This is a genomic window from Variovorax paradoxus (assembly GCF_902712855.1).
GTDB classification, from domain to species: Bacteria; Pseudomonadota; Gammaproteobacteria; order Burkholderiales; family Burkholderiaceae_C; genus Variovorax; species Variovorax paradoxus_Q.
Genome location: NZ_LR743508.1, coordinates 1,573,341 through 1,667,533, shown reverse-complemented (window position 1 = coordinate 1,667,533; position 94,193 = coordinate 1,573,341). Strand labels below are relative to the sequence as shown.

The following is a 94,193-nucleotide window of genomic DNA, read 5'->3' as shown; positions in this document are numbered from 1 at the left end:
GAAGCACTATCCATGCCAAATCATCCGTGTTAACCCTTGATCGCAAGCAAATTTGAAATAGATTTTCAGATTGGATGGATACTTGCGGCTCGCTTCTCCCGACCCTTCTCTTCTTCACAAGGAGTTCCCATGCCCCTCGAATACCTCGGCGCCCCTCCCCTCGCCTCCGACCGCCAGGTGCGTCCCTTCTCCCCGGCCGTGCGCGCCGGCGACTTCATCTATGTGTCGGGCCAGGTGCCGGCGGACAAGAACGGCGAGATCGTGGTGGGCGGCATCGAGGCGCAGACGCGCCAGGTGATGGAAAACCTGAAGACCGTGCTCGCGCTGGCCGGCGCCACCCTCGACGACGTGTGCAAGAGCACCGTGTGGCTGCAGGACGCGCGCGACTTCGGTGCGTTCAACCGCATCTACATGAGCTACTTCGGCGAGAACAAGCCCGCGCGCTCGACCACCGAGGCCCGCCTGATGGTCGACGCCAAGGTCGAGGTCGACGTGGTCGCCTACAAACCGAAGGCCTGATTCGGGGCGTCGCGCACTTCGTGTCGCCCCTGCCGGGGGAACACCTGCGGTCCAGGCAAAGCCGGTTCCGCAGTATTTCCGGGTCGATTGCAGCAATACCTTGCCGCGACAGCTAGCCCTTCAGCTCGGTCTTGCGCTGGATGATGCGCGAGACCAGTCCGTACTCGACGGCCTCCTCCGCCGACAGCCAGCGGTCGCGCTCGATGTCGGCCATCACCACGTCCAGCGGCTTGCCGGTTTCGCGCGCGATCTCGTGCGCGATGCGCAGCCGGGCTTTGATGATTTCCTGCGCCTGGATGGCGATGTCGGTCGCCTGGCCGCCCGCGCCGCCGCTGGGCTGGTGGATCAGGAAGCGCGTATTGGGAAGGCATACGCGGCGCTCGCGCGGCGCGGCCAGGAACAGGTGCGTGGCCGCGCTCCCCACCCAGCCGGTGCCGATCATGTTCACCGGCGCACTGATGAAGCGCACGATGTCGTGGATCGCATCGCCCGACTCCAGGTGCCCTCCGGGCGAGCTCACGAGGATGTCGATGGGCTTGTCGGCGCTGTCGGCGTCGAGTGCGATGAGCCGGCGCGTCACGTCGGCGGCCACCGAGTCGCTGATGCTGCCGAAGATCAGCAGCGTGCGCGACTTGAACGCCTTTTCCTCCAGGTAGGAATTGCGCGGCTCGCCGGTGGCAGCGGGCTTGGTGTCGTCTTCCGATTCCATTGAGAACATGGTGGGCTGCATGAAGAAAGCTCCTGTGGTTGAACTGTCTTGACGAACAAGCCCGCAGTTTCGTGACATTGCTGGCTATGGCAAGCTGCGCCGATGCTCGATGAACACTATCTCTCGCAATTCCCGGCACTGCGAGGCCGGCTGGTTCGCGCGGCGGCGCGCATGCTGGGCGGCCCGGCGGATGCCGAGGACGTGGTGCAGGACAGCTACCTGCGTGCATTGGAGGCCGGGGACCGCGCGGCACCCGACGCTGCGCAGGCCTGGCTCACAACGGTGATGCGGAACATCGCCATCGACCGGCTGCGGCGCGCGCACCGGATGCAGCTCTGGCTGCAGGACGCCGCAGTGCAGGCCGCGTCCGACGCGTCGCCCTCCGCGCAGGACGACGCGGCGACAGCGCAGTCGGCCCACGGCGCACTGCGCCTGCTGGCGGCGCGGCTGTCGCCCGCCGATGGCGCGGCCGTGCTGCTGCGCGAGGTGTTCGAAGCCAGCTTCAAGGAAATGGCCGAGGCCAGCGGCAGGACCGAAGCGGCGTGCCGGCAGCAACTGCATCGCGCGTTGCTGCGGTTGCGGCAGGACACGGACGACAACGACGGCGCACCGGAAGCGGTCTTTCACGTGTACCGGCAGGCGCTGGCCGAGTGCGACGCGAGCGTGCTGTTCGCGATGCTGCGGCAGCCGCCGACGCGGGCTGCTGCAGTGCCGGCCGCGATCGCCAAGGATGCAGCGCCGCGCGCGGTCTGCCAGATCATGCAGATGGGCGGACGCCTCGGGCTGGTGCTGACGCTCGGCGGGAAAGTGCTGTGCGTGCTGCCGCTGGACGTGCGGCAGATGGAAGAAGCTGTGCCGCTGAACTAGGCATCCGGCTACTTGCCCCTTTGAGGAAAGGCTGGGACGAGGGCTCCCGGCCTTCGACATCTCGCGGTCTTCGAGGCCGCTTGCCCCCACCCCCGCCCTCCCCCAGAGGGGGAGGGAGTCATGCCAATACCGTGCGCGCCGAGCCCGGCGAGACATTGGCCAAGCAACTCGCCCTTGTCATCGACCTCAACGTCTGCGTCGGCTGCCACGCCTGCGTCACCTCGTGCAAGCAATGGAACACCTCCGGCAGCGCCGGCCCGCTCGCCGACGAGCGGCCCTACGCGGCCAGCCCCACCGGCACCTTCTTCAACCGCGTGCAGACCTACGAGGCGGGCGCCTTCCCGGTCACAGAGACCATCCACTTCCCCAAGAGCTGCCTGCACTGCGAGGACCCGCCGTGCGTGCCCGTGTGCCCCACGGGTGCGAGCTACAAGCGCAAGGAGGACGGCATCGTGCTGGTCGACTACGACAAGTGCATCGGCTGCAAGTACTGCGCCTGGGCCTGCCCCTACGGCGCGCGCGAGCTCGACGAGGAACGCCAGGTCATGACCAAGTGCACGCTGTGCGTGGACCGCATCTATGACGAGCAGCTGCCCAAGGAAGACCGCAAGCCCGCCTGCGTGAAGGCCTGCCCGACCGGCGCGCGCATCTTCGGCGACGTGAAGGACCCGGATTCCGACGTGTCGAAAGCGATCCGCGAACGCGGCGGCTACCAGCTCATGCCCGAGTGGGAAACCAGCCCGGCCAACCAGTACCTGCCGCGTCACATCACGCCGGCGGCCGGCGCACAGGAGTAGACGCATGCATCCCGCGTTCTCCATTCTTTTCTTCACCACGCTGGCCGGCGCTGCGCAGGGGCTGGTGTTCGCGCTGGCGCTGGCCGCCCTGTTCGGCCTGGCGCTGGCGCCGGGCTTCGTCGGCATCGCGCTCGGCGTGGCCGAGGTGCTGCTGGTGGCGGGGCTGGCCGCGTCGTTCCTGCACCTGGGGCGCAAGATGCGCGCCTGGCGTGCGGTGCTGATGTGGCGTACCTCGTGGATGTCGCGCGAGGTGATCGTGCTGCCCGCCTTCATCGCGCTGGTGGCGCTGTGGAGCGTGTCGCTGCGCTTCGGTGCCGGCGCGCCGTGGACATGGCTGCTGCCGCTGCTCGTGCTGTGCGGCGCCGTTCTGCTCTGGTATTGCACCGCGATGATCTACGCCTGCCTGCGCTTCATCGAGGAGTGGGCGCATCCGCTGACGGTGGTCAACTTCACGCTGATCGGGTTGTCGTCGGGACTGGTGCTGGCCTGCGCGCTGGCCGCGCTGTGGGGCGAGGCGCATTTCGTGCAGTTCTTCGGCCCGTGGGCCTTCGTTGCCACGCTGGCCGCCTGGGGTGCACGCAGCGGAGCGCTGAGGCGCAATGCGCGCTTGCGCCACAAGTCGACGCTGCAGTCGGCCACCGGCATCCGCACGCACAAGCTGGTGCAGAAATCGATGGGCATGTCGGCCGGCTCGTTCAATACGCGCGAGTTCTTCCATGGCGCCACACGCGCCATGCTCGGCAACGTGAAACTGGCCTTCCTGCTGCTGGCCTTCGCGCTGCCCGCCGCGTTGGCGGTGTTCGGCATCGCCAGCGCCGCGGCATGGCCGTGGCTGCTGGCGGTCGCGGTGCAGGCGCCGGGCCTGCTGGCCGAGCGCTGGTTCTTCTTCGCGCAGGCGAAGCATCCGCAGAACCTGTACTACCAGGTCGTGTCCTGAGCCGCAACTGTCCGGGGACGCCGGCGCGGACTTCCACGGGCAGGGTCCGCGCCGGGATCCTGCCCGGATGCCTTATCGAGAGAGAACCACGGCACGCGGGCCCACGCCCGTCGGCTGCGAGGTCCCGCTGCTCGGCAGGCCGGTCATCGCGTCGAGCCGGTAGGCGAACACCTTGTTGCTGCCCAGGTTCGCGATGTAGGCGAACTTGCCCTGCGGCGCGACGACGACCGACGTCGGCGCGCTGTCGAGTGTCGTGCCCGAGACGGCAGGGCCCAGCAGGCCGGTGAGCCCGTCGACCTGGAACACCTGCAGGCCCGCACCGCCGAGATCGGTCGCGTAGGCGAACTGGCCGTTCGGGGACAGCGCCATGCTGGTGAGTGCCGAGGCGGGCGCGCCGGACCTTCCGTCGATCTGCGTGAGGGCGCCGGTGAGGCCGATCGCGAAGGTCGTCACGGTGTTGCTCGTCGCACTCGTTGCATAGAGGTACTTGCCGGACGGATCGATGGCGATGAACTCGGGCTTCAAGGTGCTCACGAAGCTGTTGCCGCCCGGAAGGCCGGTGCTGCTGTCGATCGAGAAGACCGAAATGGTGTCGCTGCCGCTGTTGGCGATATAGATGTAGCGGCCCAGCGCGTCGATGGCGACCGAGGTCGGTGCGGTGCCCGTGCCGTAGGTGCCCGCGCCCTCGAACGTCAGCGCGGCGGTGACGGGATCGATGCTGTAGGTCATCAGCTGCTGCGAGTTCTTGTTGACCACGTAGGCGAAGCGGCCGGTGGGCTCGACCGCGATCGACTCGGGCCCCAGGCCTGTCGTGACCACCGGCGTGGCCATGGGCGTCAGCGCGCCCGTTGCCGGGTCGATGCTGAACTGCCGCATGTTGCTGGCGGACGAGCCGAGCACGTACGCAGCCTTGCCGAGCGGGTGCACCGCCATGGCGCGGGGTGCGGCTGTCGTACCGCTGGCGATGGCTGCGCCGACGGACGTGAGTTCGCCGGTGCCCTGGTCGATGGAGAACGCAGACACGGTGGAGTCACTCTCGTTGACCACGTAGGCGAAGCGTGCGGCCGGCGGCGCGCAGACCACGGCCACGGCGGTGACCGCCGCTGCGGCCACGGTGCCGCTGCCGTTCGTCACGGTGCATTCGCGCGTGAGGATGCGCGGCTGCGTCTTGACCGTCACCGCGTAGCCCGCGGCATCGGCGACCTTGGTGGGAAACACGAAGCTGCCGTCGGCCGAAATGGCGATGTCGTCGCCCGCGTTGTTCTGCAGCACCAGGCCCGTGCCGAGCAGGCCCGAGACCGTGCCGCCGACCTTGTAGCTGGCCGCAGGCGCCGGCGGGGCGCCAGGCGTTCCCTGGTCGGCCGGTGCAGCAGGTGCTGCCGGGGTGTTCGGCGTGGTGGGAGTCGTCGGGGTCGTCGGAAAGGCCATGAACAGGCCGTTGGCGTTGCCGCCACCGCCGCCGCCACAGGCGGAGAGCGTGAGCATCAGGCCGCCCAGCAGGGCCAGCTTCAGGTGAGAGGGACGGTGTTGGGAGAGCGTCATTGTCTGTGTCGGATAAAGCCGGGGCCTCGCGCCGCAGCGAAGAAGTGGAGGGATGCGTTGCGTGCGCGGGCGCGCTGCAACGAGCGTCTATCGGCAGTTCCGGCTAAAACTTTAGGCTGCAGCCTGCATCGGCCGCAGAGCCCGACGGCAGCGATGGTTCCGGGGAATCCGGTTCGCCGCTTCAGGCGACGAAGGCGAGGCCGCCAGCGTGTGGGGCCACGGCGCGGGCTGCGAGTGGGTCGGGGTGCGTCCGACCGGGCGCATCCGATTCCCGGAGTGCGCGATGTTCGACGGTGATCGTCTCGCTCAGTGCCGCGACGGCGTCCACGGCGACATGTGCTGCTCGTCCGCCGCGCTGTCGCCGATCTGCATCTGGAGCAGTTCGTACACGACGCCGGCCGACCACTTGGGGTTGGCGTCGCCGTTGCGCTGGTAGAGCGTCGCGGTCAATGCCGCCAGCCACTCGTCGTCGATCTCACCGCGCGTGAGCGCGTAGAACTCGGTGGTGAACTCGAACCACCAGGCCTCTTCGTCCGAAAGGATGCGGCCCTCCACTTCGATCGGACGGTCCGGCTTCCACATGACGGGCATCGGGTCGAGAACGCGGGTCACGACGTGCTCAGGCCTCGTCCGCAGAGGGGCGGGCGGGCACTGCAGCGCGGGCCTCGATCCATGCGAGGCATTGTTCTCGCAGCAGGTCGATGGAGGCGAGCGCGTTGGCCTGCGGCTCGAAGATCGGCAACTCGAAGTAGGGCTCGCCATTGCAGTGGATCTCGGCGAAGCCCGAGACCATCTGTTCGGACGCCGCCAGGCAATAGCGGAATTCCCAACCTCCGGCATGCACCTCGGACTCCAGCGTCCCGGCCAGCGAAGGCTTCGCGGGTGCCGCGTCGCGGCATGGCGAGCGGCCGGGCGGCATCGCCTGGGCGGGACGAGGATTCGAAGACGAAGTGAGGCGGAAAGTTGTCATCGGTTGGAGGCGTTATGCAGTGACTTGCAGGCTGAAGCGCGCGCCCAGCACTTTAGCGGTCTTCTTGCGGCAAATTTGTCGGAATCCATGCCGAAACCTTCGATTGACAGCCCGAAAACGCATCGGGGCGGGGCTCGGCCATCGAGGTGGCTACCGTTTGCCGTTGGCGATACCGAGGGGAGCGCCTTGTCCGACGCCGCAGCCGGCCTCGTGCGGCGCATGATCCCGGCTGTCTTCTCCTTTACGACCTGACGGGTCCATCCGGTGCGTGCTGCCGGACCCCTCGCCCACGATGAAGATCGCCACATTCAACGTCAACGGCATCGGCAGCCGCCTTGAGCGGCTGCTCGAATGGCTTGCGCAATCGAAGCCCGATGTCGCCTGCCTGCAGGAACTCAAGTCGCCCGACGAGAAGCTGCCGCTCGACGCGATCCGCAAGGCGGGCTACGGCGTGGTGGCCCACGGGCAGCGCGCGTGGAACGGCGTGGCCATCCTCGCGCGCGGGCGCGAGCCGATCGAGACCGGGCGCGGCCTGCCGGGCATGGAGGCCGACACGCAGAGCCGCTACATCGAGGCAGTGGTCGACGGCGTGCTGGTGGGCTGTCTCTACCTGCCCAACGGCAATCCCCAGCCGGGGCCGAAGTTCGACTACAAGCTGCAGTGGTTCGAGGCGTTCAACAGGCATGCGAAGAAGCTCTTCGCGAGCGGCATGCCCGTGGTCCTTGCGGGCGACTACAACGTCGTTCCGACCGACGACGACATCTACAACCCGGCGTCCTGGCGCGAGGACGCGCTGCTGCAGCCGCAGAGCCGTGCGGCATTCGCGCGCTTGCTCAAGCAGGGCTGGACGGACGCGATCCGCCATTGCCATCCGGACCGTGTGCCGTACACCTTCTGGACCTACTGGCGCAACCGCTATCCGCGCGATGCCGGCCTTCGCATCGACCACTTTCTGCTGAATGCCGAACTCGCGCCGATGCTGCGTTCGGCCGGCGTGGACCGCGACGTGAGAGGGCGCCCGGGTGCGAGCGACCACGCGCCCGCCTGGATCCAGGTCGACCTGCCGTAGCGGACCGGCATGGGTGGGCCGTCTGCCGCCTGCATTGCGCGAGCCAGGGTTTTCACTTGTCTCCAGCCGTGTCGATTTTCAGCAGGCTCGTTCGACGTACGTAAAGAGGGTCGTCCTCTGTTCTTCAGGAGAAAGCAACCATGGCCACCAACACCGTCCGCCTGCACCGCGTGCTTCGCTGCCCGCCGGAGCGTCTCTACCGTGCATTCGTCGAGCCCGGCGCGTTCGAGCGCTGGCTGCCCCCCTTCGGCTTCGTCGGCAAGGTCCATGCGATGGACCCCGTGGTCGGCGGTGCATGGCGGATGTCGTTCACCAACTTCGGCACCGGCCACGGCCACTCGTTCGGCGGAAAGTACCTGGAGCTCGTTCCCGGCCAGCGCATCGCCTACGACGCGGCCTTCGACGACCCCAACCTGCCGGGCACCATGAAGACCACGGTGACGCTGACCGCGGTGTCCTGCGGCACGGACATGTCGGTCGTGCAGGAAGGCATCCCCGAGATGATCCCGGTCGAGATGTGCTACCTGGGCTGGCAGGAATCGCTGGTCGCGCTGGCGCAGCTGGTGGAGCCGGACATCCCGGGCTGATGGCAGGCGGCGCGGCGGCGCCACCGCCCATTCAGGCGTCGGCCGTTCCCCGCCTTGGCGCCAGCGCCTGGACGCCCTGGCGCAGCATGTGCATGCGCAGCGCCACGTGCAGCTCCAGGAAGCGCCCGCCCTGGCGCCAGCCCGCCAGAAGTTCGTCGATGGTCTCCAGCCGCTGGCGCAGCGTGTTGACGTGGATCTGCAGCGAATCGGCGGTGGCCTTCGCGTTCTGCGCGTGCTCGAGGTAGGCGAGCAGCGTGCCCGCGAGGTCGGTGCCGCGGCGCCGGTCCTGCTGCACGAGGCCGCCGACGGTCGCCTCGATGAAGCCCGCCACGTCGGCCGCTCGCCGCTGCTCGAACAGCATCGAATACATCGTCAGCGTCGCTTCGGGCACCAGCTCGTGCGATCGGCCCAGCGCGCGCAGGATGTCGATGCCGCGCTTGAGCGCGCGGAAGCTCTCGGGCAGCAGGTCGACCTGCGACACGGGCCCGGACACCACGCCGATCGCGCCGAGGCGCGCGTCCGACAGCAGCGCGCCCTGCAGCGCCGACTGCAACGCCTCGGCGCCCGCATCCGGGCAGACGGCGACGATGAAGCCTTCGAATTCCTCGAGCAGCGTGCCGCGCGCCACGGCCGGGCGCATGCGGCGCAATGCGTATTCGATGTGCCGGTCTTCCACGGCGAGCACGATCATGCGCAGGGCCAGCTTCAGGTCCAGCCCCAGCGGCTGGGCCCGCAACTGCAACGCCGCGAGCGATTCCTGCTGCCAGCTCACCAGGGCGCGGATGGTCGCCGCCGATTCGCTGCTCACCTCCAGCTCGCTGCGCTCCTGCGACAGCAGCACCACGCCCGCCACCAGCGCGCCCCGCTCGAAGGTGCGGATCTCGGTGGCGCTCATCGCGCGGTCCGACAGCATCAGGATGGCGCCCAGCAGCCGGTCGGCGCCCATCAGCGTCGCCACGCGAAGGTGCCGCGCCGGTCCGCCGTCGATCGCCTGCGAAACGCCGCTGCGGCGTCCTTCGATCAGCGCCGCGTGCACCAGGTCCTGGACCTCGGTGCGGCCCAGCAGCTCGTTCAGTCCGCCGGCGAGGTGCGCGGGCGAGGCGGCGGCGCGCTGCGTGGGTTGTCCGGCTTCGTCGAGCAGCACGATGTGGCCGCCGAGCATCGTGCCGACCATGTCGAGGATGTCGACGAGGCTGCAGCCGCGCGCGACGAGCCTCGTCATCTGTTCCTGTGCGTCGGCCGCCGCCTGGGTCTCCTCGGCTTGGCGGTGCAGCGAGGCGTTGGCCTCGCTGGCGCGCTGCAGCGCCACCTGCGCTTCCTGGAACAGCCGCGCGTTCTCGATCGCGACGGCGGCCTGCGCCGCCAGCGCTGAAAGCATCGCGACCTCCCAGGGCGCATGGCGCCGGGGCTTGCGGTCGCAGATGCACAGCACGCCGATGCAGTGGTTGCCCACCATCAGCGGCGCGCCCAGCAGCGACTCGACCCCTTCGTCCTTGATGGCAAGGTCGATGCCGCGCTCGTGCGCGAAGCCCTGGTCGGTCAGGTAGTCGGTGCTGTGGTACGGCGTCTTGTGCTTGAGCACGTGGCCGCAGATGCCGTGGTCCGGCGGCACGCGCACGTTCTTGAAGCGCTCGGAGATCGCGCCTTCGGTCGCGCGGATGTAGAAGTCGTTGCGCACGCGATCGAAGTTCGTCAGGTAGCCGATGTCGGACGCGAAGATCTGCCGTGCGCGCCGCACGATGGCCTGCAGCACCAGCTCGAGGTCGCGGATCGAGGTGAGGTCGTGCGCGCTTTCCAGCACCACCAGCAGGCCGCGCTCGCGGCGCTGCTGCAGCGTCAGCTGCTCGCAGACCGCCATCGCGGCGCGCACGCTGCCGGCCAGCTGCGCGCGCCGGGCCGGGTCGGGCACGCCGGCCTCCACGCGCTCGAGCATCTCGTCGAATTCGCGCGTGCCGGCATTGCGCTGGAGCATGGCGAGCAGCTCCGACTGCAGTTCGCCGGCCGCCAGCGACACGTCTTGCGTTCCGTTTTCCGTCATGTTCGAAGAACTCCTCCCAAAGCGCATCTTCCTGGATGCAAAAGATCGGTGCTAACCCTGATGCCGAGGGCGCGAATGCCGGCGCCTTGTATGAATCGCCCATAAACAAGATCGATTCGTGTGGCTTCGATCCATAGGAGATCGGCGGCCTGACCGACATGATTCATGCACTCGCACATTAACAGCGCGAGACCACAGGAGACAACCGAAGTGAAATCGCTCGCCAGATTCGTGGCTTGGGGCGCGGCCTCGTTCGCCCTCGCCGCCACCGCCATCGCCCAACCCCAGCGCCCGGCCGAGATCAAGCTCGGCATGAGCACCTTCATGACCGGACCGGCCTCGGTGCTCGGCGCGCCCGCCAAGACGGCCGCCGACATGTGGATCGAGGACTTCAACGCCGCCGGCGGCATCGACGGCACCAAGCTGAGCCCCACCTGGATCGACGAAGGGCAGGGGGCGGACAAGTTCCTATCCGAGTACCGCCGCCTCGCGCAGGAGCCGGGCGAGAAGCTCATGCTGTCGGCCATCTCGAGCGGCTACTGCAACGCGCTGGCGCCGGTGGCGGAAGACCTCAAGGTCATCAACATCCTCTGGGAGTGCTCCACCGAGAAGGTGCTCGAGGAGCGCCGCTACAAGTACGTGTTTCGCACGGGCCCCAACGGCACCATGGAAATGGTGGCGGCCGTGCTGCACCTGCTGAAGACCAAGCCCGACTTCAAGACGCTCGCGGTGGTGAACCAGGACTACGCCTGGGGCCGCGACTCGTGGGAGATCTTCCGCAACACGCTGCTCGCGCTCAAGCCCGACGTGAAGATCGTGGCCGAGCTGTTTCCCAAGTTCGGCGCGTCCGACTTTTCCGCCGAGGTCACCCGGCTGCAGGCGCTGCGGCCCGACGTGGTGTTGTCCACCGCGTGGGGCGGCGACCTCGACACTTTCCTGAGGCAGGCCTCGCAGCGCGGTCTGCTGAAGTCGTCGCAGTTCGTGCTGCCGCTGGCCGATTCGTCGCTCGAGCGGCTCGGCGACGCGGTGCCGCCCGGCGTGATCGTCGGTTTCGTCGGCGACGGCTACTTCGCGGACCCGGAGTTCGCGAACGACCCCGAGGCGCGCGCCTTCGTGCAGAAGTTCAAGAAGCGCACCGGCGCATACCCGAACTTCGCGGTCTATCACATGATCCAGGCGCTGAAGGCCGCCACCGGCGCCTACAAGCAGGCACTGGCCGACAACAAGGGCCAGTGGCCCACCACCGAGCAGCTCGCCACCACGCTGCGCAAGCTGGAGTACCGCGGGCTGTCGCGACCCATCAGGCTGCGCGAGGACGGCCAGGCGCTGCAGGGCCAGCTCTACGGCGTGACCGCCAAGGACGCCTCGCAGCCGTTCCCGGTCGCGCGCCAGCTCTCGTTCTATCCGGCCGACATCCTCACGCCGCCGGTGGGCCAGAAGTCCGCCGAGTGGGTGAAGACGCTCAAGCCCGCGCTGCTGAAGAACCCGCAGATCCGCCGCGTGGGCGACTGAAGCCGCTTGCACGAGGAACCCGTCGTTCATGGAACTGAATCTCCTGCTGCTGGCCACCGTCGACGGACTGTCGTACGCCGGCCTGCTGTTTCTCATCTCGCTGGGGCTGACCCTGATCTGCGGAGTCTTCGGCGTCATCAACGTGGCGCACGGCAGCCTCTATGCCTTCGGCGGCTACAGCGCCGCGAGCCTGCTGGCGTGGTTGCTGCCGCACACGGCCTCGGCCGTGGTGCTGGTGGGCTCGCTGTTCGTGGCTGCCGCGGTGGTCGGCGGCTGCCTCGGCGCGCTGCTCGAGCGCGGACTGCTGCGGCATTTCCAGGACCGCGATCCGGTGCTGCAGCTGCTCGTCACCTTCGCCGCCTTCATGATGCTGGAGGACGTGCAGCGCATGGTGTGGGGCGCCACGCCGGTCAACGCGGGCGACCTCGCCACGCGGCTGGGCACCACCGACCTGCTGGGCGTGACCTTCATGAACTACCAGCTGGCCTTCATTCCCGGCGTGGCGCTGGTCGCCTACGCGGGCCTGCAGTTCCTGCTGCGCCACTCGACGGCGGGGCGGCAGATCGTGGCGGTCATCCATCACCGCGAGACGGCCACCGCGCTGGGCATCAACGCGGCGCGCGTCGGCACGCTGACCTTCGCGCTCGCGGGTGCGCTCGGCGCGCTGGGCGGTGCACTGTCGGTGCCCATGACCTCGTTCGTGCCCGGCCTGGGCGCCGAGATGATCGTGACCTCGTTCGCGGTCATCGCCACGGCGGGGCTCGGGCAGATCACCGGCGCGCTGGTGGCCTCGGTGCTGATCGGCATGGCGCGCTCGCTGGCGGTGTACACGCTGCCCGAGCTCGAGGTGGTCATGCCCTACCTGATGATGGTGGCGGTGCTGCTGGTGCGCCCGCACGGGCTCTTCTCCGTCACCGCGGCCCGGAGGATCTGATGCGCAGGACCACCTCCATCGCGGCCGTCGCGGCCGCCGTTGTCCTGATGCTGGGCGCCGGCTGGGCCTTGCCCTGGTCGCGCATGCCGATCATCACCTTCCTGTGCTTCGGCCTCGCCGCCCTCGGGCTGACGGTGCTGATGCGCGCCGGCCAGGTGTCGTTCGGCCATGCCATGTACGCGGCCATCGGCGGTTACGCCACCGCGTTCACGGTGCGCGCCTTTCCCGGTGCCGACGGCCTCGTGGCCGTGGCCGCGGGCGTGGTGGCGAGCCTGGCCATCGGCGCTGTCGTGGCTGCCTTCGTGTCGCGCTACCGCGGCATCTTCTTCGGCATGCTGAACCTGGGGCTCTCCATGGTGCTCTTCTCGCTGGCCGGCAAGCTCTACGGCTGGACCGGCGGCACCGACGGCCTGCGCTTCGAGCGGCCCGCGCTGCTGGGCATGGCACTGGAGCGCGGCCAGTTCGAGCTGGCCATGCTGGTGTTGACGCTGGCGCTCGCCGTGGCGGTCGCATGGGCGGTGCAGCGCTACTTCGTGTCCTCGTCGGGGCAGGTGATGCTGGCCATCCGCACCAACGAGACCCGCCTGGAGTACATCGGCCTGTCGGCGCGCATGGTGCTGGCCGAGGGCTACGTGCTGTCGGCCGGACTGGTGGGGCTCGCCGGTGCGCTGCTGGCGCTGGTGCAGAGCCTGGTCACGCCCGAGAGCGGCTACTGGATCCGCTCGGGCGAGTACGTGTTCATCGCCATCCTGGGCGGCTCGGGCCATGCCGCGGGCGCCTTCCTGGGAGCGGCGGTGTTCGAACTCATCAAGCTCGCGGCGGCGGCGTACTTCACCAACGCCTGGCAGATCCTGCTCGGCGCCACGCTGATCGCGGTGATCTTCTTCGCGCCGCAGGGCATCGTCGGCTGGCGCCGGCGTGCGCCGCGGCAACCCTTGCCCCAGGAGGCCCGATGAACGCATCGACCCCCGATGAACTGCTGCGCACCGAAGGGCTGACCCTGCGTTTTGGCGGCATCACCGCCGCCGACGGCATCGACTTCTCGCTGGCGCGCGGCGAGCACCTCGCGGTGATCGGCGCCAACGGCGCGGGCAAGACCACCTTCATCAACATCTGCACCGGCTACATCAAGCCCAGCAGCGGCCGGGTGCTGTTCGAGGGCCTCGACATCACGCGCCAGGGCCCGCGCCAGATCGCCCGGCTGGGCGTGGGGCGGTCGTTCCAGCTGCCGCAGCTGTTCCTCGACCACACGGTGCGGCAGTGCCTGGAGCTGGCCTCGGTCAGCCGGCGCGGCGTGCTGTCGCGCTGGACCCCGCTGTCGCGCGCGGCCGACCAGCGTGCGGTGGCCGAGATGCTGGAACTGGTGGAACTCGGCGACCATGCCGACGCCCCGACCGCCGTGCTGCCCGAGGGGCGCCGCAAGCTGCTCGACGTGGGCATCGCGCTGATGCTCGAGCCCAAGCTGGTCATCATGGACGAGCCGACCAGCGGGGTCTCGTCCGAGGACAAGCACGGCGTGATGCGCACGCTGATGCACGCGCTGCAGCAGCGCAAGGTCACGAGCTGGTTCGTCGAGCACGACGTCGAGATCGTCCGCCGCTACGCCACGCGCGTGGCCGCGTGGATCGACGGGCGCATCGCGGCCGACGGCGCGCCCGAACAGGTGTTCGCCGATCCGCTGGTGCGCAGCGAGGTGCTGGGCGAACGTGCAGGACAGGGAGGCCGCTGATGCTGCGCATCGAATCGATGAACATCGACCTGGCGGGCCACGCGGTGCTGCGCGGCGTCGACCTGCAACTCGCGCCGGGCCAGACGGTGGCCGTGGTGGGCCGCAACGGCGCGGGCAAGACCACGCTGCTGCGCGCCATCATGGGCCTGGTGGCGCCGCGCTCCGGGCGCATCCTCCTCGACGGCGAGGACATCACGCGCAGCCCCGCATCGCGCCGCGCGGCGGCCGGCTTCGGCTATGCGCCGGAAGACCGGGTGATCCTGCCGACGCTGAGCGTGGCCCAGAACATCGCGCTGCCATGCGAGGTGCTCCGGCTGCCGAGGCACGAGATACAGCGCCGCATCGACGCCGTGCTGGCCAACGTGCCGCAGCTCGAGCCGATGCTTCAGCGCTCGGGCGCGGCCCTGTCGGGCGGGCAGGGAAAGATCGTCGCGCTCGCGCGCGCCCTCGTGGTCGGTGCGCGCTTCGTGCTGCTCGACGAACCCTTCCAGGGCCTGGCCCCCGCGCTGGCACGGCAGTACGGCGACGCGCTGCGCGCCCTGCGCGTGTCGCACCCGACCCTGTGCGTGGTGGTGACGGAATCGAACGCGGCGCTGCTGGACGCGGTGCAGAGCCGCACCCTGCACATCGAGCGCGGCGCGGTCTCGGAGACGACATCCACCGCCACCGCCTGAGCCCGCACACGGCAGCCAACGAATGCAAACGGAGAACACACAAGTGAGTACTGAATCTATGCAGCTTCCGCTCGGCGACGGGCCGCTGCGCGGCCTGGTGGTGATCGACGTCACCCGCGTGGTGGCCGGTCCCTACTGCACCATGATGCTGGCCGACCTGGGGGCCACGGTGATCAAGGTCGAGAACCCGGCCGAGCCCGACTACGTGCGCACCTTTCCGCCGTTCGTGCAGGGCGAGAACGGCCGTGCGAGCGCCTTCTTCGCGCAGTACAACCGCCACAAGCTCGGCGTGAGCCTCGACCTGAAGTCGGAGCAGGGCCGGGCGCTGCTGCGCGACCTCGTGGGCAAGGCCGACATGCTGGTGGAGAACTTCCGCCCCGGGACGATGGAGCGCATGGGGCTCGGCTACGAGGCGCTGAAGCCATGCAACCCGCGGCTGGTGTACGTGTCGATCAGCGGCTTCGGCCAGACCGGACCGAACTCGCGGCGGCCGGCCTACGACAACAGCGCGCAGGCCACCGGCGGGCTGTGGTCCATCAACGGCGAGAAGGGCAAGGCGCCGCTGCGCGTGGGCACCATCATCGGCGACCTGTCGGCGTCGTTCTATGCGGCGATCGCCGCGCTGTCCGCGGTGATGCATGCGCGGCAGACCGGCGAAGGCCAGTGGGTCGACGTGGCCCAGCAGGACGCGGTGGTGACGCTGACGGAACATGCAGTCGTCAACTACACGGTGGACGGCGTGGTCGGCGAGCCGCTGGGCAACGACCATCCGTTCGTGCGGCCCTACGGGCAGTACGCCTGCAAGGACGGCTTCGTCTTCTTCGGCGCCTACACCGACAAGTTCTGGCGCGAGGCCTGCCGGATCTTCGGCGAGCCCGCGCTGGTGAGCGACCCCGAGATCGACACCATGGAGAAGCGCTTCGACCCCGCGACCTATGCGCGCCGGGTGCAGCCGATCGTGCAGGGCTGGTGCGCGCGGCACACCAAGGCCGAGCTCGAGGCCATGGCCGGCGACACGATCCCGGTGACCCCCATCAAGACCATCGCCGAGGTGGTGGCCGACCCCCATCTGGCGGCGCGCGAGATGTTCGTGCCGACGCAGGTCGACGGCGCACGGGTGCAGGCGTTCGGCAGCCCGATGAAACTCTCCGCCACGCCGGTGCGCGCGGTGGGCAGCGCGCCGGCCTTCGGCGAGCACAACGAGATCGTGCTCAAGGGCTGGCTGCGCGTGGCCGCGCAAGACTACGACCGCTACCTGGCCGAGGGCGTGATCTGATGGGCGCCGGCGGCATCACCTATGCGGTGGACGGCGACGGCATCGCGCACGTGCGCTTCGACCGCCCCGAGAAGCTCAACGCGCTGACCCTCGCGATGTACGACGAACTCGCGCAGGCCTTCGCACGCGCGAACGACGACGAGGCGGTGCGCGTGGTGCTGCTCGGCGGCAACGGCGAGCGCGCGTTCTGCGTCGGCGCCGACCTCGGCGAATCGATCCCGGCGCTGGCCGAGGGGCGCTTCGACATCTCCGAATGGGACGGCGCCCACATCAAGCAGCCGGGCTTCCACAAGCCGGTGGTGGCCGCGATCAACGGGCTGTGCATGGGCGGGGGCTTCGAGATCATGCTGGCCGCGGACATCCGCGTCGCGTCCGACACCGCGGTGTTTGCGCTGCCCGAGGCCTCTCTGGGCTTCACGCCGGCCGGCGGCACGCTGGTGCGGCTGGTTCGCCAGATTCCCTATGCGCTGGCCATGGAACTCATGCTCACGGCCGAACGCTTTCCGGCGGGCCGTCTCGCCGAGATGGGCCTGCTGAACCGCGTGGTGCCGCCGGACCAGCTCGAGGCGGTGGCGCTTGGCTACGCGCGCGGCCTCGCGCAGAAGGGGCGGGTGGCCGTGTCGGTCATCAAGGAGGCGGCGCTCACGCTCGGCCACCTGCCGTTCGACGAGGCCTTCCGCCGCGAAGCCGTGCTGGGCCAGCGCGCCTTCACCAGCGACGAGGCGAAGGACGGCCTGCGGCGGTTCCTGTCGCGCGAGCGTCCCGCTGCGCGCTGAAGCCGCAGCCCGTTCATTCATTCATCCATCGACTCGTTCATCCATCAATCAGGACTGCACATGGTTCAAGACTCCCGCCTCCCCAATTTCCGCGCACTCACCCCCGCGCAGCGCCTCGAGCACGTCGCGCGCGCCACGTCGCTCGGCGCCGACGAGGTGGCGCTGCTCGCCGCCCCCGGCGCGCTGCCGCTGGCGCGCGCCGACGGCATGATCGAGAACGTGATCGGCACCTTCGAGCTGCCCTTCGGCATCGGCGGCAACTTCCAGGTCAACGGCCGCGACTACCTCGTGCCGATGGTGGTGGAAGAGCCCTCGGTGGTGGCCGCGGCCTCCTTCATGGCCAAGCTGGCACGCGAAGGCGGCGGCTTCGAGGCCTCCAGCAGCGGCCCGATCATGCGCGCGCAGGTGCAGGTGCTCGGCGTGACCGACCCCTACGGCGCACGGCAGGCGCTGCTGCGTGCGCGCGACCAGATCCTGGAAGTGGCCAACAGCCGCGACAAGGTGCTCATCGGCCTGGGCGGCGGCTGCCGCGACATCGAGGTGCACGTGTTCCCCGACACGCCGCGCGGCGCGATGATCGTGATGCACCTGATCGTGGACGTGCGCGACGCCATGGGCGCCAACACCGTCAACACCATGGCCGAGTCGGTCTCGCCGCTGGTGGAGAAGCTCACCGGCGGCACGGTGCGCCTGCGCATCCTGTCGAACCTGGCCGACCTGCGGCTGGCGCGCGCGCGCGTGCGGCTCACGCCCGAGGTGCTCAAGACGAAGGAGCGCAGCGGCGAGGAGATCGTCGAGGGCGTGCTCGACGCCTACACCTTCGCGGCCATCGACCCGTACCGCGCGGCCACGCACAACAAGGGGATCATGAACGGCATCGACCCGGTGATCGTGGCCACGGGCAACGACTGGCGCGCGGTCGAGGCCGGCGCGCACGCGTACGCCTGCCGCAGCGGCCGCTACACCTCGCTCACCACCTGGGAGAAGGACACCCGCGGCGCGCTGGTCGGCACCATCGAGATGCCGATGCCCGTCGGCCTGGTGGGCGGCGCGACCAAGACGCACCCGTTGGCGCAGCTCGCGCTGAAGATTCTCGGCGTGAAGTCGGCGCAGGAGCTGGGCGAAGTGGCGGTGGCGGTGGGCCTGGCGCAGAACCTGGGCGCGCTGCGCGCACTGGCCACCGAAGGCATCCAGCGCGGCCACATGGCGCTGCACGCACGCAACATCGCGCTGGTGGCGGGCGCCACGGGCGACGAGATCGACACGGTGGCCAGGCAGATGGCCGCCGAGCACGACGTGCGCACCGACCGCGCCGTGGCGCTGCTCGAGGCGCTGCGCGGCAGCGCGGCGCGCTAAGCAGCGTCAGGGCATGGCCTCGTCTTGAACCTCGATGAATCGGAGACCGTCGTGACAATGCAGACACACGCCGCAACTGTTGCGTCGAGCGGTGGAGGGCGCCGGCTCTTCCGTGCCCGCGGCATGACGCGCCCAGGCCGCGTGACCGAGGCATTCGCGTCCGACGCGGCGGCCGAGGGCGGCTCGTGCACGCAGCCGTTCATCGACGAACCCCCGGCGTACGGACCCCTGAGCGGTCCCGTCGGCCGCCCCTGGACCTTCGAGGCCTACCAGTCCGTCCCGCGGCCGGTGTCGATGATCGTGGTGGAGCACGAGCCCGAGCCCTCGCTGATCGTGCCCGCGCACTCGCATCCGCGCGCCCAGCTCGCGTATGCGGTGAAGGGCACCTTCACCCTGCACACGCCCACGGGCGCGTGGCTGGTGCCGCCCAACCGCGCCGTGTGGGTGCCGGGCGGCGTGGTGCACGAGATGCACGCGCGCGGGCAGGCGGTGTCGAACCGATCGCTCTACATCCAGCCCGATGCGTCGCCGCACCTGCCCGCCGAGTGCTGCGTGATCGAGGTGTCGCCGCTGCTGCGCCAGCTGGTCATCGACGCCACGGGCATTCCGCTCCTGTACGACGAGGCCGGCCGCGACGGCCGCGTGATGCGGCTGATCCTCGACGAAATCTGCGCCGCACCGCGCGTGCCGCTGCATGCACCGATGCCGCAGGACGCGCGCCTGCTGCGCATCTGCCGCGCGCTGCTCGACGACCCCGCTAGCGACGGCGATCTGGAGTACTGGGCGCGCTATGGCGCACTCGGCCGGCGCACGCTCACGCGCCTGTTCCGCGACGAGACCGGCATCACCTTCACCACCTGGCGCCAGCAGCTGAGGCTCATGGAAGCGCTGCGGCGGCTCGCGATGGACACGCCCGTGACCACGGTGGCGATGGACCTGGGCTACGAGAGCCCGAGCGCCTTCACCGCCATGTTCCGCCGCGTGATGGGCAAGACGCCCAAGCATTACCTGGGGCGCAACGAAACGGCTGTGGCCTAGCGGTCCGGGCGGGCTCAGGCGAAGCGCTTGCTCAGGAACCTCGAGTTCCGTTCGCCGAATCGCCAGGGCATGTCGACGGCCTTGGAGATGCCGATGCGCGGCCCGGTGACCACCTCGGGGGCCGGCAGGCCGTGCGGCGGAGCGAACAGCGCGAAGGGCGCCTCGTCGAGGCGCAGGCCGTCGAAGCTGCGGTCGATGGCCAGCGCCTGGCCCACGCGGCCGGGGCCGGCGCACAGCAGGCGCGGCTCGTCCAGGCCGCGCCGCTCGCGCATCCGGTCCAGCCCGTGGGTAGGCTCGAGCGCGCGGATCAGCACGCCGGCTGCATGCCCGGTTTCGCGGCAGACGAAGTTCAGGCACCAGTGCAGGCCGTGCGAGCGGTAGACGTAGGCGCAGCCCGGCGGGCCGAACAGGCTGGCGTTGCGCGCGGTGCGACCGTTGAACGAATGCGAGGCCGGTTCTTCGGGGTCGTAGGCTTCCGTCTCGACGATGCGGCCGCCCACGCCATCGACCAGCAGCGTGATGCCGATCAGCCGGCGGGCCACATCGAGCGATGCCGCGGTGAAGTCGATGTCTGCGGAAATGAGCGCGCCGGGCGCTGGGGTGGCGGTGTGCATATGGCGGTCCACCGGCATGGTGTTGCCGCATGATAGGCGCGGGGCCGTCAAGAGACGGGCGGCGGGTCGATGTCGAGGGCGACGGACAGGGCGGCGGGCAGCGTGCGGTTTTCGCCCCCCAGGCCGAGTCGTACCGGTATCGGGATGAGCGGCTGGGCCGCGGCGATTTCACCTTCGGCCGGTCCGGCTCCCACCCGATGCGCCGCCTACGCCTCGAAGTTCAACGCGAGGCCGGGCGTGGGCCAGTCGTCGATGGCGATGAGCCTTCCGCTGCCCGAGAGCGTGACATAGGCCGTGCGGCGATCGCGGCCACCGAAGCAGATGTTGGTGGTGTAGCGGTCGGGCAGCGGCACATGGCGGACCGTGCCGCCGTCGGGCGCGACGATGCTGATGCCGCCGTGCAGCAGCGTTGCCACGCAGAGATTGCCGAGCGCGTCGACCGCCATCGAATCGAAGCGCTGGTAGTGACCGCCGGGCGATGCGCAGAGCATGCGCCCGCCGTGCGGGGAGGGCCAACCGTCCTTGCGCACGCGCCCCGGTGCGACGATGTCGAAGGCCCAGACGCGCGCGCCCTCGGTCTCGGCGTAGTAGAGCGTCTGGCCGTCGGGCGACAGGGCGATGCCGTTGGGTGTCGTCACGGGCCGCGTGATCGCATGCGCGGCGCCGCCGTCGGCGTGGCCGTAGAAGAGGCCGCCGCGGTCCATGTCGCGCTCGCGCACCTTGCCGAGGTCGGTGAAGTAGAAGCCGCCGTGCGCGTCGAACACGATGTCGTTGGGGCCGCACAGCGCGCCGCCCTCGACGGTCTCGAACAGGCGTTCGGCGCGGCCGGTGGCGAAGTCCACGCGTTCGATGCGGCCGCCCGAATAGTCGTCGGCCTGGCCCATCGGGCGCACGCAGCCATCGGCCTCGGTGTGCCACCTGAAGCCGCCGTTGTTGCAGACGTAGACCGCGCCGTCGGGACCCAGCGCCGCGCCGTTCGGCCCGCCGCCGAGGTCGGCGATCACCTGCACGAGGCCGTCGGCGCGCACCCGTGTGAGCGTGCCCCGCGCGATCTCGACCAGCAGCACGGAGCCGTCGTTCAGGGCGATCGGGCCTTCGGGAAATTGCAGGCCGGTGGCAAGTTCGCGGATGCGCATCGAAGCTCCTCGGAGGTGGTGGAAGGGCTCGCGTTGCCCTCGGGTTTTGCGACGGGCGGCCATTGCCGTGAGGCTCGTCGCGCGCCTTTTTTGCTTCAAGTCCTACGCGTACGACATGGTGCGCAGCCGTCAGATGTTCGGACCATGCAACGCCAAGACAGCTTTCTGGACCGGATGCTCCTTCTTCTTCAGCAGCATGCCTACGCGCGGGTATTGTGCGAGTTCCATCGCATGCTGGAGGCCCGGTGCCGGGTGGTCGACATCGGCGCGCATGGCAGCCTGGGCGCAAGAGTGCGGCTCGCGCATTGCGAGCGGCAGCTGGCGGCATGCCGCGAGGCGCTCGAAGATCCGGAGAAGGCCGCGGCGGTGCGCGTGGCGCGCGCCCTGTACCTGCGCTTCCTGCTGAGCAGCGCGTCGGCGCGCCTCAAGCCGTGGTGCGATGGCGAGGACCTGGCGCACATGCCGAGCTCGCACATGTTCGAGTGGATCGCGCACGATTTCGAGCGCGTCGAACTGGCTGCGCTCGAAGATGCGATGACGCCGGCGGAAGCGGCGATGTACGCACGGTCGCTCGAAGGCGTGGACGACTGAACGTTGAATGGAACGGTGATGGAGGCCCGTTACCAGGGCTTCCACCACGGGCGGTCGGGCTGCCGCAGCGCGAGCGGACGCGTATCGAGGTCATGTGCCGGCACGGGGCGTGTGCCGCCGATGCGCCGCACTTCGACCTCCAGCGCGTGCGCGATGCCGCGCGCGTTCTCTTCGCCGCGCAGTGCACGGCGACGCCATTCGGCTGCCAGGGCGGCAAGGCCGTTCGAGTCGAGGTTTTGTGTCTCCAGCATGGAGGCCGAGTTTTCCATGCGGCATTGCACGTGCTTGTAGGCGCAATGGTCGAGCGCGCGTGCGAAGAAATTACATGCCGCTACATCCTGGGTGCCATTGCCCCGGCCGGAGCAACTCGATCCGCCGCGCTGACTCAGTACTGCGCAGGCACCGGGCTCGCCGATGGCCCGGCCTGCGTCGCGGGGTCCTGCAGCACGGCCGCCATGTCCGACAGGTATTGCCCGACGACAGGCTCGTGCGTGAGGTTGAGCATGTGGTGAATGCCCGGCGGATCGTTCACGTAGCCCACGGTCCATCCGCGCGCGCCGAGTCCCCGGCCGATCGCGCCCATGTCTCGCTGCGGCGAACCGAACGCGAAGATCGACAGTTCGGGCCGCCCGAGGGTCGGCAGGCCGAGTGCGTCCAGGCCCGCCTGCATGGCGAGCCGGGTGTCCAGCACACGCCGGGCGATGCGCAGGTAGCCGTCCTTGCCCAGGTAGTTCATCACGGCCCAGGCGGCGGCAATGGCGCCGCCGGCGCGCGTGCCCACCAGCGTATACGTGAAGTACTGGCCGCGCGGCCATTGGTCGAAGGCGTAGCCCATCAGCGCAAACGAGGCCGGGTCGGCGAAGAAGAGCGTCGATGCGCCCTTGGCGGTGTAGCCGTACTTGTGCAGGTCGGCCGAGATCGACGTCACGCCGGGCACGGCGAAGTCGAAGTCGGGAATGTCCGCACCGAGTTCGCGCGCGAACGGCGCGAAATAGCCGCCGACGCAGGCGTCCACGTGCATCCAGGTGCCGTGCTCGCGCGCCATGGCGGCCAGCTGAGGAATCGGATCGACCACGCCATGCGGAAATGCCGGCGCCGAGCCCACGAGCATCGCGGTGTCGGACGTGAGCGCGGCGCGCATCGCATCGAGGTCGGCGCGGAAGTCCTCGCCGAGCGGCGTGCGCACCGGCTCGAGGCCGAGAAAGTGCGCGGCCTTGTCGAACGCGGGATGCGCGCTGCGCGGCATCACGATGCGCGGCCTGCCGGCGCCGGGGCGCAGTGCCAGCGCGCGGTCGCGCGCACATTTCACGGCCAGGAAGATGCTCTCCGTGCCGCCGGTGGTCATGGCGCCGCGGGCCTCGGGACCGCCATGCAGCAGGTCCAGTCCCATGGCCACGACGTCCTTCTCGAACTTGTCGAGGCTGCCGAAGGCGCGCGGGCCCAGGCCGTTCTCCGAGAAGTACATCAGGTAAGCCTGCTTGGCGACGTCGAGCACGTCTTCGCCGGCGTAATGGATGAACATCGGCACGCGGCCGCCGCGCCAGTCCGCGTCGCCGCGGCCGGCGTCTTTCATCTCGCGCCGGAGTTCGTCCCAGGCAATGCCGTGGTCGGGGAGTCGTGCGGACATGGTGGGTTTCATCCTTCCCGGCCGCCCCAGTGGACGACCTTGTTTTCGAGCGCGCGTGCCAGCAGATCGAGCGCATAGCCGAGCACGGCCATGATCAGCGCGCCGACGATGACGACGTTGGTGAGCAGGAAGTCCGACGCCGACATCGCCATGTAGGCGATGCCCGCGTTGGTGGCGATCATCTCGGCGCCCACCAGCATGGTGACGCCGATGCCGATGCTCACGCGGATGCTGGTGAAGATGCCGGGCAGGCTGGCCGGAAAGATCACGCGCCGGAAGATCATCGTGCGCGATGCGCCGAGTGCCATCGCGGCCTGCACCTTGCGCCGGCCGACGCCGCGCACCGCCTGCATCGCGCTGATCGAGAGGATCGGGAACAGCGCGAGCACGATGATCACGATCTTCGCCACTTCGCCGATGCCGAACCAGATGATCAGCAGCGGCAGCAGCGCGAGCTTGGGCATCGGGCGCGAGATTTCGATCGGCGGGTCGAGCACGGCCTTGACCGTCTCGTTCATGCCCATCCACAGGCCCAGCGGCACCGCGACCAGCACGGTGAGCGCGAAGGCCAGGCCGAAGCGCATCAGGCTGATGCCGACGTGGTGCCCCAGCGTCTTGCCCTGGTAGCCGTTCTGCATCAACTGCAGGAAGGTCGCCCACACCGACATCGGCGACGGCAGGAAGAGCGGCGCCACCAGGGGGTTGTTTCCGGCCAGCGGTGCGGTGATGAGGAACCACAGAAGAAGCAGCACGCCGAAGGAGGCCAGGTTGATCCAGCGCGAACGGCCCTTGCGCGGTGCGGTGTTCGGCGCGGTATGCAAGGCGTTGCTCATCGTTCGTTCACCTGGCTTTCCTGCTGCTGTGCCGCCAGCGCCTCCTCGCGCAGCAGGCCGAAGATCTGCGCCTTCATGCGGGCGAATTCGGGGCTGGCGACCACGGCGGGGTCGGCGCTCTGCGCGAAGCCGGGTCGAAAGCCGGCCTTGATGCGCCCGGGACGCGCCGACATCACGACCACGTGGGTCGCGAGGAAAAGAGCCTCGTCGATGCTGTGCGTGATCCACAGCACCGTCTTGCGCGTGTCCTGCCAGATACGACGGATCTCCTCCTGCAGCAGCTCGCGCGTCTGCGCGTCGAGCGCGGCGAAGGGTTCGTCCATCAGCAGGATCTCGGGGTCGTTGGCCAGCGCCCGTGCGATGCCCACGCGCTGCTGCATGCCGCCCGAGAGTTCGTAGGGGTAGCGCCGGGCGAAGGCGGTGAGCCCGACCATCTCGAGATAGCGCGCCGCGATGCGCGACGCCTCGGCCGCGGGCTTGCCGGTGGCCAGCGGACCGAAGGCCACGTTGTCGTGGACGTTCATCCAGGTGAAGAGCGCGCCTTGCTGGAACACCACGCCGCGCCGCGGATCGGGGCCGCGAACGGGCTGCTCGTCCATCAGCACCCGGCCGGTGGTCGGCTGCTCGAAACCCGCGAGGATGTTCAGCAACGTGCTCTTGCCGCAGCCCGAGGGGCCGAGCAGGCAGGTGAATTCGCCTTGCGCGATATCGAGCGACAGGGGTTCGAGCGCCTGCACAGCGTCGGCCCCTTGGCCGAAACGCTTGCTGACCTGCTCGAAGCGCACCTTGGGCGGGCGGCCGGTGCCGTCTGCTGTCGCCATGCGCGTCAGCCGGCCATCTTGGCGACGAAGCTCGAGTCGACAAGGCCGCCGATGTCCTTGGGCATCGCGGAGATCTGGCCCGACTCGAAGAGGAACTGCGCCTGCGTCTGCAGCGTCTTGAGCACGCCGGTGTCCTTCTCGCCCGGCTTGCCCATCCAGCGGCTGCTGAGCTGCTCGTTCGCGGGCACCGGATAGAAGGTGTTGAGCGAGCGCATCACGGTGGCTTCGTCGACGTTGAGGAACTTCGTCATCGTGTCGACCGCGTCCTTCGGGTCCTGCTTGAAGCTGCGCGCGATCTGTTCGTAGTCCTTCAGGAAGGCCAGCACCAGGTCGGGCGACTTCTGCTTGAATTCGTCGCGCACCAGCAGGCCGTCGAAGATCAGCAGGTTCTTCTGGTTCAGGTCGCCGGTCTTGAAGATGATCTTGCCGCCGTCCTCGGTCAGGCGCGGCAGCACCGGCACCCAGATGTAGCTGGCGTCGATCTCGCGGCGCTGCCAGGCCGAGGCGATCTGGTCCGCGCGCATGTTGATGAGCTGCACGTCGGACAGCCCGAGCCCGGCGAACTTGAGCGCCGCCACGGCCGCGAAATGCACCGAGGTGTTGAACGGCAGGCCGATCTTCTTGCCCTTGAGCCCCTGCACCGTGGTGATGCCGGAGTTGCCCTGCACCACGAGGCATTCGCTGTCGACGATGTTCTTGTAGACGTAGACCATCGAGGCCTTCAGCCCGTTCGCGTAGCCGACCATCATCGGGCTGGAGCCGATGTTGCACATGTCCAGGCTCCCGCCCGCCATGGCCGAGATCACCTCGGAGCCCGCGCGCACCGTCACGAAGTCGCTGCTCACGCCCTGGCCGAAGGTCTTGGCCGACATGTTCTTGGCGCGGATGTAGTTCTGCGCGTCGATGGCGCCGAAGGTGCCGAGCTTCACGGAGCGCGATTGCGCGAAGGCGGGCGCGGTGGCGCCGAGCAAGGCACCGCCCGCCGACGAGGCAAGGAGCATGTGGGTGGCGGCGAGATGGAATTCGCGACGCGAGAGATTCAGCTTCATACGGACGGCCTTTCCTGGAACGGGAGTGAAGCCGCCTTGCGGCGGGCCTGGCCGGCAGTCTAGAAGCGATTGAATATATTCAGAATGCTCCAAAACCCGCCCATGCGGGTGAGCCTCAGGGTTTGAGCAGGCGGATCAGGAAGCGCGAGCCGTGCGTGAGGTCGTCGCGCATCGCCTGTCCGAGGGCATCTCCGTCGCGGCGGCGCAGCGCGTCCATCGCCACCAGGTGGTTCTCGTGCCCTGTGAGGCTGCCGCAGTATTGCGGGAACAGCAGGTTCAGCGTGGGCCCGACGCGCAGCCAGAGGCCTTCGATGATGCGGACCAGCATGGGCTGGTTGGAGGCTCGATATATTGAAAGATGGAAATCGGTGTTTCTCACCAGCGTCTGGTGCGCGTCGCCAGCCTGGATGGCGGCAAGGTGCGCCTGCATCACGGTGTCCAGCCGTTCGATTTCATCATTGGCGATCCGCGGCGCGGCTTCCTTGGCCGCGAGGCATTCGAGTTCCATCCGGATCTTGAGGATCTCGCGGTAGGTCTCGATGTCGAGCCGCGGCACGCGGATGGTGCGGCCGTTCAACACCTCGAGCCCCTGCTCGACCACCAGCCGCTGCACCGCCTCGCGCACCGGCGTGAGACTGACGCCGAACTCGTCGGCCACGTCGCGAACGGTCAGCACCTGTTCCGGCAGCAGGGCACCGGTCATGAGCGCGTGGCGCAGCTTCTGGTAGGCCTGGGCCGTCAACGTGTCCGTGCGCACGCCCGGGCCGTCGTCGCTCGTGTCCGCGACGGTCCGCGGACGGCGGGAGAGGGTGGTCGGCTGGGGCATGGCGGGCAACGGCAATAGGAGTGATCGGGCGCTTGAATATACTCTGCCGCTTTCCGGGCGCAGCGTTCGGCGAGCCGGCGGGTGCCGATGCTTTCGACACATGGACGCTCTCCGCGCGCCGCCTGCTCAATCCCGGCAGCCTGGGCCAACCGTCGTACGAGATCGAACTCGTCACGAAAGAGGGGCCCCTGCCGAACTGGCATTCGGGCGCGCTGGTCGAACTTCGGCCGGGCCCGGCGGTAGCGGCGCGCCGCTACTCGATCGCCTCGGTGCAGACCGAGGGCCATCTCAGGCTGCTGGTGCGGCAGGCGCGTCATGCCGCGGGCCTGGGCCTTGTGTCCGGCTGGCTCACCGCGCATGCATCCGAAGGGGCGGAGGTGGAACTCCGCCTGCTTGCGAATCCCACCTTCGAACTGGTGGAAGACGCACGCCCGTGCATCTTCATCGGCAACGGCTCCGGTTATGCAGGCCTGCGCGGCCACCTGCGCGCGCGCGTGGAACGCGGCCACTACCGCAACTGGCTGCTCTTCGGTGAACGGCAACGCGCGCACGATGCCTTCTTCGCGGAAGAGGTCGGTCACTGGCAGGCACAAGGCCGTCTCGAGCGCGTGGACATCGCGTTCTCGCGCGACCAGCCCGAGCGGATCCATGTGCAGGACCTGCTGCGCGCCGCCGCCGTCGACGTGCGCCGCTGGATCGGCGAAGGCGCGGTGGTCTTCGTCTGCGGCAGCCTCGAGGGCATGGCCGCCGGCGTCGATGCCGTGCTCGAGGACATGCTGGGTCGCGCTGCGCTGGACGACCTGATCGCCGAAGGCCGCTACCGCCGCGACGTCTATTGAGAAGGCCGGAAGACGGCATCGATGCGCGGCATTTGGTTCAGGTGCCGGCCACGCCCCATTCGCGCACCAGTTCTTCGCGGCCGCGTGCCGTGATGCCCGACACGACGGCGAGTTGGTAGTCGCCGAAGCGCGCACACAGGTCCAGGGGCGGATAGATGTCCGCCTCGACCAACCCGACCGCCTTCAGGACCGCGATGGACTTGATCGCGTCCGGCTGCTTGACGCGAAGGGGAAAAGGCGAGTGTTCGATCTCGAGCAGGTATTCGATGGGCATCTCGTTCGCATGCACGCCTCGCTGGATCTTTGTTGAAAAAACACTGAGGTCTTCACGGTTGGCCGGGTGTGCGATGCCACCGCACCCCAACGTGGGGAAATGGCCCGGTTCGGACATCGGAAAGGACTTCGCCTGGCTGAATTGTCTAATTTAGCCATTTTTGCCATAATGGCGCCAAAGGAGCCTTACCATGTCCGCGATCCTGCGCAACCTCGATGAACTGCCGCGTCAAAACGCATCCCACGTCAAGAACCGCTGGGGCGATGTGGTGCGCCAGGTGCAGGAATCCGGCAGCGTGGCCGTGACCAACCATTCGACGGTCGAGATGGTGCTGCTGACCGCCGCAGCCTACAACCAGCTGGTGGAAGATGCACAGGCGCAGAAGGCGCGCGAGCAATCGGTGCTCGACGAACTCGGCCGTCGCTTCGATGCGCGTCTGGACGTGCTGCAGCAGCCCGGTGCGGCGCAAAAGGTCGGCGGTCTTTTCGCGGCCAAGGGCAAGCTGGGGCACCGCCCCAAGGCGGGTGAAACCTTCTGATGGCGGCGGCTGAACGCCCGTTCATCCTGGTGCTGGCCGGCGTCAACGGCGCCGGCAAGAGCTCAGTGGGTGGCGCACTGGTCACCGAGCTCGGCCTGAGCTGGTTCAACCCCGACAGCTTTGCGCGCGAACTCGTCGCGCAACTCGGTCTCACTGCCGAAGAGGCGAATGCGTGGGCCTGGAACTTCGGCCGCGAGCGGCTCGAGGCGGCGATCGCCCAGGGGCACAACTACGCGTTCGAGACCACGCTGGGCGCCAACACCATTCCGACGCTGCTGGCCGGTGCGGCAGCCACACACGATGTGGTGATGATCTTCTGCGGTCTCTCGTCGCCCGAGCAGCACATGGCGCGCGTGCGTGCACGGGTCGCGCGTGGCGGCCACGACATTCCGGAGGCCAAGATCCGCGAGCGATGGACGGCCTCGCGCGCCAACCTGATCAACCTGCTGCCGAAGCTGGCGCGCCTTCAGGTCTTCGACAACAGTGCCGAAGCCCCGCAAGGCGGCGACATCGAAGACCCGGTGCTGGTGCTCGAGATGGCTGCGGGGCACCTTGTGTTTCCCCAGCCGGACGATGCACAAGCGTTGGCGGCCACGCCCGCCTGGGCGCGCCCCATCGTCCAGGCGGCCATCGAACTGCAGGCCTGACGCTCTCGCTTCAGGCGCGCTGTGTTCGAAGCCTCGGGCCGGTGCTTGCCATCTGGCGAAGCTGCTCCAGCTGGCTTTTTTCCTGCGCATCGCGCAGGCTCTTCGCGGCACGGGCCGCGGCGTAACTCGCAAAAAGGGCTTCGATCGCGCGGTGCCATGCCTGCATCGCAGCGCCCGATGCCGGCGGCTGCGCCGGTGTCAGGAGCGAGGTTTCAGGCGCGTCCGGCACCGCGAAGCCGTTCTTGCGCAGGATGCAGGCTTTCTGGTCGGATGTAAGCATGAAGACAGCATTGCGATCTTCGTGCCAGCTTGCATTGCTTGGCCGCAACCAGCGCCATCGGCGCCGTCGGATCAGCTGCAGGAAAGCTTCAATGCCTCGATGCGTCCGCCGAAGCCCAGCTTGCGCACCAGGCCGCCTTCGCGGCTGTTGGCCGGAAAGCTGACGGTACGGTCCTTGAACATGGCGTGTTCGTACACCTGCAGCGTGGCGCGCGGTCCGACGCTCACGCTGTCGATGTCGCGCTTGAGCTGGCGTGCGGTGCCCTTGTCCATGCTCTGCACCTGCGCAGGGCCGACCAGGGTGGCGACGTCGCCCTGGAAGTCGCGCTTCGAATAGAACTGGGCCCAGCATCCCGAGGCCAGGGCCGGGTCCTGGATGCGCACCGGAACGAGCAGGATCGTCGGGTCGGGCTGGTTGTCGATCCCCGATGCGGTGCTCGAAGGGGTGGAGTTGCTCGCACACGCACCGAGTGCGACGGTGCCGGCGATCAGGAGGGTGCGGGAGAGCAGGGCAGAAAATTTCATGGATCCGTGCCGCGGGGCAAGCTGTGGTTTCGAAGTCCATGACCCTATCGGTCGGCACATGGGCGCCTGCGTAGGAAGAGCGCCCAAAGGGCGTTCAGACCACGTCGGCGGGGCCGAGGACCACCCTGCTGTACTTGCCCATCGCTTCAGGGTCGACCCCGAGCCAGCGTGCGACCTCGTCGACCGGCGTGCCGCGGCGCAATTGCCGCAGCGCGAAGGTGTGCCGCAGCTTGAAGGAGCCGCCTTCCACGGCATCGAGCCCCGCTTCCTCTAGCACGGACTTGGCAGCCTTGTAGTGCGCTTCCTTGCTCCACGGCTTTCCGCTGAGCGTCGAGGTGAAGAGATGATCGCCGGCGATGCGGGCTTCCGCGCGGATCTGCAGCCAGTGCTGCAGCAGCTCGCCGGCCCATGGCGCGATCGGGGTCTCGCGTGGCGGCAGGTTGCCGTTGCCGGGCACCGCCACCTTCCATGGCCGGTCGCGGACACGGCCGCCGGACGATACCGGGGCAAGCAGGCTCAAGGCGCGCACGTCGCCCGGCGCGAGCCCGCCGCCGAGCTGCAATGCCACCGCCGTACGGTTGCGTAATTGCTGCCAGGTGAACGCGCGGTGGGCGTCGCGGCGTGATGCCGACATCCCCGGCCTTGGGCGCACTTCAGACAGGAAGGTGATCAGGCGACGTGCCTCGCTCACGGAAAGGAATTCGGGCAACGGATCGGCCTGCGCCGATTCCGCGTAACGGATGTCTGGATGCGCCTGCAGCCATTCGGCCGCCGCGGTGTTCGGCGGCATGCCTGCTTGGGCCGCATGGTGCCGAAGGACGCGGTCGATGAGACGCAGCAGCCGCAGCGCATGGCGCGGCGAGAGCGACTGGTCCGCCGACTTCATGCCGTAGCGCGCGGCCTGGAAGGCCTCGAGATCGCGCGTGTCGAGCGTTTCGAGATCGACCACCGGCACCTGGCCGAGGCACCACGCCGTGAAGCTGCCCCACATGTCGCGGTAGACCGCCATCGACCCCGCCTGCCGCAAGGCGCCCGAGGCCTGCTGGTCCGCAAGCCAGCGGTCGAAGGCCATGCGATGGGTGGCGTCGGAGTGGGAAGCGAAGAGGGGCAGGGTGTCCATGGCAAATACACTAACGGCCAACGAACTATATCTGCCAGACCGTATTTGTCGATGACAAGAATAACGCTTGGCCGTTAGTGCATTTAGTACTGCTGATCGATGAGAGCGCGGATCGGCTCGCCGTTCCGTGTCGACAAGAAGTGCTCGGTGCATCGACCTGGCAGATATGCGACGCGCCATGGACTGAATCACTTCGTTTCGGTCACGTATCAATGCGGGTACTTTCATGCGAAGTCGGTCCGGCCGACCCAAGCCGAATGGGCGGACGTCGAGATCGTCAGGAGTTTCGCGTTGGCCTGCAGAGCAGCACGCACCGGTTTCCAGTCATCCGTTCTTCACGGTTCTTCGACCTCGATGGTCGTGGCGGGAAAGCCGGCAGGCCCCGATCAGGTTCAAGCCGCTGCATGCGATGCAGCGGATGAAACACGCGCGGTTTCGAAGCCGGATGCCGCCCGGGCTGAGCCTTAAGCTTGCAGCTTGGCCTTCACCAACGCCGTGCGCAACGCATCGGTCCACGCCGCATGCAGGCGGTCGTTGACGTCGCCCGCGCGCCGCACGGCGCAGATATCGAAGTGCGGGGCCTCCTTGCCCAGCCCGATCACGCGCACCGGATATTGCTCCAGCAACGCGCGGTTCAGCACCTGCAGCACCGAGAAGCCCAGCCCCGCATGCACCATCGCGAGGATGGTGGAGGCACTGTCCAGTTCCATCAGGCTTCGTTTCTGCGCAACCATGCCTCTCACGAACTTCGTTGCCATCGCACCTGTGGTGGTGGCGCGGTCGTACCGGATCCATTCGAGCGTGCGCATGAGGTGAGGCAGCCGCGCACGCTCGCGTGCGCTCGTCGTGCGCGAGGCGCCCATGTCGACATCGGGCGGCGCAACGAAGACCAGTTCGCACCGCACCAGCGGCGTCCACGCGAGGCCGCTGTGCGCGCCGCTTGCGGGCCGCGCGACCACGGCCGCGTCGAGCTGGCCGGCGCGCACCGCCTCGATGAGCTCCTTGCTGGTTCCCCGCCGAAGCGAGATCTGCAGGCCGGGTGCGAAGTCGCGCGTGTGTGCGATCGCATGCGGCAAGAGAAGCGGCTGCAACATCTCGATCATGCCGATCTGCAGGTGCCCGGCCAGGCGCATCGACGTGCGATGCCGCAGAGCCTGCAGCGCGTCGAGCGCGCTGCGCATGGTGGCCACCAGTTCGAGCGCACCAGGCGTGGCGCGCACCTGCAGGCCCGAACGGTCGAACAGCGGGCGTCCCACATATTGCTCGAGCTGCTTCATCTGCATGCTCACTGCGCTGGGCGTGAGATGCATCGCATGGGCGGCAGCCGCGAACGTGCCTTCTCGCACGACGGCATCCAATGTCTGGAAAGCTTCGATCTTCATCAATTCCTTTGATGTCCGGGGACAAATATAGTCACTTTTCCTTGTGCGGCCGGACTCCTAGACTGGGCTTTCCGCCAGACCGCTTCCTTGCCGAATCGCAAGCCGGCTGATCTGGGCCCACCGCTCCAGGAGAATTGATGACCGCAGACGAAGGATGGCGTGCCCACGAGGCCGCCGCAGACACGAGCTGGATCCACCGGCTCTCGCCCGAAGCCATCGCAGGTTTCGACCTTGCCTTGGACCACGCAAAGAAAGCAGGCAAGGACCTGGTGCAGATGAGCCAGGACGACTTTCCGTTGCCGAAGGCCTCTGCCGAGGCCCTGCAGGCCGCGCTTCGTGCCACGCAAGGACATTGGGGCATGTGCCAGCTCAAGGGCTTTCCGGTCGACCGGTGGACCGAGAGCGACTGCCGCCTGGTCTACTGGGGCATCGGCCTGCACCTGGGTGTGGCCCGTACGCAGAACAGGGCGAGCGACATCCTCAATGACGTCCGGGACGCGGGTGGCACCTACAAGGTCACCAATGGACGCGGCTACAACACCAACGCGCAGCTCGATTTCCATTGCGATTCCTGCGACGTGGTCGCACTGCTGTGCCGACGCACGGCCAAGGAAGGCGGAGCCAGCAAGATCGTGAGTTCAAAGGCTCTGGTGGCCGAGTTCGCGCGTCGCCGTCCCGACCTGGTCGAGACACTGCGCGGCGACTTCCACTACAGCTACCAGGGCGCGCAGGACCCTGCACAGCCGCCTTACTACAGCATTCCGCTGCTGGGCAGTGCCGACGCGCCATTCGCGTTCCGCATCAACCGCAAGAACGTATCGGCTGCCCAACGCGACTTCGCGGACGTGCCCCGGCTGAGCGCGCGGCAGCAGGAGGCGCTCGACCTGATCGACGAACTGCTCGAGGACCCGGCGCTGCTCTTTTCCATGTGGTTCGAGAAGGGCGACCTGCAGCTGCTCAACAACTACACGGTCGTGCATTCGCGCACCAGCTTCGTCGACCATGAACAGCCCGACCAGAAGCGCCACCTCGTGCGACTGTGGCTTGCCGTGCCTTGTTCTCAGGAGCTTCCGCTGGACTGGGGCCGGTACTACGGCGATCACCGTGCCGGCTCGGTGCGCGGCGGCCTGCGCGGCAGCGCGCGCACCAAGGCATTCGACGACTTCGAGATCCGGCAGGCCGAACGCATGAAGATGCCGCGCAAGCCTTTCGCCGCACGCCAAGCCACAGCCGCAGAACACGAAGTGGCCTGAAGCGCCACGCCTCACAACAAGACTGGAGACATCGATGAAAAGACGACATTTCCTCGGCATGGCCGCACCGCTGGGCCTGGGCGCAGCCCTTCTCGACGCGCCCGCCTGGGCTCAGGGCGGCTCTTCGCATGCGGTCCGGATGCAGGTCGGCGCCACGCCCGGCGGCGGCACCGACATCGTTGCGCGTGCACTTGCACAGGCGATGGAGGCCGAGTTGCGGCGCAGCGTCGTCGTCGAGAACAAGCCCGGCGCGGGCGGCAACATCGCGGCGTCCACGGTTGCGCAAGCGGCGGGAGATCCGAATCTCCTGCTGCTGGCATACACCAGCCATGCCATCAATCCGGGCATCGGCATCAAGCAGAACTTCGAGCCGCTGGACGACTTCACGCCGCTGAGCCTGGTCGCCACTTCGCCCTTGCTCCTCGTCTGCCACCCCGACTTGCCCGTGAAGAACACGGCCGAGCTCATCGCCTATGCGCGACGCAACCCCGGCAAGCTCAGCATGGCCGGAGCGGGCCTCGGGAGTGCGAGCCAACTGGCGGGAGAGATGTTCAAGGCGCAGGCCAGGCTCGACATCGCGAGCGTGCCCTACAAGGGCGCCGCGCCGGCAGTGCAGGACATGCTGGGCGGCCAGGTGCAGTTGATGCTTTCCAACGTGGCAACCGTGCGCCCTTTCCTCGAGGCGAAGAAGCTCAAGGCGCTGGGCGTCAGCACCCGGGAGCCGCTCGCGGCGTACCCGGAGTCGCGCCCGATCGCCGAGTCGCTGCCCGGGTTCGACTACCGCACCTGGTACGGCGTGCTGGCACCGGCGAAGTTGAAGCCCGCCGACGCCGAGCTGCTGGAGCGAGTGGCCATGAAGGCCGCGCGCTCGGACATCGTCAGGCAGCGGCTGAGCCACGAAGGGCTGGAGCCGGTGGGCAACACCAGCGCGGAGTTCAGGGAGTTCATCGTCGCCGAGATGAAGCGATGGGACGTCGTGGCCAAGACCACCGGCGTGCGCGTGGGCTGATGATGGGTTCCATCGGTTCGCTCACCCTGAAGGCACGCCTGCGCGAGCCAGGCGCAGTTCTCGCGCCCGGCGTCTACGACCCGTTTTCCGCATTGGTCGCAGCCCGGTCGGGCTTCGAGGCACTCTATCTGTCGGGTGCAGCGGTGGCCTACACCTCGCATGGCCGCTCGGACGTCGGCCTGACCACGGCCACCGAAACCGCCGACGTTCTCGGCCGCATCACCGACCGCGTGACGACGCCCGTCATCGTCGACGGCGACACCGGCTACGGCAATGCACTCAACACGCAGCGAACGGTGCGCCTGTTCGAGCGCGCCGGCGCAGCAGCCATCCAGCTCGAGGACCAGGCCTTTCCCAAGCGCTGCGGCCACCTCGACGACAAGACGCTGATCGCGCAAACCGAGATGTGCGGCAAGCTCAAGGCCGCACTGGATGCGCGAAGCAGCGACCGCACGTTGATCGTCGCCCGCACCGATGCAGTGGCCGTCGAAGGGCTCGAATCCGCGCTCGCGCGCGCAGAAGCCTACCTTGCATGCGGCGTGGACGTGCTGTTCATCGAGGCGCTTCGCAGTCCGGCGGACATGGCACGCGCCTGCCAGCAGTTCGATGGTCGCGTGCCCTTGCTCGCCAACATGGTCGAAGGCGGCAAGACCCCGCTTCAATCAGCAGGAGAGTTGGGCCAGACGGGTTTCAAGGTCGTGATCTTCCCGGGCGGCGTGGTGCGCTTTCTCGGCCGGCAGATGAAGCGATACTTCGATTCGCTTCACGCGACGGGCAGCACCAATGCGATGCGCCCCGAGATGCTCGACTTCGATGAACTCAACGATGTCATCGGCACACCGCAGCTGTTGAGCCTCGGCAAGCGGTACGGAAGCATGTAGCAGCGATCGACGGATCGCCGTTTGCCCGGAGTGTTCTCCGCATCAGGTGGCAGGCAACTCGTGGAGCCTGTCGATCCCGGTGCAGAGAGTCGAACTGTCCCACGGCCGCGAGGCATTCCGCTGACGAGCGTATTCAACCTCGTAGCTGGCAACCTGCAGCCGGGTCGGCTTGCGACAACCGGGCTACTTGTAGGCGCACACACGAGCCGTGTCGTTCTTCCAGCAGGCGCCATCTCGCTTCAGGATGCCCAAGTCTGCGTGGGCATGGGTGGCATCAGGCGTCTCGTTCCAGTAGCCGTGCGCGCCGTCGTCGTCCATGCGGACATAGGCGAAATACTTCGACCGATGCGAGTCTCCGGCACCTATCGAAAACGATCCCTGCTTGTCGTTGAGCTTGATCTCACACGGACCGTCGAGAAACGTCTTCGTGTTCACCTGCAACACGCACCGACCGGTCTTGGCCTGGACCAGCACGGGTGCCAGGCCGATTCCAATTGCGCACAGAAAAGACAGCACAGCTTTCATTTGAGACTCATCCCCCGGGGTTTGCATTGAAGGGCATCACTGTACGTCGGCCCCCGGCTGGGATGCACGCCCAGGGCCTCTCTTCGGCGCGCATCTGAGCATCTTCATTTGATCGAATGAGCGCGCGTGCAAACTAATTTCCGACTCATTCTTGCGCTTTAGGCTCGAGGGCTTCGGCCTGCTTGCAAGCAGCCAACATCAGAGAGAGAAAAATGAAGAACCTTGCCTTCGCCGTCGTCCTTGCCGCATCGGGTCTGGTGATGCTCACTCCTCTTGTGGCATCGGCGGCACCTCACCGCAAGCCACACCAGGTGTGTCACGTGGATCACCATCACAAGGTATGCCACTGGGTACGTTGATCGGGCGTCTGGCTCTCCCGCTCGATGGCGGGTACCCGGAACCGAATCCGACAACAAGGGTTTCGCGGCGCGATCGCTGACAGGAACCGTGCTGCATACGCATTAACGTGCATACAGCAGCAGCCCTTTCCAGGGCGGCTGTGTCAGGCACCTGGCACGCGCCATCGGTGCGTCCATTCCCATCTCACTTGAACACCGGCATCTGCAGCGAGGCCAGAAATGTGCGCGAGGCTGCGTTGAAGGAACCGGACTGAGTTTCATCAGTTCCCTGGTTCTTCTGAGAACAGATTCGATCCAACGCGTCCGCATGCAAGCACGAGAAGTTCCTCCAGACGATTCCGAAGACTGGCTTCATTTCTATTACAGGAATGGCCGCGAGCGTGTCCCGGCACGGATCAGCCGCCACGCGTTGCAAACATGCTTTCGCTCCGCTGCCGGCGAAAGCCTGATCAATATCTACGTCGTCAATTCGCTCGTGATCGACGAGAAGGTGCGCGCCAGGCTCAGGGCAGCAGGTCCGCATTCCGCCACCTCTACGGTGACGGTGGACGCGAGTGACTTCGAAGAACACAAGCGGACCCTGTACGCAGACCTCGTGTCTTCGCCGCTCGTCGAAAAGGCAGCCCAGGAGTTGGCGGGCAGGTTCACAGCCGATGAACTCGAGGCGGTGGCCCTGTGGATGCGCCGTCGGTCCGTCGCTGGCGGGTAGGGTGGGGCGGTCAACACACTTGCCTTGCCACGCACGCACGCAGAGCTCACCGCACTTCGATCGAATCAGCAGAAGCGTTGCAGCAGCACGCCACGGTCAGGAGCCTTTCGCGCTCAGATCCAGGAGGAGGGTGGGGATCAACTCGGACACCGTGGGATGGATCGGCACGGCCCAGCGCAGCGTATCGATGGTCTGGCCCGCGTTCATCATGTCGAGAATGCCGTGGATCGCTTCGTCTCCCCCGGTCCCCAGGATGGCAGCGCCAAGGATCATCCGGGAGTCGGCGTCCGCGACGACCTTCATGAAACCCTGGCTCTCGCCTTTCTCGACCGCGCGCCCGACGCGCGTCATGGGACGCTTCGAATGAAGAAGCCGCCGTCCGCTCTTCGCGGCCTCGGCGTCCGTCATGCCCACCCGGCCGAGCGGAGGATCGATGTACAGGGCATAACCGGGCAGCCGCTGGCTCTGGCGCCTGTCGGCACCGTCGAGCAGATTCGCCGCGACGATCTCGAAGTCGTTGTACGCCGTGTGGGTGAAAGCCCCGCGTCCGTTGCAGTCGCCCAGAGCCCAGACGCCCGGCACGTTCGTCTTCAGGTGGTCGTCGACGGTGATGTAGCCGCGAGCGTCGACGGCGATCCCCGCCTGTGCCAAGCCGAGGTCATCGGTATTCGGCCGCCTGCCCATCGCAAGGAGCACGTGCGAACCGACCACGGCCGGCTCACCCTGCTTGCAGTCGACCGAAACGGACACGCCGTCTTCATGCTTCCTGAAGCTGATGCATTCGGCGCTGGTTCGTATCGCGATGCCCTCGGACTCGAGTATTTCGCGAATGGTGTCGGAAACATCGGGGTCCTCGCGCGAGACAAGGCGCTCCGCGCGCTCCACCACCGTGACCTCCGCGCCGAATCTGCGATACATCTGGGCGAACTCGAGCCCGATGTAGCTTCCTCCGACGATGACCAGATGGCGCGGCAGGAAGTCGAGCGCGACCATGTCGGTATTTGTCAGGAACGGGACTTCGTCGATGCCAGGGAGGTCGGGCACCGAGGCGCGTCCGCCGACATTGATGAAGATCTTCGGTGCCGTGATGGCCTGGCCGTCGACCTCGATGCGGTTCGGGCCGGAAAACCTGGCGTGGCCACGTACCAGCTCGACGTTGTTCATTCCCGCCAGCCAGTCTTCGTTGCCCTGACGTGAATCCAGGATGACCTTGCGGGCACGTGCTGCCACGGCCTGCATGTCCATCGTGACGGGTGCCGCTGCGGTGAAACCGTAGTCGCTCCCGCGTCTCGCGGTGTGGGCTGCGTAGGCGCTCGCAATGAGCGTCTTCGTGGGCTTGCAACCGGTGTTGACGCAGGTGCCGCCCACCAGATGTCGTTCCACAAGCACCACTTTGTGTCCGGCGTCATTCAGGCGTCCGGCAAGCGAAGGCCCGGCCTGGCCAGCGCCGATGATGATTGCATCGACTGCGCGTTCTGTCATGGTGGATCTCCTGGTCTTACGCGGAGCCGTGAGTATCCCTCGTGAAGTTCCCTGGAGCTGGGCCCGCAAATCGGCATGCATTGGGCGGGCTCAAGGGACCCTGATTGTTTCCGCAGCGGAAACTGAGTAACGCTCCGGCAGGCCCAACGCCCCATCCAAAGACTTTGAGAATCTGGAGCGTGCGCATTGCGCGTGCCAAACCTTCCAATCCAACTGAACGATCCATGTCCAATTCTTCGACCCCGCCCGCTACCGACGAACCCAGTGCAGACAAGCTGCTCGCCACCCTGCAGTGGCGCTACGCGACCAAGAAAATGGACGCAACGCGCAAGGTCCCGAAGGAAAAGCTCGAGCGCATCCTCGAGGCTGCGCGCCTGGCGCCGACGTCCAGCGGCCTTCAGCCGTTCGAGATCTTCGTGGTGACCGACACCGCAGTTCGCGAGCGCATCAAGCCGATCGCCTGGAACCAGGGCCAGATCGTCGATTGCTCGCACCTGCTGGTCTTCGCTGCCTGGGACGACTACACCGCCGAGCGCATCAACCACATGTTCGACCTGACCAACACCGTGCGCGGCATGAAGAACGAAGGTTGGGAAAACTATCGCGCGATGCTGCTCGGCAGCTACCCGCAGCGCGGCAGCGAAGTCAACTTCGCGCATGCTGCCCGCCAAGCTTACATCGGCCTGGCCGCGGCATTGATCGCAGCGGCGCACGAAGAAGTGGACAGCACCCCCATGGAGGGCTTCGACCCGGCTGCGCTCGACGACATCCTTGGCCTGCGTGCACGCGGCCTGCGCAGTGTCGCCATCCTGCCCCTGGGCTACCGCGAGGCGGACGAAGACTGGCTGGTCAACCTGACCAAGGTGCGCCGGCCGCGTGACCAGTTCGTGACGGAAGTCTGAGGGAGGGCGCCCCCGATCACCGTGCTGGCGGCATGGGTCCCGTCAACAGGGCCATCTGCGGCCGGCACGGCCGGAGACAGCACCGCAAGGACGCCGCGAAGTCGTTCTTCGACAGGGTGATCATCAGCGCCTGCCGTATCGCCCTGCATTGCAGCGCGCGGGCGCAGCACGGTGGACGTCGACCCGTTCCCCCTGCAGATCCCGCTGGGCGCACTGCGGCCGGTGCCCACGGACAACTCGCTGCCTGCGCACGAGATCCTTCGTGGCGCCGGGCACGCTGTCGCCGAGCGCCACCCCGGTGGAAAAGCCGCAGCCGCGACAGCGCAGGCGAGCAGGGGGTTGAGCGGTGGCAGCCCTCTTTTTAATTGGCGACGCGGTTCACGTAGTACTCGATCTTCGTTCGATCCTTGTAGGGATCGTTGTCGAAGAACTTCGTCTCCCGCGAGATCCTGATGTCATAGCCATCGCGCTTGCCTTCGAGGCTGTCTGCCGTCTCGCTGGTCACAGGCGCGAAGGCGGGCTTGTGGAATGCGGACACCGTCTTGAAATCGTCGGTGCTGAAAGCCTTGATGGACGCGCTCGTCAGGCGGCCTGCACCGTCGGTGTCCGCGTTCACATCCGTCATGAGTGTGTTTGGCGGCACCGAGATCAACGCCGCGAGCGCAGCAGGAAGCGCCTTGGCGCCGCTTTTTTCCTGGATGCGGTAATGCAGGCCGCCCTTGTCATTCGGCTCGCCCTGGGCCGCTGCGGATTCCTCCATGCTGCTCACGACCCATGCGGCCACGAGCAGGATCGGCACGGCGATGGCGCCGACCAGCAGCAGAAAGCGAAGGCGATCCTTCGTGCGAAAGAACTCGATCATTCATCCTCTCCCTCGTGCAATGCGCGGCGTCCGCCTCGGATGTCGGCATGGGCCGCGCCAACGCAGTCTAGCGAGCGAGCAAGGCTCCAGGACGAGGACGGCATTGCTGCTCACTTCGCATCCTTCCCTTTTCCTACAGCTGATCGTCAAAGCACGCATGGCGCGCATGCTGACCTCGGCGAATTTCTCAAGTGGCTCATAGGAGTCGTCCGGCAGCGCGGCGTACGCATTGCCAATTCCAGTCAGTGGAATAGACACGGTGCGCCAAGACATTCCTCCGCCTAAGCTGGCTCTGGGCGCCAAAAGGAAGTTGGCACCTCGGCAACGCGCATCCCCGAAGGAGACACGAAATGAGCAACAACACCGCCACGTCCCGGCGCCGCTTCAATGCCATGGGCGGCGCGCTCGCGCTGATGGCGCTGGCGCCGAGCGTCCGTGCCGACACCTTTCCGTCGAAGCAGGTCCGGATCGTCGTACCGTTCTCACCCGGCGGCCCCACCGATCTCATGGCGCGCGCGATCGGCAAGATCATGTCGACCCACCTCGGTCAGCCCGTGATCATCGACAACAAGCCCGGCGGTGGTGGCGTCATCGGCATGAGCGAGGTCAAGCACCAGCCGGCGGACGGCTACACCATGGTTTTTCCCTCGATCCTGGCCGTCACCAACCCGGCGCTGATGCCCGGCTACCCGTTCGATACCTTGCGCGACTTCGCTCCGCTGACGGTGGTGGGCTTCGTGCCGCATGCAGTCGTGGTCCGCCCCGACTTCCCTGCCGACGACCTGCAGGCACTGGTCGCAAGCGCAAAGGCCAAGTCCGAAGGCCTGTCGTATGGCTCCTCCGGCAACGGCACCTCGGCACATCTTGGCGCAGCACTGTTCGTGAAGCGCGCCGGCATCCGTGCGACTCACGTGCCTTATCGGGGTGCGGGCCCTGCAGTGCAAGACCTGCTGGGCGGGCAGATCCAGTTCATGTTCCTCGACATGAGCAGTGCATTGCCGTTCATCCAGGCGGGCAAGCTGCGCGCGCTCGCGGTCGCGACAGCCAAGCGCTTCGATGGCCTGCCCGAGGTTCGGACTGTGGCCGAGCAGGGCTATCCGGGCTTCGACGTGCACGGCTGGTACGGTCTGCTGCTCAAGGCTGGCACGCCGACAGACGTGACACAGCGCCTCTACGCCGAGGTGAAGCGCGCTCTGGAGACCAAGGAGGTGCGCGATCTCTTCAAGGCGCAGGGCATCGCGCCCGGCGGCATGCCCCCCGAGCAGTTCACTGCGCTGGTGCGCAGCGACCTGGCCATGTGGAAGCGCACCGTCGAAGAACTCCACATCACCCTCCAATAAACAAGAAGCACCTGCCAATGCGCATCGCCATTCCCGACGACTACCAGGACTGCGTCCGCGGTCTCGATTGCTTCTCCAAGCTCGACGCCCATGACACGCATATCTTCAACGACACGGTGAAAGGCACCGACGCGCTGGCCGAGCGTTTCGCCGACGCGGACGCCATCGTGCTGACGCGCGAGCGCACGCGCATCGACACCGCCTTGCTCGAGAAACTTCCCAGGCTCAGGTTGATCAGCCAGACCGGCAAGCTCGCCGGCCACGTGGACGTGGCAGCCTGCACCGCGCGCGGCGTTCTCGTGTGCGAAGGTAGCGGGGCCGGGTCGGCCACGGCGGAGTTGAGCTGGGCTCTTGCACTTGCAAGCCGCCGGCACCTTGTCGACGAAGCGAACCGTATGCAACAAGGCCTCTGGCAGGGCCACCTCGGGCAGCAGCTCGGTGGCCAGCGGTTGGGCGTCTGGAGCTACGGCCGCATCGGCCGGCAGGTGGCCGCCTATGGCCGCGTGTTCGGCATGAAGGTCTGGGTCTGGGGCCGCGAGGCATCGACCGCTGCGGCGCGCGCAGACGGATTCGATGTCGCACCGTCGCGCGAAGCCTTTTTTGCGGAGAGCGATGTCATCAGCCTGCACGTACGGTTGAACGCGGCCACGCAGGGACTGGTCACGCCCGACGATCTGGCGCGCATGAAACATTCGGCCTTGCTGGTCAATACCAGCCGTGCCGAGCTGATCGCCCACGGCGCCTTGGAGCGGGCATTGCGCGCGGGTAGGCCCGGGTTCGCCGCCATCGACGTGTACGAGCAGGAGCCCGTGCTGGCGCGCGACCATCCGCTGCTCGCACTGCCCAACGTACTGTGCACGCCACACATCGGGTACGTCGAGAAAGACAACTACGAGCGCTACTTCGGCATTGCGTTCGACAACATCAACGCTTTTGCCGAAGGCCGGCTTGTCGATGTCGTCAACCCCGAAGCGCTGGACGCCGCGCGTCGCTAGGCGCCGATTCGCGCGCGGACCGCCTGCTCATCCGCGTGTGAGCACCGCCACCCCATCGGCGGCCCGGACGCCTTGCCCCTCGGGCAGCACGAACACCGGGTTGATTTCCGCCTCGACAAGCCGCTCACCGAGCGTATCGATCATTCGCGAGAACGCGACGATGGCCGACACAAGCGCATCGACGTCCGCAATCTTTCGTCCGCGGAAGCCATCAAGCAACGGCCAGGTGCGCAGCTCTCGCACCAGCGACAGCGCCTCGTCGCGGTCAAGCCCGCCCGGCGGCACCATGCGCATCGCCGTGTCCTTGAGCAACTCGGCCGTCACCCCGCCCATGCCCAGCAGCACGGCCGCGCCGAGCGGATCCCGATGGCAGCCGAGGATCAATTCGACGCCACCCTCGACCATCTCCTGCACCAGGAACTGCCGTGGCCGCACGCCGGTACGTTCGCTCACCTCGGCAACCATGCGCTCCAGCCGTTCGCCGATGTCCTCCGCCGACACACCGACCGCCACACCGCCGACGTCACTCTTGTGCGTGATCTCGGACGACAGGATCTTGAGCACGACTTTGGCTTCGCGCAGTTCACGCGCGGCCTCGATGGCCTCTTCGGCATTGCCGACGATGCGCTCCCGCACACAGGGCACGCCGAAGCGGGCGAACAACTGCTTCGCTTCGGCTTCGTTCAGTGCTCCTTCGGGAAGGTCACTCACTGCGGCGGCCGCCTCGCGGATTCGTGCCGCTGGCTCTTTCCATTGGGCCGTCGCGAGCATGGCCGCGAGCGCGCTCGTGCAGCTCTCGGGCGCCATGAAAGCAGGTACCCCGCGCCGGTTGAGCAGGCTCGCGATGCCCGGTGCATGCGGGCTCACGAAGACCACCAGTGGTTTGTCGCTACCCGGCAGGCTGTCGTGGATCGCGCTGGCCATCAGGTCCGGCATGGCCAGTCCTGAAGAGCCGACGATCACCGCCACCGCGTCGTAACTCGGGCTCGCCAGGAGCGATCGGATGGCGCCGCGCAGCAGTGCGGGTTGCAACCCGGCCAGCGTGACGTCGATCGGGTTGCGGTCCAGCACCGCATGGTCCCCTGACTGCAGCGCCCGCAGCGCCGCCGCCGTCGCCTCGTCGGGTGGCGGAGTCTCGAAGTTCGCGGTTCCGAGGCTGTCGGCCACCAGCGTTCCGGCCCCACCGGTGGACGTGAGCACCGCGACGCGGCGCCCTGTGAGGCGCCGGCCGGTGACCAGCGCGGCGGGCAGGTCCAGCAGGTCGGAAAACGTCTGCGCCCGGATGACGCCGACCTCGCGGAAAAGCGCGTCGTACATGCGGTCTGCACCTGCCAGGGCACCGGTGTGCGACACAGCCGCCGCCGCCCCCGATTCGGAGCGGCCGACCTTGAACACCACCACCGGCTTTCCCTTGCGCGCGGCCCTCAGCGCCGCAGCCCTGAACTTGGCGGGATTGCGCACGCCCTCCATGTACAGCGCGATCACCGAGGTCGCATCGTCGTCCACCAGGTGGTCGATGAAATCGGCCATGTCCAGGTCGGCCTCATTGCTCGTGGAGATCAGTTTGGACAGCCCGATGCCGCGCGCCGCTGCGCGCGAAAGCAGTGCGCCGAGGATGCCGCCGCTTTGTGAAACGACGCCGATGCTGCCAGCCTCGAAATCCTCCAGTTCGAGCGCACCTGTCGCCGACAACGTGATGCGGTCCGTGAGATTGACCAGCCCGATGGTGTTGGGTCCCAGGATGCGCATGGCGCCCGCGGCCTCCAGCAGCTGTTGCTGACGACGCGCACCTTCCGCGCCGACCTCGGTGTAGCCGCTGGCCAGCACGATGGCCGCAGGCGTACCGCGTGCGGCGAGGGCGCGCACCGCTTCGTGCGCGCGATCGGCGCCCAACAGCACGATGCCGACATCGGGCGCCTCCGGCAGGGACTGGACATCGGGGTAGCTCTTGAGCCCGCCGATCGTTTCGGCACGAGGGTTCACCGGATAGATGGCCCCCCCGAATCCATGCTTCGTCAGGTACGCGACCGGGCGGCCCGCGGTCTTCGTCGGGTCGGCGGAGGCGCCGATCACGGCCACGCTGCGCGGCTTCATGAGCCGCGCGATCGCGTTGTCGGGCGTCGATGCGCTCATGCCGACTTCTCCTTGCCAGCATTCAGGAACGCCAGCACCGCATCGCGATGCTGCTGCGTGGTGTAGCAGATGCCCTGCGCCTGGCTGCCCTTGGCGAACACCTGTTCGGCCGGCGATTCGAAACTCTGGTTGAGGATCGACTTGCCCAGCGCAATCGCAGCGGCAGACCCTTGGGACAGCTCAACCGCCCAGGCCTGCGCATCAGAAAGAAGGTTTTGTGCACTGGTCACGCGGTCGGCAATGCCGAGCTTCAGCGCTTCTTCGGGCTCGACCTTGCGGCCGGTGAAGATCAGTTCCTTGGCGCGCGAAAGGCCCACGCGCCGCGGCAGAAAGTACATGCCGCCGCCGTCGGGAATGAGCCCGCGCTTGATGTAGCTCCACGCGAAGCTGGCCGCCTCGGAGGCCAGCACGAAGTCGCACGCCATGGCCATGTCGGCCCCCAACCCGTTGGCGCCGCCGTTGACGGCCGCGATCACCGGCTTGGGCATGGTGTGCAGGAGCGACACCGAATGGTGCACGCGCTGCTGACGGCTCCATCCGTTGAAGCCCACCTCGCCCGCAGGGGCGTCCATGCGCCGCTGCATGCCGGCCACATCGCCGCCGGCGCAGAAGCCCTTGCCGGCGCCGGTCAGCACCAGCGCGCGCACCGTGTTGTCGGCGCCTATCTTCTCGAGCGCAACAATGAAGTCGCTGCGCATGCCGTCGGTGATGGCATTGCGCTTCTCGGGGCGGTTCAGTGTCAGGGTCGCGATGCCTGCGTCGACGCGCAGTTCGATCAGCGAAGGTGCCGTGTCTGGCGTGGTGCTCATGGGATTGGTGCTCCTCAGTCTGTGGTGATGTGGTTGTCCTTGACCACCTTGCGCCAGCGCACTTCCTCCGCGCGGACATAGGTGTCGAGCTGTTCGGGCGCGCCGACGTCGACGGCAAGGCCCTCCGCTTCGGTCTGCTTGGCGAACGCGGGCGCCTTGACGGCTTTCCTGACCGCGGCATTGAGTCGGTCGACCACGTCCTTGGGCGTCTTCGCCGCCACATAGAGGCCATACCAGCTCTCGGCCGCGTAGCCCGGCACGCCGGCCTCGGCGAGCGTCGGCACACTGGCATAGGCGGGAGAGCGCCGGGCGTTGGTCACGCCGAGCGCGCGCATCTTGCCGCTGTCGACGAACGGGCGCACCGCCGAGGCGGTGGCGAACATCATGTCGACCTGCCCGCCCAGGAGGTCGGTCATGGCAGGGCCTGCACCTCGGTAGGGAATGTGGGTGAGCTCGACCTTGGCGAGGTTCTTGAAGAGTTCGCCCGCCAGGTGCGCGGAGGTCCCGTTGCCTTGCGACGCGAAGGTCAGCTTGCCTGGTTTTTCCTTGGCAGCGGCAATGAGGTCGGCGACTGTCTTGTAGGGGCTGTCGGCGCGCACCACGAGCACGTTGGGCGAGACACCGATCAGCGCGACGGGAGCGAAGGCTTTGTCGGTGTCGTAGGGCATCTTCGACTGGAGCCCCGGGTTGACCGCGTGCGCGAAAGTGGCCATGACCAGCGTGTAGCCATCGGGCGAGCTCTTGGCGACGAACTCGCTGCCGATGATCGTGCCAGCGCCCGGCTTGTTGTCGACGATGACGGGCTGCCCGAGCGCTTCCGACATGCCGACGCCGAGCGAACGGGTGATCGCATCGGTGCCGCCGCCGGGCGCGAAGGGCACCACGATACGCAACGGTTTGTCCGGAAAGGCTGCCCATGCGGCGAGCGGTGTCACCACGGCGAACGACAAGGAAATGGCGCCAACGAGCGCGCGAAACGGATTGAAGGCCGGCATGCGTGAGTCTCTCTTTGTAGGGGTGGATTGCAGCAGTGAAGCGAGTCTTCAGCTTAGGTCGCATACTCGCTGCGCACACCCCGTCAATTCCATCTGATGGAAGTGATGCATGCTCCTCGCCCTCGAGATTCACGGAAAAGAAATGGCTAGCACGCTCAATCGTTCGCTCGAACGCGGCATCGAAATCCTTCGTGCCTTCCGGCCCGGCTCCGCCTTGCTCGGCAATGGCGAGATCGCCGAGCGCACCGGTCTCTCACCCGCGACCGTGAGTCGCCTGACGCAGACGCTGGTGGTGGCCGGCATGCTGGCGCACGACCGGAATGCCCGTGCCTATCGATTGGCCGCGCCGGTGCTGAGCCTGGCGCATGCCATGCGCACAGGTTCTCTCGTGCTGCAGGCGGCCGCGCCGCTAATGCGTGCGCTCGCCGAGAAGCTGCGCATCAATGTCGGGCTGGCAGTGGCCGACCGAACCGAAATGGTCTACCTCGAATCGATCCGCTACAACCGTCGTGCCTCGCTGCGCAACGTGGTGAGCGGGCAGCGCGTGCCGATCGAGTTGACCTCGTTGGGGCGCGCATGGCTGGCCGTTGCACCAGCCGACGTGCGCGAGGCGCTGTACGCGGATTTCGCTGCAAGAAGAGCCGACTGGCCCCGGCTCCACAGCGACATCCAGAAGGCCATCGCCAACGTCCAACAACGCGGCTGGTGCGCCACGTCGTGGCAGCCGGAAGTGGTGGCGCTTGCCACGCCCTTGAAGCTGGGCGTGGAGTGGGGTTACGTGCTGAATGTGAGCGTCTCTTCCACGGAATCGCCTGGCGATGTAGCGGCGGAACTGCATGCGCCGCTGCTGGCGCTGAGCGCAAAGATCACCCGCGCCGTGGACGCACGGGAGTTGGCCGTGAGCGGGAGGGGAAACGCGAACTAGGATTTGACTTGGTCGTACGCCTTCGGTGGCAAAGGTTCCTTCACAGGAACGCTGCATGAACGTCGAAGACGTGCTTCGCTTTCTCACCGGCAGGGCATGTGACTCGTTGCAAATCGCCTGCCGCGTCGCCTTCCTTTTTTTGCGGCCCGCCGTCCGTCCGGGCATCCAGGCTTGGGGCACGCGGAAGCGAACCAATTCCGGAAAAAAAATCTGTCTGCCTCCTCTTGAAAAGTTTTTTTCGGGCACCTAATTTCTTCACCGTCGGAAACTGGTCACCGCCAAAGGAGGTATCGACATGACCATGAACTTGCTCAAGCAAATTGCCGGCTCTCGCTTGCCCCTGACTTTCTATCGCACCACGGACATCGACCAGGTTCGAGTCCTTCGCGCCGCAGGCCTTGTGGTCGCCATGGTGCCCTCGCCGGCCCACGCCTCTTCGGGATCGCCTTCTGTGGCCCAGGTCTTGGCGATCACGCAAAAAGGCCGGGAGGAACTGGCGAAAGTCAACTACCCCGAATCGCGGTCACCGCGCTGGCGTCTGAGGATGCCTCGCATCAAGACAGTGTCCTGGCCGCGCACGCTGCGCTCGAATGCCGACTCTCGCAAGTCCGCACCCATGCAATAGGCGCCTTTCGACCAGGCAAGCGCGCCTTGCCGTCATTCCAAACTGCCAGTTGTTCAACCGTGTGCCGCCTCGGTCGGCCGAGGCGTGCCTGCATCCAGGAGATTTGCCATGTACCGTGCTTTGTTCCCGCGCGACGTGTTCGCCGAAATCGATCGCCTGCAGCGCGACATGCGCCAGGCTGCGGACCTGTCGCCAAGCATTCGCGGCCTTCCCCGGGACGGCTTTCCCGCGCTCAATGTCGGCAGCACCGACCGGGCCCTCGAGATCTACGCCTTCGCACCTGGAATCGATCCCGCGTCACTCGAAGTGACCCTCGAGCGCGGACTGCTCACCATCGCTGGCGAGCGAAAAGGATTCACGCCGCGCCCGGAAGACAAAGCCACGCTCCATATCAACGAGCGGTTCGAAGGCGCCTTTCGCCGCGTGATGACGCTGCCCGAAGACGCCGATCCTGAGGGTGTGGAAGCCAAGCTGAGCAATGGGCTTCTTCACATCACCGTCCAGCGCCAAGTGGCCGCGCAGCCACGCCGCATCACCGTCCAGTGAACGCCGAAAAACCAGGAAGGAGAAATCATGAACAGCGATATCCAATCGGCTGACCGTCCCAGCCGCCATGACGCCGGAACACCCGAGAATTCCCGCTATGAGGTGTCGGCTCTCACGCCTCCCGTCGATGTGATCGAGGACGTGAGCGGCATCACTTTGTACGCGGACCTGCCTGGCGTCAGCCGTGAAGGACTCAACCTGCACGTGGAGGCCTCGACACTGACCATCGAGGCCGAATCGTCCTTGAAGGTCCCCGATGGGTTGAAGATCAGCCACACCGAAGTTGCACTTGGTCGCTTCCGGCGCGTCTTCACCCTCAGCAAGGAACTCGACACCGAAAAGGTCACCGCTGAACTGGACCAAGGCGTTTTGAAGCTGCGGATACCGAAGGCGTCGCATGCGCAGCCACGTCGCATCGAGGTGAAGACTGGGTAGGAGCTGGTCGGACGGCCTCGTCGAGCCGAGGCCGTCTCGCCAAGAATCCTTCCGGCTGCCGCCGCCGGTTGAGCTGCTCGAAGACGGCAGCTTCGCCTATTGACGAGCAGCGCGCTACAAGTTGTAGTGCATCGATTGCTTCGTAGCGATCAATTTTGCAAGCCATGTCAAAGGAGTCGATTGAGTCCTTGTGCAAACTCGGCACATCTACACACCAGCAGTCCCGCGGTCTCATCCGCGAGGTCATTCGCAACCGCGGGTTGACGCTCCTCGTTCGTCGAAGCGCCGTTCGTCTTTTCCCAGCCCGCGTCGAGCGGTCGACCGCACTTTCACCGTGCTGGCAGTACAGCCTGGGACACGTCGGCGACGACTTGGCCGACTCGACTCGTGAGCCCGCGCAGGAACTCCTCTCGGACCGGCGCTCCTCAGGTTGAGCCTGGCCCCCTGAGTGCGGCGCTTGTCCGCCGCTGCGTCAGGCCATCGGCTGCCCGTTGCGACGCGACTTCATCTCTGTCTCTAGATAGGCCGCGGTGTCGACAGCGCCCATCTGCCTCGCCAGGTCCAGCGCGCAAAGGCCTTCGGTGCTCCTCGCATCGATGTCGACCTGGTGAGAGAGCAGCAGCTTCACCATGTCGAGCCGATTGAACATGGCCGCGAACATCAACGGCGTCTTGCCACCTGGCGGCGCGAAATCGGGTTGGGCGCCGTGCGTCAGCAGCAACTCCACGATCGACAGATAGCCCTTGTAAACAGCGCCGCCCAGCGGTGTCTGCGCCATGTCGTTGTACCGGTCCGGCGCGGCGCCAGCTTCCAACAGGGTCTTCGTCGCCTCTGCGTGACCATGGTAGGCGGCCAGCATCAGCAGCGTGTCACCCTTGTGGTTGCTCATGTCGGGTGGCAAGCCCTTGTGCAGCAGACGCACGAGCATCTGCGCGTCACCGGTGCGCGCGAGCTGGAAGACCTCCTGTGCGAATTCGATGAACGCTGAGTCGGGCGGCGAGGGATTCGGGGTCACGGAGGTCATGAGATATCCAGGTTGGAAACGAATCCGCATCCTGCGGCCCAGTTCATTCGCGGGGTGCGGTCCGTACGCCCGAGGCATTGCCGTCCAATTCTGACGAGAGGAGCGGCTTACTGCGTTTCGTCGGCCACTCGGCGCGGTGACATACAAGGGCCGCGCGGAGCCTGGGCGTCGCGTGCGTCGTGGCGATTTCTGCGCTGGCGCGGTGGCAGCCGACGCCGACGCCGACCTGGCATGGACATGCGAGCGGCGGATTGCAATGGCAATGGCAATGGCCGACTTCGACGCCAGTGTTCACCGTGCGTTCAGGTTCGCGCTGCACATTGCGCGCGCATGAGCACCTTGAAGCGGCAGCGTACCGCCGTTGACAGTCCCAGGAAACGGCCTGGGCCCACGCGACCCGATCCAACGCCGCAGTTCATTCGGCTGCGTCCGACGCTGAAGGGACGTGAGTTGACTGTCCTGGACGCCGTCGCGAGGCTGCCTGTGGAGTACCGCACGCCCACCGCAGCCGCGACCCGGATGACGCTGGACGGGATCGGCATCCCTTTCTCTACGCTTTGCGCCATCCTGCGCCGTCTGGAGCACAAAGGCGCGCTGCGCCTGGGGCGCGCCAGGGACTGACGCTCTCGATCCGATCAATTGGCCGTGCGGGTCGGTTTCGGCGCTTCGTCGGCACATGCTCGGTCGGGAAGAACATGTCGTGCCGCGCAACGGCCAATGCGCCTGTTGCGTCCAGCCAACCTGCACGCGCCAGGCCCAACGCAGCATGGCCCGAGAACAAAGCGTGGCATCGCACATCGCCTTGCTCGATTTGCTCCTGACCCGTCGAGTGCCTGACCTGCAGCCGGTGCTGCGGCACTTCGGAGCCTGAGGTCACGGCCTCGCAAGAGGCGATGCAGCGCTGGTCGATCGGAGCGCGGACGTGTTCAGCGAATCACGAACGCCATATTGGCCAGCACGTAGCCGACGGGCATGAAGACGCCGCCTCCCACGTATTGCAGTTCCAGCGCATCCTGCTGACCGCCTGAAATCGATCCGGCCGTGCCCAAAGTGGTCGAAACGCGTCGCGCGCCGAGCTGGATGGCCGAGCCCGACTTGCCGGCGGCCACCTTCGCGCCGTCGGCGCTGCTCGCGACCGCTGTCCAGGCACCAGCGTCGCTGGTTGCTCGCCAGGTCTGGCCGCTGTCTCTCGACTCGTAGAGGCTGCCGCCGCTGGTGGCCGCGACGACATAGCGGCCGTCAGCGGATGTGGCGATGCCTCTCCAGTCGCGGGAGACCGCCTGCGCTTCCCATGTGGTGCCCGAATCGGTGGACACCCAGACGGCGCCCGTATCCACGGTGGCGTACAGAACATCGCCGTTCGCCGACGCCGCCACCGACCACCAGAACTGGCTGCTCGCGCGCGCGGTCCAGGTCACGCCATGGTCGGTCGAAACGTAGAGCTGGGCGCCATTGGTGCCCGCCACCAGCACCCGACCATCGGCCGAGGAGGCCACGCCGCGCCAGGCGCGGTTCGATCCGCGCGCGGTCCAGCTGGCGCCGCCGTCTGACGAGATCCAGATCTGCCCGAGGTAGGCTGTCGCCACCAGGTGCGAGCCGTCGGCGGAACTGGCCACCGCACTCCATGCACGGGACGACCCATCGTTGGACCACGAGCCGCCGCCATCGGTCGAACGGTAAAGCGCTCCGCCGTTGGTTGCCGCGAGCAGTGCGCGGCCGTCGCTGGAAGAAGCGACGCCACTCCAAGCCTGACCCGTGAGGCGCAGGTCCCAGCTCGCACCGGCGTCGATCGAGGTGTAAAGCTCGCCGCTGGCAGAGACTGCCGCCAGCCCTGTGCCATCGGCAGACGAGGCAAGGCCGGTCCAGGCACCGTTGAGCGCGGCCGAGCGCCAGTCGAAGTCCGAGCCGCCTGGCAGGCCGCGCGTTTCGATGCGCTGCCCCGCGTTCTGCGTGACGGTCCAGCCACCGCTGCTCACGCCAACCACCTTGATCCAGTCGCCCACCGCAGGTGAAGGCGGCAGCGTGAGCGTGACGCCGGTGCTTGAATTGGCCTGATAGCCGGTGTTTGCCTCGGTCTGGACACTCGAGGCGGTGACCTCCACCCAGCGCGTGTCTGCCGGCGCGGCCGTGCACACGTAGGCGGTGGTGGTGACTTCGGCGGCGTCGAGCACGCCGTTTCCGTTCAGGTCCAGCCCGGACTGCACCCGTTGACCGCCGTAAGCGCAGGAGCCTCCCGCTCCTTCCGCGGCGAATGTGAGCAAGCTTTCGCGGCCATCGGATCCCGCGGCGCCAGCAGGACCGGCCGCGCCTGTGCCACCCGGCCTGCCGCCGCAGACGTGGGCCGAGGTGGTCACCTCCGCGTCGTCGAGGACCTCATTGCGGTTCAGGTCCTTCCCAGCCAGCACCTGCGATCCACCCTGTGCACAAGCGGCGCCGGGAGGCTCGGCCCGCATGCGCACCAGCGTGCTGAGGCCATCTGCACTGGCGGTGGCGTTGCAGACGTACTGGGTGGACGTCACTTCGCTGTCCACGAGCACGTGATTGCCGTCGGCGTCCAGGCCAGCCTCGATGCGCGCGCCGCCCCAGGAGCAGTTGCTGCCCACCGCCTCCGGCTTGACGCGCATCAAGACAGTGGATTCGCCCGACGTGCCTGCGGGCGCAGGTGCGGCAGGGGACTGCGTCGTGGGCAAGAAGAACGTTGCGCTGCCGCCGCCGCCACCACCGCCACCACAGGCGCACATCACCAGCGCGGCGGTCAGGCTCGCGACCAGTCGCGCATTGCGAACGAAGCAGTCGGCAAATTGAAACGAAGTCATAAGCAGGGTGCGATGAAGAGAGGAGGGCGCAACTTCAGCGGCGCCGTCGTTACAAAGCGCGACAGTATTGTAAAAAAATGCTGCCGTGCCAAGCCTGCCTTGAAGACGCGGGGGCAATGAGCGCGAAACCTCGCGCCCATGAGTTCGGCGAAGCGACTGCCCTCGACGCCCATGTACCTCACGCGCAGCGATGGCATCTGAACGGCGGGGCGTTCGATCTCGTGGGGGGATCCCGAGCGCTCGCGGCACACGGGGGACGGAACGGAATCGGCCCTGCGGAACGGAGCTTGATTGAGGAAAAGGCCGGCGGCGAGCACGTCGTGCTGGAGCAAAAGCCTGACGTCGCCTGGCACGCGGCCGTGCTATGAAATCAGTTCGTCAAGTCATCGCGTCGAACCGAAGCGATCGCGGCGCTGCACCGACGCCTTATCCACCTCAACCCCACGAGGATGCACATGACAGTCACCATCAATGGATCACCTGCGGCATTGCCGGACGATCCGCGGGTCTCATTGCTCGATCTCCTGCGCGAGCATCTCCATCTTTTCGGCGCCAAGAAGGGCTGCAACCAGGGCGCATGCGGTGCGTGCACCGTGCTGGTCGACGGCGAGCGCGTGCTGTCCTGCCTTGCACTCGCCGTGCAGTACGAGGGCCGATCGATCACCACGGTCGAAGGACTTGCGCCCCAAGGCGACATGCACCCGCTGCAGAAGGCTTTCATCTCGCACGACGGGTTCCAGTGCGGCTATTGCACCCCGGGCCAGATCTGTTCCGCCGTGGGAATGGCGCGTGAGCTTCGTCAAGGCGTTCCGAGCCACGTCACCGCCGACCTGCGCGCCCAGACGATCCCGCCCAGCCATGACGAACTGCGCGAACGCATGAGCGGCAACGTGTGTCGCTGCGGGGCCTACAACGGCATCGTCGCGGCCATCGCCGAGACCTTCGAGGGCGCACCGACATGAACCCCTTCACCTACGCTCGCGCGGAGAACGCGCATGACGCATTCGCGCTCGGCAGCCAGCCCGGCGCCAAGTACCTGGGCGGCGGCACCAACCTGGTCGACCTGATGCGCGAAACCATCGAGCGACCCGTCACGCTGGTCGACGTGACCGGCCTGTCCTGCGAGATCGAGGAGCGGGCAGGGGGCGGCCTGCTGGTCGGCGCCGCGGTGCGCAACACCGCGCTGGCGTCCCACCTGGCCGTGCGAACGCGCTATCCGATGCTCGCGCGCGCGGTGAGCTCCGGTGCGTCGGCGCAGATCCGCAACATGGCGACGGTCGCCGGCAACACTCTGCAACGCACCCGCTGCGCGTACTTCTACGACGACGAGGGTTCGCGTTGCAACAAGCGCAACCCCGGCCAAGGCTGCGATGCGGTCGACGGCTTCAATCGCTATCACGCGATCCTGGGCGCCTCGCCGGGCTGCGTGGCCACGCACCCGTCGGACATGTGCGTGGCGCTGGCGGCGCTCGACGCCGTGGTGCACCTGCAGAACGCGCGCGGCGAACGCACGCTTCCATTCATCGACCTGCATCGCCTTCCCGAGGACCGTCCCGAGATCGAGACCCTGCTCGAGCCGGGCGAGCTCATCACCGCCATCGAGTTGCCACCGCTCGCTTTCGGCGCGCGTTCCACCTACCGCAAGGTGCGCGACCGCTCCAGCTACGCTTTCGCGCTGGTCTCGGTGGCGGTGGCGCTCGAGCTCGACGGCGACACCGTGAAGGATGTGCGCATGGCCCTTGGCGGCGTGGCGCACAAGCCGTGGCGTGCCTGGAAGGCCGAGGAGGCTCTTCGGGGCAAGCCGGCCACTGCGGAATCGTTCCGTGCCGCGGCCGAAGCCGAACTGGCGCACGCGCAGCCTTTGCGCGGCAACGCATTCAAGGTCGAACTGGCGAAGCGCACGTTGACGGCGGTGCTCGCAGAACTGAAGGAGGTGAAGGTATGAGCATCATTCAGGAGGCCGTTCAGGCGGTCGTGAAGAAAGCCATCGCGGTTGCGCCCGATGCATGGATGCCGGGCAGCAAGCCTGATCCGCTGCTGGCGCACCGGACCGGGTTGATCGGCGCGCCGATCTCGCGCCTCGACGGGCCACTCAAGGTGCAGGGGCAAGCGCGGTTCGCGGCCGAGTTCCCGATGGAAGGAATGGTCTACGCAGCGCTCGTGTACAGCACGGTGCCGCGCGGGCGAATCGTGACGCTGGACACGCGCGCGGCGCAGGCGGCAAGCGGCGTCGTGCTGGTGATGACGCATGAGAACGCGCCGCGCATGAAGCCCATGCCGCTGTTCATGTCCAAGGACAAGGCGGCGGGCGGCGACGACCTGCCGGTGATGCAGGACGACCGGGTGCACTGGAATGGCCAGCCGATCGCCCTCGTGCTCGCACAAACGCAGGAGCAGGCCGATCACGCCAAGTCGCTCGTACGCGTCGCCTACGACACCGAGCCGGCCACGACCAGTTTCGCCGCGGCGAAGGCGAAGGGCACGAAGCCCGGCACGTTCCAGGGGGAGCCGCTCAAACTGGAGATCGGCGACGCGGAAGAGGCGCTGGCTGGCGCCGCGCACCGGGTCGATGCCGTGTACACGACGCCGCGGCACAACCACAACGCGATCGAGCTGCATGCAGCCACGCTCGCGTGGAACGGTGACGACCTCGTGATCCACGACGCTTCGCAAGGCGTGGCACACATGGCCTGGTCGATGGCGGAGATCTTCGGCATCGACGAGAAGCAGGTGCACGTGACCTCGCCCTATGTGGGCGGCGGTTTCGGCGGAAAGACGCTGTGGCGCCACCACGTCCTTGCCGCGGCGGCCTCCAGGCTTGCCGGGCGGCCAGTGCGCATCATGCTCACACGCGAGGGCGTCTACCGCGTGGTTGGCGGGCGAACCAACACCGAGCAACGCGTGGCGATCGGTGCGCAGGCAGACGGTCGATTCGATGCATTGATCCACACCGGGGTGGTGGCCATGACTGCGCACAACAACATGCCGGAGCCGTTCATCCTGCCGGCGCGCTCCGCCTATGCGGCGGGGAGCTTCAAGCTGGACGTGGAGGTGGCGACGCTCGACACGCTCGCCAACACGTTCATGCGGGCGCCGGGAGAGTCGGTCGGCACCTTCGCGCTGGAGAGCGCCATCGACGAATTGGCCCATGCCATGAAGATGGACCCGATTGAGCTTCGCATCCGCAACGAGCCTGAACAGGACCCGACCACGGGCGCGCCTTTCTCGTCGCGTCACATCGTGGAGGCCTACCGGGCCGGCGCCGAGCGCTTCGGCTGGAACCGACGGAGCATGGTGCCGGGCGCGCGCCGCGAAGGCGAGTGGCTGGTAGGCATGGGCTGCGCCACAGCGACCTATCCGTACTACCGGATGCCTGGCGGTGCGGCGCGCATCACCCTGACGAGGGACGGCCATGCGAAGGTCGAGGTGGCCGCACATGAAATGGGCATGGGCACAGCCACCGCGCAGACGCAGGTCACCGCCGAACGGCTTGGCCTGCCAATGGACAAGGTGACGTTCTGCCACGGCGACTCACGCATGCCCGGCGTCGTGCTCGCGGGAGGCTCGCAGCAGTCGGCCGCCATCGGCAGCGCCGTGAGGGCCGCGCAGCAGGAACTCTTCGCCGAGCTCCTGAAACTGTGTGGCAAGGAGTCGCCGCTGCACGGATCGAAGAGCGGCGAACTGGTAGGCCGCGATGGTGGCCTTGCCAAGCTCGACGACCCGGGTTGTTCGGAAAGCTACGCGGCCATCCTGGCGCGCGCCGATCGCGATGAACTGATCGTCGAAGCCAGCGCGCCACCACCGCTCGAAGCGCAGCACTGGTCGATGCATTCACACGGCGCCATGTTCTGCGAGGTGCGGGTGAGCGAGATCACCGGCGAGACGCGGGTCAGCCGCTTTCTGGGCTCGTTCGACTGTGGACGCATCCTCAATGCCAAGACTGCTGCCAGCCAGTTTCGCGGCGGAATCGTCATGGGTCTGGGCCTCGCGCTGATGGAAGAGACCCACGTCGACGAGCGCAACGGCCGCATCATGAATGCCGGTTTTGCGGACTACCACGTCCCGGTGCACATGGACGTGCCGGAGATCGATGTGATCTGGACCGACATTCCCGATCCGCATGCGCCGATGGGCGCGCGCGGCGTCGGTGAGATCGGCATCACCGGTGTGGGCGCCGCGGTCGCGAACGCCGTTTTCAATGCGTGCGGAAAGCGGGTGCGCACGCTTCCCATCACCCTGGACAAGCTGGTGGACTGACGAGTCGCAGGGTTTCAGCGTCGGCGGCCGGGTTGGACGAACCACTACCGCGCGGCTCGACTTCTGAGGAGGAGGGCACACCTGCATGGATTTCTTGGCTCGGTTGGTGAGCGCCGGAACGCGACTGGAGCCAGGGCGCTGTGCGGGCCCATGCGGACGCACAGCACCCGACGCAGACGGCATTCGAGATCGTTGTCTGCCTACACCGTTCTCACCGCCCGGTGGTAGGGTGTGTTTCATGATGCATCCTCGTCAGCAGTATTTGGAGTTTGACGCGCCGCCACGCCGCGCGCGCCAACGCCTGCGTTTGCCTGAATCGGATCGTCAGGTCCGGAAAGTCATCTCGATCGACTACCAGACCTGGCTTTCACTCACGGACCGCCTGGTGGCGCCCGATCGCTCAAGTAGCGTGCCGCGTCCGAATGCTGCGCCCACGGAAAGCGTTTCAGCAGCGAGTTCGGCCCCCAACCCGGATCGAAGCTCCATCAAGACTTGACAATGAGACTCCACGCCACATGCCGGATGACGGTTGACGCCAGCAGCGATTGCCCCGTGGTTGCCATGCTTCGCCCTCGCAGCGGAGAAGCGCAATGGATGGTCAGCGAGCGCTATGACCTGGATCCCTGGGTGCCCACGAAGGAATACGTCGACAGCTTCGGCAACCTGTGCCAGCGCATGAAGATCCCGCAAGGCGAGATGCGGCTCGAGGTCGAGATGATCATGGAGACGGAGGCCAACATTGCGGTCGACCCCGGCGCGGGAGCCGTGGCGGTCGAGGATCTTCCATTCGACGCACTGCAGTACCTTCTGCAGAGCCGTTACTGCCCCTCCGACAAGATGAGCGAGAGGGCCCGGCAGATCGTCGGCGACGCGGCTCCAGGCTATGCACAGGTCGAAGCCATCAGGCACTGGATCCATTCGAACCTGGAATACCGCTACGGCGTGAGCGACGGTTCTACCGATGCGCTGGGCACCTTGAGCGACGGCGCGGGCGTGTGCCGCGACTTCTCCCATGTCGGCATTGCGCTTTGCCGGGCGCTTCACATCCCCGCCCGTCTCGTGGTCGGCTTCCTGCACCAACTCGACCCGATGGACATGCATGCGTGGTTCGAGGCGTTCGTGGGCGGGCGCTGGTACACCTTCGATGCGACGCAGGACCGGCCGCGCGGTGGTCGCATCGTGGTGGCCTACGGCCGCGACGCGGCGGATGTGGCTTTTCTGTCCAACTACGGGCCGCTCGAAATGGGCGAGATGGTCGTCACGGTGGAAGAGGTGGGGGCGACGGCGACCCGGACAGGAAATTCATGAGTCGCGATGGCTTGGCGGAGTGAATCCAGCGGGCGCACCTTCTGCGTATTGGCATTGGTGAAACCATTTCTTCTCGATGTTCCATGCGTGCTCTGACCTATCTGCTGCGGCTAGCCCACTCCACCCTGCCAGCGATCATCGAAGACAGGGAAGACATCCTGCTCGTGTCCGTCCTCAAGGCGACCGGCATGATCGAGGCGAAGATCGCACCTGCAAAGGGCGCCACGGGCTGCTACATCCGCGCCACCATGGCGGTGGTGATGTGCATCACCGATGAAGGCCGCGACGAGATCGCGCGGGCGCATGCGGATGCCACGCGTGCATCCGTCCGCCTGGCTAGTTGACCATGAACTCGTCACATCGAGGTGCGGCTGACGGGCGCCGACGACCGATGTGATGTGTGGTGAATTCGGCACCGGTGTCAGCACCGGCGGCGTGCCAGGCCATTGCTTGACCCAGCCCACGATCCCGGCACTGCTGTCCAGATGAAGCCCATGGCCTGCTTGCCGGGCGGCAGCGCCCTGGCGACCAAGCTGACGACAAAGCCGACAGGGATCGTCCAGATGACTTCTGCAGCCGACATCAACGCAAACTTTCGCGCGTGTTCGGAAGTCGAGCATTTCACCTACATCCCGACACGGGCTGGGTCGGCTTCGACGCTGACCAGCCCCGGTAACTTCGCCTCTCATCGCAGAAAAATAGTTAGGCCTCATCTATGACGAATCAGTCCATGTCGGCAACGTTGCCGGCCGTCGAACCCACAGGCGTTCCGGGGTTGGACGATGTGACTGGGGGCGGGTTGCCTGCGGGGCATCTTTATCTCGTTGAAGGGACGCCTGGTGCCGGCAAGACCACGCTTGGCCTGCAGTTCCTGCTTGAGGGCCGAACGCTTGGCCAAAAGGGCATGTACGTCACCTTGTCGGAGACCACCGAAGAGTTGGCGCAGGGGGCGCTGTCACACGGTTGGGATTTGGAGGGTATCGAGATCTTCGATCTGGTGAGTGATGAGGGCTTGAGCGCGGAAGCCGAGCAGAGCATTCTTCAACCTTCCGACTTCGAACTGGGTGAAACCATTCGTGGCGTCATGGAGCTTGTCGAGCGCGAGAAACCGGTGCGAGTCGTCTTCGACAGCCTCTCCGAGCTTCGGCTTCTTGCGCAGAACTCGTTGCGCTACCGTCGGCAGATCCTGGCGTTGAAGCGATTCTTTCTCAAGTTCCGTTGCACGGTGCTGATGCTGGACGACAAGTCGGCCGCTGGTGGGGACATGCATCTTCACAGCATTGCGCATGGGGTCATCCAGCTGGAACAAAACACGGGAACCTATGGTCCTGACAAGCGACGCATGCGCGTCGTGAAGCTGCGGGGCGTGGGCTTTCGCGAAGGCGACCACGACGTCAGCCTCAGCCGTGGCGGGTTGCAGGTTTTCACGCGTTTGATCGCAAGCGAACACGGCAGGGCGCATGCCCAGGAGCGTTGGAGTTCGGGTAACGCCGATCTCGACCGGCTGCTGGGAGGAGGCCTGACGCCAGGCACCAATCTTCTGTTCGCGGGGCCAGCAGGCGTAGGCAAGACGACCACGGCCGTTTCGTGCGCGCGGGCAAGCCTGGAGCGCGGCGGAAAAGCTGCATTCTTTCTTTTCGACGAGGGCACCAGGACCTTCCTGACCCGCGCGCGTTCGCTCGGGCTCGGCGTTGACGAGTACGTCGCAGATGGACGGCTGGTTCTGAATTCGGTCGATCCGGCAGAGATTTCGGCGGGACAGTTTTCACATCGCGTACGCGAAGCAGTCGAGCGCCAAGGCGTCACCACGGTGGTGATCGATACCTTGAATGCCTACCTGATCGCAATGCCGGGGAACAACTACCTGCTGCTGCAGATGCACGAGCTTCTGACCTATCTGAATGTGCAAGGCGTGACGACGATCTTGGTGCTGTCGCAACATGGCCTGTCTGGCGAGACGCCGAACGATGTGGACCTGAGCTACTTGAGCGATTCGATGTTGCAGTTTCGATACTTCGAGGCACGCGGGCAGCTCCTGAAGGCCGTTTCGGTCGTCAAAAGCCGAACCAGCGAGCATGCAACGACGATCCATCAATTCCGCCTCGGTCAAGGAGGCTTGGAGATCGGTGCGGCCCTTACCGACTTCGAAGGCGTCATGGCTGGCGTCCCACGCTACCGGGGCCAAACCCTGCTGCTTGGCGACGCTGAGAAGGCGCAATGAGGTGGAGCATCGAGTCCTGGTCCTGGCGCCGTTCGGGCGCGACGCGCGGGTCATCAGCGATGTGCTTGGCGCGCGTCAGATACACACCCACATCTGCATCGACACGGTTGAACTGACAGGCGAGCTTGGCAAGGATTCCGCGGCAACAGTACTGACCGAGGAATCGCTCAGCGATGAGCTCCTCTCGGCGCTGCGTACCATGTTGGCAAGTCAACCGCCGTGGTCTGACTATCCGTTCGTGGTCCTTGCTGCTCGTTCAACGGTTCATCGGACTTCCCGCGCGCAATCCGCATTGCAGAGCCTCAGCAATCTGGTGTTGCTTGAGCGCCCAGTCAACGCCGACACCTTGGCAAGCGCAGCGCAGTCGGCTTTGCGCGCGCGTCGACGCCAATACCTGACACGCGAGCATCTGGTCGACCTGGAGGAGTCCAAACGCAGTGTCGAGCGCGTCAACGATGAGTTGGAGACCCGCATCGCATCTCGCACGGCCGATCTCGCCAGCGCCAACGATCGCTTGATGCGCGAAATCATGGAGCGTGAGCGCGTCGAAAACTCACTCGTGCAGAACCAGAAGATGGAGGCACTGGGACGGCTGACCGGCGGTATCGCTCATGACTTCAACAATCTGCTGCATGCCGTCAACCTGAACCTGCAGTTGCTCGAACGGCTGAAGGTGGAGGAAGACCGTGTTCGCGTCTATGCGCGACGGGCCAAGGAAGCTGTCGAGCGTGGGTCCCGACTTACCGCGCAACTGCTTTCCTTCGCGCGGACGCAGAGCCTTGTGCCCAAGCTGCATGACGTGAACGAACTGATCCGCAACATGGCGGAATTGATTTCGATCTCGATCGGATCTCACGTCAAGCTTTCCTTGACGTTGTGCTCGGAACCGGCGTTCGTTATCGTCGACGCAGCACAGATGGAGATGGCGATTCTCAACCTTTCGGTCAATGCGCGGGACGCCATGCCGCAGGGCGGCACACTTGAGATTCATACTCGAACCGCTTCGCCTGACAGGGAAGAAGCGTCAAGGAACTCTGCGTATCCCTTGGGTTCGGTTGACGTGGCCGTGCGAGACACGGGCACCGGTATTCCGGCAAATCTCCTGGACAAGATTTTCGATCCGTTTTTCACGACCAAGCAGCATGCCGGAACCGGACTGGGTTTGAGCCAGGTCTACGGCTTTACGCGCCAATCAGGGGGCAGCGCGGTTGTCGAAAGTGTGGTCGGGGAAGGGACGTCGATCAAGTTGCGCTTTCCGCTGGCGCCGATGCCGCAGAGCTCTTTGGCAGCTGCGGCAACTGCGGAGCCAGCGTCTGAAACAACATTGCAGGCTGAGATCCTGGTCGTCGAAGACGATCCAGGTGTACGGCGGAGCATGGTCGAATGCCTTCAGGTTCTCGGATTTCGGGTGCGGCAAGCCTCAGACGGCGCTTCAGGCCTGGTCGAGCTTCAGAAAGCAAGGCCAGATCTGCTGCTGGTCGACTACCTGATGCCGCAGATGAACGGCGCCGAACTGATTGCTCATGCTCAGGCGATGTACCGTGATATTCCCATCCTGATGGCCACCGGCTACGCCGATATGAATGTCGTTGAAAAGCTGATTGGCCCTCAATCTGTGCTCGCCAAGCCATTCGACCTCGACACCCTCGGCACTGCTGTATCGGCCGAGCTGAAGCGCGCAAAGGCGCAGGGATAGGCTGCTGATTCTTCAATCCTTTACGACGCAGACAGTCTGTCTAGAAAACTGCAATAGCGCGCCGATCCACATCCGGGGCTGGTTGAGCCGCACGGAGCGCTCATCGCGTTCGATGCCTCCAAGCTGAGCATGACGCGCCTGAGCGTGAACTCCGCCGCGCTGCTGAGCGCACGGCTCCGGCGCTGAACGAGCGGCTGGCGCCCATGCACTTCATGGGCGACGCGCTGGTGAACGCGACGCTCCACGAGGCTCACCAGGTGAAGACCTTGGCCGCATGCATACGGCCTGAGAGCCGCAGTCTCCATGGCTGACCCGCTGAAACGGCGCCGATCAGCGTCCGATGCGGGAGTGCAGTGGCTGAATGTTCGAGGCGATGGTCACCGAAAGTCGCTTCCGATTGCCAGCCTCTTCCCTGCGTCGACTTCAATCGTCATAGCGACGTTGACCTCGCTGTCACGTCCTATGGCGCACCCAAAGGCAACCGTCAGTGCGAAGAGTCATTCGACATGGCCGACCCAGCACTGCACCGTCCCACGAAGCGGCTCGCTGGCGACCTACAGGTGCGCCCGGCGGAAGACATACCGTGATTTTTTCAAAACAAAGCTGGAGCGCGCATTGGAAGACACACCGCATTTCGAGCCCTATACCGATTCCGCCGGCGGCTGGGGCTCGCTCAAAGCCGTGACCAGCCACCTCATTCGCGAGCGCATCCCGATCGTCGGGGTGCAGGCGCTCATGAAGCAGAACAAGCCTGGCGGCTTCGGGTGCGTGAGCTGCGCTTGGGCGAAGCCCGAGCATCCGCATCCTGCGGAGTTCTGCGAAAACGGGGCCAAGGCCACCGCCTGGGAGCTCACCGCCAAACGCCTGCCTGCGGAGTTCTTCCTGAAGCACTCCGTGACCGAACTCCTCACGTGGAGCGACCACGCCCTGGAAGAAGGGGGACGGTTGACAGTGCCCATGAGGTGGGATGCCGGACGCGACCGCTACATCGAAGTGACCTGGGAAGAGGCTTTCGCGGGCATTGGCTCCGAGCTGAAGGCCCTGCATGCCCAAGAACCCGCCTCGGTGGTGTTCTACGCCTCGGGCCGCGCCTCGCTGGAGTCCAGCTACATGTACCAGTTGCTGGCACGCCTGTACGGCAACAACAACCTGCCCGACAGTTCCAACATGTGCCACGAAAGCACATCCGTGGCGTTGCCGGAGACCATCGGCACGCCGGTCGGCACGGTCCGCCTGGAGGACTTCGATCACTGCGACGCGATTTTCATCTTCGGCCAGAACACCGGTGTCAGCAGCCCGCGCATGCTCCATCAGCTGCAGGACGCGCGCAAGCGAGGCGTCCCCATCGTCACCTTCAACCCGTTGCGCGAACGCGGGCTGGAGGAGTTCGTGAACCCGCAGTCACCCACCGAGATGCTCACGCCCGCGCACACCCGGATCAGCACCCAATACCTCCAGGTGAAGAACGGTGGCGACTTGGGCGCACTCACCGGCATGTGCAAGGCGCTGCTGGCGGCCGACGACAAAGCCCGCGACGAGGGACGCTCGCGAGTGCTCGACATGGCATTCATCGCCGAGCACACAGAAGGCTTCGATGGCTTCGCGGCTTCGGTTCGAAAGACCCCCTGGGCTGAGATCGAACGCGAATCAGGACTCGCGCGCGCGCAGTTGGAGGCCGCCGCGACGACCTTTGCCAACGCGAAGGCGGTGATCGGTATCTATGGCATGGGCCTCACTCAGCACCGCAAGGGCGTCGAGAACGTGCAGATGGTCTGCAACCTGCTGCTGCTCGGTGGCCACATCGGCAAGCTCGGCGCGGGCATCTGCCCGGTGCGTGGACACTCGAACGTGCAGGGCCAGCGCACCGTTGGCATCACCGAGAAACCCGAGCTCGCACCGTTGGACAAGCTGGCTGCACTGTACGGCTTCGAGCCGCCGCACGAGAAGGGGTTGAATACGGTCGAGACCTGCGAAGGCGTGCTGGCCGGTCGGGTGCGCGCATTCATCGGCTTCGGCGGCAACTTCGTGCGCGCCGTGCCCGACTCCGAGCGGCTCGAGCCTGCCTGGCGAGAACTGCAGCTCACCGTGCACATCGCGACGAAGCTCAATCGCTCGCACCTTGTTCACGGCAAGGCGTCGTATCTGCTGCCCTGCAAGGGGCGCATCGAAATCGACCGGCAGGCCAGCGGCGAGCAGACTGTGGCGCTGGAGGATTCGACCGGTGTCATGCACGCCTCGCGCGGCGTGGCCGAGCCGGCGGCGGCATCGCTGCTGTCGGAGCCCGCCATCGTCGCAGGCATCGCCAAAGCCAGCCTGCCGCAGAACACGAAGGTGCCGTGGGATGCTTGGGTGGCGGACTATGCACTGGTGCGCGAGCACATCGCGCAGGTTTTTCCTGAGACTTTCCACGACTTCAATAGCCGCCTGGCGGCTCCTGGTGGTTTTCCGCGGCCGGCGCCGGCAAGGCAACGCGTGTGGAAAACGAAGAACGGAAAGGCCAACTTCAAGGGCTACGGCAACCTCCGCGCAGACCCTGACACACCCGAAACCGGCCCTGACGTGCTGCGGCTGATGACGCTGCGCAGCGACGACCAGTTCAACACCACCATCTACAGCCTGGACGATCGCTTTCGTGGCGTTTACGGTACGCGTCGCGTGCTCTTGATGAACCGGGACGACATCGAGCGCCTCGGTTTGACTGAAGGGACCCAGGTGGACGTGAGCTCCGCAGTCGACGATGGACATGCCCGCACCGTCCACGCGATGCGCGTGACGGGCTACGACATCCCGCTCGGCTGCGTGGCAGGTTACTACCCGGAATGCAATCCGCTGATTCCGCTGTCGCACTATGCGGAGCGAAGCAAGGTTCCAGCGGCCAAGGCCATACCGGTCCGGCTCCATCCTCGCGTTCCCTCTTCTTGAGTTGCGGACTGCACGCACCAGCTCGGCAGGGGGCTATTGCGGTGCTGTGCGTCAACCCAGGCCTCGGCTTTCACCCAATCATCGGTCTCGCTGCAGAGGCCGACCCCGCCGCTGGTGGCCTCATCTGCAGGTCGAATCACATGCTCGGGCCATCAATGTGCATTATGTTAACTAACGATGCCAAATTTTGCGAGCATGATTCGGATCAAAGACGCTGGACTTCGAAAACTTCGTCCGCGTTCTGTGCCCTATTCCGATAACTCCAGAAACTCGAAGCCCATGGTTCGTGCGTGATAGTGCAAACCACCGTCTTGCACGATGAGAAAGCGCGCACCGCGTGTGCCCGCGTTGTGGTGCGAATGCGGGGCGCCCGGCGGCGTGACCAGCGTGGACCACGGCGCCCACGGGCACATCGCATGGCCGACCATCGAATGGCAGTCTTCGCCCTGCACCACCAGCGTGATGGCGGCGGAGTTGTGGCGATGGGTGCGCTGGTGGGTGTGCGGCTCGAGCGTGTTGAAGCTCAGGGTGAGCGTGGGCGTCAGGTTGCGCGCGGCGGATTGACGGTCCGACGAGAAGATCAGCGCGCGGCCGGAGGTTTCGTCGTGCGTGGCGGTGGAGAAGATCAGCGCGAACTGGCGCTCGATCTCATCGGCCGGGTAGTGCACCGCATCGATGGTGGCCGAGGCCCGAGACGCAGGTTGTGCGCGCTCGAAATCCAGTTGCGGCTCGTTGCCCACGGTCCACAGCAGGAGCTCTTCGGGGCCGGCCTCGAGCCGGTAGCCCGAAGCGCCGGGCAGCAGGAACACGTCACCGGTGCCGAATGTGAAACTGTCGGCACCGCCGGACAAGCGGCCGCTGCCGGCAATCACATACCAGACCGAGCCCGTGGCATTCACGTCCAGCGGCAGCAATGCGTCGCGTGCGGCAATGCGCACGTAGCGCGCGAGCATCAGCGGCGTGGTGGCCGCGAAGCCGCAACCCAGCGCGTCCGACTGGTCGCAGTCGAACACGCCGAAGCGACCTTCCTGCGGTGGCGGGAACAGCTGCGCGGGCACCACGGGCAGCTTCACGTTGAAGGCATTGCCCGAATTGAAGAAGCGTGCGCGAGCCTGCGCGGCGCCGGCCGGTGCGCGCGGATGCTGCATGGGCAGGTCGGCCATGTCGAGCCCGGCCGGCAAGGAGGACAAGGAGGCGGTGGATGTGGAACTCATGGACGGCTCCCCTCTCCTGCATACGGCAGCAACACGCGCAGCAGCACGTTCGCACCGGCCGCCACGTGCGCGGGCTCGGCCCACTCATGCTCCGCATGGCTCACGCCGTCGCGGCATGGAATGAAGATCATCGCGCTCGGACACAGCGACGCCATATGGCGCGCGTCGTGACCGGCGGCGGAAAGGATGTGCATGTGCGGCTCGCCGATGCACTCGGCCGCCTGCGCGATGGCTTGCTGCAGAGCAGGGTCGAAAACGTTGGAAGGCGCGTCGACCAGCGGCGTCACCTTCACCTGGCATGGCGCAGCGAGAGTCTCGCACAGCGACACCAGGCGCCGGCCAAGCAGTTCCAGCACGGCGTTGTCGGGGTGGCGCAGGTCGATGCGCAGCGTGGCGCGTTCGGGCACCACCGAAGGCGCGTTGGGCTCCACCTGCAGGCGACCAATGGTGAACTTCACCACGTCGTCATGCCCGCCGACCTGCGAATACAGCGCCACCGCGATGCGCGAGAACGCTTCCAGCGCGTCACGCCTGTCGGCCATGGCCAGCGTGCCGGCGTGTCCGCGCTCACCCTCGACGACGATGTCGAATGTCTTCTTTCCCTGGATGCCGGTGACCACGCCGATCACGCGCTCCTCCGCCTCCAGGATCGGCCCCTGCTCGATGTGCGCCTCGACGTAAGCCGCCAGCGCAAAGCCCAGAGGCCGCCTGCGCAGCGTCGGGAATGCCGCATGCAAGGCATCGAGCGCATCCGCCACTGAAATGCCCTCGGCGTCGCGCACCGCGCGCACCTCATTCAGGCTGCGCACGCCGGCGAAGGCTTCGGAGCCCATCATGCCGGGCGCGAAACGCGAGCCTTCCTCGTTCATCCAGGCGACGCAGACGATGTCCACAGGCGGGCGCACACCGCGGGCCGCCATGGTGGTGAGCACCTCGAGCGCAGCCGCCACGCCGTAGACACCGTCGAAGCGCCCGCCGCCGGGCTGGCTGTCGAGGTGGCTGCCGGCCAGCACGGGCGGCGCGTCGCGGTCGATGCCGGGAAGCGCAATGAAGAGGTTGCCGGCCGCGTCGGTCGAAGGCTCCAGCCCCGCCGACAGCGCCCAGCCGATCATCGTGTGCCACGAGGCAATTTCTTCCGCGCTCAGCGCCTGCCGGTCAACACCGCCGCCCGGCGTGGCGCCGATGCGCGCAAGCGTCATGAGCCGATCCCACAGGCGGTTGGCATCGATGCGCCAAATGTCTCGCTCGCCGGGCACGCTGTGCATGACCTGCGCGGTCTGCGCGGTGGCTGCTTCGTCGTTCATCAGTCGGTCTTCATGATCTGGCTGGGCAACGCGCGCGGGTCGCGCGGCTTCCACTGGCCGGCCTCGACCTGCGCGAAGAACTCGGCCAGCAAGGCATTGAACGCGGCAGGCTCTTCGAGGTTGAGCGTGTGGCCGGTCTTGGGCATCACCGCCAAGCCGCAGGCCGGCACGGTCTTCTTCAGGAAGATGCCGGGCTGCAGGCAGTGGTCGTCCTCGTCGCCGACCACCACGAGCGAAGGCACGGCCATCGCGCGCAGTTCGTGTTCCAGGTCGTAGATCGACGGGCGGCGCGCCTGCACGCCACGCATGGTGTTGGCAGCGCCCACGGCGTCGTGCTGGCCGAGCCAGGTTGCAAACTCCTGCCAACCGCGCGGGTCCTTGTTCTGGAATTGCACGCGGCTCGCGCCCAGCGAATAAGTGCGCGCGAATTTCTCCGAACCCTGGACCTCGAACTGCTTAGCGACTTCGAGGGAGACGCCGCGGAAGTAGTCCTCGTGCTCTTTCTCCGCGCCGTAGCCCGCGCCGGCAATCACCAGCGAGGCCGCGCGCTTCGCATGGCGAAGGCCGAAGTGCAGCGTGGCAAAGCCGCCCATCGAGAGGCCCACGATGTGCGCACGCTCGAGCTTCAGCGCGTCCATCACGGCAACGATGTCGTCGGCCGCGGTGGCCTGCGAGTAGCGCTCCAAGTCCTGGGGCACGTCCGAAGGCGGATAGCCGCGCGCGCCGAAGGTCACGCACTGATGGCGCCGCGCGAAGTAGCGCATCTGCGGCTCCCAGCTGCGGTGGTCGCCGCCGAACTCGTGCACGAACACGATGGGCGTGCCGCTGCCCGCGGTCTCGTAGTACAGGCGGGTGCCGTCGGGGGTGATGGCGAAGCTCATGGTTCGTCGCTCCTCAGAACAGGGCCGCCGTGGCCGGCAGGCTGCGTGCACGTTCCACGGCCTGCGGCAGCACGTCGCACAGGGCCTGTGCCCAGGCCTTGGGCACGGTGGTCGAGATCTTGATGAACCGGTGACCGAAGCGCGGTGTGTGGTAGGTACCCTGCCGTACCATGATGTCGTTCTCGCCCAGCGCCGTGACCAGCGCCTCGGGTGTCACGCCTGCCTTGCTGCACTCGACCACGATAAAGTTGGCCTGTGACGGAAACACCGGCACTTCGAAGCCGGGCAGCCTGGCGAAAGCGTCGACGATCATCTTCTGGTTGGCGCGCTGCTGCACGATCACTTCGGCCATCCATTCGTCCTTCACCGCAAGGCCCGCGATGGCCGCGCGCTGCGCCAGCACGCTCGCGCCCAGCGGGGCCTGCGAATGCGGGAGGATGCGCGCGAGCAGCTCGGGCGACGCCACCAGCGCGCCCAGCCGCAGCCCCGCCAGGCCGAGCCACTTGGAGAAGCTCACGATGGTCACGGTGCCTTCGGGATAGAAGCGCGAGGCCAGCGTGTGGCTGTCTGCGAAGTCGCGATAGGTGCAATCGTGGATCAGCACGGCGCCGATCTCGCGGGCGCGGTCCGCGAAGGCGCGAATCTCGTCTTCGGTGTAGGTGGTGCCCAGCGGATTGTTCGGGTCCACCAGGTAAATGACGGCGGTGTTCTCGTCGGTCGACGCGGCCAGCGCCTCGGCCGAGAGCTTGAAGCCGTATTCGGGCCCATAGATCGGAATCTCGGTGATCGCCGAGCCGGCCTTGGCCGCGAACTGCAGCGGCCACTTCCAGCCCGGATCGGTGGTCACGAAGCCCTTGCCCGCCACGCAGAAGGCACGGCAGGCCAGTGCCAGCGCCGACACTGCGCCGTCGGTCACCACGGCCGACTGGCCAGCAACGCCCAGGTCGGCCACGATGGCCGAGCGCAGTGCTTCCATGCCCAGCGGCGGCGCGTAGGCGTGAAAGCTCTCGTCGTCGATGGCGTCGTGCAGCGCCTTCTTGACGGCGGGGTGCAGCGGGTAGTGGTTGGTGTTCTGCCCGAGCCACATCAGCTCGGGATTGGTGAAAAGGCGGTCGAAATACCGGTTGCGGGTCTCGGCGTCGTTGGTCACCGACGAGGCAGCGGCCTCCGGCGCCTCGACGGACTTCAGTACCGCGCTCATGCCGCGAGCCTTTGCTGTTCGGCGGCCATGGCCTTCTTGCTGGTCTTGATGATCGAGCCGCGTGCCGCGATGCCGCCGTCGATGGTCACCACGGTGCCGGTGATGTAGCCCGCGCGCGGCGAGGCCAGGAACACCATCAGCTCGGCCACCTCCTCGGGCGTGGCCGGACGGCCACCGGGGTAGTTGTCGAACAGCTCCTCCCAGCGGCCTTCGTCGCCGTGGGTGTCGAGCGCACGGCGCTTCATGAGCTTGACCATGCGGTCCGTTGCCACCGGGCCGGGGTTCACGCCCACCACGCGGATGCCATCGTCCAGGCTGACGCCGCCGAGCGCACGCGTGAAGGCCATCACTGCCGCATTGCCGGTGGATCCGGCGATGTAGTTGGCGTCCCAGTTCTCGCCGGAGTTGCCGATGTCGTTCACGATCACGCCGCCGCCCGCGGCCTTCATGCGCGCGTAGTAGATCTGCGAGAGTTCCATGTAGCCCAGCACCTTGAGCTGGAAGCCGCGGCGCACCACGGCGAAGTCGAGCGACTCGATCGGGCCTGCGGGAATGTCGCCCGCGTTGTTCACCAGGATGTCGACGTGTCCTGCAGCCTCGGCCAGTTGCTGCATGGCACCCGGCGCGGCCAGGTCCATCGGGTGGATGCGCACATTGATGGGGTAGATCTTCTCGATCTCTTCCCTGGCCGCGGCGAGCGCCACGCCGTCGCGCGCGGCCAGCTGCAGGTGGCAGCCTTCGGCCGCGAACGAGTGCGCGGCTGCAAGGCCGATGCCTTTGGAAGCGCCGGTGATGAGTACGGTCTTGCCTTCGAGTTCGAGTTTCATGATGAAGTGATGTCCTGGAATACGTTTGAAAAATTCGGTCGGGAGATTCGGTCGGAAAGAATGGCGTTCTTGAAAGAGGGGCTCAGGGAGCGCCGCCGTCCTGCTCGGACAGCGCCGCGATGAGGTCGACCATGTCGTCCTCGAGCAGGCTCACGTGGTCGATGGCAGAAGTGAACGCGGCCGCCGGATCGTTGCGCCGGATGGCGTCCAGGATGGCGGCGTGCTCGCCGATGGTGGCCGTCATGCGTCCCGGCTGGAAGGTGACGTAGCGGCGGTACACCCGCACCCGCTTGCGCAGCGCGCGCGTCTGCTCGGCCAGGTAGTGCGTGTTCGAGGCCTCGTACAGCGCGTCGTGGAAATCCTGGTTCACATCGTAGAAGCGCGAGTGATCTCCCGAAGCGAGGATGCTCGTGAGCTCGTCGTGCAGGCGGCTCATGTGCGCCTTCTGCGCCTCGGTGGCGCGGCGCGCCGCGAACTTCGCGCACAGGCCTTCCATCACGGCCATCATCTGGAACATCTCGATGAGCATGGGCAACGAGATGCGCGCCACGCACACGCCGCCCTGCCGGCTGCGCAGGTCGACCAGGCCTGTGGCGGCCAGCGCCTTCAGCGCTTCGCGCACCGGCGTGCGCGACACCTTGAAGCGCTCGGCCAGTTCGGCTTCGTCGAGCCGCGCGCCCGGCTTCATCACGCCGCTGACGATCAGGTCTTCGAGCGTGTCCTTCAGCTCGTCGGACAGCGTGGCGCCCTTGCCGCGCTGGCGCTCGCGTCCGCGCAGTGCCGAGGGTTCTTCTGCCATTTCGGGTTCGTTCGGTTCCATGTGCTTGCCTTCCTTGTTGTGCTTGTCTTTGTCGGTCTTCAAACGCGGGGCGTGTTCGGCGGGCGCCGGCAAATCAGAACGGGCGGTCGCCGGCCACGGTGGTGCGATGCATGACGCGGCGGTACACGTTGTCGTCGTACGGCGTGGCGCGGTGCATGGTGCAGCGGTTGTCCCACACCAGCAGGTCGCCCGCGAGCCATTTGTGGCGGTAGCTGAACTCGGGCGAGATCGCATGCGCATTCAGCTCGGCCAGTAACGCCACGCTCTCTTCGGCGGGCAGGCCGTCGATCTGCTTGACCACGTCTTCGCCCACGTAGAGCGAGAGGCGGCCGGTTTCGGGGTGCGTGCGCACCAGCGGGTGCACCACGTCGGGCGTGGCGGCGAGCTGCTCGGGCGTGAGAGGGTCGCGGTCGGCGAAGGCCTTGCCGTAGTAGTTGGCGTAGCTGTGCGTGGCCGTCATGGGGCGGATGCGCGCCTTGGTGTCCTCGTCGAGCGCGTCGTAGGCGGCGTGCATCGAGGCGAAGAAGGTGTCGCCTTCCACCGGCGGCACTTCCAGCGCGTAGAGCAGTGCGCCCATCGAGGGTTCGGCCTTGTACGACAGGTCGGAGTGCCAGTTCCAGCCCTCCTTGTGGTTACCGATGGGCTTGCCGTTTTCCGACACGTTCGACAGCACATAGACCTCGGGGTGCTCTTTCTTCAGGAACTGCGTGAGCACATGGCCCAACAGCGTGCCGAAGCGGCGCGAAAAGGCCACGTGCTGCGACTCGTCGATGCGCTGGCCGCGAAACAGCAGTACCGAGCGCTGGTTGAGCGTGTCGCGCAGCACGGCGAAGTCGGCGTCGCTCACCGGCTCGCGCAGGTCAATGCCCTTGACTTCGGTGCCGATGAAGGAGGTGAGGTTCTCGAGTTGCATGGTCGGAATGTGTCTCTTGAGGGGGTGAGGATGAAAGGAACGGCCGTCAGAGCCGGTAGTCGGGCTGCGTGCGCTCCAGCATGCGCAGGAACGCAGGCCATTCGCGCGTGCCGGGCGGCAGGATGTCGCCGGCGAATTCGGTGAACTGGCGCGCGGCCAGGTCGCTCACTTCGGGCTGCGGGTACACCAGCGACTGGCCCGGTGCGACCCCGCCCTGCGCAAGCAGCTGCACCTTGGCGGCCCTCTCGAAGTAGTACATGAGGATGAAGGCCTCGGGAATGGTTCGGCCCACGGTTAGGATGCCGTGGTTGCGCAGCACCAGCGTGTGGTGCGGGCCCAGGTCGCGCACCAGCCGCTCGCGCTCGCCGGTCTCCAGTGCCACGCCCTCGTAGTCGTGGAAGGCGGTATGGCCCTGGTAACGCATCGCGAACTGGCTCAGCGGCGAAAGACCGTTGGGCATGGCGGCGATCGCCGTGCCGGCCTCCGAGTGCGTGTGCAGCACGCACAGCGCGTCGGGGCGCCCCGCGTGGATCGCGCTGTGGATGACGAAGCCGGCCCGGTTGACCTCGGCGTCGGTGTCGTCCACCTTGTTGCCGTCGAGGTCGATCTTCACCAGCGACGACGCCGTCACTTCCGAGAACAGCAGCCCGTAGGGGTTGATGAGAAAGTGATGTTCCGGCCCCGGCACGCGCGCCGAGATGTGGTTGTAGATCAGGTCGTCCATGCCGAAGTGCGCCACCAGCCGGTAGCACGCGGCGAGCTCCACGCGCAGCGCGGCTTCGGTCTGCGGGTACGCCGCAGGGTTTGTCTTTTCCATCAGCGCCACCACACCAGTTTTTGATCGATCCAAACGAGCAGGCCATAGAAGACCATGCTCGCCACCGAGGCGACGAGCACCGCCGACCACACGCTCAGCAGGTCGACCTGCTGGGTCGATTCATAGATCATTCGCCCGAGCCCCGCGTAGGCGCCCAGCATCTCGCCGACGATCGCGACGATCATGCTGCGCGGTACGCCGATGCGCAGGGCCGTCACCACCGAGGGCATGGCCACCGGCAGGCGCAGGCGCCACACGATCTTCATCTGCCCCGCGCCGAAGCTGCGCATCAGGTTCACTGCGGCCTGGTCGGCCTGCTTGAGCCCGTGCAGCGCGTTCACCAGCATGGTGAAACCCACCGCCAGCGCCACCAGCGCGATCTTCGAGGCCGCGCCGAGGCCGAACCAGATGAGGAACAGCGGCGCATAGGCCACCGTGGGCACCGCGTTCACGGCCACGGCCAGCGGCATCACGATGCGCTCCAGCGGCGGCGCCAGCAGCAGCACCACGGCCAGCAGCAGCCCGAGCACGCTGCCCAGCGCATAGCCGCCGATCGCCTCGCCCAGCGTGGCCAGCAGCGCGGCCATGAGGCGGCCGGTGTCGGTGAAGGCGTGCTGCACGATGGCGCCCAGGCTGGGCAGCACGAACGGCGGGATCTTGAACAGCCAGATCGCGCCCTGCCACACCACCAGCAGCACGGCGACGCCGAGCACCACCGGAACGACCGGCGAGGCCGTCAACTTTCGCTGCGCCACCATACGAGCCTCCTTTCCACGAAGGTGAGCAGCCCGTACAGCAGCGCACCCATCAGCCCGCAGGCGAACATCACCACCCACAGGCGCACCACCAGGTCGGCGTTCATCGCCTCCATCAGCATCACGCCCAGGCCCACGGTTTCGCCGAACCACTCGCCCACCACCGAGCCGATGAGGCTCAGCCCGATGGCCACGCGCAGCCCCACCATCACCTGCGGCAGCGCCGAGGGCACGGCCAGCTTGAAGAACATCGTGAAGCGGTTGGCGCCGAAGCTCTTCATCAGCGCCATGCGCTGCGGGTCGCACGACTTCAGCCCGCGCAGCGTGTTCACCGTCACGGGGAAGAAGGTCAGGAAGAACGCCGTCATCACCTTGGCCAGCAGCGAGTTGCCGAACCAGATGACGATGAGCGCGCCGAAAGCCACCACCGGCACCGTCTGCGACACCACGAAAAGCGGGAACACCGAGCGCTCCATCCAGCGCGAATAGGTGAACACCGTGCCGCACAGGCAGCCGAACACCGCGCCCATGGCAAAGCCCAGCACCGTTTCGAGCAGCGTGCGGCCGAAGCCGCGCATCAGTTGCGGCCAGACCGACCAGGCATCCTGCGCGATGGCGCTCAGCGCCGGCAGGTAGCGCGGGGACGGCGCGAAGGCGTGCACGCACAGCTCCCACACCAGCGCCAGGCCCACGAAGGCCAGCGCGGGCGAGCGCAAGGCGCGCTGCAGCTGTGCGTTCACGAGGCAGTGCCCTCCTGCGCGAAGGTCTTCTGGCTCTCTTCCTCGATCTCGGCGAGCAGGCGCTGCTTGAGGCCGATGAACTCTGGCGTGAGCACCACCGACGGGTCGCGGGGGCGCGGCAGGTCGATCACCGTCTCGCTCTTCACCGTGCCGGGACGCGCCGTCATCACCAGCACCTTGTCGCCGAGCAGGATCGCCTCGTCGATGTCGTGCGTGATGAACAGCACCGTGCGCCGATGCCTGGCCCACAGCTCCAGCAGCCAGTGCTGCATGCGGGTGCGGGTGAGCGCGTCGAGCGCGCCGAAGGGTTCGTCGAGCAGCATCAGGTCGCGCTCGAACAGAAAGGTGCGCATCAGCGCCACGCGCTGGCGCATGCCGCCGGAGAGCTGGTGCGGGTAGTGGTTGGCGAAGCCGGCCAGGCCGAACTCGGGCAGCATGGCGCGCGCGCGTTCACGCGCCTCCTTGCGCGGCGTGCCCTCCACCTCGAGCGCGAGGATGGCGTTGTCCAGCACGGTGCGCCACGGAAACAGCAGGTCGCGCTGCGGCATGAACGACACCTTGCCCAGCAGTTGCCCGTCGCGCTGCGGTGCGCCGCCGAACAGCAGCGAGCCGTCGTCGTCGGGCGGCAGCAGCCCCGCGATCATGTTGAACAACGTCGACTTGCCGCAACCCGAGGGGCCCACGAGCGTGACGAACTCGCTCTTGGCGATGCGCAGGTTGACACCCGACACCGCTACGGTCTGGGCCTGCGCTTCGCCGAAGCGCTTCCACACGTTGACCAGTTCGAGCATGGGCGGCGCCGTTCCGGGCGCCTGGGCTCCGGCTGGCGGCATCACTTCGTGAGGCATGAATTTCATCGCGTGCGAGATGCGGATGCGGCTCAGAACTTCTTGTCGGCCGCGGGCACCTGCGTCCAGAAGGTGGCGTCGTAGGCCTTGGTCAGGTCGGCCGGGGCCTTCAGCGCCTTGTAGCCGACGAGCTGGGTCTGCATCTTCTCGACGGTGGGCAGGTCGATCGCCAGGATGCCGTCGGTGCCGCCCTTGCCAGCCTTCACCAGCTTCTCGAACTCTTCGAGCATGGCTTCCTGGTGCGCGCGGTTCAGGCTCGGCGAGGCGGCCATGACGATGTCGATAGCTTCCTCCTTGTTCTGCAGCGCGTACTTCCAGCCCTTGATGGTGGCGTTCATGAAGGCCTGCACCTGCTGCGGCTTCTCATTGCGGTATTTCTCGGACACCAGCACGGTGTCCTGCTGCACCACCACGCCGTAGTCGTCGGGCTTGATGAGCGTGAGCTTGTCGCCCAGGCCCTGCTCTTTCAGCGTGTTGAGCTCGTTGTAGTAAGTGGCGGCAGCCACGTCGAACTGCTTCTCGACGAAGGGCGCCATGGAACCCGACTGGGGAACGATGGTGAGGTCGCTCTGCTTCACGCCACCGGAGGCCAGCATCGAGTACAGCGTGTACTGCGTGCCGGTGAACCAGGTGGCCACCTTCTTGCCTGCGAAGTCCTGCACCTTGGTGATGCCGGAGTCCTTGTATGTGACATAGGTGAAAGGCGTCTTCTGCACGGTCACGCCGATGCACACCAGCGGCAAGCCCTTCTCGCGGGCGAGCAGCACGGTCTCGGTGCCGCCGGCCAGGCCGAAGGTGTCGTTGCCCGAGGCCACCAGCGTCTCGACGTTGAGGTTCGGGCCGCCGGGGTTGATGGTGAGGTCGAGACCCGCCTGGTCATAGAAGCCCTTGGCCTTGGCCACATAGAAGCCGGCGAACTGCGCCTGCGCCAGCCACTTCAGGCGCAGGGACACCTTCTCGGCGGCGGATGCGGGCAGGGCCTGCAGAAGGGCCATCGACGCGACGACAGCAGCCAGGAGACGCAAGGACTTGAAGGACATGGTGAAAGCCTCTTGAATACAAAAAACTCTTTAAGCAGTATCCATGCCATGCTCTTTTGATGTGTTTTCGTTGTCCTGACGCGCAAATTGGCCCGAAACATGCACCCAAGTGCAGCTTCTGCCCCACTTTCGAACCTGCTCGAGCCCCTCATGAACCGAATCCATGCGCTGACCGCCCTGCCCGACCCTGCCTTCGTGTGCAAGCTGCACGACCTCTCCGCTCGCGACGCCGCGCGCCAAATTGCCAGTGGCGAGCTGCGCGCAACAGACTACGCACGCGCGCTGCTCGATCGCGCCGAAACCATCGCGCCCTTCGGCGCCCTGCTCCATCTCGACCGCGAACAGTTGCTGTCGGCCGCCTCGGCGCTCGATGCCGGCCCACGGCCTGCCGCCGGCACGCTTCCTCTCCATGGCGTGCCGCTGGCGTTCAAGGACAACATCGACGTCGCCGGCATGCCCACCACCGCCGGCAGCCCGTGGATGGCAGACCACACCCCACGCATCCATGCCGGCGTGACGCAGCGCCTGCTCGATGCGGGGGCATTGGTGCTCGGCAAGACGAATTTGCACGAATGGTCGCAGGGCGTCACCGGCCACAACCATGGCTTCGGCCCGTCGCGCAATCCCTTCGATGCCGCCCATATCACCGGGGGCTCCAGCGGCGGCAACGCAGCGCTGCTCGGACTGCGCGCCGCGCCGGCGGCCATCGGCACCGACACCGGCGGCTCGGTGCGCGTGCCGGCCGCGTTGTGCGGACTGGTGGGCTTCCGGCCCACCGTGCACCGCTGGCCGGACGACGGGCTGGTGCCCATCTCGCCGACCTTCGACACGGCCGGCGTGATGGCGCGCTGCGTCGACGACTGTGTGCTGGTCGACCACGCCGTGACCGGCAGCCCCGCACGCCTGTCCGCCACGCCGCTCGCCGGCGTGCGGTTGGGCGTGCCGGCGGCTTATTTCTGGGAAGAGATCGATCCGCCCGTGGCCGAGCTGGCGCGCGATAGCGTCGAGCGGCTGCGCGCGGCTGGTGCCGTCCTGGTGTCTTGCGACCTGGCCGAAGCCGGCGCGCTGTTCCAGGAAGCATCGATGTCGATCTCACTGCACGAGATCCTCCCAGCGCTGGCGGCCTATTTCGCGCGCCACGGCCGTCGCTTCGACGCTCGTGCGCTCACCGATGCCGTGGTCAGTCCCGACGTGCGCCCGCTGTTCGAGCGCCTGTTCGGCGAGACCGCCGTCACGCCAGAGACCTATGCGCATGCAGTGCAGGTGCTACGTCCGCGCATGCAGGCAACGTACCGCGAATGCTTTACGCGGTACGGGCTCTCCGCGCTCGTCTTCCCGACAAGCCCGCTGACCGCCGCTCGCATCGGCGACGACGTGGACGTGATGTTGTGCGGGCGCCGCGTCGCCGCCTTCTCGGCCTACATCCGCAACACCGGACCGGCAGGCATGGCAGGGTTGCCGGCCGTGAGCCTGCCGATGGGACTCGCGTCGGACGGCCTACCCGCCGGGATGGAGTTGACGGGCGCGGAAGGCACCGATACGGCCCTGCTCGCATTGGCACTTGGCGTGGAGAAAACGCTGCCTCCAGCGCCAGTTGCGCCCTTCGTGCAGAAGTTGGCAGAAGGTCAATAACAGCATCGTCAACTCACTACGACCCTCCGTGCAACATGGCCTTCATGCCGCGGTGGGGTCGATGACGCTCGGTGCATGCCGTCCGCAAATCAAAACTGCAAAAACACCGCGAGCTGCGCTCCGTGATCTGCGAACCGCTCGCACGCAACGCGGCGGCACTGATCCTCGTGCATAACCATCCTTCCGGCGTGGCAGAGCCATCCCCGGCTGACGAATCTGACGCAGAGCGGAAAGCGGCACCGACGCTGGTCGACATGAGGGTGCTGGATCACCTGATCGTCGCGGGCAACGTCGACGTCATCGAGATCAAGAAGCCGATGGTCAAATCCATCATGCTGCCGGCTCTCTACCGCGACCACCATTTGCCGATGCGCGATCTGATCGGTGCCATGGGTCATGGTTACGCACTATCTGAGGCACCTGAACCGATGGGGGCCCACTGGCGAGAACTATCTGACCCAGTTGCTCGGCCCCCAACTGCCTGCGGGCTTCAGGATCCGAATCATCAACCCCTCGGGCATCGTGATCATGGGGCGCAGCAACACACTGTTCGACGCACAACGGCGCGAGTTCGAAGTGCTACGTCGCGACTCCAAGGGCGTTGTCGACATCGTGACCTACGATGACCTGTTGGCACGGCTCCAGGCGGTCGTGGATCAGCTGCGCGGCGGCCCTGCCGTCACCGCGGCATATGCGTCTTCGCCGACCGAATAGGTGGGGTCGGTCACGACGATCCCTCCCCGTCCGGCGAGACCGTGGCCTGGACCTTTGCGCGCGAAATCAGCCTCACCAAGCGCGGCGGGCTGCGGCCCGGTGACCACCAGCTTTCGCATGAAGGATAGTGGGCGGGCGTCATGGAGCAGAAGTTGCCCCGACAGGAGCCGGCGGCGGCGACTGGCGCTGGACTTCCCCAAGCTGGCGCCCGAGCGTGCGCTTGAAGAGCACGATGGCGGTCACCGACCAAACATCGTTGCGAGGTCTTGTGCGCTCCGCTCACCAGTCCGCGAGGAGGATCGGTGTCGTTGGGCTGGCTTGCTGTTCCCTTTACCGTATCACGACGTTCTCGTTGTCAAGGTCTGCGCGCCCTGCTCTGCGGCTGTGCGCTTGCGTCCTTGCGGCCGTCTTCGAACCCTGACCACTGCGCTGCGTCGTGCTGGTGCCGGTCTCGGGCAATCCCGCCCGATTCACGGAGCCGACGATGGCACACGATCTCTTCCCTTTCGATTCTTCCGTTCTCTTGGTTCGCGACGTTGCAGGTGACTACCGTCCCGCCGAAGCTGGCGAAGTGCTGCAGGCTGCGCAGACACTGCTGGCGCGACAGTTGCGCGGCCAGGAGGTCCTGTCCTCGCCGCAGGCGGTACGCGATTTCCTCCGCGTCAAACTCGGAGCGCTGGAGCATGAAGTGTTCGCGGTCCTGATGCTCGATTCACAGAATCGGCTGATCGAATACGTCGAACTGTTCCGTGGAACGGTGAGCCAGGCAACGGTCTACCCACGGGAGGTGGTCAAAGAGTCGCTGGCGCGCAACGCGGCGGCGCTGATCCTGGTGCACAACCATCCCTCAGGCGTCGCGGAGCCATCCCGGGCCGACGCGCATCTGACGCAGACGCTGAAAGCGGCACTGACGCTGGTCGACGTGAGGGTCCCTTGAACCTCACCTTCGCCAAGCCGAACTGCCGCTTGATCACCCGGAACGGATGCTCCACCTTGGCTCGCATGCTGGCCTTCTGATACTCCTGCTTGCGCGCTCTGGCCTTGGCTCGACCGTCGGGCATCTTTGCCATGTCGCTGGGCCGGCCCGCGATGTGCCACTGCACATCGCGCTTCACACGCGCCTGCGCGCCCCGGTAGCCCGAGTCCGCCCACACCGCGTCCTCTTTGCCGTGCAGCAGATCGCTCACCTGTTCCACGTCTGCCTCGTTGGCCGCCGTGGTCGTCACCGCGTGCACCAGCCCCAAGTCTGCGTCCACGCCGATGCGCGCCTTCATCCCGAAGTGCCACTGGTTGCCCTTCTTCGTCTGGTGCATCTCAGGGTCTCGTTCGCCGCTCTCGTTCTTGGTGGAACTGGGCGCCGCGATGATCGTGGCATCCACGATGCAGCCGCGCTTCAGCAGCAACCCCTTCCTGGCCAGATGGGCGTTGACCTGCTTGAAGATGTCTTCGGCCAGATCGCTGGCTTCCAGCAGGTGGCGGAAGTTCAGGATGGTCGTCTCGTCAGGGATCGCCTCCAGGCCGAGCCCGGCGAACGTGCGCAGCGAGGCGCTCTCATACAGGGCTTCTTCCATCGCCGGGTCGCTCAGCGCGAACCAGTTCTGCATCAAGTGCACACGGAGCATGGCTTCGAGCGGATACGGTCGACGCCCGCGGCCTGCCACCGGGTAGTGCGGCTCGATGACCTTGAGCAGCGCCTTCCACGGCACCATCAGTTCCATCTCGCCAAGGAAGACTTCGCGCCTCGTCTTCTTCCTCTTGCCCGCTTGCTCCGCATCCGCAAAACTGATCTGGCTCATCGCTCGTGCTCCTTCGCAGGGTTCAGTTCTTCATGCAAGAAGCGTGCTCTTGTTCAGACCTTCCCTAGTGACCCGAACGTGCCCAACGCGTTGATGTCTCACCCAGCTAAGCCGAAGACTCGAGCTCGTAACGCTGCCAGATTTTGTCCAGCAACTGCGCGTCAGCAGGCGCGACTGGAGTTCGAGCCATGGAGGCGGCCATCGCCGGATTCCTGTCTGTGAGCGCCGCTCACGTCTACGCGAGCGGGCTTGCCGGCAATGTGGTCAGCGTCACTTGGGAGCTGGGGCGGTGATGGTCAAGCTTGAACGGCGATAGTCGGCTTTCATTTGTCGTTCGAAAGCTCGGCCGCCAATGACGACACCAATCACTTTGACTGTCGGCGGCATCGCCCTCACCTTCAACAAGTGGGAATTGGCGTCGACCACGGCATGCGACCCCAGCATCAACTACAGCAACTACAGCGAGCATCCCGAAGAGGGTCCGGGCAAAGCGAGATGTGCTCTTGCCGGTCCCTCCGGCTCAATGTTGCCGCGGCTCGAGCTGCTCGGATACACGATGGCGTCAGGTGCTCGAGCATCACGCAGGTCTGAATGCGACATGTAGCACCCAACAACCGATCGCATTGGCACCACAAAAGATAGGTCAAAGCAATGCTAGGTGATTGGCGACTATAGGCAGATGATGATCTGTCGCTGCCATTCAGCACGCCCCCGAAGGAAGCAGCAATGTTCTGTCAACTCCATCTCGGACGATCTTCCTGCGAAGACGCCCATCCTTCCCCTCAGCTCGAACTGAAATGCGGGTTGCAGTCCCCTGCTGAGCGTGATTTCGACCTGCTACTACCTTCGATTTCTCCAGGGCGTTTCTGCGTTCCGTCTGACCTTCCTATGGACTTTTCAGTCACCCTCGGTCATAGCCCGTCCGAAGCCATCCAGGCCGAGGACTCGCTGCTCAACGAAGGCGGCGGTTCCGGCTTCGAACTCGACACGCCAATACCCGGCCAGGCGAATGAACCTTTGGGTACGGCAGTCCGTATGAAGGACTTGGCGATCGGATTCGATGGCCACCAGTACACGTTCGCAGGCTATCGCTATGACCTGTTCTCCGACGCCGTCGACTATGCCAACTTGATTCGATCGCGCGGGGGCGATTGCCGGGCAGCTTTGAAGCGCATGGACTTGCGATGTTCTTGATGCTCACGCTCGAACGCACGGATGCAGGAGCGACAGGATGAGGATTGCACAGGTAGCCCCGCTGTTCGAGGCCGTTCCGCCCAAGCTGTACGGCGGCACTGAGCGCGTCGTAGCGCACCTCACCGACGCTTTGGTTGACCAGGGACACGAAGTCACGCTGTTCGCCGCGGGCGAGACGCAGACCAAGGCCCGCTTGGTCGCGACACGCGCCCAGCCACTGCGGCTGGACAGCGGGCGCTTGAACTCCGACCTGGCAAGCCACCTCGCCATGATCCATGAGGTGCGGCGGCAGGTCGATGCGTTCGACGTCATTCACTTTCACGTCGACCTGATCCACTTTCCCTTCTTCGAGGGCACGCCGGAACGCACTCTCACGACGCTGCATGGCCGGCTCGACATCGATGATCTGCGCGAGGTCTATGCGCGCTGGCCTTCGTACCCGCTGGTGTCCATTTCGCGCAGTCAGCGTACCCCACTGCCGGAGGCCAACTGGTACGCCACGGTGCAGCACGGCATACTGCCCGACCAATACCGGTTCAGCCCGCAGGCACAGGGCGGCTACCTCGCCTTCCTCGGGCGGATCTCGCCGGAGAAGCGGCCCGATCGGGCAATCGAGATCGCAAAGGAGGCCGGCGTGCCCCTGAAGATCGCGGCCAAAGTGGATGCCGCTGACCGCATGTACTTCGACACCCGCATCCGACCGATGCTGGATCATCCGCTGATCGAGTTCGTCGGCGAGATCGGCGACGCTCAGAAGAGCGCCTTTCTGGGTGGCGCGCGAGCCCTGCTGTTCCCGATCGACTGGCCCGAGCCGTTCGGCCTCGTCATGATCGAGGCGATGGCATGCGGCACACCGGTCATCGCCTGGCGCTGCGGTTCTGTTCCGGAGGTTGTGCAGCACGGCATCTCCGGCCTCATCGTCGACGACATCGCCGGGGCCGTGAAGGCGGTACACGGTATCACCGGCCTGTCGCGTGCGCGCGTACGCAGGGCGTTCGACGAGCGCTTCACCGCGCAAGCGATGGCTAAGCGCTATGCCCGGCTCTACTGGCAACTAGTGCATGCCCGCCGTCTGCGCGAGAGCGAAGTGGCATGACCTCGCCTCATCCCGAGGGTGTGAAACCCGCTCGATCCACCGCGGCAGACACCTCAGTGCCGCGCACGCCCGATCACCTCTTCGTTCTTAAGGACGGCGACAGCTTTGCGGTGGCCGACACCTATGGCGACATCGCGGGCTCGGGCGATGGCTTCTTCCAGGACGATACGCGGCTGCTGTCGTCCTTTCACCTCCTGCTGGAGGGCGAACGACCGACCCTGCTGTCCAGCGACGTGAGCCGTGACAACGTGTTCTTTACCGCGCACCTCACCAATCGGCCACTGCCTCCTTTGGGAGGCGACTCATTGCCTCAAGGCGTGGTGCACATCGAGCGGCGACGCCTGCTGTGGGACGGTCTGCTGCGCGAGCGCATCACTCTGAGCAACTACAGCACGACGGCCACGCGACTGCAGGTCGAGCTGGACTATGACGCCGATTTCAGCGACACCTTCGAGGTACGCGGAGAGCGCCGCCCGCAGCGAGGGGAGTTTCTTGCGCCTCGGGTGCAGGCCGCGAGCGTCGAGCTCAGCTACCGGGGGCTGGACGGCGTCACACGGTGCACTCGGCTGGCTTTCTCGATTGAGCCCACCGCCATCGACGAGCGGCGCTGCCACTTCGATCTCATCCTGGGTGGCCGGGAGGATATCGCGCTGTACGTGGACATCGGCCCTGCTGCGTCTGCCCCCGCGCGTGCGCAGTTCCGGGCTGCGGGTGCGGCAGCCAGGCGGAGCATGCGTACCCGCCAGCGCAGCGGCGCGAGGATACGGACTTCGTCGCGGCAGTTCCAGGCCTGGCTGGACCGCTCGGGCGCCGACCTCGCGCTGCTGACCACGGCGTTGCCGACGGGTCCGTACCCCTACGCGGGCATCCCCTGGTTCTCCACCCCCTTCGGTCGTGATGCGATCATTACCGCGCTGCAGACGCTGTGGCTCAAGCCATCGCTGGCGCGTGGCGTGCTGGCGTACCTCGCCAGCCACCAGGCGCAGGAAACCTCAGCATTCCGCGATGCAGAGCCCGGCAAGATCATGCACGAGCTGCGCAAAGGGGAAATGACCGCCATGGGCGAGCTGCCCTTCGGTCGCTACTACGGCGGTGTGGACACGACGCCCCTTTTCGTAATGCTGGCCGCGGCCTATGCACGGCGCACCGCCGACCGTTCGTTCATCGTGGGTCTGTGGCCTTCTTTGGTTGCGGCGACAGCTTGGATTCAGCGCAACGCCTTCCGTCACGACGGCTTTCTGTCCTATGCGCGTGCCCAAGCGTCCGGCTTGGCCAACCAGGGCTGGAAGGATAGCCACGACGCGATCTTCCACGAAGACGGGCGCACACCCGAGGGCCCTATCGCCCTAGTCGAAGTCCAAGGCTATGCGGTCGCCGCGCTTCGAGGCATGGCGCTTCTGGCGAAGTGGCTCGGCAACGATGCCGAAGCCGCACCCTACGCGCAAGCCGCTGAAGCCTGGGCCGAACGGGTGGAATCGCGCTTCTGGCAGGAGGACATGCAGTTCTACGCACTCGCCTTGGATGGAGCTGGTGCACCCTGTCGCGTCTACGCTTCCAACGCCGGTCACCTCCTGTACACCGGGCTGCCCAGCGAGGCGCGCGGGCGCGCCGTGGCACGCCGGCTGCTGGCGTCTGGGCTCGAATCGGGCTGGGGGTTGCGTACCCTGTCATCCAAGGCCATCCGCTACAATCCCATGTCCTACCACAACGGTTCGGTCTGGCCGCATGACGTTGCCTTGTGTGCTGCCGGCATGGCTCGCTACGGCGAGCGAGACAGCACCGCGCGGCTAACAAGCGAGATGTTCGAATGCGCCAGCCAGGTTGGCATGCGCCTGCCCGAGTTGTTCTGTGGGTTTGAAAAGGCGCATGGCGAGGCACCCGTGTCTTATCCGGTGGCTTGCCTGCCGCAGGCCTGGGCCGCCGGCTCGGTGTTCATGCTCCTGCAGGGTTGCCTGGGCATCGACATCAACGCCATGCACGGCCGCATCGTGGTGGCTCAACCGGTGCTTCCCAGCGAGATCGATGAGCTCGAGCTGCGTGATTTGCGGCTGCCGCAAGGAACGGCGGACCTGCGCCTGCATCGCAGGGGCGGCACGATGCAGGCGGTGGCCTCACGACGACCAGGGGCAGACAGCCTGCAGATCGATCTTCGCCTGTAATGCACGCCGGCAGCCACGGCGCGAGCCTATTGCAGCGGCATGCAAGAAAGAAGTCATGTGCGCCCCTAGGGGGCCTGCTTTCGCAAGTTGCAGGAGGAGCTCAACGACTTTTCAGGTGTGACACGGCGAGTTCCAGGCCCAGATCGAAGGCGTCTTGCAGCCCATGGGCCCGATGCGTTGTCGGGCAATCCGTCAACCGATCAGCACGCCCCTGAATGTCGTGAAGGCGCACGTGGAACAACCACTCGTCCGTGTCGATGCTGTAACCAGCGATGACTTCAATGCGGACACCATGGTAGGTGCCCTGAATGACATGGCGCGGTCCAGTTTCAACCTGTACGAGATTCTCTATTTGTTCCATCGCCGATCCATTTACAAAAGCTTGACTTCATGCATGATGGACCTGCAAAGAAACCGACGCAACGGCACTGTCACCAGTAACTCCAGCCGATGGCCGTCCCTCGGCTACGCAACGAAGGCGCAGCTTACGCTTGCATAGCCGCAAAGGGACATGAGTAGCCCGCTCCACAGCGGTCCAGCTAAGTCTGCGACTGACTAGCCCTTCGCCAGGAGAAACGAAGCTCTCGGTCCGGGCGCTAACCGTGTCCAGCTGAGCGTGCCTCGCACGCCCGCTCAAACGACCAGACTGCCATAGTCCGCACGGTACCGCATAACGCAGGGTGATTTGCTGCTTCGCTCATTCTCAGTGCGCTAGGGAAGTGCCACTGGTTGCCCTTTTTTGTCTGGTGCATCTCCGGATCTCGCTCGCCACTTTCGTTCTTCGTCGAACTGGGCGCCGCAATGATGGTTGCGTCCACGAAGGAGCCGCGCTTGAGCATCAGCCCCTTCCTGACCAGATGGGCGTTGACCTGCTTGAAGATGTCCTCGGCCAGATCGTTGGCCTCCAGCAGATGCCGGAAGTTCAGGAGGGTCGTCTCGTAAGGGATCGGCTGCAGACCGAGCCCGGCGAACGTGCGCAGCGACACGATCTCATACTGGGCCTCTTCCATCGCGGGGTCGCTCAGAGCGAACCAGTTCTGCCGCGCCGCAAGTTCCTCTCCCGATCCTGCGCACGGCCACCCAGCTGTGGCACACGGCCCGCGCCGAAGCCGACCAGTCCCTTCGCCAGGAAAGCGAAGCGAACCGCCGCCAGCTCGAACTGGCGCAGACTTCGCTGCAGGAAGCGACCGCCGCATTGCGCCAGCGGGAGGACGCCTTCGAGAGCAACCGTAGCCAATTGGAAGCCGCGCTCGCGAGTTCTCGGCACGCGGCGACCACCCTGCGCGAGCAACTGGAAGCGGCGAGCCAGCGCGCCGCGGCCGCCGACCAGGTGACGGCCAGGCTGCGCAAGCAGCTCGACGACGCCGGCGCCCAGCGGGATCGTCTCAAGGAGGAACACGTCGCAGTCCTCGCTGCACGCGACCGCTTGGCGCATGAGGCCGAGGAACGGCACATCGCGAATGAACGCCGCCTCCTCGCGGAGGTCGACCGCTCGCGCGAGGAAACCAAGCGCACCGCGCATGCGGCTGCCCAAGCCGCGGTGCGGGAACAGACTGCGCTGGCGAAGTTCGCCGAGCATCTGACTGCCGTACGAGACCAGCTCGCCGAGGAGCAGCGCACCTCGCGCACCGAGAGCGCCGCCGCGAAGGCCGAAATCGTCGCGGCGCGTGCCGCGGCCAGCGATGCGGCAAATGCGCACGCGAGTACAGAGCAGCGGATGCGCGAGCAGACGGGCGCCCTCACCCAGGCCCGCACCGAACTTGGCCACGCCCTTGCACGGCTGCAGGACATCCAGGCGCTCCATGACCGGGAAATGAATTCACACGAAGCGACACGCCAGATGCTGCAGCGCGCGATAGATCCCTCCGGCGCGCCGATGGCCGCCGACGGCACAAGAGGTTCGCCGGCGCGCGCGCCCCGTAAACGCTGAGCCGCATGTTCTATGCATGCAACTGGCCCGCGTAGGCATCGCGAGCTATTGGCCCGGCCCTTGCACGCTTATCACCGTGTATCGCAATCCTGGCCGCAGACAGAACTCCACAGATCGCGCCCAACTGTTTATCGTGGTCAGTGCGCTCCCAGGACGAGGCGTAAGAAATCTCCGCTTTGCCTAAGGGCCCCGTACTCTGCTTGACGAAGGCCAAGCCCGGCGGCTCTCCTCTGCTGCCGACGCCCCGATTCGCAATGGGCTGATTCGTAGCCTCCTGCACGAAGCATCAAAGGCTGATCGCCGCGATCCCGGCCAGCACGATCACTCCCCCCGCAATGCGGCGTGCCAGATTGCCCTCGTGAAAAAGCCAGCACGCCAGAAAGGAGCCGATGACGATGGACGACTCGCGCAGCGGCGCGATGAGCGCAACAGGCGCGCTCACCATGGCAGTGAGAACAAGGATGTAGGCAAGCGGCGATAGCACGGCCACGATAAGGATCGGTACGGCGTCAGCTCGCAAAACGGCAGGAATCCGCCGCCGCCGCAGCAGCGCGATGGGGGTCAGGACCAGGCCTTGCAGCAGAAGCGTGCCTGCGTAATAGCTCACGGGCGCCAGGTGCCACGAGGTGATCGCATAGCTGTCCCAGAGGGTGTATCCGGCAATGGTGGCACCGGTCGCGGCCCCCCACAAGATTCCCGGTACTGCGCGGCTGCTCCCGCTTCTGAACAGATTGCCGACGACGACGAGGATGCCCGCGACGATGAGGAACGCCCCCAGCATTGCGACCGTGGTGAGCCGTTCCCCCAGCAGCAGAACCGCGAACAGCATCGTCAGCATGGGCCCCGTGCCGCGGGCGACCGAGTAGACCACTCCGAGCTCCGCGCGGTCGTAGCCAGCCTGCAGGATGAGCGAGTACGCGATGTGCAATGCCGCTGAGACCGCAGAACCCACCGCGAGCCGCCCATCAAGCACCTCCTGCCCGTCGGCCATGAGGGCGATGCCTAACGGCACGCAAATCAGCGCCGAAGCGCAGGTATAGGCCCACACGAACAGAAAAGTATCTCCACGCTTGAACTTCGAGGCGATGTTCCACAGCGCATGAGCTGTCGCCGCGGCGAGGACGAGCGCGACCGTGCCGGGATGCATCAGGAAAGATCGGGCAGGTCGATGCCAGCGCGCTCTGCGCGGCGGCTGCGCTCCGGATCGCGCAGGGCGAGCATCGCGACCAGCGCATCAATCACGACGAGTTGAGCAAGCCGGCTTCCCGCTGCCGCCATCTGCGCCGGCAGTGGAGCGCCGCCAACGACCAGCGCGATGTTCGCAAGGGTCGCCAATGGTGTGCCGTACTGATTCGTGATGGCGATGAGCGACGCGCCAGCGGAAGCAGCAGCATCGGCAATCGCGAGGGTGGTTGATGTACGGCCGGTTGAACTGACGGCGATGACAACATCGCCAGGGCCAAGGAGGCGTATCGCGATCATCGCCGACAGGTGATCCGGAATACCGACGGTCGTCACGCCGACGGCGCGCAAACGGAAAACCGCGTCGGCGGCGACTGTCGCCGACGGGCCAGCACCGTATGCGATGACCTGCCGAGCAGACCGGAGCAAGCAGACCGCTTCATCAAATGCCGGAAATTCAACGGCCCCGGCGAGCGCGGTAAGTGCGTGGGTGCCTGCGCGAATGGTTGTTTCGAGCACCGTGGCCGATGTCGCATCCGCAGCGAGCACTTCAGGAGGCGCGAAGAACTGGGTGGTGCCGCGGGCGCGAGCGATTTCGATCTTGAGTTCGGTGAAGCCGGTGAACCCGATGGCGCGGGCAGCGCGAACAACGCTCGGTGGCGAAACGCCAGCACGTGCCGCAACCTGCGCGGTCGTATTCGCGCCGACGAACAGGGGATCGGCGAGCAGAAGCGCCACGACCTTCGCTTCGCTCGCGGCCAAAGCTCCGCAGCGCGCCTGAATGCTCCCCAACCATTGCCTCAACCGATCCTCGCCCGAAGAAACTGCATTACCAACTACTTCTTTCATCCGTAATATATTACATCGCCTGAATGAGAGAGAACTCACCATGGACCCGGAATTCAGTAAAACCATCGCAGTCGTCGGGCCAGGTGCCATCGGCTCCACGATCGCGGCGATGCTGCACGAGGCCGGGCGCACGCCGATGTTGTGCGGCCGCACGTCCCGCGATCATCTGAAGTTGCACGATGGCGAGCGGCTCATCACCATTCCTGGCCCGGTTCGGACGGATCCCAGGCAGATCGGTCAATCGGTAGAAGTCGTGTTTCTGGCCGTCAAGGCGACACAGACCGAAGCGGCGGCAGCGTGGCTTGCGGCATTGAGCGGTCCCCAGACCGTCGTATGCGTTCTGCAAAACGGGGTGGAGCAGTTGGAGAAGGTCGCCTCATGTTGCCCGCGCGGGCGAATCGTCCCCGCGGTGGTATGGTTTCCCGCCCAGGCGCAGTCCGATGGCTCGGTGCGTCTGCGCGGTGATGTGCGCCTCAGCCTGCCTGACACTTCGCCTTCCCGCGTCATAGCCAAGGCGCTCAAAGACACCCGCTGTGTCGTCGACCTGGCGACGGATTTCCAATCTGTCGCATGGCGCAAGTTGCTGCAGAACGCAGTCGCCGGACTCATGGCGCTCACGCATCGCCGTTCGGGCATGTTCTCCCGGTGCGACATCTCCAGGCTCGCTCTGGCCTATCTGCACGAATGCTTGGCGGTGGCCCGTGCCGAAGGCGCTGAACTCGGCGACGAGGTACCGCAGGCCATACTCGACAAGTTTCTGGCCTCTCCCGCCGACATGGGGACATCCATCCTCACGGATCGCGAAGCCGGCAGGCCACTCGAATGGGACGTTCGCAACGGTGTCGTGTCACGCCGCGGCCGGGCTCACGACATTCCGACGCCGATCAGCGACATTTTGGTGCCGCTCCTCGCCGCTGCGAGCGATGGCCCCGGTTGATTCCCACCTACGCTTTCGCTGTCGTTACATGCCGTCGGGGGGCGGGCTCCGCACCCAGCGCCTGCAGCAGCACCCTGCGTCCTGCAAGGTACGCCTGCGATGGATTGTCGTAGGTCCACAGCGAAGTGGTGATCTCCACCACGGCGTCCGGTGTTGGACGCTCCAGGATGACCCAGACGAACCTTTCGTTGGGCGGCACCGCCTGCACACGAAGACTCAGTGGGGCGTCATCCATGGTCACGGGCCGGCCCATCCTTGTAGCGATCAACCGCCAGGCGTGCCTGCTTGCATGCGAAGCGCAGGCCTTCGCCCGTGGAGACCGCGCGGCTCCCGGTCGATCGCAACCGGGACGCGCTGGCCGTCCTGCATGTTTAGAGGCAGCGGCCTTCTTGCTCGTGGAGCACGACGTCGATCCAGATCCCGCGGTAGACGAAGGAATGGCGCATTACCCTGACGCATGCGAAAGACATCGTGAAGGCCGAGTTGCCGAAGCCGTAGGGCGAGCCGATGGCCACGACGCCGTCGCCGGGCTCCACGCTCGCCGGGTCGCCGATGCGCACGGTGGGCAGCCCGCTCGCGTCGATCCTGAGCAGCGCCACGTCGGCCACCGCGTCGAGGCCGACCAGCCTGGCCTTGCACTCACGGCGGTCGGGCAGCTTCACGTTGATCTGCGTGCCGCGAGCGACCACGTGCGCGTTGGTCAGATCAGTCCGTCGTCGCTCACGATGAAGCCCGTGCGCAGGCTGCTGCCGTCGGGCACGCCGCGCAGTCGCCGATGCGCGCGAAGCCCCGTTGCGCGCATCAGATCATGCTGAGCGTGAGCTGCAGCACCATCGGCTGGCGCATGTCGCGCGGCGGGGGCTCGGCCAGCGGCTGTGCGACAAGCAGCGTGCGCAGGTCGGTGTCGGCCTGCGCGTCGCCCAGCGAATCGAAGGCCACGCGCTCGATCCTGCCGCTGGGCGCGACCCACACGCGCACCACCACCGGCGCGGGTGGCGTGGGCTGGCCTTCCTTCAGCATGCGCGCCTGCATCCACGCGTGCAGGCGCATCACCGTCTCGCTGGCGGGATCGCTGAGCGTCGCCTGCAGCTGTCCCCCGGCCAGGTTGGCGTACCTGATCCAGTGCTGCGGCACCTGCTGCTGCGCCTGGGCCGGCGGACTCAGCAGCGCGGCGGCGCTCGCCAGCCCGAGGCCGAACCAGCCAAGTGCGACGCGCGCGCGATCCCAGAATGGAAAGGACCTGCCGGCGGGCTTCGCGGCGGCGCCCGTCTTGGGCGAAGACGACGGGGAGGACGGAAAAGAAGCGGTCATGGGGCTTTCTGGAAACAGAAGCTCGGTGGCCCGGCACGCGGCGCGGGCGGGCATCGGGCCGGGTGCACCGAAGGACGCGGACCGTTCACTCGCTCGCGTCCGCATCTGCGCCCGTGCCCAGGCCTCCGGCCTTCGCGCGCAAACTGTCTGCCAGCGCGCGCCGTGCGGCGCCGAGTTCCGCCATCGAGATGTTGAGCTCGGCCATGGTCTGCGCGAGCAGCGCGAGCAGGGCCGCGCGTTGCTTCTGGCGGACGGCCTCGGCCCGGCGCGCGCGCTGGGCCTGCCGGCCGGCAGCGAGGATCACGCGGCCGGTCGGCGAATCGTGGATGTCGCCGGCCGGCGCGCTGCGCTGCATGGCGCGCATCCTCAGGCTGCGGCGGCTTCGTTCCGGGCCGCGTTGGTGTCGTGGCTGGCCTCGCTGCCGTTCGCGGCCTCGGCGCGCGTCTGCGAGGCGGGGCCGTAGTTGCGCAGGTGCAGGAAGAACTCGCCCATCATCTGCATCCACAGCCGCACGGCGAATGCGAGGTAGGCGGGCGTGACGCCGCCGGCCACCACCACGTCCATCTCGAGCACGACGAAGTCGCCGTGCTGCGCCACGCGCGCGAAGCGCTTGGTGCGGTGCCACGAGGCGAGCACGGCCTCGGGCAGCGTGCCGCCCTGCACATGCAGCGGGCAGCTCAGCGTGAAGTCGGTGAACTGCGTGGTGGTGACGGGGTTGCCCCACAGCACCTGGAAGCCGATGCCGTGGCTGGCGCTGTGCAGGCGCACCACGCCGTCCTGCTCGATGGCGCTCACGGCGGCGCCGGCGGCCTTGATGGCATCGGACACCTGTTCGGGCGTGACGGCGTCCAGCAGCTCGGGATGGGCGGCCATCGAAGGATCGGTGGCATCGTTTGCGTCGGTGCGCGTCGAAATGTTGTCGTTCATGTTGGACCCTGTGGATTGGTTCGATCAGTTGGTTTTCTCGAGCGCCGCGTCGAGTGCGGCGGCGTCGATGCTCAGCGTGGTGGCCGGCGCGAGTTGCGCGAGGTAGGCCTGCATGAGCTGTTGCTGGCGCTGCTGGCGCAAGGCGCCTTGCAGCTGCGGCTTCATCTCCTCGAGCGTGGCGGTGCGCGCCGGGGTCACCTCGAGCAGCTTCACCACGTGGAAGCCGGCCTCGGACTGCACAGGCTCGCTGACCTGTGCGGGCTTGAGCTTCGCGATGGTGTCGCGCAGCTCGGGCAGCATGCGTGCGAGCGGCAGCGTGTCGACTTCCCCGCCGCGCTCGGCGCTGCGCTTGTCCTGCGAATTCGCGCGCGCCACTGCGGCGAAGTCGCCGCCGCGGGCCTGGCGCGCGAGCTTGCCGGCCTCTTCGCGCACCTTGGCGACGGCGGCCACGCTCTTGTCGGGCGTGGCAAGAAAGATCTGCGCCACGCGATAGGCGGCGGGCAGGTTGTAGCCGGTCTTGCCCTGTTCGTAGGCGGCCTGCACGTCGGCGTCGGACGGGAAACCCGCCGGCACCTGGCTCACCGAGTCGATGTAGCTGGTGCTCACGATGCGCGCGGTGATCTCGCGGATGGCCGCGTCGATCTTCGCCTTCACCTCGGGCCGGTCGGGCCAGCCCCTGGTGCGCGCATCGCGCAGGACGGCCTCGCTCAGCAGGCGCTGGCGCAGCCAGCCGTCGAGCGCGGTGCGGTCGGCCTTGACGGCGGCGCGCTCGTTCTCGGGCAGCGCCTGCAGCAGCTTCTCGACCTCGTCCTGGCGGACGGACACGTCGCCCAGGCGGGCGACCACGGCAGTGCCTGGTGCCGGTGCCTGCGCACTGGCGGCGCCGACCGATGTCGCCAGCAGGACGAAGGCCGCCGCCGATGTGGTGGTGATGCGCTTCATGGCTTCTGCTCTCCGGCGGCAGGCGCCGCGCCGGTTGCCGCAGCGGCAGCAGGTGCCGCTGGTGCCGCGGCCGGCGCCGGTGCGTTCACCGTGCGCACGTCGAACTTGCTCTCGTAGAGCCTGTCGCCGTACAGCTGCGCGATCTGCTCGAACTTGACGCGGCTTTGCGCTGCGAACGGCTGGCGCGACGCGAGCACGGTGCCCACGTCGACGGTCTCGTAGGCGCGCAGGATCTCCTGGCCCACGGCGTAGAGCTGCGCGTTCTTGGTCTCGCACTGCGCGATGGCGGTGCGGTGCGTCGCGGCCTCGCCCGCAAGGCGCTGCCGCTCGGCTTCCGATGCGCGTGCCATCTTCAGCAGCTCGTCGTAGGCGCCGCGGTACTGCGCGATCTGCGCGGCGGCCTTCTCGCCGGTGGCTTGCGCCTGCTGGCGCAGTTGCTGGCTGCCGGCCAGCGCCGCCTCGCGCGCCTGGCGCTCGGCCGCGAGCTGCGCCTGGCTCTGCGCCAGTTCCTTCTTCAGCGCTTCGAGTTCCGGCTTCGCCGGTGCGGCTGCACCACCCGCTGCCGGCGCCTGTGCCGCGCCGCCGGGTTGCCCCGATTTCAGCACCGCCAGTTCGTTCTGCGCCTGCTGGAGCTGCGTGGTCGTCGCACGCAGCTGCGCGCGAAGCCGCTCCTCCATGCTCTGGCCGCCGGGCTGCTGCTGCGC

The 94,193-nt window shown here is 66.5% G+C and carries 97 protein-coding genes and 4 pseudogenes (1 of these 101 only partly in view); 51 read left to right on the top strand and 50 right to left on the bottom strand.

Going from position 1 to position 94,193, the window contains the following annotated elements:
- Nucleotides 1-129 precede the first annotated feature (129 nt).
- Entirely contained in the window at nucleotides 130-519 is a 390-nt protein-coding gene (locus tag AACL56_RS34295; RefSeq protein WP_339095235.1) for a RidA family protein, read from the top strand.
- A 112-nt stretch (nucleotides 520-631) separates the two neighbouring features.
- On the opposite strand, the gene AACL56_RS34290 is transcribed toward AACL56_RS34295, so the two are convergent.
- Entirely contained in the window at nucleotides 632-1,228 is a 597-nt protein-coding gene (locus tag AACL56_RS34290; protein ID WP_339095331.1) for an ATP-dependent Clp protease proteolytic subunit, read from the bottom strand.
- 102 nt (nucleotides 1,229-1,330) lie between these two features.
- Between AACL56_RS34290 and AACL56_RS34285 the strand changes: the two genes are divergently transcribed.
- The 3 genes from AACL56_RS34285 to AACL56_RS34275 all read left to right on the top strand — a co-directional run bounded on the left by AACL56_RS34285 (nucleotide 1,331) and on the right by AACL56_RS34275 (nucleotide 3,829).
- Nucleotides 1,331-2,095 (top strand): sigma-70 family RNA polymerase sigma factor, encoded by a 765-nt coding sequence (locus tag AACL56_RS34285; protein WP_339095233.1) that lies wholly within the window; start codon nucleotides 1,331-1,333, stop codon nucleotides 2,093-2,095.
- Between the two features lie 131 nt (nucleotides 2,096-2,226).
- A complete protein-coding gene (locus AACL56_RS34280; protein WP_339095231.1) occupies nucleotides 2,227-2,892 on the top strand; it encodes a 4Fe-4S dicluster domain-containing protein in 666 nt (221 codons plus the stop codon).
- Nucleotides 2,893-2,896: 4 nt separating this feature from the next.
- Entirely contained in the window at nucleotides 2,897-3,829 is a 933-nt protein-coding gene (locus tag AACL56_RS34275; RefSeq protein ID WP_339095229.1) for a dimethyl sulfoxide reductase anchor subunit family protein, read from the top strand.
- 72 nt (nucleotides 3,830-3,901) lie between these two features.
- Here AACL56_RS34275 and AACL56_RS34270 read toward each other — a convergent pair whose 3' ends face one another.
- The 3 genes from AACL56_RS34270 to AACL56_RS34260 all read right to left on the bottom strand — a co-directional run bounded on the left by AACL56_RS34270 (nucleotide 3,902) and on the right by AACL56_RS34260 (nucleotide 6,341).
- Nucleotides 3,902-5,371, bottom strand: coding sequence for a lactonase family protein (locus tag AACL56_RS34270; RefSeq protein ID WP_339095227.1), 1,470 nt, complete (start codon nucleotides 5,369-5,371; stop codon nucleotides 3,902-3,904).
- 306 nt (nucleotides 5,372-5,677) lie between these two features.
- The gene (locus AACL56_RS34265) at nucleotides 5,678-5,983 is read right to left on the bottom strand and encodes a hypothetical protein (protein WP_339095226.1); all 306 of its coding nucleotides are present in this window, start codon (nucleotides 5,981-5,983) and stop codon (nucleotides 5,678-5,680) included.
- A gap of 7 nt (nucleotides 5,984-5,990) precedes the next feature.
- A complete protein-coding gene (locus AACL56_RS34260; RefSeq protein ID WP_339095224.1) occupies nucleotides 5,991-6,341 on the bottom strand; it encodes a hypothetical protein in 351 nt (116 codons plus the stop codon).
- A 292-nt stretch (nucleotides 6,342-6,633) separates the two neighbouring features.
- Here AACL56_RS34260 and AACL56_RS34255 point away from each other — a divergent pair, with 292 nt between their 5' ends.
- Both AACL56_RS34255 and AACL56_RS34250 read left to right on the top strand, forming a co-directional pair.
- On the top strand, nucleotides 6,634-7,410 hold the full coding sequence (locus AACL56_RS34255; RefSeq protein WP_339095222.1) for an exodeoxyribonuclease III: 777 nt from the start codon (nucleotides 6,634-6,636) through the stop codon (nucleotides 7,408-7,410).
- A gap of 140 nt (nucleotides 7,411-7,550) precedes the next feature.
- Nucleotides 7,551-7,997, top strand: coding sequence for an SRPBCC family protein (locus AACL56_RS34250; RefSeq protein WP_339095219.1), 447 nt, complete (start codon nucleotides 7,551-7,553; stop codon nucleotides 7,995-7,997).
- A 31-nt stretch (nucleotides 7,998-8,028) separates the two neighbouring features.
- On the opposite strand, the gene AACL56_RS34245 is transcribed toward AACL56_RS34250, so the two are convergent.
- A complete protein-coding gene (locus tag AACL56_RS34245) occupies nucleotides 8,029-10,035 on the bottom strand; it encodes a helix-turn-helix domain-containing protein (RefSeq protein WP_339095217.1) in 2,007 nt (668 codons plus the stop codon).
- 210 nt (nucleotides 10,036-10,245) lie between these two features.
- Between AACL56_RS34245 and AACL56_RS34240 the strand changes: the two genes are divergently transcribed.
- From AACL56_RS34240 to AACL56_RS34200, 9 genes are all read left to right on the top strand, one after another.
- Complete coding sequence (locus AACL56_RS34240; protein WP_339095215.1) at nucleotides 10,246-11,547, top strand: ABC transporter substrate-binding protein; 1,302 nt, start codon at nucleotides 10,246-10,248, stop codon at nucleotides 11,545-11,547.
- Nucleotides 11,548-11,575: 28 nt separating this feature from the next.
- Nucleotides 11,576-12,481 carry a branched-chain amino acid ABC transporter permease gene (locus AACL56_RS34235; protein WP_339095213.1) on the top strand — a complete coding sequence of 302 codons (906 nt, stop codon included), beginning with the start codon at nucleotides 11,576-11,578 and terminating at the stop codon, nucleotides 12,479-12,481.
- Nucleotides 12,481-13,437: a branched-chain amino acid ABC transporter permease gene (locus tag AACL56_RS34230; protein WP_339095211.1), complete on the top strand. Its 957-nt coding sequence runs from the start codon at nucleotides 12,481-12,483 to the stop codon at nucleotides 13,435-13,437. The genes AACL56_RS34235 and AACL56_RS34230 overlap by 1 nt, the downstream gene beginning before the upstream one ends.
- The gene (locus AACL56_RS34225) at nucleotides 13,434-14,210 is read left to right on the top strand and encodes an ABC transporter ATP-binding protein (protein ID WP_339095209.1); all 777 of its coding nucleotides are present in this window, start codon (nucleotides 13,434-13,436) and stop codon (nucleotides 14,208-14,210) included. The genes AACL56_RS34230 and AACL56_RS34225 overlap by 4 nt, the downstream gene beginning before the upstream one ends.
- A complete protein-coding gene (locus AACL56_RS34220) occupies nucleotides 14,210-14,884 on the top strand; it encodes an ABC transporter ATP-binding protein (RefSeq protein WP_339095207.1) in 675 nt (224 codons plus the stop codon). The genes AACL56_RS34225 and AACL56_RS34220 overlap by 1 nt, the downstream gene beginning before the upstream one ends.
- A 43-nt stretch (nucleotides 14,885-14,927) precedes the next feature.
- Complete coding sequence (locus AACL56_RS34215; protein WP_339095205.1) at nucleotides 14,928-16,160, top strand: CoA transferase; 1,233 nt, start codon at nucleotides 14,928-14,930, stop codon at nucleotides 16,158-16,160.
- Nucleotides 16,160-16,936: an enoyl-CoA hydratase/isomerase family protein gene (locus tag AACL56_RS34210; protein WP_339095203.1), complete on the top strand. Its 777-nt coding sequence runs from the start codon at nucleotides 16,160-16,162 to the stop codon at nucleotides 16,934-16,936. Before AACL56_RS34215 ends, AACL56_RS34210 begins: the two co-directional genes overlap by 1 nt.
- 60 nt (nucleotides 16,937-16,996) lie before the next feature.
- Nucleotides 16,997-18,292, top strand: a complete 1,296-nt coding sequence (locus AACL56_RS34205) for a hydroxymethylglutaryl-CoA reductase, degradative (RefSeq protein WP_339095201.1) — start codon at nucleotides 16,997-16,999, stop codon at nucleotides 18,290-18,292.
- A gap of 123 nt (nucleotides 18,293-18,415) precedes the next feature.
- The gene (locus AACL56_RS34200) at nucleotides 18,416-19,330 is read left to right on the top strand and encodes an AraC family transcriptional regulator (protein WP_339095199.1); all 915 of its coding nucleotides are present in this window, start codon (nucleotides 18,416-18,418) and stop codon (nucleotides 19,328-19,330) included.
- A gap of 14 nt (nucleotides 19,331-19,344) precedes the next feature.
- On the opposite strand, the gene AACL56_RS34195 is transcribed toward AACL56_RS34200, so the two are convergent.
- Together AACL56_RS34195 and AACL56_RS34190 are read right to left on the bottom strand one after the other, a co-directional pair.
- On the bottom strand, nucleotides 19,345-19,944 hold the full coding sequence (locus AACL56_RS34195) for a DNA-3-methyladenine glycosylase (RefSeq protein ID WP_339095197.1): 600 nt from the start codon (nucleotides 19,942-19,944) through the stop codon (nucleotides 19,345-19,347).
- A gap of 206 nt (nucleotides 19,945-20,150) precedes the next feature.
- Nucleotides 20,151-21,080, bottom strand: coding sequence for an SMP-30/gluconolactonase/LRE family protein (locus AACL56_RS34190; protein ID WP_339095195.1), 930 nt, complete (start codon nucleotides 21,078-21,080; stop codon nucleotides 20,151-20,153).
- Nucleotides 21,081-21,224: 144 nt separating this feature from the next.
- Here AACL56_RS34190 and AACL56_RS34185 point away from each other — a divergent pair, with 144 nt between their 5' ends.
- Nucleotides 21,225-21,671 carry a hypothetical protein gene (locus AACL56_RS34185; RefSeq protein WP_339095193.1) on the top strand — a complete coding sequence of 149 codons (447 nt, stop codon included), beginning with the start codon at nucleotides 21,225-21,227 and terminating at the stop codon, nucleotides 21,669-21,671.
- 29 nt (nucleotides 21,672-21,700) lie between these two features.
- Here AACL56_RS34185 and AACL56_RS34180 read toward each other — a convergent pair whose 3' ends face one another.
- The 6 genes from AACL56_RS34180 to AACL56_RS34155 form a co-directional block, all read right to left on the bottom strand.
- Entirely contained in the window at nucleotides 21,701-21,922 is a 222-nt protein-coding gene (locus AACL56_RS34180; RefSeq protein WP_339095191.1) for a hypothetical protein, read from the bottom strand.
- Nucleotides 21,923-22,056: 134 nt separating this feature from the next.
- Nucleotides 22,057-23,298, bottom strand: coding sequence for a pyridoxal phosphate-dependent decarboxylase family protein (locus tag AACL56_RS34175; RefSeq protein WP_339095189.1), 1,242 nt, complete (start codon nucleotides 23,296-23,298; stop codon nucleotides 22,057-22,059).
- A gap of 8 nt (nucleotides 23,299-23,306) precedes the next feature.
- Nucleotides 23,307-24,131 (bottom strand): ABC transporter permease, encoded by an 825-nt coding sequence (locus tag AACL56_RS34170; RefSeq protein ID WP_339095187.1) that lies wholly within the window; start codon nucleotides 24,129-24,131, stop codon nucleotides 23,307-23,309.
- On the bottom strand, nucleotides 24,128-24,952 hold the full coding sequence (locus AACL56_RS34165; protein ID WP_339095185.1) for an ABC transporter ATP-binding protein: 825 nt from the start codon (nucleotides 24,950-24,952) through the stop codon (nucleotides 24,128-24,130). Before AACL56_RS34165 ends, AACL56_RS34170 begins: the two co-directional genes overlap by 4 nt.
- A gap of 5 nt (nucleotides 24,953-24,957) precedes the next feature.
- The gene (locus tag AACL56_RS34160; RefSeq protein WP_339095183.1) at nucleotides 24,958-26,001 is read right to left on the bottom strand and encodes an ABC transporter substrate-binding protein; all 1,044 of its coding nucleotides are present in this window, start codon (nucleotides 25,999-26,001) and stop codon (nucleotides 24,958-24,960) included.
- Nucleotides 26,002-26,116: 115 nt separating this feature from the next.
- Nucleotides 26,117-26,827 (bottom strand): GntR family transcriptional regulator, encoded by a 711-nt coding sequence (locus AACL56_RS34155; protein ID WP_339095181.1) that lies wholly within the window; start codon nucleotides 26,825-26,827, stop codon nucleotides 26,117-26,119.
- A gap of 32 nt (nucleotides 26,828-26,859) precedes the next feature.
- Here AACL56_RS34155 and AACL56_RS34150 point away from each other — a divergent pair, with 32 nt between their 5' ends.
- Nucleotides 26,860-27,666: a hypothetical protein gene (locus tag AACL56_RS34150; protein WP_339095179.1), complete on the top strand. Its 807-nt coding sequence runs from the start codon at nucleotides 26,860-26,862 to the stop codon at nucleotides 27,664-27,666.
- A gap of 37 nt (nucleotides 27,667-27,703) precedes the next feature.
- Here AACL56_RS34150 and AACL56_RS34145 read toward each other — a convergent pair whose 3' ends face one another.
- Nucleotides 27,704-27,940 (bottom strand): hypothetical protein, encoded by a 237-nt coding sequence (locus AACL56_RS34145; protein WP_339095177.1) that lies wholly within the window; start codon nucleotides 27,938-27,940, stop codon nucleotides 27,704-27,706.
- Nucleotides 27,941-28,130: 190 nt separating this feature from the next.
- Here AACL56_RS34145 and AACL56_RS34140 point away from each other — a divergent pair, with 190 nt between their 5' ends.
- Nucleotides 28,131-28,478 carry a type II toxin-antitoxin system prevent-host-death family antitoxin gene (locus tag AACL56_RS34140; protein ID WP_339095175.1) on the top strand — a complete coding sequence of 116 codons (348 nt, stop codon included), beginning with the start codon at nucleotides 28,131-28,133 and terminating at the stop codon, nucleotides 28,476-28,478.
- Entirely contained in the window at nucleotides 28,478-29,125 is a 648-nt protein-coding gene (locus tag AACL56_RS34135) for an AAA family ATPase (RefSeq protein WP_339095173.1), read from the top strand. The genes AACL56_RS34140 and AACL56_RS34135 overlap by 1 nt, the downstream gene beginning before the upstream one ends.
- A 10-nt stretch (nucleotides 29,126-29,135) precedes the next feature.
- Here AACL56_RS34135 and AACL56_RS34130 read toward each other — a convergent pair whose 3' ends face one another.
- From AACL56_RS34130 to AACL56_RS34115, 4 genes are all read right to left on the bottom strand, one after another.
- Complete coding sequence (locus AACL56_RS34130) at nucleotides 29,136-29,405, bottom strand: hypothetical protein (RefSeq protein ID WP_339095171.1); 270 nt, start codon at nucleotides 29,403-29,405, stop codon at nucleotides 29,136-29,138.
- 71 nt (nucleotides 29,406-29,476) lie between these two features.
- The gene (locus AACL56_RS34125) at nucleotides 29,477-29,929 is read right to left on the bottom strand and encodes a hypothetical protein (RefSeq protein ID WP_339095169.1); all 453 of its coding nucleotides are present in this window, start codon (nucleotides 29,927-29,929) and stop codon (nucleotides 29,477-29,479) included.
- 94 nt (nucleotides 29,930-30,023) lie between these two features.
- Entirely contained in the window at nucleotides 30,024-31,049 is a 1,026-nt protein-coding gene (locus tag AACL56_RS34120; RefSeq protein WP_339095167.1) for a tyrosine-type recombinase/integrase, read from the bottom strand.
- A 464-nt stretch (nucleotides 31,050-31,513) separates the two neighbouring features.
- On the bottom strand, nucleotides 31,514-32,431 hold the full coding sequence (locus tag AACL56_RS34115) for a LysR family transcriptional regulator (RefSeq protein WP_339095165.1): 918 nt from the start codon (nucleotides 32,429-32,431) through the stop codon (nucleotides 31,514-31,516).
- A gap of 137 nt (nucleotides 32,432-32,568) precedes the next feature.
- On the opposite strand from AACL56_RS34115, the gene AACL56_RS34110 reads away from it, so the two are divergent.
- Genes AACL56_RS34110 through AACL56_RS34100 form a run of 3 tightly spaced genes read left to right on the top strand, consistent with a single transcriptional unit; the run spans nucleotide 32,569 to nucleotide 35,574 of the window.
- Nucleotides 32,569-33,684, top strand: coding sequence for a TauD/TfdA family dioxygenase (locus AACL56_RS34110; protein WP_339095163.1), 1,116 nt, complete (start codon nucleotides 32,569-32,571; stop codon nucleotides 33,682-33,684).
- A gap of 34 nt (nucleotides 33,685-33,718) precedes the next feature.
- Nucleotides 33,719-34,693 carry a Bug family tripartite tricarboxylate transporter substrate binding protein gene (locus AACL56_RS34105; protein WP_339095161.1) on the top strand — a complete coding sequence of 325 codons (975 nt, stop codon included), beginning with the start codon at nucleotides 33,719-33,721 and terminating at the stop codon, nucleotides 34,691-34,693.
- Between the two features lie 2 nt (nucleotides 34,694-34,695).
- On the top strand, nucleotides 34,696-35,574 hold the full coding sequence (locus AACL56_RS34100) for an isocitrate lyase/PEP mutase family protein (protein ID WP_425337109.1): 879 nt from the start codon (nucleotides 34,696-34,698) through the stop codon (nucleotides 35,572-35,574).
- A gap of 183 nt (nucleotides 35,575-35,757) precedes the next feature.
- Here AACL56_RS34100 and AACL56_RS34095 read toward each other — a convergent pair whose 3' ends face one another.
- Entirely contained in the window at nucleotides 35,758-36,099 is a 342-nt protein-coding gene (locus AACL56_RS34095) for a hypothetical protein (RefSeq protein ID WP_339095156.1), read from the bottom strand.
- A 212-nt stretch (nucleotides 36,100-36,311) separates the two neighbouring features.
- Here AACL56_RS34095 and AACL56_RS34090 point away from each other — a divergent pair, with 212 nt between their 5' ends.
- Both AACL56_RS34090 and AACL56_RS34085 read left to right on the top strand, forming a co-directional pair.
- Nucleotides 36,312-36,458, top strand: coding sequence for an HHHH-motif protein (locus tag AACL56_RS34090; RefSeq protein WP_339095154.1), 147 nt, complete (start codon nucleotides 36,312-36,314; stop codon nucleotides 36,456-36,458).
- 307 nt (nucleotides 36,459-36,765) lie between these two features.
- Entirely contained in the window at nucleotides 36,766-37,167 is a 402-nt protein-coding gene (locus AACL56_RS34085) for a hypothetical protein (RefSeq protein WP_339095152.1), read from the top strand.
- 96 nt (nucleotides 37,168-37,263) lie between these two features.
- Here the strand turns inward: AACL56_RS34085 and AACL56_RS34080 are convergent, their stop codons facing one another.
- A complete protein-coding gene (locus AACL56_RS34080; protein WP_339095150.1) occupies nucleotides 37,264-38,649 on the bottom strand; it encodes an FAD-containing oxidoreductase in 1,386 nt (461 codons plus the stop codon).
- A 224-nt stretch (nucleotides 38,650-38,873) separates the two neighbouring features.
- Between AACL56_RS34080 and AACL56_RS34075 the strand changes: the two genes are divergently transcribed.
- Nucleotides 38,874-39,551 carry an NAD(P)H-dependent oxidoreductase gene (locus AACL56_RS34075; protein ID WP_339095148.1) on the top strand — a complete coding sequence of 226 codons (678 nt, stop codon included), beginning with the start codon at nucleotides 38,874-38,876 and terminating at the stop codon, nucleotides 39,549-39,551.
- A gap of 361 nt (nucleotides 39,552-39,912) precedes the next feature.
- Here the strand turns inward: AACL56_RS34075 and AACL56_RS34070 are convergent, their stop codons facing one another.
- Nucleotides 39,913-40,413: a hypothetical protein gene (locus tag AACL56_RS34070; RefSeq protein ID WP_339095146.1), complete on the bottom strand. Its 501-nt coding sequence runs from the start codon at nucleotides 40,411-40,413 to the stop codon at nucleotides 39,913-39,915.
- Nucleotides 40,414-40,763: 350 nt separating this feature from the next.
- On the opposite strand from AACL56_RS34070, the gene AACL56_RS34065 reads away from it, so the two are divergent.
- Nucleotides 40,764-41,753: a Bug family tripartite tricarboxylate transporter substrate binding protein gene (locus tag AACL56_RS34065; protein WP_339095144.1), complete on the top strand. Its 990-nt coding sequence runs from the start codon at nucleotides 40,764-40,766 to the stop codon at nucleotides 41,751-41,753.
- Between the two features lie 17 nt (nucleotides 41,754-41,770).
- Complete coding sequence (locus AACL56_RS34060) at nucleotides 41,771-42,748, top strand: D-2-hydroxyacid dehydrogenase family protein (protein ID WP_339095142.1); 978 nt, start codon at nucleotides 41,771-41,773, stop codon at nucleotides 42,746-42,748.
- A gap of 27 nt (nucleotides 42,749-42,775) precedes the next feature.
- Here AACL56_RS34060 and AACL56_RS34055 read toward each other — a convergent pair whose 3' ends face one another.
- From AACL56_RS34055 to AACL56_RS34045, 3 genes are read right to left on the bottom strand one after another with little or no spacing between them, the layout of a single operon-like run.
- The gene (locus AACL56_RS34055; RefSeq protein ID WP_339095140.1) at nucleotides 42,776-44,881 is read right to left on the bottom strand and encodes an acetate--CoA ligase family protein; all 2,106 of its coding nucleotides are present in this window, start codon (nucleotides 44,879-44,881) and stop codon (nucleotides 42,776-42,778) included.
- Nucleotides 44,878-45,690: an enoyl-CoA hydratase/isomerase family protein gene (locus tag AACL56_RS34050; protein WP_339095138.1), complete on the bottom strand. Its 813-nt coding sequence runs from the start codon at nucleotides 45,688-45,690 to the stop codon at nucleotides 44,878-44,880. The genes AACL56_RS34055 and AACL56_RS34050 overlap by 4 nt, the downstream gene beginning before the upstream one ends.
- A gap of 14 nt (nucleotides 45,691-45,704) precedes the next feature.
- Nucleotides 45,705-46,685: a tripartite tricarboxylate transporter substrate binding protein gene (locus tag AACL56_RS34045; protein WP_339095136.1), complete on the bottom strand. Its 981-nt coding sequence runs from the start codon at nucleotides 46,683-46,685 to the stop codon at nucleotides 45,705-45,707.
- Between the two features lie 109 nt (nucleotides 46,686-46,794).
- Here AACL56_RS34045 and AACL56_RS34040 point away from each other — a divergent pair, with 109 nt between their 5' ends.
- From AACL56_RS34040 to AACL56_RS34020, 5 genes are all read left to right on the top strand, one after another.
- The gene (locus tag AACL56_RS34040; protein ID WP_425337108.1) at nucleotides 46,795-47,610 is read left to right on the top strand and encodes an IclR family transcriptional regulator; all 816 of its coding nucleotides are present in this window, start codon (nucleotides 46,795-46,797) and stop codon (nucleotides 47,608-47,610) included.
- A 55-nt stretch (nucleotides 47,611-47,665) separates the two neighbouring features.
- Nucleotides 47,666-47,860: a hypothetical protein gene (locus AACL56_RS34035; protein WP_339095134.1), complete on the top strand. Its 195-nt coding sequence runs from the start codon at nucleotides 47,666-47,668 to the stop codon at nucleotides 47,858-47,860.
- A 45-nt stretch (nucleotides 47,861-47,905) separates the two neighbouring features.
- Nucleotides 47,906-48,235, top strand: coding sequence for a hypothetical protein (locus AACL56_RS34030; protein WP_339095132.1), 330 nt, complete (start codon nucleotides 47,906-47,908; stop codon nucleotides 48,233-48,235).
- 108 nt (nucleotides 48,236-48,343) lie between these two features.
- Complete coding sequence (locus AACL56_RS34025) at nucleotides 48,344-48,781, top strand: Hsp20/alpha crystallin family protein (RefSeq protein WP_339095130.1); 438 nt, start codon at nucleotides 48,344-48,346, stop codon at nucleotides 48,779-48,781.
- 27 nt (nucleotides 48,782-48,808) lie between these two features.
- Entirely contained in the window at nucleotides 48,809-49,216 is a 408-nt protein-coding gene (locus AACL56_RS34020) for an Hsp20/alpha crystallin family protein (RefSeq protein ID WP_339095128.1), read from the top strand.
- A 472-nt stretch (nucleotides 49,217-49,688) separates the two neighbouring features.
- Here AACL56_RS34020 and AACL56_RS34015 read toward each other — a convergent pair whose 3' ends face one another.
- Complete coding sequence (locus AACL56_RS34015) at nucleotides 49,689-50,240, bottom strand: ankyrin repeat domain-containing protein (protein ID WP_339095126.1); 552 nt, start codon at nucleotides 50,238-50,240, stop codon at nucleotides 49,689-49,691.
- A gap of 330 nt (nucleotides 50,241-50,570) precedes the next feature.
- Here AACL56_RS34015 and AACL56_RS34010 point away from each other — a divergent pair, with 330 nt between their 5' ends.
- Nucleotides 50,571-50,861, top strand: a complete 291-nt coding sequence (locus AACL56_RS34010) for a hypothetical protein (RefSeq protein ID WP_339095124.1) — start codon at nucleotides 50,571-50,573, stop codon at nucleotides 50,859-50,861.
- Between the two features lie 305 nt (nucleotides 50,862-51,166).
- Here the strand turns inward: AACL56_RS34010 and AACL56_RS34005 are convergent, their stop codons facing one another.
- Entirely contained in the window at nucleotides 51,167-53,056 is a 1,890-nt protein-coding gene (locus AACL56_RS34005; RefSeq protein ID WP_339095122.1) for a WD40/YVTN/BNR-like repeat-containing protein, read from the bottom strand.
- 455 nt (nucleotides 53,057-53,511) lie between these two features.
- On the opposite strand from AACL56_RS34005, the gene AACL56_RS34000 reads away from it, so the two are divergent.
- From AACL56_RS34000 to AACL56_RS33965, 9 genes are all read left to right on the top strand, one after another.
- Nucleotides 53,512-54,018, top strand: coding sequence for a 2Fe-2S iron-sulfur cluster-binding protein (locus AACL56_RS34000; RefSeq protein ID WP_339095120.1), 507 nt, complete (start codon nucleotides 53,512-53,514; stop codon nucleotides 54,016-54,018).
- Nucleotides 54,015-55,001 (top strand): FAD binding domain-containing protein, encoded by a 987-nt coding sequence (locus AACL56_RS33995; protein WP_339095118.1) that lies wholly within the window; start codon nucleotides 54,015-54,017, stop codon nucleotides 54,999-55,001. The genes AACL56_RS34000 and AACL56_RS33995 overlap by 4 nt, the downstream gene beginning before the upstream one ends.
- Nucleotides 54,998-57,313, top strand: coding sequence for a xanthine dehydrogenase family protein molybdopterin-binding subunit (locus AACL56_RS33990; protein WP_339095116.1), 2,316 nt, complete (start codon nucleotides 54,998-55,000; stop codon nucleotides 57,311-57,313). The genes AACL56_RS33995 and AACL56_RS33990 overlap by 4 nt, the downstream gene beginning before the upstream one ends.
- 498 nt (nucleotides 57,314-57,811) lie before the next feature.
- Nucleotides 57,812-58,621, top strand: coding sequence for a transglutaminase family protein (locus AACL56_RS33985; RefSeq protein WP_339095114.1), 810 nt, complete (start codon nucleotides 57,812-57,814; stop codon nucleotides 58,619-58,621).
- Between the two features lie 83 nt (nucleotides 58,622-58,704).
- The gene (locus tag AACL56_RS33980; RefSeq protein WP_339095112.1) at nucleotides 58,705-58,965 is read left to right on the top strand and encodes a hypothetical protein; all 261 of its coding nucleotides are present in this window, start codon (nucleotides 58,705-58,707) and stop codon (nucleotides 58,963-58,965) included.
- Between the two features lie 386 nt (nucleotides 58,966-59,351).
- Nucleotides 59,352-60,842, top strand: coding sequence for an ATPase domain-containing protein (locus tag AACL56_RS33975; protein ID WP_339095110.1), 1,491 nt, complete (start codon nucleotides 59,352-59,354; stop codon nucleotides 60,840-60,842).
- Between the two features lies 1 nt (nucleotide 60,843).
- Nucleotides 60,844-62,538, top strand: coding sequence for a response regulator (locus AACL56_RS33970; RefSeq protein WP_339095108.1), 1,695 nt, complete (start codon nucleotides 60,844-60,846; stop codon nucleotides 62,536-62,538).
- Between the two features lie 78 nt (nucleotides 62,539-62,616).
- Nucleotides 62,617-62,724: a hypothetical protein gene (locus AACL56_RS34400; protein WP_425337113.1), complete on the top strand. Its 108-nt coding sequence runs from the start codon at nucleotides 62,617-62,619 to the stop codon at nucleotides 62,722-62,724.
- Between the two features lie 429 nt (nucleotides 62,725-63,153).
- Nucleotides 63,154-65,460 (top strand): FdhF/YdeP family oxidoreductase, encoded by a 2,307-nt coding sequence (locus AACL56_RS33965; protein WP_339095106.1) that lies wholly within the window; start codon nucleotides 63,154-63,156, stop codon nucleotides 65,458-65,460.
- A 248-nt stretch (nucleotides 65,461-65,708) separates the two neighbouring features.
- Here the strand turns inward: AACL56_RS33965 and AACL56_RS33960 are convergent, their stop codons facing one another.
- From AACL56_RS33960 to AACL56_RS33905, 12 genes are all read right to left on the bottom strand, one after another.
- Nucleotides 65,709-66,674 (bottom strand): cupin domain-containing protein, encoded by a 966-nt coding sequence (locus tag AACL56_RS33960; RefSeq protein WP_339095103.1) that lies wholly within the window; start codon nucleotides 66,672-66,674, stop codon nucleotides 65,709-65,711.
- The gene (locus AACL56_RS33955; RefSeq protein WP_339095101.1) at nucleotides 66,671-67,978 is read right to left on the bottom strand and encodes a Zn-dependent hydrolase; all 1,308 of its coding nucleotides are present in this window, start codon (nucleotides 67,976-67,978) and stop codon (nucleotides 66,671-66,673) included. Before AACL56_RS33955 ends, AACL56_RS33960 begins: the two co-directional genes overlap by 4 nt.
- Nucleotides 67,978-68,859 (bottom strand): alpha/beta fold hydrolase, encoded by an 882-nt coding sequence (locus AACL56_RS33950; protein WP_339095099.1) that lies wholly within the window; start codon nucleotides 68,857-68,859, stop codon nucleotides 67,978-67,980. The genes AACL56_RS33955 and AACL56_RS33950 overlap by 1 nt, the downstream gene beginning before the upstream one ends.
- A gap of 13 nt (nucleotides 68,860-68,872) precedes the next feature.
- Nucleotides 68,873-70,060 carry a pyridoxal phosphate-dependent aminotransferase gene (locus AACL56_RS33945; protein WP_339095097.1) on the bottom strand — a complete coding sequence of 396 codons (1,188 nt, stop codon included), beginning with the start codon at nucleotides 70,058-70,060 and terminating at the stop codon, nucleotides 68,873-68,875.
- A complete protein-coding gene (locus tag AACL56_RS33940; RefSeq protein WP_339095095.1) occupies nucleotides 70,057-70,887 on the bottom strand; it encodes an SDR family oxidoreductase in 831 nt (276 codons plus the stop codon). Before AACL56_RS33940 ends, AACL56_RS33945 begins: the two co-directional genes overlap by 4 nt.
- An 82-nt stretch (nucleotides 70,888-70,969) precedes the next feature.
- A complete protein-coding gene (locus AACL56_RS33935; RefSeq protein ID WP_339095093.1) occupies nucleotides 70,970-71,749 on the bottom strand; it encodes a GntR family transcriptional regulator in 780 nt (259 codons plus the stop codon).
- Between the two features lie 31 nt (nucleotides 71,750-71,780).
- A complete protein-coding gene (locus AACL56_RS33930) occupies nucleotides 71,781-72,620 on the bottom strand; it encodes a TauD/TfdA dioxygenase family protein (protein WP_339095091.1) in 840 nt (279 codons plus the stop codon).
- Nucleotides 72,621-72,666: 46 nt separating this feature from the next.
- The gene (locus AACL56_RS33925; protein WP_339095089.1) at nucleotides 72,667-73,437 is read right to left on the bottom strand and encodes a class II aldolase/adducin family protein; all 771 of its coding nucleotides are present in this window, start codon (nucleotides 73,435-73,437) and stop codon (nucleotides 72,667-72,669) included.
- A complete protein-coding gene (locus AACL56_RS33920) occupies nucleotides 73,437-74,195 on the bottom strand; it encodes an ABC transporter permease (protein WP_339095087.1) in 759 nt (252 codons plus the stop codon). Before AACL56_RS33920 ends, AACL56_RS33925 begins: the two co-directional genes overlap by 1 nt.
- Nucleotides 74,174-74,932: an ABC transporter permease gene (locus AACL56_RS33915; protein WP_116907349.1), complete on the bottom strand. Its 759-nt coding sequence runs from the start codon at nucleotides 74,930-74,932 to the stop codon at nucleotides 74,174-74,176. The genes AACL56_RS33920 and AACL56_RS33915 overlap by 22 nt, the downstream gene beginning before the upstream one ends.
- Nucleotides 74,929-75,789, bottom strand: coding sequence for an ABC transporter ATP-binding protein (locus tag AACL56_RS33910; protein WP_339095083.1), 861 nt, complete (start codon nucleotides 75,787-75,789; stop codon nucleotides 74,929-74,931). The genes AACL56_RS33915 and AACL56_RS33910 overlap by 4 nt, the downstream gene beginning before the upstream one ends.
- 23 nt (nucleotides 75,790-75,812) lie before the next feature.
- Nucleotides 75,813-76,820: an ABC transporter substrate-binding protein gene (locus AACL56_RS33905; RefSeq protein WP_339095081.1), complete on the bottom strand. Its 1,008-nt coding sequence runs from the start codon at nucleotides 76,818-76,820 to the stop codon at nucleotides 75,813-75,815.
- A 150-nt stretch (nucleotides 76,821-76,970) separates the two neighbouring features.
- Here AACL56_RS33905 and iaaH point away from each other — a divergent pair, with 150 nt between their 5' ends.
- From iaaH to AACL56_RS33885, 4 genes and pseudogenes are all read left to right on the top strand, one after another.
- On the top strand, nucleotides 76,971-78,452 hold the full coding sequence (gene iaaH / locus AACL56_RS33900; protein WP_339095080.1) for an indoleacetamide hydrolase: 1,482 nt from the start codon (nucleotides 76,971-76,973) through the stop codon (nucleotides 78,450-78,452).
- A gap of 71 nt (nucleotides 78,453-78,523) precedes the next feature.
- A pseudogene (locus AACL56_RS34395) lies at nucleotides 78,524-78,679 on the top strand (JAB domain-containing protein); the annotation flags it as partial.
- 169 nt (nucleotides 78,680-78,848) lie between these two features.
- A complete protein-coding gene (locus tag AACL56_RS33890; protein WP_339095078.1) occupies nucleotides 78,849-79,166 on the top strand; it encodes a Shedu anti-phage system protein SduA domain-containing protein in 318 nt (105 codons plus the stop codon).
- A gap of 484 nt (nucleotides 79,167-79,650) precedes the next feature.
- Nucleotides 79,651-80,037: pseudogene (locus AACL56_RS33885) on the top strand (JAB domain-containing protein); the annotation flags it as partial.
- Here the strand turns inward: AACL56_RS33885 and AACL56_RS33880 are convergent.
- The gene (locus tag AACL56_RS33880; RefSeq protein WP_425337107.1) at nucleotides 79,958-80,962 is read right to left on the bottom strand and encodes an IS5 family transposase; all 1,005 of its coding nucleotides are present in this window, start codon (nucleotides 80,960-80,962) and stop codon (nucleotides 79,958-79,960) included. The pseudogene AACL56_RS33885 and the gene AACL56_RS33880 sit on opposite strands and share 80 nt — an antisense overlap.
- Before the next feature lie 888 nt (nucleotides 80,963-81,850).
- Here AACL56_RS33880 and AACL56_RS33875 point away from each other — a divergent pair.
- The 3 genes from AACL56_RS33875 to AACL56_RS33865 are packed head-to-tail and all read left to right on the top strand — an operon-like array spanning nucleotide 81,851 to nucleotide 85,411.
- Nucleotides 81,851-82,156 (top strand): hypothetical protein, encoded by a 306-nt coding sequence (locus AACL56_RS33875; RefSeq protein WP_339095074.1) that lies wholly within the window; start codon nucleotides 81,851-81,853, stop codon nucleotides 82,154-82,156.
- A 37-nt stretch (nucleotides 82,157-82,193) separates the two neighbouring features.
- Complete coding sequence (locus AACL56_RS33870) at nucleotides 82,194-83,252, top strand: glycosyltransferase family 4 protein (RefSeq protein ID WP_339095072.1); 1,059 nt, start codon at nucleotides 82,194-82,196, stop codon at nucleotides 83,250-83,252.
- Nucleotides 83,249-85,411, top strand: a complete 2,163-nt coding sequence (locus AACL56_RS33865) for an amylo-alpha-1,6-glucosidase (RefSeq protein WP_339095070.1) — start codon at nucleotides 83,249-83,251, stop codon at nucleotides 85,409-85,411. Before AACL56_RS33870 ends, AACL56_RS33865 begins: the two co-directional genes overlap by 4 nt.
- A 100-nt stretch (nucleotides 85,412-85,511) precedes the next feature.
- Here AACL56_RS33865 and AACL56_RS33860 read toward each other — a convergent pair whose 3' ends face one another.
- On the bottom strand, nucleotides 85,512-85,772 hold the full coding sequence (locus AACL56_RS33860) for a hypothetical protein (protein ID WP_339095068.1): 261 nt from the start codon (nucleotides 85,770-85,772) through the stop codon (nucleotides 85,512-85,514).
- A gap of 355 nt (nucleotides 85,773-86,127) precedes the next feature.
- Nucleotides 86,128-86,451, bottom strand: a pseudogene (locus AACL56_RS33855) (transposase); the annotation flags it as partial.
- 197 nt (nucleotides 86,452-86,648) lie between these two features.
- On the opposite strand from AACL56_RS33855, the gene AACL56_RS33850 reads away from it, so the two are divergent.
- On the top strand, nucleotides 86,649-87,341 hold the full coding sequence (locus tag AACL56_RS33850; protein WP_339095066.1) for a hypothetical protein: 693 nt from the start codon (nucleotides 86,649-86,651) through the stop codon (nucleotides 87,339-87,341).
- 286 nt (nucleotides 87,342-87,627) lie between these two features.
- On the opposite strand, the gene AACL56_RS33845 is transcribed toward AACL56_RS33850, so the two are convergent.
- Together AACL56_RS33845 and AACL56_RS33840 are read right to left on the bottom strand one after the other, a co-directional pair.
- The gene (locus AACL56_RS33845) at nucleotides 87,628-88,488 is read right to left on the bottom strand and encodes a DMT family transporter (RefSeq protein WP_339095064.1); all 861 of its coding nucleotides are present in this window, start codon (nucleotides 88,486-88,488) and stop codon (nucleotides 87,628-87,630) included.
- Entirely contained in the window at nucleotides 88,488-89,372 is an 885-nt protein-coding gene (locus AACL56_RS33840; protein ID WP_339095062.1) for a MurR/RpiR family transcriptional regulator, read from the bottom strand. The genes AACL56_RS33845 and AACL56_RS33840 overlap by 1 nt, the downstream gene beginning before the upstream one ends.
- Before the next feature lie 40 nt (nucleotides 89,373-89,412).
- Here AACL56_RS33840 and AACL56_RS33835 point away from each other — a divergent pair, with 40 nt between their 5' ends.
- On the top strand, nucleotides 89,413-90,309 hold the full coding sequence (locus tag AACL56_RS33835; RefSeq protein WP_339095060.1) for an oxidoreductase: 897 nt from the start codon (nucleotides 89,413-89,415) through the stop codon (nucleotides 90,307-90,309).
- A 7-nt stretch (nucleotides 90,310-90,316) separates the two neighbouring features.
- Here AACL56_RS33835 and AACL56_RS33830 read toward each other — a convergent pair whose 3' ends face one another.
- The 7 genes and pseudogenes from AACL56_RS33830 to AACL56_RS33800 all read right to left on the bottom strand — a co-directional run.
- Complete coding sequence (locus AACL56_RS33830; RefSeq protein ID WP_339095058.1) at nucleotides 90,317-90,550, bottom strand: hypothetical protein; 234 nt, start codon at nucleotides 90,548-90,550, stop codon at nucleotides 90,317-90,319.
- Nucleotides 90,551-90,788: 238 nt separating this feature from the next.
- Nucleotides 90,789-91,057 (bottom strand): annotated as a pseudogene (locus tag AACL56_RS33825) (S1C family serine protease); the annotation flags it as partial.
- Nucleotides 91,058-91,110: 53 nt separating this feature from the next.
- A complete protein-coding gene (locus tag AACL56_RS33820) occupies nucleotides 91,111-91,620 on the bottom strand; it encodes a YbaB/EbfC family DNA-binding protein (protein ID WP_339095056.1) in 510 nt (169 codons plus the stop codon).
- A gap of 85 nt (nucleotides 91,621-91,705) precedes the next feature.
- Nucleotides 91,706-91,975, bottom strand: a complete 270-nt coding sequence (locus tag AACL56_RS33815) for a hypothetical protein (protein WP_339095054.1) — start codon at nucleotides 91,973-91,975, stop codon at nucleotides 91,706-91,708.
- An 11-nt stretch (nucleotides 91,976-91,986) separates the two neighbouring features.
- On the bottom strand, nucleotides 91,987-92,547 hold the full coding sequence (locus AACL56_RS33810; protein ID WP_339095052.1) for a YbjN domain-containing protein: 561 nt from the start codon (nucleotides 92,545-92,547) through the stop codon (nucleotides 91,987-91,989).
- Between the two features lie 24 nt (nucleotides 92,548-92,571).
- A complete protein-coding gene (locus AACL56_RS33805) occupies nucleotides 92,572-93,489 on the bottom strand; it encodes a peptidylprolyl isomerase (RefSeq protein ID WP_339095050.1) in 918 nt (305 codons plus the stop codon).
- Nucleotides 93,486-94,193: the 3' portion of a hypothetical protein gene (locus AACL56_RS33800; protein WP_339095047.1), read on the bottom strand. The gene runs 78 nt beyond the window's last position; only the last 708 of its 786 coding nucleotides appear in the window; its start codon lies off the right edge, out of view; its stop codon occupies nucleotides 93,486-93,488. Before AACL56_RS33800 ends, AACL56_RS33805 begins: the two co-directional genes overlap by 4 nt.

What these genes read in the sequence shown, in the direction of transcription:
- AACL56_RS34085 (WP_339095152.1), top strand. Translation starts at nt 36,766, where the DNA reads ATGCAAGCACGAGAAGTTCCTCCAGACGATTCCGAAGACTGGCTTCAT.
- AACL56_RS34045 (WP_339095136.1), bottom strand. Translation starts at nt 46,685, where the DNA reads ATGCCGGCCTTCAATCCGTTTCGCGCGCTCGTTGGCGCCATTTCCTTG.
- AACL56_RS34285 (WP_339095233.1), top strand. Translation starts at nt 1,331, where the DNA reads ATGCTCGATGAACACTATCTCTCGCAATTCCCGGCACTGCGAGGCCGG.
- AACL56_RS33820 (WP_339095056.1), bottom strand. Translation starts at nt 91,620, where the DNA reads ATGACCGCTTCTTTTCCGTCCTCCCCGTCGTCTTCGCCCAAGACGGGC.
- AACL56_RS33985 (WP_339095114.1), top strand. Translation starts at nt 57,812, where the DNA reads ATGAGACTCCACGCCACATGCCGGATGACGGTTGACGCCAGCAGCGAT.
- AACL56_RS34035 (WP_339095134.1), top strand. Translation starts at nt 47,666, where the DNA reads ATGAACGTCGAAGACGTGCTTCGCTTTCTCACCGGCAGGGCATGTGAC.
- AACL56_RS34235 (WP_339095213.1), top strand. Translation starts at nt 11,576, where the DNA reads ATGGAACTGAATCTCCTGCTGCTGGCCACCGTCGACGGACTGTCGTAC.
- AACL56_RS34100 (WP_425337109.1), top strand. Translation starts at nt 34,696, where the DNA reads ATGGGTTCCATCGGTTCGCTCACCCTGAAGGCACGCCTGCGCGAGCCA.
- AACL56_RS33955 (WP_339095101.1), bottom strand. Translation starts at nt 67,978, where the DNA reads ATGAACGACGAAGCAGCCACCGCGCAGACCGCGCAGGTCATGCACAGC.
- AACL56_RS33945 (WP_339095097.1), bottom strand. Translation starts at nt 70,060, where the DNA reads ATGAGCGCGGTACTGAAGTCCGTCGAGGCGCCGGAGGCCGCTGCCTCG.
- AACL56_RS33930 (WP_339095091.1), bottom strand. Translation starts at nt 72,620, where the DNA reads ATGCAACTCGAGAACCTCACCTCCTTCATCGGCACCGAAGTCAAGGGC.
- AACL56_RS33940 (WP_339095095.1), bottom strand. Translation starts at nt 70,887, where the DNA reads ATGAAACTCGAACTCGAAGGCAAGACCGTACTCATCACCGGCGCTTCC.
- AACL56_RS33990 (WP_339095116.1), top strand. Translation starts at nt 54,998, where the DNA reads ATGAGCATCATTCAGGAGGCCGTTCAGGCGGTCGTGAAGAAAGCCATC.
- AACL56_RS34005 (WP_339095122.1), bottom strand. Translation starts at nt 53,056, where the DNA reads ATGACTTCGTTTCAATTTGCCGACTGCTTCGTTCGCAATGCGCGACTG.
- AACL56_RS33920 (WP_339095087.1), bottom strand. Translation starts at nt 74,195, where the DNA reads ATGGTGGCGCAGCGAAAGTTGACGGCCTCGCCGGTCGTTCCGGTGGTG.
- AACL56_RS34200 (WP_339095199.1), top strand. Translation starts at nt 18,416, where the DNA reads ATGACGCGCCCAGGCCGCGTGACCGAGGCATTCGCGTCCGACGCGGCG.
- AACL56_RS33845 (WP_339095064.1), bottom strand. Translation starts at nt 88,488, where the DNA reads ATGCATCCCGGCACGGTCGCGCTCGTCCTCGCCGCGGCGACAGCTCAT.
- AACL56_RS34295 (WP_339095235.1), top strand. Translation starts at nt 130, where the DNA reads ATGCCCCTCGAATACCTCGGCGCCCCTCCCCTCGCCTCCGACCGCCAG.
- AACL56_RS34155 (WP_339095181.1), bottom strand. Translation starts at nt 26,827, where the DNA reads ATGCCCCAGCCGACCACCCTCTCCCGCCGTCCGCGGACCGTCGCGGAC.
- AACL56_RS34210 (WP_339095203.1), top strand. Translation starts at nt 16,160, where the DNA reads ATGGGCGCCGGCGGCATCACCTATGCGGTGGACGGCGACGGCATCGCG.
- AACL56_RS34050 (WP_339095138.1), bottom strand. Translation starts at nt 45,690, where the DNA reads ATGAGCACCACGCCAGACACGGCACCTTCGCTGATCGAACTGCGCGTC.
- AACL56_RS34195 (WP_339095197.1), bottom strand. Translation starts at nt 19,944, where the DNA reads ATGCACACCGCCACCCCAGCGCCCGGCGCGCTCATTTCCGCAGACATC.
- AACL56_RS34260 (WP_339095224.1), bottom strand. Translation starts at nt 6,341, where the DNA reads ATGACAACTTTCCGCCTCACTTCGTCTTCGAATCCTCGTCCCGCCCAG.
- AACL56_RS34095 (WP_339095156.1), bottom strand. Translation starts at nt 36,099, where the DNA reads ATGAAAGCTGTGCTGTCTTTTCTGTGCGCAATTGGAATCGGCCTGGCA.
- AACL56_RS33950 (WP_339095099.1), bottom strand. Translation starts at nt 68,859, where the DNA reads ATGAGCTTCGCCATCACCCCCGACGGCACCCGCCTGTACTACGAGACC.
- AACL56_RS33805 (WP_339095050.1), bottom strand. Translation starts at nt 93,489, where the DNA reads ATGAAGCGCATCACCACCACATCGGCGGCGGCCTTCGTCCTGCTGGCG.
- AACL56_RS34170 (WP_339095187.1), bottom strand. Translation starts at nt 24,131, where the DNA reads ATGAGCAACGCCTTGCATACCGCGCCGAACACCGCACCGCGCAAGGGC.
- AACL56_RS33925 (WP_339095089.1), bottom strand. Translation starts at nt 73,437, where the DNA reads ATGGAAAAGACAAACCCTGCGGCGTACCCGCAGACCGAAGCCGCGCTG.
- AACL56_RS33840 (WP_339095062.1), bottom strand. Translation starts at nt 89,372, where the DNA reads ATGAAAGAAGTAGTTGGTAATGCAGTTTCTTCGGGCGAGGATCGGTTG.
- AACL56_RS34145 (WP_339095177.1), bottom strand. Translation starts at nt 27,940, where the DNA reads ATGCCCATCGAATACCTGCTCGAGATCGAACACTCGCCTTTTCCCCTT.
- AACL56_RS34205 (WP_339095201.1), top strand. Translation starts at nt 16,997, where the DNA reads ATGGTTCAAGACTCCCGCCTCCCCAATTTCCGCGCACTCACCCCCGCG.
- AACL56_RS34115 (WP_339095165.1), bottom strand. Translation starts at nt 32,431, where the DNA reads ATGAAGATCGAAGCTTTCCAGACATTGGATGCCGTCGTGCGAGAAGGC.
- AACL56_RS34245 (WP_339095217.1), bottom strand. Translation starts at nt 10,035, where the DNA reads ATGACGGAAAACGGAACGCAAGACGTGTCGCTGGCGGCCGGCGAACTG.
- AACL56_RS34140 (WP_339095175.1), top strand. Translation starts at nt 28,131, where the DNA reads ATGTCCGCGATCCTGCGCAACCTCGATGAACTGCCGCGTCAAAACGCA.
- AACL56_RS33975 (WP_339095110.1), top strand. Translation starts at nt 59,352, where the DNA reads ATGTCGGCAACGTTGCCGGCCGTCGAACCCACAGGCGTTCCGGGGTTG.
- AACL56_RS34130 (WP_339095171.1), bottom strand. Translation starts at nt 29,405, where the DNA reads ATGCTTACATCCGACCAGAAAGCCTGCATCCTGCGCAAGAACGGCTTC.
- AACL56_RS34025 (WP_339095130.1), top strand. Translation starts at nt 48,344, where the DNA reads ATGTACCGTGCTTTGTTCCCGCGCGACGTGTTCGCCGAAATCGATCGC.
- AACL56_RS33980 (WP_339095112.1), top strand. Translation starts at nt 58,705, where the DNA reads ATGCGTGCTCTGACCTATCTGCTGCGGCTAGCCCACTCCACCCTGCCA.
- AACL56_RS34190 (WP_339095195.1), bottom strand. Translation starts at nt 21,080, where the DNA reads ATGCGCATCCGCGAACTTGCCACCGGCCTGCAATTTCCCGAAGGCCCG.
- AACL56_RS33865 (WP_339095070.1), top strand. Translation starts at nt 83,249, where the DNA reads ATGACCTCGCCTCATCCCGAGGGTGTGAAACCCGCTCGATCCACCGCG.
- AACL56_RS34270 (WP_339095227.1), bottom strand. Translation starts at nt 5,371, where the DNA reads ATGACGCTCTCCCAACACCGTCCCTCTCACCTGAAGCTGGCCCTGCTG.
- AACL56_RS34125 (WP_339095169.1), bottom strand. Translation starts at nt 29,929, where the DNA reads ATGAAATTTTCTGCCCTGCTCTCCCGCACCCTCCTGATCGCCGGCACC.
- AACL56_RS33880 (WP_425337107.1), bottom strand. Translation starts at nt 80,962, where the DNA reads ATGAGCCAGATCAGTTTTGCGGATGCGGAGCAAGCGGGCAAGAGGAAG.
- AACL56_RS34180 (WP_339095191.1), bottom strand. Translation starts at nt 21,922, where the DNA reads ATGCTGGAGACACAAAACCTCGACTCGAACGGCCTTGCCGCCCTGGCA.
- AACL56_RS34275 (WP_339095229.1), top strand. Translation starts at nt 2,897, where the DNA reads ATGCATCCCGCGTTCTCCATTCTTTTCTTCACCACGCTGGCCGGCGCT.
- AACL56_RS34090 (WP_339095154.1), top strand. Translation starts at nt 36,312, where the DNA reads ATGAAGAACCTTGCCTTCGCCGTCGTCCTTGCCGCATCGGGTCTGGTG.
- AACL56_RS34175 (WP_339095189.1), bottom strand. Translation starts at nt 23,298, where the DNA reads ATGTCCGCACGACTCCCCGACCACGGCATTGCCTGGGACGAACTCCGG.
- AACL56_RS34075 (WP_339095148.1), top strand. Translation starts at nt 38,874, where the DNA reads ATGTCCAATTCTTCGACCCCGCCCGCTACCGACGAACCCAGTGCAGAC.
- AACL56_RS34255 (WP_339095222.1), top strand. Translation starts at nt 6,634, where the DNA reads ATGAAGATCGCCACATTCAACGTCAACGGCATCGGCAGCCGCCTTGAG.
- AACL56_RS34110 (WP_339095163.1), top strand. Translation starts at nt 32,569, where the DNA reads ATGACCGCAGACGAAGGATGGCGTGCCCACGAGGCCGCCGCAGACACG.
- AACL56_RS34040 (WP_425337108.1), top strand. Translation starts at nt 46,795, where the DNA reads ATGCTCCTCGCCCTCGAGATTCACGGAAAAGAAATGGCTAGCACGCTC.
- AACL56_RS34060 (WP_339095142.1), top strand. Translation starts at nt 41,771, where the DNA reads ATGCGCATCGCCATTCCCGACGACTACCAGGACTGCGTCCGCGGTCTC.
- AACL56_RS34015 (WP_339095126.1), bottom strand. Translation starts at nt 50,240, where the DNA reads ATGACCTCCGTGACCCCGAATCCCTCGCCGCCCGACTCAGCGTTCATC.
- AACL56_RS34220 (WP_339095207.1), top strand. Translation starts at nt 14,210, where the DNA reads ATGCTGCGCATCGAATCGATGAACATCGACCTGGCGGGCCACGCGGTG.
- AACL56_RS34020 (WP_339095128.1), top strand. Translation starts at nt 48,809, where the DNA reads ATGAACAGCGATATCCAATCGGCTGACCGTCCCAGCCGCCATGACGCC.
- AACL56_RS34165 (WP_339095185.1), bottom strand. Translation starts at nt 24,952, where the DNA reads ATGGCGACAGCAGACGGCACCGGCCGCCCGCCCAAGGTGCGCTTCGAG.
- AACL56_RS33960 (WP_339095103.1), bottom strand. Translation starts at nt 66,674, where the DNA reads ATGAGTTCCACATCCACCGCCTCCTTGTCCTCCTTGCCGGCCGGGCTC.
- AACL56_RS34070 (WP_339095146.1), bottom strand. Translation starts at nt 40,413, where the DNA reads ATGATCGAGTTCTTTCGCACGAAGGATCGCCTTCGCTTTCTGCTGCTG.
- AACL56_RS34225 (WP_339095209.1), top strand. Translation starts at nt 13,434, where the DNA reads ATGAACGCATCGACCCCCGATGAACTGCTGCGCACCGAAGGGCTGACC.
- AACL56_RS34010 (WP_339095124.1), top strand. Translation starts at nt 50,571, where the DNA reads ATGAGCACCTTGAAGCGGCAGCGTACCGCCGTTGACAGTCCCAGGAAA.
- AACL56_RS34065 (WP_339095144.1), top strand. Translation starts at nt 40,764, where the DNA reads ATGAGCAACAACACCGCCACGTCCCGGCGCCGCTTCAATGCCATGGGC.
- AACL56_RS34120 (WP_339095167.1), bottom strand. Translation starts at nt 31,049, where the DNA reads ATGGACACCCTGCCCCTCTTCGCTTCCCACTCCGACGCCACCCATCGC.
- AACL56_RS34030 (WP_339095132.1), top strand. Translation starts at nt 47,906, where the DNA reads ATGACCATGAACTTGCTCAAGCAAATTGCCGGCTCTCGCTTGCCCCTG.
- AACL56_RS33995 (WP_339095118.1), top strand. Translation starts at nt 54,015, where the DNA reads ATGAACCCCTTCACCTACGCTCGCGCGGAGAACGCGCATGACGCATTC.
- AACL56_RS33870 (WP_339095072.1), top strand. Translation starts at nt 82,194, where the DNA reads ATGAGGATTGCACAGGTAGCCCCGCTGTTCGAGGCCGTTCCGCCCAAG.
- AACL56_RS34000 (WP_339095120.1), top strand. Translation starts at nt 53,512, where the DNA reads ATGACAGTCACCATCAATGGATCACCTGCGGCATTGCCGGACGATCCG.
- AACL56_RS34250 (WP_339095219.1), top strand. Translation starts at nt 7,551, where the DNA reads ATGGCCACCAACACCGTCCGCCTGCACCGCGTGCTTCGCTGCCCGCCG.
- AACL56_RS34160 (WP_339095183.1), bottom strand. Translation starts at nt 26,001, where the DNA reads ATGAAGCTGAATCTCTCGCGTCGCGAATTCCATCTCGCCGCCACCCAC.
- AACL56_RS34135 (WP_339095173.1), top strand. Translation starts at nt 28,478, where the DNA reads ATGGCGGCGGCTGAACGCCCGTTCATCCTGGTGCTGGCCGGCGTCAAC.
- AACL56_RS33815 (WP_339095054.1), bottom strand. Translation starts at nt 91,975, where the DNA reads ATGCAGCGCAGCGCGCCGGCCGGCGACATCCACGATTCGCCGACCGGC.
- AACL56_RS34185 (WP_339095193.1), top strand. Translation starts at nt 21,225, where the DNA reads ATGCAACGCCAAGACAGCTTTCTGGACCGGATGCTCCTTCTTCTTCAG.
- iaaH (WP_339095080.1), top strand. Translation starts at nt 76,971, where the DNA reads ATGAACCGAATCCATGCGCTGACCGCCCTGCCCGACCCTGCCTTCGTG.
- AACL56_RS33890 (WP_339095078.1), top strand. Translation starts at nt 78,849, where the DNA reads ATGGTTACGCACTATCTGAGGCACCTGAACCGATGGGGGCCCACTGGC.
- AACL56_RS34290 (WP_339095331.1), bottom strand. Translation starts at nt 1,228, where the DNA reads ATGGAATCGGAAGACGACACCAAGCCCGCTGCCACCGGCGAGCCGCGC.
- AACL56_RS34080 (WP_339095150.1), bottom strand. Translation starts at nt 38,649, where the DNA reads ATGACAGAACGCGCAGTCGATGCAATCATCATCGGCGCTGGCCAGGCC.
- AACL56_RS34105 (WP_339095161.1), top strand. Translation starts at nt 33,719, where the DNA reads ATGAAAAGACGACATTTCCTCGGCATGGCCGCACCGCTGGGCCTGGGC.
- AACL56_RS34055 (WP_339095140.1), bottom strand. Translation starts at nt 44,881, where the DNA reads ATGAGCGCATCGACGCCCGACAACGCGATCGCGCGGCTCATGAAGCCG.
- AACL56_RS33875 (WP_339095074.1), top strand. Translation starts at nt 81,851, where the DNA reads ATGGACTTTTCAGTCACCCTCGGTCATAGCCCGTCCGAAGCCATCCAG.
- AACL56_RS33810 (WP_339095052.1), bottom strand. Translation starts at nt 92,547, where the DNA reads ATGAACGACAACATTTCGACGCGCACCGACGCAAACGATGCCACCGAT.
- AACL56_RS33910 (WP_339095083.1), bottom strand. Translation starts at nt 75,789, where the DNA reads ATGAAATTCATGCCTCACGAAGTGATGCCGCCAGCCGGAGCCCAGGCG.
- AACL56_RS33905 (WP_339095081.1), bottom strand. Translation starts at nt 76,820, where the DNA reads ATGTCCTTCAAGTCCTTGCGTCTCCTGGCTGCTGTCGTCGCGTCGATG.
- AACL56_RS34230 (WP_339095211.1), top strand. Translation starts at nt 12,481, where the DNA reads ATGCGCAGGACCACCTCCATCGCGGCCGTCGCGGCCGCCGTTGTCCTG.
- AACL56_RS33860 (WP_339095068.1), bottom strand. Translation starts at nt 85,772, where the DNA reads ATGGAACAAATAGAGAATCTCGTACAGGTTGAAACTGGACCGCGCCAT.
- AACL56_RS33835 (WP_339095060.1), top strand. Translation starts at nt 89,413, where the DNA reads ATGGACCCGGAATTCAGTAAAACCATCGCAGTCGTCGGGCCAGGTGCC.